We start from the raw sequence: 93,269 nt of genomic DNA, 5'->3' as shown, positions 1-93,269 counted from the left end.
TACCGGTAATCCGGTGCACACACACGCAGAGCGGGCCAGTCATGGTCGGAAGGAACCTCATCCACCGAAGTGGACGGGGTATCAACTTCTGGCGTTGATTTTTGGCACGCTGTTGAGTTCTCAAGGAACGGACGCTTCCTTTGTACTCGCTCTCTCGAGCTTTCCTCCGGGCTTCGTTCTTCGTTTCCAACTCTACCAGATCATTTCCGTCGCCGTTTCCGACTTGGATTTGAATTCCGGTGGCCGTTGGGGGCCTTTGCCTTTCGGCTTTCCACTACTTTAGCGCTTATCCCCTGCGACTCATAATCGAGCCAACGGATTCGAATTCGGGCATGCCGAAATCGACCCCGCCAGGGGTACGTCGTAGGTAGTGGGTTGGCCGCTCCGGGGTCTGCTGATGGCAGTGGTCCGTTCAAGCGGCTCGGGCTACGTTAGGCGTCCGCCAAGGGCGAGTCAAGTTGAGCGGCGGCGTGGCGCGTGGGCGCGATACGGGCTCACCGTCGGGTCGTGGGTGATCCAGTAGCGGTACGGGTGGCCCGCGCCGGCTCCGCCGACTCCCGTGCGCGGGCCGTTGCTCACCAGGTCGGGTGAGGTGGCGGTGCCCGTCAGGAGTGCCAGGGGGGATTCCGGGCCGGCGCAGAGGTCGGCGCCGTCCAGGGAGCGGTCCACGGCGAGGGCCGTGGCGAGGCGGGCCGGGCCTTTGGCCAGTTCCTTGTCGCTTCTGGCGGAAAGTCGACGTTTGCGGGCCAGATCGGCGCCCACGGTGATCTCACCCGCCCGCAGCAGTACCCCGCTCGCGTGGCCCGGCGGGCCGCACACCAGGTTGAGGCTGAACCACATGCCGTAGATGAAGTAGACGTACGCATGTCCGGGCGGACCGAACATCGACGCGTTGCGCAGGGTGCGCCCACGGTAGGCGTGGGAGCCCGGGTCGGCCTCGCCCTCGTACGCCTCCACCTCCGTGATGCGGAGTTCCATGGGGCCCTCGGGCGTACGGCGGACCAGGATCCGGCCGAGGAGATCCGGGGCCACCGTGAGGACCGGCCGGTCGAAGAAGGACCGGGCCAGGGGCGTACGGTCGGGGCGCGCGCTCATCCGGTCGAGCGTAGTGGAACGCGCGCACCTGCAACCGGGGCCTAAGGTTCCGCGTTTGTCAGTGTGTACTCGTAAGCGGTAGTCGCACGAGCCTTCAAGGGGAGTCAGAGCATGGGGTTCAAGAAGCTGTTCGCGGCGCTGGGTGCCGGCGGTGCTTCGGTGGACACGGTCATCACCGAGCCGAACGTGGTGCCGGGCGGGATCGTCCAGGGCGAGGTCCGCATCCAGGGCGGGTCCGTGGAGCAGCAGATCGAGGGCCTGTCCGTCGGCCTGCAGGCGCGGGTCGAGGTGGAGGGCGGCGACCAGGAGTACAAGCAGGACATCGTCTTCACCAAGCAGCGCCTCGGCGGTGCCTTCCAGGTCCAGGCGGGCGCCCTGCACGTGGTGCCGTTCGGGCTGGAGATCCCGTGGGAGACGCCGATCACCCACTTCGGGGGTCAGCACCTGCACGGGATGAACATCGGGGTCAGCACCGAGCTGGAGATCGCGCGTGCGGTGGACGCCGGCGACCTCGACCCGATCAACGTGCACCCGGTGCCGGCGCAGCAGGCGATCCTGGATGCCTTCCGTCAGCTCGGCTTCGGTTTCCGCAGTGCGGACATGGAGCGCGGGCACATCCGCGGGACGCGCCAGACGCTGCCGTTCTACCAGGAGATCGAGTTCCTGCCGCCGTCGCAGTACCGCGGCCTGAACCAGGTCGAGCTGACCTTCGTCTCGGACGGCCGTGAGATGGACGTCGTCCTGGAGATGGACAAGAAGTCCGGGCTGTTCTCCGAGGGCAGTGACACGTACCGCTGCTTCCAGGTGGGTCTGCAGTCGTACCAGGAGACCGACTGGGCGGCTTACCTCAACCAGTGGATCGCGTCCGTGGGTTCGCAGCGCAACTGGTTCTAGGCTCGGGCCCGGTACCGGTCCGGTACTGGTTCGCGATCAGGAGGTTCAGCAGTGGCCGAGCAGAACAGGGCACCTCTTCCGCACGACTTCCACCCTCAGGTGCACGCGTTCTCCGTGGAGAGTGCGGACCTCGAGCCCGGTGGGGAACTGGGTGACGCCCAGGTCCTGCGGGGCGGGAACATCTCGCCGCACCTGCGGTGGGAGGGGTTCCCGGAGGGGACGAAGAGTTTCGCGGTGACGTGCTTCGACCCGGACGCCCCGACGGGCAGCGGGTTCTGGCACTGGGTGCTCTTCGATCTGCCGGCCTCGGTCACCGAGCTGCCGGCCGGGGCGGGGAGCGGGAAGTTCGAGGGTCTGCCCGCCGGGGCCGTGCACGTACGGAACGACTACGGCACGAGCGACTTCGGCGGGGCTGCTCCGCCGGCCGGTGAGCGGCACCGGTACGTGTTCACCGTCTACGCGGTGGACCAGGAGAAGCTGGGCCCCGGTCCGGACGTCTCGCCGGCGGTGGTCGGATTCAACCTGCGCTTCCACTCGTTGGGTCGGGCGCAGCTGATCGGTGAGTACGAGGGTCCTGCGAGCTGATCGTTCGCCGTGCGTTTGCCCGGTCCTGGTCTAAAGGCGACCAGGACCGGGCATTTTTATTGCGTTGTCCCGCGTGGCGCGCGCGGCCAGAGTGGTTGCGGGCCCTGCTGCCGGTGTGGTTGCGGGCCTGCACACGGGAGGTGGGCGAGATGCGGGACACGCTGGTGCTGAATGCGAGCTTCGAGCCGCTGTCGACGGTGACGCTGAACCGGGCGGTGGTCCTGGTGCTCCAGGACAAGGCCGTCGTCGAGCAGTCGCATCCGGAACTCCGTGTGCGCGGTGCCTCCATGGATCTTCCGCTGCCCCGGGTGATCAGGCTGTGCCGGTACGTACGGGTGCCGTTCCGAAGACATGCCCCCTGGTCACGGAGGGGGGTGCTGGTCCGGGACCAGCACCGGTGCGCGTACTGCGGGAAGCGGGCGACGACCGTGGACCACGTGCTGCCCCGGGCCCAGGGCGGTGGGGACACGTGGTTGAACACGGTGGCCTCCTGTGCCGAGGACAATCACCGCAAGGCGGCCCGGACTCCGGAGGAGGCGGGGATGCCGCTCCTCCGGAAGCCGTTCGTGCCGTCTCCGGCGGACGCCATGCTGCTGGCCCTGGGGGTGGGGGGCCGTGATGCGCTGCCCGACTGGCTGGAGCGGACCGCCTAGTACGGCCGGTCCGGCTGGTTCCGCCGCATGATCGCCGGTGCGCCGGGCGACGTAGACGTGCTACGTCGCTCAGCGCAGCAGCAGCTGGACGATCGCGATGACGCCGACGGTCACGATGACCGCGCGGAGCACGGTCGGCGACAGCCGGCGGCCGACCTTGGCGCCGACCTGGCCGCCGAGGGTGGAACCGACGGCGATCAGGACCACGGCCGTCCAGTCGAAGTCGGCGACGAAGAGGAAGAAGGCGGCCGCGATGCCGTTCACCAGGGCGGCGATGACGTTCTTGACGGCGTTGATGCGTTGCAGGTCCTCGTGGAGCAGCAGGCCCATCAGGCCGATGTAGAGCACGCCTTGCGCGGCGCCGAAGTAGCCCCCGTACGCGCTGGAGAGCAGCATTCCGGAGAGCAGGGCGGGGCCGCCGTCGGGGTGGCCGGTGTCGCCTCCGGCGGCTTCCTGGCGCTTGCGCAGGGCCGCGGCGAGCCGGGGCTGGAGGATGACGAGCACGAGGGCGAGTCCGATGAGGACGGGCACGATCGTGTCGAACGAGTCCGACGGCAGGGTGAGGAGCAGGACGGCGCCCGCGAGTCCCCCGACGAGGGAGACGGCGCCGAGCCGGATGATGCGGCCGCGCTGGCCCTGGAGTTCCTTGCGGTAGCCGATGGCCCCGCTGATGGAACCGGGCACCAGGCCGAGGGTGTTGGACACGTTGGCGGTGACCGGCGGGAGTCCCGTGGCGAGCAGCACCGGGAAGGTGATGAGCGTGCCGGAGCCGACGATGGTGTTGATGGTGCCGGCGCCGATGCCGGCCGCGAACACCGCTGCCGATTCCCAGATGGACATGGACATGGACTGGGCCATCCCCTTTGCATGAGTGAGTCGCCTCCCCGCCATGAAGGTCGAGGGGCCTCACTGATCATGCAGGAGGGGATGCCGGTCCGCAGGGGGGCGGGGGGTCAGTCGATCGGCGGCTGCTCGCGCCGGTCCGTGCCGTTCGCGCCGCTGCCGGCGCCGGTCCCGTCGGCTCCGGCGGACTTGCCGGCGTTCTGCGGGTTGAAGCCGGAACCGCCGCCCATGGGGCCGAAATTGCCCATGGCTCCGGACAGGCCCTTGAGCGCGTCTCCGATCTCGCTGGGCACGATCCAGAGCTTGTTGGCGTCGCCTTCGGCGATCTTCGGGAGCATCTGGAGGTACTGGTAGGCGAGGAGCTTCTGGTCGGCGTCGCCGGCGTGGATGGACTCGAAGACCGTACGGATGGCCTGCGCCTCGCCCTCGGCACGCAGGGCCGCGGCCTTGGCCTCACCCTCGGCGCGCAGGATGGAGGACTGCTTCTCGCCCTCGGCGCGCAGGATCTCGGACTGGCGGACGCCTTCGGCCTGGAGGATCGCGGCGCGCTTGTCGCGGTCGGCGCGCATCTGCTTCTCCATCGAGTCCTGGATGGAGGTCGGCGGCTCGATCGCCTTGAGCTCGACGCGGTTGACGCGGATGCCCCACTTGCCGGTGGCCTCGTCGAGGACTCCGCGCAGGGCCGCGTTGATCTCCTCGCGGGAGGTCAGCGTCCGCTCGAGGTCCATGCCGCCGATGATGTTGCGCAGGGTGGTGACGGTGAGCTGCTCGATGGCCTGGATGTAGCTGGCGACCTCGTACGTCGCGGCGCGGGCATCGGTCACCTGGTAGTAGATGACCGTGTCGATGTTGACGACCAGGTTGTCCTGGGTGATGACCGGCTGCGGCGGGAACGGCACGACCTGCTCGCGCAGGTCGATGCGGTTGCGGATCGAGTCGATGAACGGGACGACGATGTTGAGGCCCGCGTTGAGGGTGCGCGTGTAGCGGCCGAAGCGTTCGACGATGGCGGCGCTGGCCTGCGGGATCACCTGGATCGTCTTGACCAGTGCGATGAAGACCAGAACCACCAGAATGATCAGGACGATGATGATCGGTTGCATGCGGTTCCCCGTGCCCTTCCGGCTGTCTGTGCTGCCCCGTTGGGCGAGTCTCGCAGACCTCGCCGCCGCGGGTCGGCTCCTTGGCTCACAAGCTCACATCACGACCGCGGTGGCTCCGTCGATCTCCACGACGTCCACCTGCTGGCCGGGTTCGAAGCTGCTGTCCGCGTCGAGGGTGCGGGCGGACCAGATCTCGCCGGCGAGTTTGATCCGGCCTCCGCTGCCGTCGACGCGTTCGAGGACGAGCGCGCTTCTGCCTTTCAATGCGTCGATTCCGGTGCGGTGTTGGGGCCGCTGCTCGCGGTGGTGGTTCGCGATCGAGCGGACGACGGCGATGAGCGCCACCGACACGATGACGAAGACCAGGACCTGGGCGACGACTCCCCCGCCGAACGCCGCCGTGACGGCGGCCGCGACCGCCCCGACGGCGAACATGCCGAACTCCGGCATCGCCGTCAGGACGAGCGGGATGCCCAGTCCGACCGCGCCGATGAGCCACCACAGCCACGCGTCGATGTCCACATGGTCATGGTAGGTCGGGCGGGCGCGGTCGGGACAGGGTGCGACCGTGCCCGTACCGGCGGTGCCTGCCCGGGGTTCGGCGGACGCCCCTAGCGCAGCGGGAGGCCCTGGGCGGTCCAGCGGTCGTGGTCGTTGCGCTCGACGACGAGCGGGAGGCCGAAGCAGAGGGACAGGTTGCGGGAGGTCAGCTCGAGTTCGATGGGGCCCGCGGTGACGACCTTGCCCTGGCGGATCATCAGGACGTGGGTGAAGCCGGGGGCGATCTCCTCGACGTGGTGCGTGACCATCGCCATGGACGGCGCGAGCGGGTCGCGGGCGAGGCGGCCGAGGCGGCGTACGAGGTCCTCGCGGCCGCCGAGGTCCAGACCCGCGGCGGGCTCGTCGAGGAGGAGCAGCTCGGGGTCGGTCATCAGGGCGCGGGCGATCAGGGTGCGCTTGCGCTCGCCCTCGGAGAGGGTGCCGAACTTCCGGTCGAGGTAGTCCGTCATGCCGAGGCGGTCGAGGAAGGCGCGGGCGCGCTGCTCGTCGATCTCCTCGTACTCCTCCTGCCAGGTCGCGGTCATGCCGTACGCGGCTGTGAGGACGGTCTGCAGGACGGTCTGTCGCTTGGGGAGCTTGTCGGCGAGCGCGATGCCTGCGACGCCGATGCGCGGGCGCAGCTCGAAGACGTCGCTGCCGGGCTTGCCGAGGGTGCTGCCGAGGATGGTGGCGGAGCCCTTGGTGGGGAAGAGGTAGCTGGAGGCGAGGTTCAGCAGCGTGGTCTTGCCGGCGCCGTTGGGGCCGAGGATCACCCAGCGCTCGCCCTCCTTCACCGACCAGGAGACCTGGTCCACCAGAGCCCGGCCCTCGCGGACCACGGATACGTCCACCAGCTCCAGAACATCGCTCATGAGCGTGTTGTCTCCCCTTGCAGTCTCGGTTCGTCTGTGCACCGGTAGGCGCAGCCCCAGGGGAAAACCTACGCCACTCGGCGAGGGGTCCGGGCGCCAGGTGGGCCGCGGGGCCGGATCGGGGGTGATCCGTAAAGTGGGGGAATGCTTTTCGAACCACGTTCAGGGCGGTTGGCCGCCTGGGGGAACGCACTGCTGGCCGGACTGGTCTCGCCCGACGAGGCCGTGTTGTCGATCGTGGGCGAGGACGCCGTGCATCGGGTGGAGGGGCTGCCGGGCGAGTCGGGTCCGGTGGGTCTCACGCTGGCGCTCGGGCGGATGCGGGCGCTGGGGGTGACGGGGCTGCGGGTGGCGCTGCCGGCGCCGGGGCATCCGCTGGGGCTGAGCGGGCCGGCGGAGTTCAATGCGCGGGCGCTGGACGCCGAGGAGGCGGTGGTCGCGGCGGGCGCGGCGCTGGGTCTGGTGCCGGAGGTGGCGGAGGCCGGACCGGAGGGGGACGTGCACGTCTCGGTGACCTGGCACTGCCTGCCGGTCCGGGAGGCCCCGCCCGCGGACGTGCCGTCGCTCGGTGAGGCGGAACGGGAGCTGGCGGAGGCGCTGCGCGAGGCGACGGTGGTGCTGACCCGGCTGGACGTGGCGGGGTCGGGGCCGGTGGCGGAGGCTGCGCTGTCGGCGTACCGGGCGCGGGCGGAGGCCGGGCGGGAGGTGCTGGCGCCGGGGTATCCGGCGCGGGCGGTGCGGGTGCTGTCGCTGGCGCAGCGGGTGGACCTGCTGGTGTCGCTGGCGTACGAGCACGGGCCGGGCGGTGCGGTGGCCGCCTCGGAGATGGCGGCGAGGGCGGAGGCGCTGCGTCCGGTGGAGCGGGTGGCCCGTCGGGCGCTGGTGGCGGCGTACAACTCGGCGGTGGAGGAGCGCGAGCGGGGCTGAACGCACCGCGGCCCCGCTTCCCGGGGAGAGTGGGGGGAAGCGGGGCCGGTGCCGGGGGGTCAGGCGTTGACGCCCGTGTTGCCCCAGGCGCCGTTCAGCAGGCCGATCACCGTGACGGTGTTGCCGACCGCGTTCACCGGGACGTGGACGGGGGCCTGGATCAGGTTTCCGGAGACGACGCCGGGCGAGCCCGCGGCCTGGCCCTCGGCCGACGCGCCGCCGTGCGCCGAGGAGACGCCGGCGCCCGCGGCAAGGAGGCCGCCCGCGATCATGGTGACGGCAGTGGCCTTCTTGATGTTCTTCACGTTCTTCGTCCTCCAGTACGTCTGCCGCGGCCAGCCGCCGCGGCACGTCATGAAGAACGGTCATCCGACGAACGGGATACGCCATGTGGGCGACATCCACCCGACCGTATGAATTTGGGATCGGAGCTGGACGGTCCGTTTCCGTCCCGGTCCGGCCTGGTTCAGTCCGTGATCCCGTGCCTGACCGCCCACAACGCCGCCTGGGTGCGGTCCGCGAGGTCCAGCTTCATCAGGATGTTCGAGACGTGCGTCTTGACCGTCTTCTCGGACAGCACCAGCGCACGGGCGATCTCCCGGTTGGAGCGGCCGTCCGCGATGAGTGAGAGGACCTCCCGCTCCCGCTCGGTCAGGGAGCCGCCGCGGCTCGACGAGGGCTGTCCGTCCTGGGAGAGCAGGGCTTCGGCCACCTCCGGCTGGAGCAGCACGTGCCCGGCGTGGACGGAGCGGATCGCCCCGGCCAGGGCGTCGGGGTCGATGTCCTTGTAGACGTATCCGCAGGCGCCGCCCCGCAGGGCGGGGACGACCGTCCGCTGCTCGGTGAAGCTGGTGACGATCAGCACCCTCGCCGGGTTCGCGAGCGCGCGCAGCCTGCGCAGGGCCTCGATGCCGTCGGTGCCCGGCATCTTGATGTCCATCAGGATCACGTCGGGCCGCAGCTCCTCCGCGCGGGCCACGCCCTCCTCTCCGTCGGCGGCCTCCCCGACCACCTCGATGTCGTCCTGGACCTCCAGGAACGTGCGCAGGCCGCGGCGGACCACCTGGTGGTCGTCCACGAGCAGGACGCGGATGGGCGTGTCAGCCACCGGGGACCTCCATCTCGATCGTGGTGCCCGTACCGGGCTCCGAGTGCACGGCGAGGCGGCCGCCGGCGCCGCTCGCCCGGTCCCGCATGGAGACGAGGCCGAGGTGGCGCCCGGCCGAGCGGATCGAGGAAGGGGAGAAGCCGCTTCCGTTGTCCGTGACGGTCAGGACGGCTCCCGCGGCCCGGCGGGCGAGGGTGACCTCGACGCGGTCGCCGCCCGAGTGCCGCAGGGCGTTGTGGAGGGCCTCCTGGGCGACCCGGAGCAGCGCCTCCTCCTGGGTCGCCGGGAGGGCCCGTACGCCGTCACAGGTGAAGGTGACGTGCGCGGTGTGGGCACGGTCGAGTACGTGGACCTGGTCGCGGAGGGTGGCGACGAGGCCGTCCTCGTCGAGGGCGGCCGGGCGCAGCTCGGTCACGGCGGCGCGCAGCTCGTCGGCGGCCTCCGCGGCGAGCGCGGCGACCTGCTGGAGCTCGCCCTTGGCACGGGCCGGGTCGCGGTCCACGAGGGCGGCGGCGGCCTGGGCGGTCAGGCGGAGCGAGAAGAGCTTCTGGGCCACGGCGTCGTGCAGCTCGTGGGCGAGGCGGGAGCGCTCCTCGGCGATGGTGAGCTCGCGGCTGCGCTCGTAGAGCCGTGCGTTGGTGAGGGCGATCGCCGCGTGCTGGGCCAGGAGGGCGAGGAGCTCCTCGTCCTCTTCGGTGAAGCCGCCTGGTCTGCGTTTGTTCGCGAGGAAGAGGGCGGCGAGGGTCTCCTCGCCGTCGCGGACGGGCTGTCCGAGGAAGTCGGACATCTCGGGGTGGGCGGTGGGCCAGCCCTCGAAGCGCGGGTCCTTGCGCACGTCGGCCAGCCGCTCGGGGCCGTCCTGGTGGAGCATCGCGGCCAGGATGCCGTGCTGGCGGGGCAGCGGGCCGATGCGGCGCCACTGGTCCTCGGTGATGCCGTCCACGACGAACTGGGCGAAGCCGCCGTGGTCGTCCGGGACGCCGAGGGCCGCGTACTCGGCGTCGAGCAGCTCGCGGGCCGAGACGACGATCGTGCGCAGGACGTCGCGGACCTCCAGGCGGCGGCTCATGGCGAGCAGCGCGGTGCTCACGGCGGCGAGGCCGCCGCAGGGTCCTCCGAACACGGGACTACCGGTCATGGGCTCACCGTACTAGCGGCTCTGACCTGCGGGATCGGGCTCGAGCCCTAGGGCTGGGGGCGGTGTGCCCCTCCTCCTTGGGGAGGGGCCGCCGGGGCCTTCTCTGCCCTGGGGATGAGGGTGGTGGGGGTTTGTGGTCCTCAGGGTGGAGAATTCCGTTACATAGCGCATTGCTTGAGCAACGCACGGTAAGACCGTTACGTGGCCGATGTGAGCCCGCGCATAGGACCCACGTCACTTACGAAGGCGCCTAGTGGACGTGTAAACACGTTGTGAGCACTGCTGCGCCTAGCGTGCGGCCCGGAATTCCGGGCCCGTCGGCGCCCCCTGATCCACTAAGCGGGATCGTACGTCACACCTTTGCCACAAGATTTTGCCGCCGCTAAGAATTGCTCTCGTCGCACAGCACCGCGGATCCCGGATCCGAACGGTGCTTTCCTGCGGCTCCCGCTATTCGAAGAGGTTGCTACGCATGTCCAAGACCAGCACCCCCGGCCAGATTCGTCGTCTGACGAAGGCGCACAAGATGTCCTTCGCCGCCGTTGCCACCATCGGCGCCGCCGCCCTGGCCGCCACCCTCGTCCCGGCCGGCACCGCCGACGCGGGTACGACCGTGGCCGCTGCCCCCGTGGCGTGGACCCAGGCCGTCGAGGGTGTCCAGGCCAAGACCGTGCAGCACCTCTCCGCGCAGTCCAAGCTGGCCACGGACGCCGCGAAGCTCGAGGCCGCGGTGAAGGCCAAGGCCGCCGCCGCCGCGAAGGCGAAGGCCGACGCCGAGGCCGCCGCCAAGGCGAAGAAGGACCGCGAGGCGAAGGCGGCCGCCAGCCGCTCCACCGTCCGCAAGCCGATCTACGCGAACAACCTTGACGGCTGGATCAAGGAGTCGCTGGCGATCATGAAGGCGCACAAGATTCCGGGCACGTACAACGGCCTGTACAAGAACATCATGCGCGAGTCGAGCGGCAACCCGCGGGCCATCAACAACTGGGACATCAACGCCAAGAACGGTGTGCCCTCGAAGGGTCTGCTCCAGGTCATCAAGCCGACCTTCCTCGCGTACCACGTCCCCGGCACCCCGCTGGACCAGTACCACCCGGTCGCCAACATCGTCGCCGCGGCCAACTACGCCGCCGACCGCTACGGCTCGATCGACAACGTCAACAGCGCCTACTGAGGGCCGCTGGCGTAGCAACCCCCAGCACCCCCATGCGCCTCAGGGCGGCACCCGGTATCCGGGTGCCGCCCTGAGGCGTTTCTCTTGGCGGGGAGGGTGCGCGCAGCGGTGCGGGCTAGTTGCGCATGACCTCGGGCTCGTGGCGGCGCAGCAGCTTCTGCACGGCGAAGCCGCAGGCGACGCCGATGAGCAGCAGGATCGTGATGTTCACGCCCCACTGTGCGATCGAGTGCTCCCACAGCGGGTCCGTGTTGGACGGGTTCTGCTGGTCCCACGGCGGCATGAGCTTGCCGAGGTCGAGCGTGGTGCCGGCGGCGGCGACCGCCCAGCGCGACGGCATCAGCCAGGCGAACTGCTCCAGGCCGGGCGAGTCGTACACCTGGAACAGGATGCCGGTGAAGACGACCTGGACGATCGCGAACATGACCAGCAGCGGCATGGTCTTCTCGGCGGTCTTCACCAGCGAGGAGATCACGAGGCCGAACATCATCGACGTGAAGCCGAGCGCGGTGACCGACAGGCACAGCTCGACGGCCGGCGGCATGAGCAGGCCCTCGGTGGGCAGGTCGCGCGGGGCGAAGCCGATGACGCAGATGACAGCGCCCTGGATGGCCGTGATGAAGCCGAGGACGATCACCTTCGACATGAGGTACGCCGACCGGGACAGACCGGTGGCGCGCTCGCGCTCGTAGATGACCCGTTCCTTGATCAGCTCACGGACCGAGTTCGCGGCGCCCGAGAAGCACATGCCGACGCAGAGGATCAGCATGATCGTGCCGGCGTCGCCGTTGAACCGGGACGGCGGCTTCGGCGGCGCGAGGCCGAACGTCGCGGGGATGACCGTGGAGACCACGCCCAGGACCGCGGGCAGGATCAGCATGAGGGCCATGAAGCCCTTGTCGGACGCGATCACCGAGACGTAGCGGCGGATCAGGGTCCACAGCTGGTCGCCCCAGCCCTGCGCCTTCGGCGGCATCATCTGCTGCATCGGCGGCATCGCGACCTGCTGCGGGGCGACCGAGTCGAGGTCGGCGGCGTACAGCTGGTAGTGCTGCGAGCCCTTCCAGCGGCCGGCCCAGTCGTAGTCGCGGTAGTTCTCGAAGGCCGAGAAGACGTCCGCCCACGTGGTGTAGCCGAAGAAGTTCAGCGCCTCGTCCGGCGGGCCGAAGTACGCGACCGAACCGCCCGGAGCCATGACCAGCAGCTTGTCGCACAGCGACAGCTCGGCCACCGAGTGGGTGACGACCAGGACCGTGCGGCCGTCGTCGGCGAGGCCGCGCAGCAGCTGCATGACGTCGCGGTCCATGCCCGGGTCGAGGCCGGAGGTGGGCTCGTCCAGGAAGATCAGAGACGGCTTGGTGAGCAGCTCCAGCGCCACGGACACGCGCTTGCGCTGACCGCCCGAGAGCGCGGTGATCTTCTTGTCCTTGTGAATGTCGAGCTTGAGCTCGCGCAGGACCTCGTCGATGCGGGCGGCGCGCTCGGACTCGGCGGTGTCGCCGGGGAAGCGGAGCTTGGCCGCGTACTTGAGGGCCGTGCTGACCTTCAGCTCCTTGTGCAGGATGTCGTCCTGCGGGACCAGGCCGATGCGCTGGCGGAGCTCCGCGAACTGCTTGTACAGGTTGCGGTTGTCGTAGAGGACGTCGCCCTCGTTGGCGGGCCGGTAGCCGGTCAGCGCCTTGAGCAGCGTGGACTTTCCGGAGCCGGAGGGGCCGATGACGCCGATGAGCGACTTCTCCGGGACGCCGAAGGTGACGTCCTTGAGGATCTGCTTGCCGCCGTCGACCGTCACCGTGAGGTGGCGGGCCGAGAAGGAGACGTCACCGGTGTCGACGAACTCCTCGAGCCGGTCGCCGACGATCCGGAACGTCGAGTGGCCGACGCCGACGATGTCGTTCGGACCGAGCTGCGCGGTGCCGGACTTGGGCAGCGGCTGACCGTTGACGTAGGTGCCGTTGTGGCTGCCGAGGTCGTGGATCTCGAAACGGCCGCCCGTGGAGCGGAACTCCGCGTGGAGGCGCGAGACCTGGAGGTCCGAGACGACGAGCTCGTTCTCCAGCGCACGGCCGATCCGCATGACGCGGCCGACGGCGATCTGGTGGAACGTCGTCGGGCTGCGGTCACCGCCGTACGCGGGAGCGGCGCCCTGCGCGGGCACCCCCGCGCCGCCGCCCTGCTGCTGCGGGAAGTGCGGCTGCTGCGGCTGCCGGTGGGCGGCGGCCTGCTGCGGCTGCTGCTGCCAGGCCTGCTGCTGCGGCTGCTGCGCCTGGGCAGGGGCCTGGTACGCCGGGGCGGCCTGCTGGGCCGGGGCCTGGTAGGCCGGAGCGGCCTGCTGGGCCGGGGCTGCCTGCTGCGGTACTGCCTGCTGCGGCGCCGCGGCGGCGCTCAGATTCAGCCGCGGGCCGTCGGTGGCGTTGCCCAGGTGGACCGGCGTGCCCGGCACGAGCTCGGTCTGCTGGACCCGCGCACCGTGCACGTAGGTGCCGTTGGTGCTGCCGTGGTCCTCGATGCCCCAACCCCGGCCGTTCCAGGCGATGGTGGCGTGCCGCCACGACACCCGGGCGTCATCGATCACCACGTCTCCCTGGGGGTCACGCCCCAGCGAGTACGACCTGGACGGATCGAGCGTCCAGGTCCTTCCATTCAATTCCAGTACGAGTTCCGGCACTCCAGCCCCACTTAGGTCCCCCGAGAATCCCCCTGGCGTCAGGGAGTCCGACGTCAGGGAGTCTAGGGATGGCGAACATCCGGGGGAACTATTTCAGGCCTGGGGCCACATGTGGAATCGGGGCCTTGCCGGGGCGTCTACGCCTGCCCGTTGACGGGGTCGAAAGTCACCCGGAGAGTGAGATACGGGACTTCTCGACCCACCGCACACGCTCGGCACGCATCGGGGGCACGCATGCGCCGCATTCGCTGGGGAGACGTGGTCCTGTCGGGCATCGCCGCCACCGGCTGGGCCCTCGTCGTGATGGCCGGGGTCGCCGCGCTGGGACTCCACCTGCTGGGTGCCGACACCGCGGGAGGCTCCCCCGGGGCGATGACGGCCGCCGTGGTGGTCCTCGCGATCGGCGGGACGGTGACCCCGTCGTGGGACGTGTCGGTCCTCGGGGTCACCGGCCCGGGTGCGCAGACCTCCCTGGACGTCATGCCGCTCGGGGTGGGGCTGGCCGGGGCGCTGGTCCTCGCCCGGATCTTCCTGCGCTCGGTGCGGACCGGGGCGGGGCCGGGTGAACTCGCCGCCCGGGCGGCCTCGGTGGCGGTGCTGTTCGTCGCCGAGGCCGCCGCACTGGGCCGGGCCGGGCACGACGTGGTCACCCTGGACGGGCCGCAGCTGCCGAGGACCCCGCCGGAGGTGGTGGTCCCCGGGATCGGGGACATCGGCGGGCTGCTCCCGGACCGCATCGGGGACCTGATCGGCACCGAGGCCCGGGTGGGGTTCTCGGTGGAGTTCGGGCCGACGCTGCTGGGCGCGGCAGTGTGGGTGCTGGCCGTACTGGCGGTGGCCCTGCTGGCTTCGCGGCGCGGCCCGGCGGCGTTCGCGCGGCTGCGGCCCGCGGTGTCGGCGCTCGTGGTGGCGTTGCTGGTGGCGGTGGCGGCCGGGCTCGCAGCGGCGGTGTGGGCGGCGCTGGGGGACGAGCATCCGCGCCGGGTGCTGGGCGCCGCACTGCTGGGGGCGCCCAACGGGGCCTGGACGGGGATGCTGCTGGGGCTGTTCGTGCCGGTTGACGTGCGGGCCACGGGCACGCCGGGCCGGCTGCTGCCGGATCCGCTGGACGATCTGCTGGGGGCGGCGCCGCCCGAGCCGGTGACGGTGGCCCGGCTCGCGGAGTACGACGGGCGTGCCTGGCTGCTGGTTGCGGGGGCGGGGCTGCTGCTGCTCGGCGCCGGAGTGCTGGCCGCCGCACGGACTCCGGGGCGCGGGGTCCTGGGGTGCGCGGTGCGGCTGTCGGCCGTGACCGGGGTGGTGCTGGCGGTGCTGGTGTGGCTGACGGGGGTGTCCGTCGGGGGTCCCCCCGGCGGAGCTGCGGGAGGCTCGCTGTCGGTGCTCGGCATGGACGCGGTGGACGCCGGGGTGGAGCTGCGGGGCAGGGCGCCGTACGCGCTGCTGCTCGGGGCGGCCTGGGGCGCGGCGGCGGGCGGGGCGGGGGCGCTGCTGGCGCGGCGCCGGCGCCCGCCGCGGCCGGTCCCGGTGCCGGCGCCGCCGGGGGCTGGGCCCGATGCGCCGACGGCCCCGTACCAGCCCCCGCCGGGGCGGCCGTACCCGTACGCGAACCCCGGGCAGAGCCCGTACCCCGACCCGTACGCCGAGCCCGACGGCTCCTGGGACGTCACGGTCACCCGGCTGCCCCGCAGGCCCTCCGGGCGCCCGGCTCCCTCCCACCGTCCGCCGTTCGCCCCGCCCCCACCGCCTCCTCCACCGCCACCGCTCGGGCCCCCGGGCTGAGGCGCCCGGGAAAGGGGACGGGCCGTACCAAATCGAACACGGGCGGCCGGCCGCCCGCCCCGAGGGCCCTGACACCTGCCCGTCGATCTCCGTTCACCCCGCCGCCGTCCCCCGGGCGCCCGTACCGGGCGGCGCCGGGGAGCACTCCGCCGGAGAATGGTTCCGGCAGGTGGGACGGGGGTCCAAGCACGGACGGCGGGAAGATACGGTGAGGGCACCATGAGCGCTTCGCAGACCTCCGACGTCCCCACCCTCCTCGTCAAGATCTTCGGCAAGGACCGTCCCGGGATCACCGCCGGGCTGTTCGACACCCTCGCCGCCTACTCCGTCGACGTCGTCGACATCGAGCAGGTCGTCACCCGTGGCCGCATCGTCCTGTGCGCCCTCGTCACCAAGCCCGCCGCCGGCACCGAGGGCGAGCTGCGGGCCACCGTCCACAGCTGGGCCGAGTCGCTCAAGATGCAGGCCGAGATCCTCTCCGGTACCGGTGACAACCGGCCGCGCGGCAGCGGCCGTTCGCACGTCACCGTGCTCGGGCACCCGCTGACCGCCGAGTCCACGGCCGTCATCGCCTCGCGGATAACCGCGACCGGCGGCAACATCGACCGCATCTTCCGGCTCGCCAAGTACCCCGTGACGGCCGTCGAGTTCGCCGTGTCCGGCTGCGAGACCGAGCCGCTGCGCACGGCCCTGGCCACCGCTGCCGCGCACATCGGCGTCGACGTGGCCGTGGTCTCGGCCGGCCTGCACCGCCGGGCGCAGCGCCTGGTCGTCATGGACGTGGACTCGACCCTGATCCAGGACGAGGTCATCGAACTGTTCGCCGCGCACGCCGGCTGCGAGGCCGAGGTCGCCGAGGTGACCGAGCGGGCCATGCGCGGCGAGCTGGACTTCGAGCAGTCGCTGCACGCCCGGGTGAAGCTGCTGGCCGGCCTGGACGCCTCCGTCGTGGACAAGGTCCGCTCCGAGGTGCGGCTCACGCCGGGCGCCCGGACCCTGATCCGCACCCTCAAGCAGCTCGGCTACCAGGTCGGCGTGGTCTCGGGCGGGTTCACCCAGGTCACGGACGATCTGCAGGAGCGGCTGGGGCTGGACTTCGCCTCGGCCAACACCCTCGAGATCGTCGACGGGAAGCTGACCGGCCGGGTCACCGGCGAGATTGTGGACCGGGCGGGCAAGGCCCGGCTGCTGCGCCGCTTCGCCGCGGAGGCCGGTGTACCGCTGGCCCAGACGGTGGCCATCGGCGACGGTGCCAACGACCTGGACATGCTGAACGCGGCCGGGCTGGGCGTGGCCTTCAACGCCAAGCCGGTGGTCCGCGAGGCCGCGCACACGGCGGTGAACGTGCCGTTCCTGGACGCGGTCCTGTACCTGCTCGGGGTCACCCGCGAAGAGGTCGAGGCCGCGGGTCTGACCTGAGCCGCCTCCGTACCACGAGGACGGGCCCCGGCGCGGATCGATCCGCGCCGGGGCCCGTTCACGTCGGCCGTACGTACGGGTGCTCAGTGGTCCTCGGGGGTCCAGAAGTCCAGCAGCGTACCCACCCCGTGCTCCACCGACTTCCAGGAGCCGGCGAAGGAGACGACGGCGAACGCGGCGGTCGGGAACCCGGTACGGGTCATCCGGGCCAGGGCGTCGCCCTCCGCCCGCCCGGCGAGGGCGTCGGCGAGGGCGTGCATGCCCGGGTTGTGGCCGATGACGAGGAGGTCCTTGACCTCGTCGGAGGTCTCGTTCAGCAGGGCGATGAGCTCGCCCGGCGAGGCGTCGTACAGCCGCTCCTCGTACGAGGTCCGCGGCCGGTGCGGCATCTCCTGGACGGCGAGCTTCCACGTCTCACGGGTGCGGGCGGCGGTGGAGCAGAGGGCCAGGTCGAAGGTGATGCCCGTCTCGGCCAGCTTCAGCCCGGCGGCCGGTGCGTCCTTGCGGCCTCGTTCCGCCAGCGGGCGCTCGTGGTCGGGAACCTCGGGCCAGTCGGCCTTGGCGTGCCGGAGGAGGACGATCCTGCGGGGTGTGTCGGCGCTCATGGCTCCCAGCTTCGCACGGATCGGGCCATGGGGCGCAGGGTGTTGAGGGGCTGCGCCCCGGGCGCGGGGCGGCTCCCGGCGCACGCCGGCGCGGGCGCGGGGCGGCCCCCTCGGGGCGCACCCCGGTCAGCCGACGGCGCGCAGGAGCTGTTCGGTGACGTGGAGGAGCGCGGAGGCCTCACCGGAGGCGGCGTGGGCCTCGGCGGAGCCGGCGAGGAGCAGCAGCAGGAGGCCGAAGGCGAGCGCGGGCAGGGCCAGCGCCCACCAGTGCAGCCGGGCGCTCGCGCCGTGGACTCGGGGTCCGGGGCCGGGGATGTGCGGGGAAGTCGTGGGGGCCGACATGGGCCGCCTCCGTGGGTGCGCGGGTGGGACTGGCTCGCTCTCCTCGAATCTATGGATCCGAAGGCGCGGGGCCCATCCGGGGCACACCCCACTCGACCCTGAACCTGTCCCCCTAAGGGTTGGTGGGGTTAACCCCACCACCGGTGCTGTCAGGGGGAGACGACGGTCGCGATGACGGAGATGATCACGGTCACGACGAGCATGGCGCCGAGCACCATGCCGAGCTTCTTGTGGCTGTTCTGCGGGTTCGGTTCGAGTACGGGCGACATGCCGCTCAGTCTCCCATGCCGCATTCGTCCTCGATCGTGCGGTCCCGGCCTGCCAGGACGCCCAGCGCGATCTGCGGGACCAGCAGGCCCGCCATGAGGATGAGGGGCAGGTCCCAGCCGCCGCTGTGCTGGTAGAGCGTGCCGATGAGGAGCGGTCCGGGGATGGAGATGAGGTAGCCGGTGCTCTGGGCGAAGGCGGACAGCTTGACGACGCCGGCCGGGGACTTGGCGCGCAGCCCGATCAGCGTGATGACGAGCGGGAAGGCGCAGTTGGAGACGCCGAGCAGGAGTGCCCACGCCCAGGCGCCGGCGGCGGGGGCGAAATGGAGCCCGCTGTATCCGACGAGGCCGAAGGCGCCGAGGGCGGCGGCGATGGCCCCCTGGTTCTTCATCCGGCCGGCCAGGTTGGGGATGACGAACGCGAGCGGGACGCCCATGACCATGGTGACCGCGAGCAGGACGCCGGCGGTGCCCGCGGAGACCCCGGCGTCGCGGAAGATCTGCGGGAGCCAGCCCATGGTGATGTACGCGCCGGTGGCCTGGAGGCCGAAGTAGCAGGCCAGGGCCCAGGCGGTACGGCTGCGGACGATCTTCGGGCCCGCGTCCGCCCGTACGTGCGCGGCCGGCTCGGAGGCGGCGGCCCGCTTCTCCCGCCGGGCGGCCGCCGCGACGGGCAGCCAGGGCACCACCGCGGCCACCGCGAGCACGGCCCACACGAGCAGGCCCGTGCGCCAGCTGCCGCCGAGGGCGGAGGTCATGGGGACGGTCGCGGCGGCGGCGAGCGAGGTGCCGACGGCCAGGGCCATGGAGTACAGGCCGGTCATGGTGCCGACGCGGTCCGGGAACCAGCGCTTGACGATGACGGGGAGCAGCACGTTGGTCAGGGCTATGCCGGCCAGGGACAGGGCGCTGGCGGCGAGGAAGCCGGCGGCGGCGTGGGTGAAGGGCCGGATCAGCAGGCCGGCCGCGACGGCGGCCATGCCGGCGCAGACGACGGCGGCCGGGCCGAAGCGGCGGGAGAGGCGGGGCGCCGTGACGCCGAAGACGGCGAAGCAGAGGGCGGGGACGGAGGTGATCAGTCCGGCGACGGTGCCGCTCATGCCGAGGCCGGCGCGGACCTCCTCGAAGAGGGCGCCGAGGCTGGTGATGGCGGGCCGCAGGTTGAGGGCGGCCAGCACGATGCCGACGATGAGGACCGGGCCCAGCCAGGCGGGTTCGGGGCGCGCGGGAGCGGCGGGACGGGCCTGTGCGGGTACCGTGCGCGTGCCGTGGGGCCGGTCGATGGTCTGGATTTCTTCGTCGGGCATTACACCATCATAGAATCATGGGATGATTGGTTGTCACCCCCCAGTCCGGACCTCCGAGAGGACCCCGCCCGTATGCCGCTGACCTCGCCCCGGCGATCCGCGCTGGTCGACCAGGTGATCGCCCAGCTCAGGAACCAGATCACGTCCGGCGAATGGCCCGTCGGCTCCCGCATCCCCACCGAGCCTGAGCTGGTGGAGCTGCTGGGCGTCGCCCGGAACACCGTCCGGGAGGCCGTCCGGGCCTTGGCGCACAACGGGCTGCTGGACATCCGGCAGGGCTCGGGTACGTACGTCATCGCCACCAGCGAGCTCGCCGGGGTGATGCACCGCCGCTTCGCGGGCGCCGACCCGCGGCACATCGCGGAGCTGCGCTCGACGCTGGAGTCCTCCGCGGCCCGGCTGGCGGCGGAGCGGCGGACCGAGCGGGACCTCGTACAGCTGGAGGCGCTGCTGGCGCGGCGCGAGGAGGCCTGGGCGAGCGGGGACGCGGAGCGGTTCGTCGCGGCGGACGTGGCGCTGCACATGGCGGTGGTGGCGGCCTCGCACAACGAGGTGCTCATCGAGCTGTACGCGGACCTCGGCGACCTGGTGGCGGACTGGCTGCGCACGGACGTCGGCACGGAGCTGGATCCGGCGTCGCACCTGGACCACGCGCGGCTGATCGAGGCGATCCGGCGCGGGGACGGGGACACGGCGGCGTCGGAGGCGGCGGGCTACCCGTTCGCGTGCCTCGGCCGGAAGTAGCACGGCCGGGGCGGCCGGGTTCGCGGGCGGGCCGATGGCTTCGCGAACCGGCCCGCAGGGTCACGGCCGCTGGTGCGTGACCCAGGCCGAGCGGACTTCCTTCCAGCAGCGGCTGGCGAGCTCGATGCGGCCGGCCGGCCCGACGGCCACGGCGGCGCTGTCCGAGTCCAGGTCCCACCACCGGTCGCATTCCACGTGCAGCCGGACCAGGTCGGTCTCCGGATAGCCGTTGTGGCAGGTCGCCGTCACCTGCGAGCCGTCGATCAGCGTGTCGCAGTCGGCGCCGTACAGCTCACGGGCGGCGGGGGGCTGAGGCCGTGCGGGCGGCTCTGCGGGAATCTCGTCGAGGTCCACGACGGCGGGGGCCGCCGCCTCGGGCCCGGGGGCCGGGTCTCCCCCCTCGGGCTGCGCGAAGGCTCCCGGGACCACGAGGCCCGTCAGGACCACCGAGGTGAACAGCAGCGATACCGCTCGGCTCCGCCTCCCACGCACGGCCGCACCTCCTCCCCGCCGGAGCCGGGAAGATCCCGGCCCGGTCAGTTTGCAGGCATCTGTCCCGGTTTTCGACTCGGGAAGATCCGGTCGGAGGGCGGAAATCTGATCGAACCCCGGCCGGAATCCAGCCCCCACCGGCACGTACGGCGGCGGCCGCGCCTCCCGGAAGGGAGACGCGGCCGCCGCCGTACGGACGTACGAGTGCCTCGCTCAGGCACCCATCGCGTGCAGGCCGCCGTCCACGTGGACGATCTCGCCGGTGGTCTTCGGGAACCAGTCCGACAGCAGGGCGACGATGGCCTTGCCGGTCGGCTCCGGGTCGCTCATGTCCCACTCCAGCATCGAGCGGGAGTTCCAGACGTCCGCCAGGTCCGAGAAGCCCGGGATGGACTTCGCGGCCATCGAGCCGAGCGGACCGGCCGAGACCAGGTTGCAGCGGATGTTCTCCTTGCCCAGGTCACGGGCGAGGTAGCGGCTGGTGGCCTCCAGCGCGGCCTTGGCCGGGCCCATCCAGTCGTACTGCGGCCAGGCGAACTGCGCGTCGAAGGTGAGGCCGACGACGGCCGCGCCCTCCGCCGGGAACAGCGGCTTGCAGGCCATCGTCAGCGACTTCAGCGAGAACGCCGAGACGTGCATGGCGGTCGCGACCGACTCGAACGGGGTGTTCAGGAAGTTGCCGCCGAGGGCGTCCTGCGGCGCGAAGCCGATGGAGTGCAGGACACCGTCGAGGCCGCCGAGCTCGTCGCGGACGAGGCCCTCCAGGCGGGCCAGGTGCTCGTCGTTGGTGACGTCGAGCTCGATCACCTTGACCGGCTTGGGCAGCTTCTTGGCGATGCGCTCGGTCAGCGTCGGGCGCGGCCACGCGGTGAGGATGACCTCGGCGCCCTGCTCCTGGGCCAGCCTGGCGGCGTGGAAGGCGATGGACGACTCCATCAGCACCCCGGTGATGAGGATGCGCTTGCCGTCGAGAATTCCGCTCATGGTGATCAGTGACCCATGCCCAATCCGCCGTCAACGGGAATGACGGCTCCTGTGATGTACGCGGCGTCGTCGGACGCCAGGAAGCTCACGGCTGCCGCGATCTCCTCGGGCTGCGCGTAGCGGCCCAGGGGCACCTGGCCCACGATGCCCGCACGCTGCTCGTCGGTGAGCACCTTCGTCATGTCGGTGTCCACGAAACCGGGGGCCACGACGTTGAAGGTGATGTTGCGGGAACCGAGCTCACGGGCGAGCGAGCGGGCGAAGCCGACCAGCGCGGCCTTGGAGGCTGCGTAGTTGGCCTGGCCCGCCGAGCCCAGCAGCCCGACGACCGAGGAGATCAGGACGACGCGGCCCTTCTTGGCACGGAGCATGCCACGGTTCGCGCGCTTGACCACACGGAAGGTGCCGGTGAGGTTGGTGTCGACGACGGAGGCGAAGTCCTCCTCGGACATGCGCATCAGCAGCGTGTCCTTGGTGATGCCGGCGTTGGCCACCAGCACCTCGACCGCGCCGTGCGCGTCCTCGATCTCCTTGTAGGCCTGCTCCACCTGCTCGGAGTCGGTGATGTCGCAGCGGACCGCCAGTACGCCGAGCGCGGTGAGCTCCTGTGGCGGCTCACCCGACCGGTACGTGATCGCGACCTTGTCGCCGGCCTGCGCGAAGGCTCGGGCGATGGCGAGGCCGATGCCCCGGTTTCCTCCGGTGACGAGAACCGAGCGGCTCAACGGATCACCCTTTCGACTAGCGGTCTGATTACCAAAAACCTATAGGCCCGGCCGCCCGTGCGCAGAATCGATCTCCCACAGGGCCTCGGTACGGGGTCTGTCGAGTCCCTACAGAAAGATGTAGGCACAAGCGCCCCGAGCGCGACATGATCGAGGCGACCGGCCCCGACTCCGGGAGGACTTCCGTGCCCCATTCCATCGACGCGGCCTTCACCGCGCTGCCCCTCCGGGCGCTCGCCGACGCGGCGCTCGCCCGGGCCCGCGCGCTGGGCTGCGACCATGCCGACTTCCGGCTCGAGCGGATCCGCAACGCCTCCTGGCGGCTGCGGGACGCCAAGCCCTCCGGCGGCTCCGACACCACCGACCTCGGGTACGCGGTCCGCGTGGTGCACGGCGGCAGCTGGGGGTTCGCCTCCGGTGTGGACCTGACCATGGACGGCGCCGCCAAGGTGGCCTCGCAGGCCGTGGCCATGGCGAAGCTGTCCGCCCAGGTCATCAAGGCCGCCGGTTCCGACGAGCGGGTCGAGCTCGCCGACGAGCCGGTGCACGCCGACAAGACGTGGATCTCCGCGTACGACGTGAACCCCTTCGAGGTGCCGGACGCCGAGAAGGCGGCCCTGCTCGCCGACTGGAGCTCCCGGCTGCTGGCCGCCGACGGCGTGGCGCACGTCGACGCCTCGCTGCTCGCCGTGCACGAGAACAAGTTCTACGCCGACACCGCCGGCACCATGACCACGCAGCAGCGCGTGCGGATCCACCCGCAGCTCACCGCCGTCGCCGTGGACGCCACCACCGGCGAGTTCGACTCGATGCGCACCATCGCCCCGCCGGCCGGGCGCGGCTGGGAGTACCTGACCGGCACCGGCTGGGACTGGGACGCCGAGCTGGAGCAGATCCCCGTACTGCTCGCCGAGAAGATGCGGGCGCCGAGCGTCGAGGCCGGGCGCTACGACCTGGTCGTGGACCCGTCGAACCTGTGGCTCACCATCCACGAGTCCATCGGCCACGCCACCGAGCTCGACCGGGCGCTGGGCTACGAGGCGGCGTACGCGGGGACCTCCTTCGCCACGTTCGACCAGCTCGGCACGCTCAAGTACGGCTCCTCGATCATGAACGTGACCGGTGACCGCACCGCCGAGCACGGGCTCGCCACCGTCGGCTTCGACGACGAGGGCGTCCAGGCCCAGAGCTGGGACCTGGTCAAGGACGGCACCCTGGTCGGCTACCAGCTGGACCGGCGGATCGCGAAGCTCACCGACCTGGGCCGCTCCAACGGCTGCGCCTTCGCCGACTCCCCCGGGCACGTGCCCGTCCAGCGGATGGCGAACGTCTCGCTCAAGCCGGATCCGGGCGGGCTGTCCACCGAGGACCTGATCGGCGGGGTGGAGCGCGGCATCTACGTCGTCGGCGACCGCTCCTGGTCGATCGACATGCAGCGCTACAACTTCCAGTTCACCGGGCAGCGGTTCTTCCGGATCGAGAACGGCAGGCTGGCCGGGCAGCTGCGCGACGTCGCCTACCAGGCCACGACCACCGATTTCTGGGGGTCGATGGAGAAGGTCGGCGGGCCGCAGACGTATGTGCTGGGCGGTGCCTTCAACTGCGGCAAGGCCCAGCCGGGCCAGGTCGCGGCGGTCTCGCACGGCTGCCCGTCCGCGCTGTTCCGCGACGTGAACATCCTGAACACCACGCAGGAGGCCGGCCGATGAGCCGTACGAGTCCCCACGAGATCGTCGAGCGCGCGCTGGAGCTGTCCACCGCCGACGGCTGCGTCGTCATCGCCGACGAGGAGTCGACGGCCAATCTGCGCTGGGCGGGCAACGCGCTCACCACCAACGGCGTCACCCGCGGCCGGACCCTGACGGTCATCGCGACGGTGGACGGCAAGGAGGGCACGGCCTCGGGGGTCGTGTCGCGCTCTGCCGTGACCACCGCGGACCTGGAGCCGCTGGTCCGGGCCGCCGAGGCCGCCGCACGGGGCGCAGGCCCGGCGGAGGACGCCCAGCCGCTGGTCACCGGCACCCCGTCCTCGCCGGACTTCACCGACGCCCCGGCCGAGACGAGCTCGGCGGTCTTCGCGGACTTCGCCCCGGCCCTCGGCGAGGCCTTCGCCCGGGCCCGCGCGGGGGGCCGGGAGCTGTACGGCTTCGCCAACCACGAGCTGGTCTCCACGTACGTCGGCACCTCGACCGGGCTGCGGCTGCGCCACGACCAGCCGAACGGGACCCTGGAGCTCAACGCGAAGTCCCCGGACCGGCAGCGCTCGGCCTGGGCCGGCCGCTCCACCCGGGACTTCAAGGACGTGGACCCGACCGTGCTCGACGCGGAGCTGGCCGTACGCCTGGGCTGGGCGGAGCGGCGCTTCGACCTGCCCGCCGGCCGGTACGAGACCCTGCTGCCGCCGACGGCCGTGGCCGACCTGCTGATCTACCAGATGTGGTCCGCGGCGGCCCGGGACGCGGTGGAGGGCCGGACGGTCTTCTCCAAGCCCGGCGGCGGCACCCGGCTCGGCGAAAAGCTGTCCGAGCTGCCGCTGACGCTGCGCAGCGACCCGAACGCGCCGGGCCTGGAGTCCGCGCCGTTCGTGATCGCGCACAGCTCGGGCGACGACGCCTCGGTCTTCGACAACGGCCTGCCGGTCCCGGCGACCGAGTGGATCCGGGACGGGCAGCTGGCCCGGCTGACCACGACCCGGCACAGCGCGGCCATGACCGGGATGCCGGTCTCGCCCGGCTTCGGGAACCTGATCCTCGACGGCGGCGGCGACAAGTCGCTGGAGGAGATGGTGGCGGCCACCGAGCGGGGCCTGCTGCTGACCTGCCTCTGGTACATCCGCGAGGTCGACCCGGCGACGCTGCTGCTGACGGGCCTGACCCGGGACGGCGTGTACCTGGTGGAGAACGGCCAGGTCGTCGGCGAGGTGAACAACTTCCGGTTCAACGAGTCGCCGGTGGACCTGCTGTCGCGGGCCTCGGAGGCGGGCCGGACCGAGAAGACCCTGCCGCGCGAGTGGAGCGACTGGTTCACCCGGGCCGCGATGCCCGCGCTGCGGATCCCGGACTTCAACATGAGCTCGGTCAGCAAGGGCGTCTGATCCACCTAGACTGAATCCTTGGCGCGACGCAAACCATTCGAAGGAGTCGAGAAACCGTGACGGACATCGTCGACGAGTTGAAGTGGCGCGGGCTGTTCGCCCTGTCCACCGACGAAGAAGCGCTGCGCAAGGCGTTCGCGGACGGTCCGGTCACCTTCTATTGCGGCTTCGACCCGACGGCTGCCTCGCTGCACGTGGGACACCTCGTACAGGTGCTGACCGTACGCCGGCTCCAGCAGGCCGGGCACCGGCCGCTGGCGCTGGTCGGCGGGGCCACCGGGCAGATCGGTGACCCCCGGCCGACCGCCGAGCGGACCCTGAACGACCCGGAGACCGTCGCCAACTGGGTGGGCCGGCTGCGCGCCCAGATCGAGCCGTACCTGTCCTTCGAGGGCGAGAACGCGGCGGTCATGGTGAACAACCTGGACTGGACGGCGGGCATGTCCGCCATCGAGTTCCTCAGGGACATCGGCAAGCACTTCCGCGTCAACAAGATGCTGACGAAGGACTCGGTCGCCAGGCGGCTGGAGTCCGACCAGGGCATCAGCTACACCGAGTTCAGCTACCAGCTGCTCCAGGGCATGGACTTCCTGGAGCTCTACCGGCGCTACGGCTGCACCCTGCAGCAGGGCGGGTCCGACCAGTGGGGCAACCTGACGGCCGGTCTCGACCTGATCCACCGCCTGGAGCCGCACGCGCAGGTGCACGCGCTGGCGACCCCGCTGATGGTCAAGGCGGACGGCACCAAGTTCGGCAAGACCGAGGGCGGGGCCGTCTGGCTGGACCCGGAGATGACCACTCCGTACGCGTTCTACCAGTTCTGGCTGAACGTGGACGACCGGGACATCTCCACCTACATGCGGATCCTCTCCTTCAAGTCCCGCGAGGAGCTGGAGGAGCTCGAGGCGCAGACCGCCGAGCGGCCGCAGGCGCGCGCCGCCCAGAAGGCACTGGCGGAGGAGCTGACCGCCCTGGTGCACGGCGCCGGCCAGTGCGCGGCCGTGATCGCCGCGTCGAAGGCGCTGTTCGGCCAGGGCGAGCTGGCGGACCTGGACGAGGCCACGCTGGCCGCGGCCCTGTCCGAGCTGCCGCACGCGAAGGTCGCCGAGCCCGGCCTGGTGGTCGACCTGTTCGCGGAGACCGGGCTGGTGGCGAGCAAGTCGGCCGGCCGCCGGACCGTGAAGGAGGGCGGTGCCTACGTGAACAACGCGAAGGTCACCGCCGAGGACGCGGTCCCCGCCAAGGAGGACCTGCTGCACGGGCGCTGGCTGGTGCTGCGCCGCGGCAAGAAGAACCTGGCGGCGGTCGAGGTCACGGGCTGACGCCCGGGGCCTGACACCTGAGCGCGGGCGGAGGGGCCGGTGCGGACACCACGCCCGGCCGGCCCCTCCGTCGTGCCGCCCTCAGGTCATCTGCTTGCTGCCGCCCTTGAGCGACTTGTAGACCATCTCGCCGAGCGCCACGATCAGCACCGCTCCGGCAAGTTGCAGCAGGTGCCGGGTCCAGTCGATCCCCCTGGTCTCCTCTACGCCGATCCACCCCGCGACGGCGTTGCCGAGGATGCCGCCGGCGATGCCGAACAGGGTGGTCAGCCAGAGGGGCTGATGCTGCTTGCCCGGCAGGACGGCCCGGGCGATGAGGCCCAGCACGAAACCGACGATGATCGCCCACAACCATGACATGTCGAGCCTCCTCGTGGCGCGTTGTGCGCATGTGGGCCCAGTTTCAACCCGTCCGGCGTACTGCGCATTTCGGACGGCCCCGTTCGGGGGACACCCCCTCTCCTCGCCACGGGACCGGCGGCGTACGGTGGGAGGATCCGGACCGGGAAGTGTCCGGCCGGCGGATCGGGCGGTGGAGCGTGGAGCGGAAGAAGCGGAACGGGGCCGAGGTCTTCCGGATCACCGGAGCCCGGATGGGCCTCGACGAGGACGTACGGGGACGGCAGCGCCGGTACGTCATCTCGATGTCGATCAGGACGCTGTCGGTCCTGGCGACGGTGATCCTGTGGAACGTGGAACGTCACGTGGCGATCGTGACGCTCATCGCGGGCGCGCTGCTGCCGTACGTGGCCGTGGTCATCGCCAACGCGGGGCGCGAATCGACCCCCTCGCTGCCCTCGCACTTCATCCCGTCACCTGTGCGTCCGGCACTGAACACGGGAAACCTCAATAAAAGCTCAGATCAATCATGAAGTTCCGGTGCACCGCACCGGGTCCTGCGTGACATACTGCCTACGCGCTCCGCATCCCCCGTCGGAGCGACGGACCGACGCCGGGCAGCTCCCCCCGTGGCTGCTCGGCGTCGCCCTTCCGTGACAGGGGTTTGTAGGGTTGAGGCGTGAACTCCCCTGACTCCCCCGAATCCGCCGGCTCCGCGCAATCCGTGGACGCGCCCACCTGTTCGGCCAAGGGCTGCCGCGACGCGGCCGTCTGGGTCCTGGCGTGGAACAACCCGAAGCTGCACACCCCGGAGCGCCGCAAGACCTGGCTGGCGTGCGGGGAACACCGCGAACACCTCTCCCAGTTCCTGGGGGTCCGCGGTTTCCTCAAGGACGTCGTGAAGCTCGACGAGTGGGTCCAGCCGGAGGGCTCCGAGCGACTCTGACCGCCCGGGCGCGCCTCGAGCCGCCCGGGCCGGGGCCCTCAGCCGCCGATCGCGGACATCGGGCGGTCGGGCTGCAGGAAGGACGGGTCGTCGAGACCGGACCCGGCCTTCTTGCCCCACATCGCCACCTTCCACAGGCGGGCGATCTCCTCGTCCGGGGCGCCGGAGCGCAGGGCTCCGCGCAGGTCCGACTCCTCGGTGGCGAACAGGCACGTACGGACCTGGCCGTCGGCGGTGAGCCGGGTGCGGTCGCAGGCGCTGCAGAAGGGCCTGGTCACCGAGGCGATCACGCCGACGGTGGCCGGGCCGCCGTCGACCAGCCAGCGCTCGGCCGGGGCGGAGCCACGCTCCTCGGCGCCTTCCTCGGTGAGCGCGAAGCGGGTGCGCAGCGACGCGAGGATGTCCCCGGCGGTGATCATGCCGTCGCGCTTCCAGCCGTGCTGGGCGTCGAGCGGCATCTGCTCGATGAAGCGGAGCTCGTACTCGTTCTCCACGGCCCAGGCGAGCAGGTCGGGGGCCTCGTCGTCGTTCAGGCCCGGCATCAGGACGGCGTTGACCTTGACGGGGGTCAGACCGGCCTCGCGGGCGGCGGCCATGCCGTCGATGACGTCGCGGTGCCGGTCACGCCGGGTGAGGGTCTTGAAGACCTCGGGCCGCAGGGTGTCCAGCGAAACGTTCACGCGGTCCAGGCCGGCGGCCTTGAGCGCCTGCGCGGTGCGCTTGAGTCCGATGCCGTTGGTGGTCAGGGACATCTTGGGGCGGGGCTCCAGGGCCGCGCACTGCTCGACGATCCCCACCAGTCCGGGGCGGAGCAGCGGCTCGCCGCCGGTGAAGCGGACCTCGGTGATCCCGAGCTGCGTGACGGCGATCCGGATCAGCCGGACGATCTCGTCGTCGCTCAGCAGGTCCGATTTCCCGAGCCACTGCAGACCCTCCTCGGGCATGCAGTACGTACAGCGCAGGTTGCACCGGTCGGTGAGTGAGACGCGCAGGTCAGTGGCCACGCGGCCAAAAGTGTCGAGAAGCATTTCAGGCCCCCTCCCCTGTCCGGTTCGTAGAGGTTCGCGCCACCTCGGAGAAACGCCTGGCGCCGTAATCGAGCCTACGCGACGCGCGTGAGGCGTAGGGATGCCCAAATGAACGAGACGCGACGTGGCCGCATCGTACGGAAGTACGACGCGGCCACGCTGTGTGTTCGGCCCATGTCACATGAGCACGGTCTCAGTGCGCGCCCGTTCCGGTAAGGGAGCGCACCTCGAGTTCCGCGAACTTCTGGGGGTCGGCCTTCTCCTTCGACAGGACGGTTCCCAGCCAGCCCAGCAGGAAGCCGAGCGGGATGGAGACGATGCCCGGGTTCTCCAGGGGGAACCAGTAGAAGTCGGCGTCCTTGAACATCGAGGTGGGCTTTCCGGAGACGACCGGCGAGAAGAGCACCAGGACGACCGCGGAGACGAGGCCGCCGTAGATCGACCAGAGCGCGCCCTGGGTGCTGAACCGCTTCCAGAAGAGGCTGTACAGGATGGTCGGCAGATTGGCGGAGGCGGCGACCGCGAAGGCCAGGGCGACGAGGCCGGCGACGTTGAGGTCGCGGGCCAGGGCCCCGAGGCCGATGGCGACGGCGCCGATCACGACCGTGGACCAGCGGGCCGCCCGGACCTCCTCCTGTTCGGTGGCCTTGCCCTTGCGGATGACGTTCACGTACAGGTCGTGGGCGAAGGACGAGGAGGAGGCGAGGGTGAGCCCGGCCACCACCGCGAGGATGGTGGCGAACGCGACCGCGGAGATCACGGCGAGCAGGACGGCGCCGCCGGTGGAGCCCGCGCCGCCGCCGAGTTCCTGGGCGACCAGTGGGGCCGCGGTGTTTCCGGCCTTGTTGGAGGCGATGATGTCGGTGCGCTTGAGCAGGGCCGCGGCGCCGAAGCCGAGGGCGATGGTCATCAGGTAGAAGGCGCCGATGATGCCGATGGCCCAGTTCACGGACTTGCGGGCGGCCTTGGCCGTGGGAACCGTGTAGAAGCGGATCAGGATGTGCGGCAGGCCGGCGGTGCCGAGGACCAGGGCGATGCCGAGCGAGATGAAGTCCAGCTTCGTCGTCGCGTCCTTGCCGTACTTGAGACCGGGCTCCAGGAACTTGGTGCCCTGGCCGCTGTTCTCGGCCGCCTTGCCCAGCAGGTCGGAGATGTTGAAGTTGAACTTCAGCAGGACCAGGAAGGTGATGAGAAGGGCGCCCGCGATGAGCAGCACGGCCTTGATCATCTGTACCCAGGTGGTGCCCTTCATGCCGCCGATGGTGACGTAGAGGATCATCAGCACGCCGACCAGCGCGACGACCGCGACCTTGCCTCCGTCGCTGGTGATGCCGAGGAGCAGCGAGACGAGCACGCCGGCGCCGGCCATCTGGGCGAGCAGGTAGAAGATCGAGACGACGATGGTCGAGGTGCCGGCGGCGGTGCGGACCGGCCGCTGGCGCATCCGGAACGCGAGGACGTCGCCCATCGTGTAGCGGCCGGAGTTGCGCAGCGGCTCGGCGACGAGCAGCAGGGCGACCAGCCAGGCCACGAGGAAGCCGATGGAGTAGAGGAAGCCGTCGTAGCCGAAGAGCGCGATGGCGCCGGCGATGCCGAGGAACGACGCGGCGGACATGTAGTCGCCGGAGATGGCGAGGCCGTTCTGGAAGCCGGTGAACTGGCGGCCGCCCGCGTAGAAGTCGGCGGCGCCCTTGGTCTGGCGGCCGGCCCAGATCGTGATGATGAGGGTGGCGACGACGAACAGCCCGAACAGGGTGATGATCAGCGGCCGGTGCTCGGTGGCCCCGGCGGCGGTGTTCGCCGCGAGCCGGAGGGGGAGGGTGTCGCTCATTCGCCGGCCTCCATCCGCGCTTTGATCGCCGCACCCTTGGGGTCGAGCTTCGAGGCGGCGTGCCGGGAGTACAGCCAGGCGATGAGGAAGGTCGTCGCGAACTGGGCGAGGCCGAGCACGAGGGCGACGTTGATGTTGCCGAAGAGCTTGGTCCCCATGAAGCCGCCGGCGTAGCTGGAAAGCAGGACGTAGAGCAGGTACCAGGCGATGAAGGCCACGGTGAGCGGGAAGGCGAAAGAGCGGTAGGAACCACGCAGTTCGGCGAATTCGGCGCTCTGCTGGACGGCTGTGAACTCTTCGGCCGTGGGGCTCGCCGTGGATGTTCCCGCGCTGCCGTGCGGCGGCGCTGCTTCGGTGGTCACGGGGGGTTCTCCTTGTGACGCGGGTGCGGTGGGGACGACGGACAAAACAACCTCCGTGTGGGGGACGGTGGCGCTGAGTCCCCCTGCCCAACGGCACGGCCGGCGCGGCGGGACGGTTCAACACCCGTCGATTCTTCCGAAACTGATTTCTCGAACTGATGGCGCAAAGGCGAACGGCGGCACTAGGTTCACCTGTCATGAACCCGTCGTCCTGCGCGACCACGCGCGGACGGCTCTTTCACGGATGATGTGGAGAACCCATGGCTCATCTGGGACCTGGCCGCCGGCGCATTGCCGTACCGGTCGGCCTGGCGCTCACCGCCTCGCTCGCCTTCCTGCCCTCGGTCGCGGCCTCCGCCGCCCCGCTGGGCAACACGGCGGGTACGGCGGCCGCGGCGAAGCCCGACACCACCGGCCCCAAACTGTCGTACGTCGCGAACCTGAGCACGTACACCACGGTGAAGGCCGCGCAGAAGGCCATCGAGCGGGCCGGCGGAACGGTGGTGACGTCCTATGAGCAGATCGGGGTCGTCGTCGCACACTCCCAGAACCCGGACTTCGCCAAGCAGCTGCGCGCGCAGCGCGGCCTGTTCGTGTCGGTCGGCGCCACCCGGACGGCCCCCCTCCAGCCGGTGCAGACCACCGAGGAGGGCACGACGCAGAAGCTGAGCACGGCGGACGCCGCCAAGGCGGCATCGGCCGCCACGGACGGTCAGGAGCCGCTGGAGCCCAACCAGTGGGACCTGCGGGCGATCAAGGCCGATCAGGCGCACAAGATCAACGATGGCAGCCGGGACGTCACGGTGGGCGTCATCGACACGGGTGTCGACGACACCCACCCGGATCTCGCGGCGAACTTCTCCAAGGGCCAGTCGGCCAACTGTGTGGGCGGCGTCGCGGACACCACCGAGGGAGCGTGGCGCCCGTACGCCGACGGCAGCGACCACGGCACGCACGTGGCCGGCACCATCGCGGCCGCGCGCAACGGCGTCGGCATCTCGGGCGTCGCGCCGGGCGTGCAGGTCGCCGCGATCAAGGTGAGCGAGCCGGGCACCAGCCTGTTCTTCACCGAGGCGGTCGTCTGCGGCTTCATGTTCGCCGCCGAGAAGGGGATCGAGGTGACCAACAACAGCTACTACGTCGACCCCTGGCTCTACAACTGCAAGGCGGACGACGACCAGAAGGCGCTGGTGGAGGCCCTCGGCCGGGCGACGAAGTACGCCGAGCGCAAGGGCGTCCTCAGCGTGGCCTCGGCCGGCAACTCGAACCACGACCTCGCGTCGAACGCGATCGTCGACGACACCAGCCCGGACGACGGCACCCCGGTGCCGCGCACGATCGACCCGCACGTCTGCCTGGACCTGCCCACCCAGCTCCCGGGTGTGGTCACGGTGAGCGCGACCGGCGACCAGGGCTTCAAGTCGTACTACTCCAGCTTCGGGCTGGGCGTGGTCGACGTCGCCGCCCCCGGCGGAGACAAGTGGCAGGTTCCGGCCACGCCGGACGCCAACGGCCGCGTGCTGTCCACCCTGCCGGGCGGCGGCTACGGCTACAAGCAGGGCACCTCGATGGCCGGACCGCACGTCGCGGGCGTGGCGGCGCTGCTCAAGAGCGCGCACCCGTCGGCCACGCCGTCGCAGCTCCAGGCCATGCTGAAGGCCCAGGCCACGAAGGCGGCCTGCCCGGAGAAGGTCTACGACGCGACGGGCGCGCTGGTCGACGCCGCCACCTGCCAGAGCAAGTGGGGCCAGACCGGCTACTACGGCTACGGCGTGGTGGACGCGCTGAAGGCCGTGAAGTAGCCGCTCAGAACGCCTGAACGATGGGGCGCTCGAGCGCTTGGACGGACGGAAGGGCCGGCCCGGGGGAATCCCCGGGCCGGCCCTTCCCGTCGTCACCGGGCCCGTCAGGGCTTGATGAGCACCTTCAGCGCGCTGCGGTCGTCCATCGCGCGGTAGCCGTCCGGGACCTCGTCCAGGGACACGGCCCGGTCGAAGACGGGCGCCGGGTCGATCGCGCCGCTCAGCACGTCCTCCAGCAGCTCCGGGATGTACGCGCGCACCGGCGCGACGCCGCCGCGCAGGCTGATGTTGCGGTCGAACATCACGCCGAGGTCGAGGCCGGTCCCGCTGCCGTGCGGGACGCCGACGTAGCCGATGGCCCCGCCGTCGCGGGTGATGTTCACGGCGGTGCGCATGGACTGCTCGGTGCCGACCGCCTCGATGACCGCGTGCGCACCCTGACCGCCGGTCAGCTCGCGCACGGCCGCCTCGGCGGCCTCGCCGCGCTCGGCGACGACGTCGGTGGCCCCGAACAGCTTGGCGATGTCCGTACGGACGGCGTGGCGGCCCAGCGCGATGATCCGGTCGGCGCCGAGGCGCTTCGCGGCGAGGACGCCGCACAGGCCGACCGCCCCGTCGCCGACGACGGCCACGGTGGAGCCCTTGCGGACGCCCGCACCCAGGGCGGCGTGGTGCCCGGTGCCCATGACGTCGGACAGCGCCAGCAGCCCGGTCAGCAGGTGGTCGTCGGAGAGGGCCGCGGCGGGCAGCTTCACGAGGGTGCCGTCGGCGTGCGGGACGCGGACGGCCTCGCCCTGGCCGCCGTCGAAGCCGACGGAGCCCCAGAAACCGCCGTGCACGCAGGAGGTGTACAGACCCTCGGAGCAGTAGTCGCAGGTGCCGTCGGACCACATGAAGGGGGCGACGACGAGGTCGCCGGACTTCAGGCCCGAGACGGCCGAGCCGGTCTCCTCGACGACGCCGAGGAACTCGTGGCCGATGCGCTGGCCGGGCTGGCGCGCGGCCTCGCCGCGGTAGGCCCACAGGTCGCTGCCGCAGATGCAGGCACGCAGGACGCGGACGACGGCGTCCTCGGGGCGCTGGATCGCAGCGTCGGGCACCTCCTCCACGCGGATGTCGTGCGGGGCGTGGATGACGGTGGCGCGCATGGTGGTGCAGTCCTCCGGCTCGGGGTTGTTCAGCGTTGTACGACTGATGACCGTCCTACGGTACGCCTGCTCCGCGGGTGGTCGCGCCGGTGGCCAGCAGGTACTGGGCGGCCAGGTAGGTGGCCATGATCCAGAAGTCGGGGCGGGGCAGCTGGGGCCATTCGGCGACGCCGGTGGCGATGAGGGTGTCCGACAGCAGGAACAGCGCACCGCCGACGCCGGCCCGCAGGCCGAGGGCGCCGGAGCGGAAGGCCATGGCGGTCAGCAGCAGGCTGTAGCCGGCCACGGGGATCCGCAGGTCCGCGGGCAGATCGGACCACAGCAGGGCGACGGTACCGAGGAGGGCCAGGGTGTAGGCGCCCCCGAGCAGCGGGTTCGCGGGCCGCTTGCCGAACAGGACGAGGTAGCAGACGTGCCCGACGGCGAAGGAGCCCATGCCGACGAGGAAGGCCGCCTCGGCGTCGAAGAGCAGGGCCAGGTCCCCGCCCCAGCCGAACAGCAGGGCGGCGACCAGCAGGCGGGGCGCGCCGCGCGTGATCACGTACACGACGAGCAGCGGCATCAGCAGCGGCTTGGCGATGACGTGTCCGAGGTGCCAGTCCGCCAGCAGGGACCCGAGGTCGGCGGCGGCGGCCACGGCGAAGGACGCGAGGGCGGTGCGGCCGAACCGGTCCCGGCCGGGCACCGCCCGGTCGGCGGCCCAGGACGGGCCGGGCCGGCCGGTGGACTCTGCGGTGCTCACGCGGTGGTCTCCTGTACGGCGGCCGGGTCGGCGGCGGGTGCCGCGGCCTCGGAGGCGGGCGCGGGAGCGGGCGCGGCGGTTGCGGTTGCGGCGGTTGCGGTTGTGGCGGTTGCGGTTGTGGCCGGGGCGGCCTCGGCGGCGGGCTGCCAGCCGGGGCCGCGGAAGACGCGTCCGGCGCGCTCGCGCCAGCCTGCGGCGGCTCGGACGTCGCGGGCGATGGCGGCGTACTCGTGGGTCGCGACCCGCAGCGGGTTGTAGGTGCTGATGTTCTTGGTGAGCCCGTAGACGGGCTTGTCGGTCTCGCCCACCCAGGAGCCGAACATCCGGTCCCAGATGATCAGGATCCCGCCGAAGTTGCGGTCCAGGTAGCCGCCCTGGGAGGCGTGGTGGACGCGGTGGTGGGAGGGGGTGTTGAAGACGTACTCGTAGGCCCGCGGCAGCTTGCCGATGCGCTCGGTGTGGACCCAGAACTGGTAGAGCAGGTTGATGCCGTAGCAGAACGGGATCGCGGCCGGGTGCACGCCGAGGGCGACCATCGGCAGGTAGAACCACCAGGTGGTGGCGCTGGTCCAGGGCTGGCGCAGGGCGGTGGTGAGGTTGAAGTTCCGGCTGCTGTGGTGGACCACGTGGCACGCCCACAGGATGCGGATGACGTGGTGGAGCCGGTGCTGCCAGTAGTAGAGGAAGTCCTGGACCAGCAGCATCAGCAGGACGGTCCACCACAGGAAGGGCACGCGCAGCGGCGTCAGTTCGTAGACCGCCGTGAAGACCGCGACGACCGGGAGCTTCCAGAGCAGGTCGAAGCCGATGCTGCCGAGGCCCATCGCGACGCTCGTCGCCGCGTCCTTGGCGTCGTAGCCGGCGGCGTCCTCGTCGGGATGGAGCCGGTAGCTCACCACCTCGATGACGGTGAGCAGCACAAAGGCGGGTATGGACCACAGCACGACATCGGGCAGGTTCGGCATGCCCGCACCATAGAGCGGCTTCGGGGGCGCCGCTAGGGGTTGTTACCGATCGGTATCCATCGGGGTTACCGGCGGTTCACGCGATGATGTCCGGGCCAAGGGGAGGGCAGGGGATGACGGGCTTCGAGACGGTTCTCTTACGGGTGGCGGGTACGGCGGCGGGGGCCTTGGTGAAGGCCCTGCTGAGCCGGTCCCCGGGGGCCGGGCTGGCGGTGGATCCGGCCGCCCCGGCCCCGCGCTGGCGCCGGCCGGCGGAGCTGGGGGCCGCGGAGGTGCGCCGCCTGGCCGAGACCCTGGCGAGCAGGCTGGGCGGGGCCACGCGCGGCCTCCCGGAACACGAGCGCCTGGCGGCGCTGGACGCGGTGGGCGACGCCTTCGCGGCGCTGGGCCCGCTGGACGCGCAGTCCCTCTTCGCGGCGGACCTGGACCCTGCGTTGCTGGCGGCGGCGGTTCCCCCGGCCTCGGGCCTGAGCGAACCGGCCGAGGCCGTCTACCGCGACCTGGTCCGACTGTGCTGCGTGCACGCGGTGGAGTACGTGACGACCCTGCCGGGCTTCGGTGCGCGCGCGGAGGTGGAACTGATCCGCCGCAGCGGCGAGCTGGCGCGTGCGGTGGAGCGGATGAAGGAACGCACGGACGGTGCGGCCTACGCCTTCGAGGAGCAGTACGCCCGCTACGTCGCCGAAACCCACAGCCGCCTCCAGCTGTTCGGCCTGACCCTCGGCCAGGCCCGCCAGGAGTGGCCGCTGGACCTGGCGTACATCAGCCTGGCGGTGACGGGCGAGCAGCTGCTGGAGGAGCCGGGCCGCCACTCTGCGATGAAGACCGAGTCGGCGCTGAGCGCTTCCGAGCGCGTACTGCTGTGCGGCCCCGCGGGTTCGGGCAAGAGCACCCTGGTGCAGTGGCTGGCCCTGAATGCGGCGAGACGGAGCTTCCAGCTCGGCCTGCGCCACTGGAACGCGCTCGTCCCCTTCGTCCTGCGGCTGCGCTCGTTCAACTCGCCCGAGGGCCTGCCCATGCCGGAGGACTGGCTGCGTGCCTCGGGCGTGCCGCTGCGGGCCCCGGACGGATGGGTCGAGAACCTGCTGTCCGAAGGACGGGCACTCGTCCTGGTCGACGGCGTCGACGAGGTGCCGTCCAAACTCCGCAACCGCACGGAGGAGTGGCTCAGATCCCTGCTCGCCGCCTATCCCCACGCCCGCTACGTGGTGACCACCCGTCCGTCGGCGGTCCCGGAGGACTGGCTGACCGGGCAGGCCTTCTCCCTCCTCTCCCTGCTGCCGATGGAGCGTGCCGACGTCAGCGCGTTCATCACGCACTGGCACGACTCCGCCCGCGCCGAGTGCGGCTCCGAGGAGGAGCGGGACAGCCTGGACCGGTACGAGAAATCGCTGATCCAGTCCGTCGGCTCCCGCCGGGACCTCGGATGGCTGGCCTCGAACCCGCTCATGTGCGCCTTGCTGTGCGCCCTGAACCGGGACCGGCACATGCACCTGCCGAGGGCGCGCAAGGAGCTGTACGACGCCGCCCTGGACATGCTCCTCGTGCGCCGGGACACCGAGCGCGACATCTCCGGTGTCGAGGGGGTGTACCTCAGCAGGGACGAGCAGACCCTGCTGCTCCAGCGGCTCGCGTACTGGCTCATCCGCAACGGCCAGGTGGAGGCGTCCTGCACGGAGGCCGAGGAGATGGTGGGCGAGTGGCTCGGCGCCATGCCCCAGGTACGAGCGGCCGGCGCCGAGCAGGTGTTCCGCCACCTGCTGATCCGCAGCGGGCTGCTCCGGGAGCCGGTGCCCGGCTCGGTCCACTTCGTGCACCGCACCTTCCAGGACTACCTGGGGGCCAAGGCGGCCGTGGAGGCGCGGGACTTCGGCGTGCTGGTGGGCAACGCCCACGAGGACGCGTGGGAGGACGTGGTCCGCATGGCGGTCGGGCACGCCCGCCCCGACGAGCGCGCACGCCTGCTCCGGCAGCTCCTGAGGCGGGCCGACAAGGTCAAGCGGGACAACAGCCGGCTGGTCCTGCTGGCCGCGGCCTGCCTGGAGCACGCACCGGAACTTGACCCCGCGGTCTGGCACGAGGTGGAGGCGCGTACGGCGCACCTGCTGCCGCCGCACTCCGTGGGGCAGGCCGAGGAGCTGGCCAAGGCGGGCGAGCTGGTCCTGGAACTGCTGCCCGGACCGACGGGCCTGGACGAGCAGCAGGCCGCCGCCGTCATCCGTACGGCCGCGCTGGTCGGCGGGGAGCGGGCGCTCCAGGTCATCGCCGGTTTCCGCAGGGACGACCGCTACGACGTGGTCCACGAGCTGTCCGACTCCTGGGGGCGGTTCCCCACCGACGCGTACGCGGACGCGGTCCTGGCCGACGCCCCCGTGCGCGTCGGGCACCTGCACGTGCGCACGCAGGAGCAGCTGGCCGTGCTCGGCCGGATGCCGCACATACGGCGGGTCCACCTCACGTGGAACGGCGCCGTCCCGGCGGAGATCTCCGGGCGGCAGGACCTGGAGTGGCTGGTCATCCACCGCAATCCGAGCCTGACCGATCTCGCACCACTGGCCGGCCATCCGACGCTGCGGCACCTCGGCGTGCTGGACTGCCCGGAGGTCACGGGCATCGAGGCGGTCGCCGAGCTGGCGGCGGACAGCCTCGCCTTCGGCTACCTGCGGGAAGGTCTCTCGCTGGCCCCGCTGGCGGCGGTCGACGGGCTCAAGTCCCTGGTCATCGGCTTCGAGCCGGCGCAGCGGTGGATCGGGGACGTCCCGGCGGCCGAGGGGCTGACGTCCCTGGCCCTGTGGCAGGGCGTCCGCAGGATGACCCTCGACGGGATCGAGCGGTGGCCGGGGGTGAGGGACCTGACGATCGCGGGCAGCCTGCAGTACCGGCAGCTGGTCCGCTCGCTCCCGCTGCCGGGGCTGGGCTCCCTGCAGATCCGGCACGCCGCGCCCGTGTCGGTCGCGGCTCTCGTGCCGTACCAGCACCTGACCGAACTCGTGCTGATCAGGTGCGTGTTCGAGGGGACGCTGGAACCGCTGACCGAGCTGCCCGGGCTGCGGCTGCTCGTCCTGCGCGAGTGCCTCGGCACGCTGGACCTCTCGCCGTTCGCGGACACGGACGAGCTGGTCATCGAGGTGGACCGGCGCACGAGCGTGGTCGGCACCGAGCGGATCCCGCCGGAGCGGCTCGTCTACAAGAGCTGAGCCGCCCCGGGCGGAACCGGGGGCTCACCAGACCCGGACCGAGCCCCCTCGGGCGAAGGCCGGGCTGGTGGCCTCGGGCGGGATCTCCGTCAACGGCTCGGCGATCTCCGAGACCAGCGGCCCGTGCTTCGCCGCCAGCGGGTCCAGCAACGCCAGGTCGAAGCCGTACACGCGGGCCGCGTTGCCGCCGGCCATCGCGGCGACCTCGTCCTGCGGGAGGCCCGCGTACGCGATGCGCAGGCCCTCGCGGGAGAACGGGGTGGTGCCCTCGTCGTGGGGGTAGTCGCTGCCCCACATGATCTTGTCGAGGCCGATCCGGTCCCGCAGCGGGACCTCGTGGGGGCGCATGAAGCTGGCCCCCACGAAGCAGTTGTCCCGCCAGACCTCGCTCGGGCCCTTGCCCATGGACTCCGCCAGGCCAGCGCCGAACTTGGACTCCGCCGTGGCCGCCTTGGCAGCCGCGTTCACCAGGCGGCCGTGGTAGTAGTCCAGCATCTCCATGACGGCGGGGATCCAGCCGGAGCCCTGCTCCGTCAGGACCAGCTTCAGGCCGGGGTGGCGGCGGAAGGCCCCGCCGAAGATGAGGTGCCACAGAGCGCGGTGCGAGAACCAGGTCGTCTCGACTATGAAGACGGCCCGGGCGGCCGGTTCGTCGCCGAGCGGCGGGGACGCCGAGCCGCCGTGGTGGTTGACCGGGACGTCCAGCTCGTCGCACACCGCCCAGATCGGGTCGTACGCGGCCGAGTACAGCTCGGGGACCGAGGAGCCGGGCGGGACGCCGGGCAGCAGGATGCCCCCCGTCAGGCCGGCCTCCCTCGTGCGGCGGATCTCCTTCACCGCCGCGTCCACGTCGTTCAGCAGGATCTGGACCACGCCCGCCCGCCGGCCCGGTGCGTCCGCACAGAAGTCCGCCAGCCAGCGGTTGTGGGCCTGCAGCCCCGCCCAGCGCATCGTGTACTCCGCGGCCGTCGGAGGCTGGGCCATCAGCGAGGCCTTGGGGAAGAACGGCGGGATCGTGTTCGGGAAGAGCACCTCGGCCACGATGCCGTCCGCCTCGAGCTCGGACAGCCGGCGCGCGGAGTTCCAGTTGCGGTCCGCGGTGTCCGCGAGGAGGTCCTCGTACGGGTTCACGTACGTGGCGGCCCAGGCGTCGAACTCCTCGTGGTACCGCTTCTCCAGGTACGGCTTGTAGTCCAGCAGGTCGGCGCCCGCGTGGCAGTCCGCCGAGATGACCGTGTAGCGGTCTGCCATCAGGACACCCCCAGGACGGGGAAGTCCTGGCCCGTCAGCCAGTGGCGGCCCGTCTCCCGCGAGCGGGACCAGGAGGCCTCCACGGAAGCCTGGTCGGCCGGCTGGCCCAGCTCCGCCGGGGTCGGGCCGATCCGGCGGGCGATCGGGGCCAGCCCGTCCGTGTCGAAGCCGAAGACGTCCGCCGCCGCCAGCCCCAGCATCCGGCGGGTCTCGCCTACCGGGATGTCGTGGAAGGTGTTCTTCAACCAGGTCCGGGTGCCCGGCCAGGTCCCCTCGGGGTGCGGGAAGTCCGAGCCCCACAGGATGTTGTCCACGCCGATCTCGTAGCGCTGCGCGAGCTCGCGCCGCTTGGTGTTCGTCGCGCAGACGAACACCTGGCGGTCCAGGTACTCGCTCGGCGGGCGCTTGAGCTCCTCGAACGGCGACAGCTTCTTGCCGCCGTGCGCGCCGAGGTAGAGCCGGTCCATGAACCACAGCTGGTTCGGCAGCCACCAGCAGCCCGATTCGGCGACGCCGAACTTCAGGCCCGGGTGCCGTTCGAAGACCCCGGACCAGAGCAGGAACCACAGCGGGCGGGCCGGCCACCAGGTGACCTCGGAGACGAAGATGCCCAGGTGGTCGCCGTACTCGTGGCGGGGCGAGGACCCCGAGTGGGTGACGATCGGCATCTGCGTCTCGGCCGCGGCCGCCCAGACGGGGTCGTAGCGGCGGTCGTGGTACGGCGCCTTGTCCACCCACATCGCGGGGATCATCAGCGCGCCGAGCCCGGACTCCTTGGCCCGGTGGATCTCGGCGACGACCTTCGACGGCTCGCCCGTGATGGGCAGCAGGGCGACCCCGCAGTGCCGCTCGGGGGTCTCGGAGACGAACTCCGCCAGCCAGCGGTTGTGCGCCTGCGCCCCCGCCATGCCGAGCTCGGGGTCCTGGTCGCCGGAGAGCCCGAGGCCCACCCCGAAGGGCGCGGCGGTCTGGCTGTCCACGGCGTCGGCGTCGGGGAAGACGACCTCGGCGGCCACCCCGTCGCCGTCGAGCTCCTTCAGGCGCTGCGCCGTTTCCCAGCCGCCCCTGAGGCCTTCCTCGTGGTCGTGGAACCACTTCTCGGCGAAGGCCTCGTTGCGGACCCCGAGCTTCGTGGCCTCGGCGCGGCGGGCGTCGCGCTGGCCGAGGAACTCGTCGAACTGGGGGTGGAAGCGGGAGTCGAGGTACGGGCGGTACCGCTCGGTCGGCAGCCCCGCGTGGCAGTCGGAGGAGATGATCAGGTACGGGTCTTCGTACGTACTGCTGTCGGTCAACGGTCTCTCCTCAGGCGAGTCAGTCGAGGATGAAGCTCTCCAGGTAGGCGGGGTTGGCGCGGTCGAGCATCGATTGCGACCGGGCACGGATCTGCCGGTCGCTGTGCTCGCTCGCCGGGAGCATCCAGAAGCGGTCGGCGCGGATGCCGTCGACGACGTGCTCGGCGACCTCCTCGACCGGGGTGAAGTTCACCTCGTGGCCGGCCTGCTTCATCGCGGCCTCGTACTGGTCGAGGCTGCGGTACGGGGTCTTGCGCGGCCGCTCCTTCGCGTACCGCCCGGGGCGGTTGCGGTGCGACTCCCACAGTCCGGTACGCAGCATGTGGGGGCCGGGGAAGAGGACGGAGGCGCCGACGGCCGCGCGTTCGGCCTTGAGGTGGGCGTACAGGGACTCCGTCATGGTGACCACGGCCGCCTTGGTGACGGCGTAGACGGAGGCGGTGGGCAGCGGGGCGATGCCGCCGTCGCCGGAGGAGGTGTTGACGACGTGGCCGGGGCCGCCTGCCGCGATCATGCGGGGGACGAAGGCCTGGATGCCGTGGAAAACGCCCCAGACGTTGACGGAGAAGGCCCATTTCCAGTCGTTGGGCTCGTGCTCCCACATCCGGCCCTCGGCGCCGGAGCCGACGCCCGCGTTGTTGCAGAGCACGTGCACGGCGCCGAACGCGTCGTACGCGGCGTCGGCCAGCGCGATCACGGAGTCGCGGTCGCTGACGTCGACGGGCCGGGCGAGCACCTGGGCGCCGTCGGCGGTCAGCCCGTCGGCGGCCTTGTGCAGGGCGCCCTCCTCCACGTCGGCGAGGACCACCTTCAGCCCCTCGGCGGCGAAGCGGCGGGCCATGGCGAGGCCGATGCCACTGGCGGCGCCGGTGACGACGGCCACCTGTCCCGGTTCGAGCCGCATCAGACGCTCCCCTCGGGCGGGCCGTCGAGGATCTGCATCGGGTCGTCGTAGCGCTGGTGGATGTAAGGGAGGAGGGCCTGGGCGCTGACCCGCTCGACGACGCGGCCCTTCTGGTCGGTGGTCTTCTCGCCGATGGTGATCTCCACGATCCGGCGTACGGGGAGGTCGGCGACGGGGTCGAACATCGACTCGCGCAGGACCACGTCACCGGTGATGTGTTCCAGCTTGCGGACCTTCTCGTTGCGGGTGACGTGGACGAGCACCGGCTCGGCGTCGAAGCCCGAACCGTCCACCGCCGGGAGGAACTTGAAGTAGAAGTCGGTCTTGGCGGCGGGCTCGGGCAGCGGCAGTTCGCGGTCCACCGCCCCGCGCACCTCCACGAAGGCGATCCCGTGCCGGGCCAGGGAGGCCCGTACGACGAGGCCCTCGCGCCCGACGTCGACCTCCCCCAGCTTCTTCGGCTCGCCGAAGACCTCGCGGCCGCCGGTCAGGGCCCGCTCGTGGGTCATCGGCATGACCAGCGGGTACCAGCCCTCGACCCCGCCGTGCTGCGCGGCGACGGCCACCGAGCCGGCGCCGAGGGGGTAGCCGGGCAGGTCGACCTTGCTGATGCTGGCCCGTACGAGGGGCCGCTCGGCGGGCTTGAGCGGCGGGGGCAGCACCGCCGCCACCACGTCCGGGTCGCTCTCCCAGACCGCCACCACGCCGGTGGACCAGATGTCGGGGAGCCGGGAACTCTTCTCGCGCGACGCCGTGATCTCGGCCTCGGTGCGCGCTCCGTACCGTACGCGTGCCATCTCGCACCATCCCTCGTCTTGAGCGGATCGGTTCTGTAACACAGTTACACCGCCGCCGATGAAGGGTAAAGACCCCTGCACGGACCAGAACTGACGATCCGACAGATTGGTGGGACGGCCATGGCCAGAACCACGCTCACCCGCGACGAGGTACTGGAGGCGGCCGCCAGCCTGGTCAAGCAGCACGGCCCGGGCGCCCTCACCATGCGCAAGCTCGCCGCCGAGCTGGGCACCGCGGTCACCTCCATCTACTGGCACGTCGGCAACCGCGAATCACTGCTCGACGCCCTCGTGGAGCGGACCGTCCAGGAGATGGGCGCGATCCGGCCGGCCGGCCGCACCCCCACCGAGCGGATCCTCTCCGTGGCCCGGACCCTGCGCCGCGAGCTGCGCGAGCGGCCGCACCTGATCGCGATGGTCCACGAACGCGGGCTCACCGAGCGGATGTTCCTGCCGGCCCAGCAGGCCCTGGTCCACGAGGTGCACGCGGCCGGACTGCGCGGCGCCCTGGCCGCCGACGCGGTGCGCGCGGTCCAGTTCCAGATCGTCGGCTACCTCCTCGTGGAGCGCAATCGCGAGCGCTCCCCCGCCCAGTCCCCCGCGGAGAGCGACCTCTGGGACCCTTCCGTGGCCCCCGACGACCCGGAGCTCGCCCGCGCCCTGGCCCGCCCGGCGGATCCGGAACGGCTGTTCCTGCTGTCCGTACGGGCCCTCGTCCGCTCCCTGCTGGCGCCCCCGAACCCGCCCCTGCGATAAAACGGTTTGCGGCCGCCCGGGCCCGACCACTCCGGGGACCTGAATTCCGCACCCGCGCCCGACGGGGCGAGCGCGGCGACCGCTGACAGGCCATCGGGCCCCGGGTGTCAGTCCGTGCCGATATCCTCTGTGACCATGCTCGACGACCGTACGACCGCAGAGACGACGTGGCCGACCGCGTACCCCGAGGGGTACGCGGTCGTCGACGTGGAGACGACCGGGCTCGCTCGCGACGACCGGATAATCTCCGCCGCCGTCTACCGGCTCGACGCGCAGGGCAATGTGGAGGACCACTGGTACACCCTGGTGAACCCCCTGCGGGATCCGGGGCCGGTCTGGATCCACGGGCTCACGAGCGACATGCTCCAGGACGCGCCGCTCTTCAAGGACATCGCCGAGGAGTTCGCGGGCCGGCTCGCGGACCGGGTGCTGGTCGCGCACAACGCCATCTTCGACTGGCAGATGATCGCCCGCGAGTACGCCCGGGCCGCCGAGACCGCGCCGGTCCGTCAGCGGCTGTGCACCATCGCCCTGTCGAAGGAACTGAACCTCCCGCTGCCCAACCACAAGCTGGAGTCGCTCGCCGCGCACTTCGGCGTGGTCCAGCAGCGCGCCCACCACGCGCTCGACGACGCCCGCGTGCTCGCGGAGGCGTTCCGTCCGTCGCTGCACGCCGCCGCGCGGGACGGTGTACGGCTGCCCCTGTTGGAATGCCGGCCGCTGACGGAGTGGTCGGACTCCCCCGTCACCCCGCGGATCGGGCAGCAGGCCTCGTACGGGAGCAGCAGCTGGCGGCCCTCGCGCAAGCGGCCGGCGTGCCCGCACCCGAACCCGGGGCGCTTCGAGGACGGCAAGCCGCTGAAGCAGGGCATGCGGGTCGCCTTCTCGGGTGACACCTCGGTGGACCGGGAGCTGCTGGAGGACCGGGCGATCGAGGCGGGCCTGCACGTCGCGACGAGTGTGTCGCGTCTCACGAGCCTGCTCGTGACGAACGACCCCGACTCGGCCACTTCCAAGACGGTCAAGGCGAAGTCCTTCGGTACGCCGGTGGTCGACGAGGCGGCCTTCACCCAACTGCTGCGGGACGTGGCTGCGGCAGACGGGTGAGCGTCGGGCGACTCGCCCGGCACCCGCTTCCGCGTTGCGCCCGTCGGGTCCCACCCTGTGGCCCATGGCACGTTGTGAGGTCTGCGGAAACGATTACGGCATGTCCTTCGAAGTGCACGCGCAGGGCAGCGTGCACGTCTTCGACTGCTTCTCCTGCGCCATCCACCGCATGGCGCCCATCTGCGAGCACTGCCGGGTGCAGATCATCGGGCAGGGCGTCGAGGTCGAGGGCCAGTGGTTCTGCGGGGCGCACTGCGCCCGCGCGGAAGGGAAGGTGGGCATCGTCGACCGCGTGTGACGCTCCTCCGGCTTCCCTGCCCGGTTCCCCTTCCCCCCCTTCCCCTTCCCGACCCCGGACGGCCACCCGGCCACCGGGGTCTTCCCGGCTGGGGGTACCGTCGTGGGCGTGTACCGCTTTGTGCTGACCCGGCAATGGGTGTGCCTCACCCTCGTCGCCCTCGCCCTCATCCCCGCGATGATCAAGCTGGGGTTCTGGCAGTACCACCGCCATGAGCACCGGGTCGCCCAGAACGAGCTGATCGCGTCGAACCTGTCCGCAAAGCCGGTGCCGATGACCGAGGTGACCTCCCCCGGGCACCGGGTCCCGCGGGCCGACTACTGGCGCGCCGTCACCGCCACCGGGACGTACGACACCGCGCACGAGGTCGTCGTACGGATGCGCACCGACAACGACGACAAGGTCGGCTTCCACGTCCTGACCCCCCTGGTGCTGGCCGACGGCCGGGTGGTACTGGTCAACCGCGGCTGGGTGGCGGGCGGCGACGACCCGCGTGCGTACCCGCCGGTGCCGGCAGCGCCCTCCGGCGAGGTGACGGTCACCGGGCGGCTGAAGGCCGACGAGACGAGCGGCGGCAGCGGCATCAAGGACCGCAAGGGCCTGCCGGACCGCCAGGTGATGCTGATCAACAGCGCGCAGCAGGCGGAGTACCTGGGCAAGCCCGTCCTCGGCGGCTACCTGGAGCTCACCGCTCCGGCCCCGGCGGGCGGCAGCCCGGAGACGGTCGCCGATCCCGACCACGACTCGATCGGCCCGCACATGGCGTACGCCGTGCAGTGGTGGCTGTTCGCCGCGGCGGTGCCGGTGGGCTGGCTGGTCCTCGTACGGCGCGAGAAGCGCGACCGGTCGGCGGCCGCCGCGGCCGGTGCCACCCCCGAGCGGGAGCCGGCGCCGACGGCGTAGCGTGTCGGGCATGGATCTTGGACTGAAGGACCGTGTCTACGTCGTCACCGGAGCCACCCGGGGCCTGGGCTTCGCCTCGGCCCGCGAACTGGCGGCGGACGGCGCGAAGGTGATCGTGACGGGCCGCGACGCTGCGCGCGCCGCCGAGGCGGCGGCCTCGCTGGGTCCGAACGCGGTGGGGGTCGCCGCGGACAATGCGGACCCGCAGGCGGCGGCCGCGCTCGTGGCCACCGCGAAGGAACGCTTCGGCCGCTTGGACGGCATCCTCATCAGCGTCGGCGGCCCCGCCCCCGGTTCGGCGGCGAGCAACACCGACGAGCAGTGGGCCTCGGCGTTCGAAGCGGTCTTCCTGGGTGCCGTCCGCCTGGCCCGCGCGGCGGCGGCCGAGCTGGGCGAGGGCGGGGTCATCGGCTTCGTCCTGTCGGGCTCGGTCCACGAGCCGATCCCGGGCCTGACCATCTCCAACGGCCTGCGGCCGGGGCTGGCGGGCTTCGCCAAGTCCCTGTCGGTCGAGCTCGGACCGCGCGGCATCCGCGTGGTCGGGCTGTTGCCGGCCCGGATCGACACCGACCGCGTCCGCGAGCTCGACGCGCTGTCGGGCGACGCCGAGGCGGCCCGTGCGGCCAACGAATCCGGCATTCCGCTGCGGCGCTACGGCACCCCGGAGGAGTTCGGCCGTTCGGCGGCGTTCCTGCTGTCGCCCGCGGCCTCGTACCTGACGGGCATCATGCTGCCGGTCGACGGCGGCTCCCGCCACGGCTTCTGACGTCCCTGCCCCGCACTAGGCAACGCGGCGGGCCCGGTGCGAGGTGATCCGGAAGCGGGCTTCCGCGGGGAGTTCCGGGAAGCCAGCCGACCGGCGGGCGTGGTTCAGCACCGGCCCGGCCAGCTCGGCCAGCGCATCGGCCGGGACGGCATGCGGCTCCAGCTCCAGCTCCACCTGGAGCACGGGCGCGCCGCGCCGGCCGCGTCTGCCCTGCCGCCCGCGCAGTGCGACGCTGCACCGGGCGACCCCGTCCAGCGCCCCCGCCTCGGCGGCCACCGCCTCCTCCAGCGCCCGCCCCCGCAGCACGGCGAACGCCCCGTCCCCCGTGTCCACCATCAGCGCGGGCAGCCGCGAGCGCCGCAGCTGGGCCAGCAGCCACCACAGCGCGAGCACCACGCACACCCCGAGCCCGGCGAGCACCGCCCACCACCACCAGCCCTCGGCATGCCAGTACCGCAGCCGGGTCGCCTCCGTGAGCAGCGGCTCGTGGCGGCCTCCGAGCGGCCGGAAAGCCGTCAGCAGCGCCACCCCGGCCGCCAGCAGCACGAGGCCGATGATCCCGAGCAGGATCCGGTTCACCCTCCCGAGCACCCGCTCACCTCTTCCCGACGGGGGCCCGGGTGACCCGTACCCGCGGCTGCGGCGGATGTGCGAGGCCCAGTTCCTCGATGCCGACCGCGAGCACCGCCTCCAGGTCGGCCCGTACGTCGTCCAGCTCGCGGAAGTGCGACGCGGCCCGGACCGTGACGTGGGACCGGCCCACCGCGACCCGCGCCGACTGCACCCCCGACACCTCCATGGCCCGGTCCCGCAGCACCAGCGCGGCCGCCTTCCGCGCGAGCCCGGCCCGTACCCCGGCGTCCGGGTCCGCCGTCCGCATCTGCAGGATCCCGCGGAGCCCGGGGGTCAGCGCGAGGAACAGGAGCACCGCCCCGGCCACGGCGAGGGCCCCGGCGCACACGAGCACCCACGGGTCCGCTGGGGTCTGCCGCTCCAGCTGGTGGGCGAGTTCGCGGCGCCACTCCATACCGGGACGGCCGGCCCGTACCGCGGCGAGGTCGTAGAGGAACAGGCCCGCCACCCCGAGCACGGCGAGTGCGGTCAGCGCGGCCGGGACCCGCCGGGCCGACCGGAACCGGCGGGCGCGGACCGGGGCACGGCCGGGGGCGGGGGCCGGGTCGGGCTCCGGGGCCGGGGCACGGCCGGGGGCGGGCGCCGTCACCGCAGCTTCCGGTCCCGTGCGGCGGAGCCGGGGGCGTGCGCGGGGTGCAGGTGCTCGATGTCGATGTCCACCTCGGGTACGGACATGCCGGCGCACTCCTCGATGCGGGAGACGACCCGGCGGCGTACGGCCGCGCACCGGTCGGCCAGGTCGCAGGGGTAGTCGAGTTCGAGGCTCACCCGTACGCGGGCGATGTCGTGGTGCACGGTGACGGTGGCGTGCGGAGCGGCCGGGCCGGCGCCGGCAGGGCCCGCGGACCCGAGGAGTCCGACGGCGCGCGCGCCACCCGAAGCCGCAGGCAGCCCGGCCGGCTGGGCGGCGAGCGCCTCCCGGGCGGCTTGGGCCGCGATCTTGGCGACGACCCGGTCGGCGATCCGGGTGGCCCCCCGGTCGGCCGTCGGCACCCGCTGCGGGGTCGTCCGTGGCGTGCTCATAGGGGCCTCACCTGTCGCGGTCGCGGGGGCGGAAGAAGTCGCCGGGTTCCAGGTCCCCTTCCAGGAACCGGCCCACGACGAAGCCGATGGCACCGAGCGCCGCCACCAGCAGGAAGGCCCCGAAACCGCCGAAGTATCCGGCGAAGGCCAGCGCAATGCCGGCGAAGAGGCCGACGACCGCCATCCTCATGCGGGCTCCCTCACTGGAGTCGGGACTCCGGCTCTTCGTCGGGCTCGTCGGGGAGCTTGACGTCGCTGACCGCGATGTTGACCTCGACGACTTCCAGGCTCGTCATCCGCTCGACCGCCGAGATGACGTTCTCCCGGACGGCCCGTGCCACGTCGCGGATCGACACGCCGTAGTCGACGACGATCTCCAGGTCGAGGGCCGTCTGCACCTCGCCGACCTCGGCCTTGACCCCGCGGGTGACGGACGACTTCGCGCCGCCGGGGACGCGGTCGCGGACGGCGCCGAAGGTACGGGAGAGGCCGCTGCCGCTGCCCATGGCATGGACTCCGACCACCTCGCGGGCGGCGAGTCCGGCGATCTTCTCGACCACCCCGTCGGAGATGGTGGTGCGGCCGCGGTCGGCCGGGTTGCGGGAGGCGCCCCCGGATGTGGATTCGGTCATCGCGTGTCCCTTCGCGCGGATGGACTCACTCCTCACCACGGTAAGCGGGCGGCCGCGCCGGCGCGCCGGGACTACGCCGGTCGGCCGGGACCGATTCCTGCCGCCGCTTGACCTCAACCGCGGTCGAGGTCCGAGAGTGGGGCGAGTGGTCAAGGCCGAAAGGCCGTGACGCGTTCCGAATGCCGAATGTCGAATGTGAAACGTCGAACGAGGGGGATGTCATGCGGGCGATACGGGTGGACGGGTACGGCGGTCCCGAGGTCCTGGTACCGGTCGAGCTGGCGGACCCGGTCCCGGGGGCGGGCGAGGTGGTGGTCCGGGCAGAGGCCGTGGACACGATCTACGTGGAGACCCAGATCCGCGGGGGCTGGGGCGCGTCCTTCGGCATCCACCCGCCGTACGTGCCGGGCGGCGCGGCCGCGGGGACGGTCGCCGCGGTGGGCGAGGGGGTGGACCCGGCCTGGCGGGGCCGCCGGGTGGTGGCCGCACCGGGTACGAAGGGCACGTACGCGGAACTGGTCCGGGTTCCGGTGGAACTGCTGGTCCCGGTCCCGGACGGGCTGGAATCGGCGGAGGCGGCGGCGCTGGCGCACGACGGGGTGACCGGTTCGGGCATCGTCGACGGCGTCGGGATCGAGCCGGGCGACCGGGTGCTGATCCTGGGCGCGGCCGGCGGGATGGGGACGCTGCTGGTGCAGATGGCGGTGGCGGCGGGGGCGTACGTCGTGGGGGCGGCGCGTGGTGAGCAGAAGCTGGCGCTGGTCCGGGAGCTGGGCGCGGACCGGGCGGTGGACTACACGGAACCGGGCTGGACCGAGGCGGTCGGCGGTCCGGTGGACGTCCTCCTCGACGGGGTCGGCGGTGAGCTGGGCCTGGCGGGCTTCGGGCTGGTCCGGGACGGCGGACGGGTCTCGGCGCACGGCGCCCCCGGCGGCGGATTCACGGAGCTGGACCCGGCCGAGGTGGAGCGGCGCGGGATCGCTCTGCGGGGGATCGCGGAGGTCCAGTTCCCGCCGGAGGTGATCACCCGCCTGGCGGGCCGTGCGCTGGCCGAGGCGGCGGCGGGGCGGCTCCGCCCGGTGATCGCGCGCAGGTTCCCCCTGGCGGAGGCTGCGGACGCGCACCGCGCGATCGAAGCCCGCACCGTTCCGGGCAAGGCCCTTCTGATCCCCTGACGCATCAGTCCCGCCGGCGTCCGAGGCGCGCGGGTCCGGGGGCAGGTCCCCCGGCCACCGCGCTGCACCCGTAGGTCAGTCCGAGAGGCCGGCCAGGTCGCGGAGGCGGCGGGCCTGGGCGGCGCGTTCCGCCGAGCGCTGGTCGTCGTACGGGCGGGACACCGCCTCGCGGAGCAGCGCCTTCGTCTCGATCACGGCATCCCGCGGCGGAGCCAGCAGCGCCGTCGTGAGGTCCTGCACCGCCGCGTCGAGCTCGTCGGCCGGGACGACCAGGTTGGCCAGCCCGACCCGCTCCGCCTCCTCGGCGTGCACGAAGCGGCCCGTCGCGCAGATCTCGAGCGCGCGGGCGTAGCCCACCAGGGAGGTCAGAGGCTGCGTGCCCGCCAGGTCCGGCACGAGACCCAGGCTGGTCTCGCGCATGGCGAACTGCACGTCGTCCGCGACCACCCGCAGGTCACACGCCAGCGCGAGCTGGAAGCCGGCGCCGATCGCATGCCCCTGTACGGCGGCGATGGAGACGATGTCATTGCGCCGCCACCAGGTGAAAGCCTCCTGGTACTCGGCAATGGTCGAGTCGAGCAGTTCGTCCGAACCGCGCGCCAGATCGAGGAAGGACGGCTCACCCTGGAAACCCTCGGGAGTGAACGCCTGCCGGTCGAGTCCGGCGGAGAAGGACTGGCCCTCACCGCGCAGCACCACGACCCGGACGGTGCCCGGCAACGACCTTCCGGCCTCCGTCAACGCCCGCCAGAGCGCGGGGGACTGAGCGTTTCGCTTGGCCGGATTGGTCAGTGTCACCGTGGCGACCGAGTCGTCCACGGTGAGCCGTACGCCGTCCTTGTCGAGCAGAGCCATCTGGTGCCTCCGGTGTGCAGTCGGCCGCAATCCCGGCCTAAGTGACTGCACAGTAACCACCCGGTCGGCCACACGGCCGACCGGGGGTCACCGAAGGAACCGCGGTGTGGGCAGGCAAGCGTCTTCCACCCCGGCCCCGGGCCTGACGGCCAGGTTCCGGGTCAGGCCGAAGCCGCCTTCTTGCCACGCGTCGCGCCACCGCGACCACGCAGCACGACTCCGGACTCGCTGAGCATCCGGTGGACGAATCCGTAGGACCGGCCGGTTTCCTCGGCCAGCGCCCGGATACTCGCACCGGAGTCGTACTTCTTCTTCAGGTCTGCCGCGAGCTTGTCGCGCGCGGCGCCGGTTACCCGGCTGCCCTTCTTCAGAGTCTCGGCCACCCGTGCCTCCTCATGGGAAGTGCGCTCTGGACTTCTCATGATCACCCCTCCCCGGCTTCCTGGCCACCCATTCAGCAAGGTCGGTACGACGGCATTTCTCGACCAGTGGACACATCAGCAGAACGGAATCTTCTCTTCCGCTGCATGACGTCCGTCACACTTCTCCGCCCTCCCCGGGAATCGCCAGGTCAGGGGCCGGACGGCGAAAAACGACGGCCCCGGCCGCATGCCCGTGCGGGCACGGCCGGGGCCGTCGTACAGAGCGCAGAGGTACGAGACCGTCTCACTCAGATGATGGATCACACCTGAGCCGAATGATCCATAAGGAACTGGATCACGGCTCCGGGAGGGATCAGGCGAGGGCGACGAGGTCCCGGTAGTCCGGGCCCCACAGGTCCTCGACGCCGTCCGGGAGCAGGATGATCCGCTCCGGCTCCAGCGCCTCGACCGCGCCCTCGTCGTGCGTGACGAGGATGACCGCGCCCTTGTACGTGCGCAGCGCGCCCAGGATCTCCTCACGGCTGGCCGGGTCGAGGTTGTTGGTGGGCTCGTCGAGCAGCAGCACGTTCGCCGAGGAGACGACCAGCGTGGCCAGGGCCAGTCGGGTCTTCTCGCCGCCGGAGAGGACACCGGCCGGCTTGTCCACGTCGTCGCCGGAGAAGAGGAACGAGCCGAGGGTCTTGCGTACGGCGACCAGGTCCAGGTCGGGCGCGGCGGAGCGCATGTTCTCCAGGACCGTGCGGTCGGGGTCGAGCGTCTCGTGCTCCTGGGCGTAGTAGCCGAGCTTGAGGCCGTGGCCCGGGGTGACCTCGCCGGTGTCCGGCTTCTCGGTGCCCGCGAGCAGCCGCAGCAGGGTGGTCTTGCCGGCGCCGTTGAGGCCGAGGATGACGACGCGGGAGCCCTTGTCGATGGCCAGGTCGACGTCGGTGAAGATCTCCAGGGAGCCGTACGACTTCGACAGGCCCTCGGCGGTCAGCGGGGTCTTACCGCAGGGCGCCGGGTCCGGGAAGCGCAGCTTGGCGACCTTGTCGGAGACGCGGACGGCCTCCAGGCCCGCGAGCAGCCGGTCGGCGCGCTTGGCCATGTTCTGCGCGGCGACGGTCTTGGTCGCCTTGGCGCGCATCTTGTCGGCCTGCGAGTTCAGGGCCGCGGCCTTCTTCTCGGCGTTCTGGCGCTCGCGCTTGCGGCGCTTCTCGTCGGCCTCGCGCTGCTGCTGGTAGAGCTTCCAGCCCATGTTGTAGACGTCGATCTGGGAGCGGTTGGCATCCAGGTAGAAGACCTTGTTGACGACGGTCTCGACCAGGTCGACGTCGTGGGAGATCACGACGAAGCCGCCGCGGTAGTTCTTCAGGTAGTCGCGCAGCCAGACGATGGAGTCGGCGTCGAGGTGGTTCGTCGGCTCGTCGAGGAGCAGGGTGTCGGCGTCCGAGAAGAGGATCCGGGCGAGCTCGACGCGGCGGCGCTGGCCACCGGAGAGGGTGTGCAGCGGCTGGCCGAGGACCCGGTCGGGGAGGCTGAGGGCGGCCGAGATGGTCGCGGCCTCGGACTCGGCGGCGTACCCGCCCTTGGTGAGGAACTCGGTCTCCTGGCGCTCGTACTGCCTGAGCGCCTTCTCGCGGGTGGCGCCGGCACCGGTGGCGATGCGCTCCTCGTTCATCCGCATCTTCTTGATCAGGACGTCGAGGCCGCGGGCGGACAGGATCCGGTCGCGGGCCAGGACGTCCAGGTCGCCGGTGCGCGGGTCCTGCGGGAGGTAGCCGACCTCACCCGAGCGGGTGATGGAGCCGGCGGCGGGCTGGCCCTCGCCGGCGAGGCACTTGGTGAGGGTGGTCTTGCCCGCTCCGTTGCGGCCGACCAGGCCGATGCGGTCGCCCTTGGCGATGCGGAACGAGGCGGACTCGATGAGGACGCGGGCGCCGGCGCGCAGCTCGACGCCGGTGGCGGTGATCACGGAAATACTCCAGGGCGGGTGGACGGCGGAAGGGGGGCAGGACGCGATGCTTCGACGCCGCTAATCCGCGAGGAGATTTGCCATGGGATGCATTCTACCGGGGGCGTGCAACTGGTTGTGGGGGCGTCCGGCCCTTGACGCACGCCCCGTCCGCCCCCTCGCCGGTCCCCCGTTCGGCCCCAGGATCGTCTGGGCGGGCCGGGGCACGTATCAGGATGGACCGGGTGATACGCGCCACTGGGCGGCCACGTGGAATCGAGGGCGGTGCGGGATGCAGTTCGACGACGACGCCGATCTGGACACTTCCGAGGTCGAGGACGAACGCGGCAGCCGCATCCCGGGCGGGCGGGCGACGATCGGCGGCGGTATCGCGGGTCTCATTGCACTGGTCCTCGGGCTGCTCTTCGGCGTGGGCCCGGACGAGCTGGGGCTCTCCTCGGGCAACCCGGAGCCGGCGGCGACCTCGTCGTCCGTCAGCCAGGTGGAGCAGTCGTGCAAGAAGGGGCGGGACGCGAACGCGCGGGAGGACTGCCGGCTGGTCGCGGTCGTCAACAGCACCCAGGACTTCTGGAGGGAGGAGTTCACCCGCCGCGGCGGCCGGTACACCCCGGCGTCGACGCGCTTCTTCACCGGCCGCGTGAACACCGCCTGCGGGGCCGCCACCTCGGCGGTCGGCCCCTTCTACTGCCCCGCCGACCGGCGGGTCTACCTGGACCTCGGCTTCTTCGACGACCTGAGGACGAAGTTCGGCGCGAGCGGCGGCCCGTTCGGCCAGGCCTATGTCGTCGCCCACGAGTACGGGCACCACATCCAGAACCTGACCGGCACCCTGCAGAAGGCCCGGGGCGGACAGCCGGGCGCGAACAGCGACGCGGTCAAGGTCGAGCTGCAGGCCGACTGCTACGCGGGGGTGTGGGCACACAACGCGACCAGGACGCCGGACGAGTCCACGGGCCGGCCGCTGATCACGACCCTCACCGACCAGGACATCAGGGACGGCCTGGACGCGGCGGCCGCGGTCGGCGACGACCGGATCCAGGAGAAGTTCCAGGGCCGGGTGACCCCGGAGTCCTGGACGCACGGTTCGGCCCGGCAGCGCCAGCAGTGGTTCTACCAGGGCTACCGCACGGGCGACATGGCCCGGTGCGACACCTTCCGCTGACTGTCGACGCCGCCTGCCATGCTGTGACGCAGGTCACCGTCACGAGAGGGAGTGGTCGTCATGGCAGGCGTTCCGTCCATCTGTCCCACGCTGCGTTATCGCGACGCGAAGGCGGCCATCAAGCTGCTGACCGGGGCCTTCGGCTTCAGCCAGGTCGCGGTGTACGAGGGCGAGGACGGATCCGTGATGCATGCGGAGCTGGCGTACGGCAACGGCCTGGTGATGCTGGGCAGCAAGGGCACCGGCAGCGTCTTCGACAAGGCCATGGAGGGCGGCGGGCCCGTGGGGGTCTACGTGGTGGTCGACGATGTGGACGCCCACCACCGGCGGGCCGCGGAGCACGGCGTGGAGGTCCTGATGGAGCCCACCGACCAGGACTACGGGTCCCGCGACTACATGGCCAGGGACGCCGAGGGCAACATCTGGAGCTTCGGGACGTACGCGCCGCAGGTCTGAGACCCGCGGCGCGTTCCTGCGCACGTACCCGTACGGGCGCTACGCGCCGCCGGTGTGGACCTGGAACGCGGCCCGGCGGACCGCCTTGGCCAGGGCCGGGTCCGGGTGGGCGGCGGCCAGCGCGACCAGGACCTGGACGGTGCGCGGATGGCCGACCGCTCGGACCTCGTCCAGCAGCCGCGGAACGGTGGTGCGGACGGCCGAGTCGAGGTGGCGGGCCAGCAGGTCGGCCTCGCCGTGGTCGGCGATGGCGGCCGCGGTGTCCACCCAGAGCCAGGTCGACTCCTCGGCGGTGAGCACGTCCTGGGCCTCGTCGGGATCCACCCCGTCGTGCTCCGCGAGCCAGAGCAGGGCGTACGGCCGCAGGGCGGCGTCGCGGACGGCGGCGCGCACCTCGGGTTCGGCCGGGGCGCCGACCACGCGCAGGGCCTCGAAGGCCAGGCCGCGCAGCAGGGCGTCCTCGCCGCGGGCGGCGTGCAGCAGCTCGCTGACGGCATGGCCGACGGGCCGGGCGGCGAGCCAGGCCTGGTACTCGGCGCGGGCCGGTCCCGGGGTGAGCCGGGCGCAGCCGTGCAGCATCGCGGCGGCGGACTGCTCGATGTTCCCGGCGGGGCTCTGCGCGGCGACGCAGATCTATTCGAGCTTGACCCAGACGGCCCAGCTGCCGAGCGGGGTGAGAGCGGCCTGGGCGGGACCGAGGGTGACGGCGTCGACGGCGGCGAGTCCGCCGAGCGCCCAGCGCAGCAGCCGGGCGAGCGGGACGGGCGCCGCATGGGCCGTGGCCTCCGCGACCGCGACGGGCGCGTCGGAGCCGGTCGCCCCGGGGCGGGTCGGGTCGGCGCCGGTCGGTTCGGCGTCGACTGCCGCGGCTCCGACGGTCGCTGCTGCCCCGTCAGAGGGCGAAGTCTCGCGCGCGGGGGCGTCGTAGGGGACCTCGCACCGCTCGTCGCGCAGTTCGGTGACGCGCTGGCCGAGCAGGTCCAGCAGATCCGGCACGGTCACGGGACCGGCGGACAGCTGGAGCAGGGACAGCAGTTGGGGCATCGCCTCGACCACCTCGGCGACGACCGCGGGCGCGATGTCGGCGGGGGCCGGGTGGACCAGTGACCAGGCGTCGAACAGCGCGACCCAGCCCCGCAGTACGGCGGTGTCGTCGCGGTCCCAGGCGCGCAGCCGCCAGCCGGGCCGGGCGTGGCCGCCGTGCACTTCCACGAGGCCGGCGAGCCGGGCGCGGTCCCAGCCGACCCGGATCTGCCCGTGCGTCAGGTTCAGTTCGGCGGCGGCCCGTTCCACGTCGGAGGCGGGCAGTGCTCCCGCCGGGGCGGGCCGGCCTCCGTCGCCGGCGCCGAGGTTGAGCTCGGCCCAGCGGGCGAGCCGCACGGCGTCGGCGAGCGAGGCCCGGGCCCGGTTCGCGAGTTCCGCCGTGGCCGGGGTGCCCGCCGGGGGCCGGGAGGCGGTACGGGCGCGTCGGTCGGTCACCGCCTTGCGGGCCGCGGCGACGGAACGCGGGGAGACGAGTCGGAGTCTGGAGTCGCGAGCCAACTGCTCATCAGGCTTTCGGGACGTCACGGAAGCAGTCTCGCCCGTCACCGGCCGAAAGCCCAAACGGAACCAGCCATTATCGCCGGTCGCCGCAGGGACATACGGGGAGAATGCACCCTCCCCGTCCCGTCCGGCACACGGCCTTCACATAAGAGGGGTGAGAAAGCGCCTCAGCGCCTCCTCGTATCCGGCCGGGTCCGCGTTCCACATCGCCCCGTGCGGGGCTTGGCGGACGGTCGTCAGGGTGACGAGGTCGGGGCGTGCGGCGGCAAGTCGGCGGGAGGGCTCCCAGGGGGCGAGCGTGTCGTCCGGGCCGTGGAAGACCAGGACGGGGATGCGCAGCGCCGCGGCGTCCGCCCCGGCTCCCCGGCGGTCGGCGCGCAGTCCGGCGCTCCCCTCGGCGGCCCGCACCGCGAGCGGCACCAGCGGGGCCGGGGTGCGGCGGGCGGCGACGAGCGCGCGCAGGGTGGTGTGCCAGTCGAGCACGGGCGAGTCCAGCACGAGGCCGGAGATCCGGTCGGCGAGGGCCGAGCGCTCCGCGGCGTACAGGGCCATGGCGGCGCCGGTGGACCAGCCGTGCAGGACGACCCGGCGGGCGCCGTAGCGCAGGGCGTAGCGGATGGCGGCGTCCACGTCGCGCCATTCCGACTCGCCGAGGTGGCCGAGACCGTCCGGTGAGGCGGGGGCGCCGAGGTCGCCGCGGTAGGCGAGGTCGAGGACGGGCAGCCGCTGGCGGTGCAGGAACGGCATGACCACCATCGGGTGCTCGCGGCCGGCGCCGAGCCCGTGCACGGTGATCACCCAGGTGTCGCGGGCGGCGGGCACGAACCAGGCGGGCAGTCCGCCGAGCTCGCCGGGGATGTCCACGTCGGCGTGCTCGAGCCCGAGGGCGGTACGGGGGTTGCCCGCGTGGACCTGGGGGGTGAGGGTGACCCGGGTCCCGGGCTCCAGGCTGCCGTGGGTGACGTCCAGGAGCCGGCGCACGACGGTGTCCGGGCCGGGCGCGGCACCTTCGAGGACGGGCCCGACCGCGGCGTGCACCCCGGGGGCCGTGAGCCCGTACGTACCGGGGCGCAGGGAGGCCAGCGAGCGGGTCAGCGTGATCCGCCCCGAGCCGGCGGAGTGGACGCTGAGCCGCGGCCCGCCGGGCAGGGGGCGGCCGGGCTCGTGCCGCAGGGCGGCGTCGGCGGCGTACCGGCCGGCCGCGACCGCGACGGCGCCGGCCCCGACGAGAGTGGTGGCGACGGCCGCGGCCGTCACTGTGGCGGAAGGCACGGCTCCAGTGTCGAGGCGGGAGGGCGAGCGGGCCACTGGAGCGGAATGCTCCGCTTGCGGCCGGGCGGGGGACGGGACGAGTGGCCCGGGCGGTCCGGCGGGCCTCCGGCGGGGAGTGATCTGCATCTCCCCCCGACCCCTCGCGGGGCGGACGGAAGAGGGTTCGGACACTTGTGAAACCGTCCGGTCACCCGGCGTTGACGTGCACGAATCGCCGTATCAGCGCCAAAATCGGGATGAAGGTGCCGATGGCACGACGGGCCGGTACACCGCTCCGCCGGACTCAGTTCACCTTCCGTTCATCCAGGTTGCCTACGGTCGCCGAGCCACTGACGTCAAACAGAAGCCTGGGTAAATGGAGCACATAACGCTTCTCCTCGGGATCGTGATCATCACCGCTCTCGTGTTCGACTTCACGAACGGTTTCCACGACACAGCCAACGCGATGGCGACCACCATCTCGACCGGCGCCCTCAAGCCCAAGACGGCGGTGGCCATGTCCGCCGTGCTCAACCTCGTCGGCGCGTTCATGTCCGTGGAGGTCGCCAAGACGATCTCCAAGGGCCTGGTCAACGAAGAGGGCATCCAGCCAGAAGTGATCTTCGCGGCCCTGGTCGGCGCGATCCTCTGGAACCTCGTCACCTGGCTGGTCGGACTGCCCTCCAGCTCCTCCCACGCCCTGATGGGCGGCCTGGTCGGCGCGGCCGTCGCCTCCGCCGGCCTCGGCGCCGTCAACGGCGGCACGCTCGTCACCAAGGTGCTGCTCCCCGCGGTCGCCGCGCCGATCGTGGCCGGTGCGGCCGCGATGCTGGCCGCCAAGGTCACGTACAAGCTGGGCGGGAACGTCGGCAAGAAGACCTCCGCCAAGGGCTACAAGGCCGGTCAGATCGCCTCGGCCGGACTCGTCTCCCTCGCGCACGGCACCAACGACGCGCAGAAGACGATGGGCATCATCACCCTGGCCCTGGTCGCCGGCGGCGCGCTCGCGCCCGGCTCCAACCCGCCGGTCTGGGTCATCGTCTCCGCCGGCATGGCGATCGCGATGGGCACCTACCTGGGCGGCTGGCGCATCATCCGCACCATGGGCAGCGGCCTGACCGACCTGCAGCCGCAGCAGGGCTTCGCCGCCCAGACATCGGCCGCCAGCGTCATCCTGGCCTCCTCCAGCCTCGGCTTCTCCCTCTCCACCACCCACGCGTGCTCCGGCGCCGTCATGGGTGCGGGTCTGGGCCGCAAGGGCGGTGTGGTCCGCTGGTCCACCGCCACCCGCATGTTCATCGCCTGGGGCCTGACCCTGCCGGCCGCGGCCGTCGTCGCCTCCGGCGCCGAGCTGGTCATGCGCACGGGTGACGTCGGCGTCGCCGCCGTCGCGCTCTTCCTGGTCGCCTCGTGCGTCGCCATCTGGCTCGTCTCCCGCCGCCAGGTCGTCGACCACAGCAACGTCAACGACGTGCAGCCGGCCACGGCCGAGGAGCCGGGTGTCGTCACCACGGCCATGGCCGCCGTCACGGTCCCGCCGACCATGGCCGCCGAGGCCGCCGCCGGTACGACCGCCGCGGTCACGGACGACGCCCTGAAGGCCACCATCCCGGCGGCCGCCCCGATCACGCCGGCGGCTCCCGCCGCCGCGGTCTGACCCCGAGAACGACAGAGGAATCCGCAGTATGAAGATCGACTGGGCAGCACTCGGCTCCGTCTTCGGGGTCAGCCTCTCCGCCACCGTCGCGCTCGTGGCCCTGTTCACCCTGGGCCTGGTGGGTCTCTCCAAGCACGAGACCGCCACCGAGCAGGGCGGCACCGCCACCCTGGCCCGCAGCGGCGCGTACGCCTGCTTCGCGCTCGTCGCGTCGGCTGTGGCGTACGGGATCTACCTGATCGTCAGCTGACCGATTCGGACACGGCGCACGAAAGCTCCCTCCGGGTTTCCCGGGGGGAGCTTTCCCGTACCTGCGGCCCGTGGTGGTGACCTGCCCCGCCGCAGGTCAACGGCGAGTTGACGGGCCTTCGCGGTGCGTGGTGGACTGCCCGAGCCAATACGGCGGCATGGAGAGGAAGTCCGGTGCGAATCCGGCGCGGTCCCGCCACTGTCACCGGGGAGCACGCGCACGTGCGTCCCGGGAGCCAGGAACTCCCACCGCCGGACACGTCGAACCAGGGCGCGGACCCTGAGTGAGGACATACCTGCCACCATGCGTGCCGATCGCGTCTTCGCGTACGGCGCCACGGCGGGCCTGATCGGCGACCGGATCCTCGGTGATCCGCGCCGAGGGCACCCCGTGGCCGCCTTCGGACGAGCAGCCGCCGCCGTCGAGGGCGCCCTGTGGCGCGACGACCGCGCCCGGGGCCTCCTCCACACCCTCCTGTGCGCCGGGGGCGCGGCCGCCGTCGGTGCGCTGGGCGCCCGCGCCGTGCGCTCCCGGCCCGCGGCCGCCCGTATCGCCCTGACCGCAGCGGCCACCTGGGCCGTCGTCGGCGGAACCTCGCTGGGCCGCGAGGCCCGCGCCATCGGCGGCGCGCTCGCCGCCGGGGACGCCGAGGTGGCCCGGGAGCGGCTGCCGCACCTGTGCGGGCGCGACCCGCAGGCCCTGGACGAGCAGCAGATGGCCCGCGCCGTCGTGGAGTCGGTCGCCGAGAACACCTCCGACGCGGTGGTCGGGGCCCTCGTGTGGGGCGCCGCCGCCGGTGTCCCCGGGCTGCTGGCCTTCCGCGCCGTGAACACCCTGGACGCGATGGTGGGCCACAAGTCCCCGCGCTACCTGCGCTACGGCTGGGCCTCGGCCCGGCTCGACGACCTCGCGGGCTGGCCCGGCGCCCGGCTGACCGCCCTGGCCGCCGTACTCGCCGGACCCGACCGGCGGGGAGCCGTACGGGCCTGGAGGGCGGACGCGGCCGAGCACCCGAGCCCGAACGCCGGGCCCGTGGAGGCCTCGTTCGCCGGGGCGCTCGGCGTACGTCTGGGGGGCACCCTGGCGTACGGGGGGCGGGTCGAGCACCGGGCCGTACTGAACGGCGAGGCGGGGCGGCCGGTGCAGGTCGCGGACATCGAACGGGCGGTGCGGCTGTCACGGCAGGTGACGTGGCTGGCGCTGGGGGCGTGTGTGGCACTGCGCTGTGCGGTGTCACGTGTGGCGGGGAGGGGACGCGCGTGAGTGGCGGCAAGCTGGGCGGGGGACTCCTCGTCGCCGGTACGACATCGGACGCGGGCAAGAGCGTGGTCACGGCGGGCATCTGCCGCTGGCTGGCCCGGCAGGGCGTGAAGGTGGCGCCGTTCAAGGCGCAGAACATGTCGCTGAACTCGTTCGTCACGCGCGAGGGCGCCGAGATCGGGCGGGCGCAGGCGATGCAGGCGCAGGCGGCGTGCGTGGAGCCGACGGCGCTGATGAACCCGGTGCTGCTCAAGCCCGGCAGCGACCGAAGCAGCCAGGTGGTGCTGCTGGGCAAGCCGGTGGGCGAGATGAGTGCGCGCGGCTACCACGGGGGGCGCCAGGAACAGCTTCTCGGTGTGGTCACGGACTGCCTGGAGCAGCTGCGGGGCACGTATGACGCCGTGATCTGCGAGGGGGCGGGCAGTCCGGCCGAGATCAACCTGCGCCGGACCGACATCGTGAACATGGGCATCGCGCGGGCCGCGCGGTTCCCGGTGGTCGTGGTCGGGGACATCGACCGGGGCGGGGTCTTCGCCTCGTTCTTCGGGACGACGGCGCTGCTGTCGCCGCAGGACCAGGAGCTGATCGCGGGCTACATGGTGAACAAGTTCCGCGGCGACGTGTCGCTGCTGGAGCCGGGCATGGAGATGCTGCGTTCCCTCACCGGCCGGGCGACGTACGGCGTGCTGCCGTTCCGGCACGGGCTGGGCATCGACGAGGAGGACGGGCTCCGGGTCTCGCTGCGGGGCGCCGTGCGCGAGTCGGTCGTGGCGCCGCCGGTCGGCGAGGACGTCCTGCGGGTCGCGGTGTGCGCGGTGCCGCTGATGTCGAACTTCACCGATGTCGACGCGCTCGCGGCGGAGCCGGGGGTCGTGGTGCGCTTCGTGGACCGGGCCGAGGAGCTGGTCGACGCGGACCTGGTGGTGGTCCCGGGCACCCGGGGCACGGTGAAGGCGCTGGAGTGGCTGCGCGGGCGCGGCCTCGCGGACGCGCTGGCGCGGCGGGCCGCGGAGGGCCGCCCGGTGCTGGGCATCTGCGGCGGCTTCCAGGTGCTGGGCGAGCACATCGAGGACGAGGTCGAGTCCAGGGCGGGCTCGGTGGACGGGCTCGGTCTGCTGCCGGTGCGGATCCGCTTCGAGCGGGAGAAGACCTTGGAGCGGCCTTCGGGGACCGCGCTCGGCGAGGAGGTCGCCGGGTACGAGATCCACCACGGGGTGGCCGAGGTCCTGGGCGGGGAGCCGTTCCTGGACGGCTGCCGGGTCGGGTCGGTGTGGGGCACCCACTGGCACGGCTCGCTGGAGTCGGACGGCTTCCGCCGGGCGTTCCTTCGCGAGGTGGCCGCGGCGTCGGGCCGCCGCTTCGTCCCGTCCCCGGACACGTCGTTCTCCTCCCTCCGGGAGGAACAACTGGACCTGCTGGGCGATCTGATTGCCGAGCACGCGGACACGGATGCCCTGCTCCGCCTGATCGAGACGGGTGCCCCGGCAGGCCTCCCGTTCCTCCCCCCGGGGGCCCCGTGAAGGCGCCGGTCCTGCGGGCGGCCTCCCCCTCCGGCGCGGGGCGGGGAGAGCTCCGCGCAGCGGCAGCCCCCGGCAGACCCGCACGCCGCCGCCCCCGCCCCGCGGCCACCGGCCCGCGCACGCGTACTCGTACCCGCACAAGGAGAGGCACCGCATGAGCACGCCCTACCCGTTCACCGCAGTCGTCGGCCAGACCGACCTGCGGCTGGCGCTCCTGCTCAACGCCGTGAGCCCAGCGGTCGGCGGCGTGCTGGTCCGCGGCGAGAAGGGGACCGCCAAGTCCACCGCCGTCCGCGCGCTGTCCGCGCTGCTGCCGCAGGTGGACGTCATTCCCGGCTGCCGGTTCTCCTGCGCTCCCGCCGCCCCCGACCCGGCCTGCCCGGACGGCCCGCACGAGCCCGGCCCGGGCCAGGCCCGGCCCGCTCGCATGGTGGAGCTGCCCGTCGGCGCCTCCGAGGACCGCCTCGTCGGTGCCCTCGACATCGAGCGCGCCCTCGCGGAGGGCGTGAAGGCCTTCGAGCCCGGCCTGCTGGCCGACGCGCACCGCGGGATCCTGTACGTCGACGAGGTCAACCTCCTCCACGACCACCTGATCGACCTGCTCCTCGACGCGGCCGCGATGGGCGCTTCCTACGTCGAGCGCGAGGGCGTTTCCGTACGCCACGCCGCCCGCTTCCTCCTCGTCGGCACGATGAACCCGGAGGAGGGCGAGCTCCGCCCGCAGCTCCTCGACCGGTTCGGGCTCACCGTCCAGGTGGCGGCCTCCCGCGAGCCCGCCCAGCGCGTCGAGGTGGTGCGCCGCCGGCTGGCGTACGAGGACGACCCCGCCGGGTTCGCGACCCGCTGGGCCGGGGACGAGCAGGACGTCCGCGCCCGCGTCGTGGCCGCCCGGGCCCTGCTCCCGGAGGTCCGCCTCGGCGATGCCTCGCTGCTGCAGATCGCGGCGACCTGCGCCGGCTTCGAGGTCGACGGCATGCGCGCCGACATCGTGATGGCCCGTACGGCGACCGCGCTGGCCGCCTGGGCCGGGCGGACCGACGTACGCAAGGAGGACGTACGCCAGGCCGCGCTGCTGGCGCTCCCCCACCGGCGGCGCCGCAACCCCTTCGACGCGCCCGGCCTCGACGAGGACAAGCTCGACGAGATCCTGGACCGCTTCCCCGACGAGGAGCCGGAGCCCGAGCCCGACCCGGCGCCCGAGGGTCCGGACGACGACGGTCCCGAGGACGGCGGCCCCGACGGCGGAGGCGGCGGGGTCCCCCCGCAGAGCGGCCCCGACGCGCCCGAACCCGAGGCCCCCCAGGCCTCCGAGGCGCAGGACGGCACGGCCCCCGCCGCCCCGGACGCCCCGGAGTCCCCCGAGCCCCAGCCCGCCTCCCAGGACGGCGCCGCGCCGGAGCAAGCCGCCGTACGGGCCGCCGAGCCGTTCCGGACCAAGATGCTGAGCGTGCCGGGCCTCGGCGAGGGCGCGTCCGGGCGGCGTTCCCGCGCCCGTACCGCGCACGGCCGGACCACCGGCGCCCAGCGCCCCCGCGGCCACCTGACGAAGCTGCACCTCGCGGCGACGGTCCAGGCCGCCGCCCCGCACCAGAAGGCGCGCGGGCGCAGCGGGCGCGGGCTGGTCGTGCGCAAGGACGATCTGCGCCAGGCCACCCGGGAGGGCCGCGAGGGCAACCTCGTCCTCTTCCTCGTCGACGCCTCCGGCTCGATGGCCGCCCGGCAGCGCATGAGCGCGGTCAAGGGCGCGGTGCTCTCGCTGCTGCTGGACGCCTACCAGCGGCGGGACAAGGTCGGTCTGATCACCTTCCGCGGCGCCGCCGCCGAGCTGGCGCTGCCGCCCACCTCCTCGGTGGACGCGGCCGCGGCCCGGCTCGAGCAGCTGCCGACGGGCGGGCGCACCCCGCTCGCCGCGGGCCTGCTCAAGGCCCACGAGGTGCTGCGCATCGAGCGGTTGCGGGACCCGAGCCGCCGTCCGCTGCTCGTGGTCGTCACCGACGGGCGGGCCACCTCGGCCGGTTCCGTCGGCGGTGACCCGCGCGAACTCTCGGGCCGCAGCGCCCGGCTGCTCCAGGCCGAGGGCGTCGCGTCGGTGGTCGTGGACTGCGAGTCGGGGCCGGTCCGGCTGGGGCTGGCCGGCGTACTGGCCGCCGACCTCGGCGGGCCCGCCGTCACGCTCGACGGGCTGCGGGCCGACTCGCTGGCCGGGCTCGTGAAGAACGTACGTACCGCAGTGACTTCCCCGTCTCACCACACCACCAGGAGGGCCGCGTAATGCCGCAGGGACAGCCGACCGTCGTTCCGGACGACGGACTCACGACGCGCCAGCGCCGCAACCGCCCGCTCGTCTTCGTCCACACCGGCCCGGGCAAGGGCAAGTCGACGGCGGCCTTCGGGCTGGCGCTGCGCGCGTGGAACCAGGGCTGGTCGATCGGGGTGTTCCAGTTCGTCAAGTCGGCGAAGTGGAAGGTCGGCGAGGAGAACGCGCTCAAGGTGCTCGGCGCCTCCGGCGAGGGCGGCCCGGTCGTCTGGCACAAGATGGGCGAGGGCTGGTCCTGGGTCCAGCGGGACGCGCAGCTCGACAACGAGCAGGCGGCCAAGGAGGGCTGGGAGCAGGTCAAGCGCGACCTGGCCGCCGAGACGCACAGGCTGTACGTGCTGGACGAGTTCGCGTACCCGATGCACTGGGGCTGGATCGACGTCGACGAGGTCATCGAGGTGCTGCGCAACCGGCCCGGTACCCAGCACGTGGTGATCACGGGGCGCAACGCACCGGAGAAGCTGCTGGAGTTCGCGGACCTGGTCACGGAGATGACCAAGGTCAAGCACCCGATGGACGCCGGCCAGAAGGGCCAGAAGGGCATCGAGTGGTGACAACTCTGCACGTTCCGCGCCTGGTCATCGCCGCGCCGTCGTCCGGCAGCGGCAAGACCACGGTCGCGACGGGTCTGATGGCGGCGTTCTCCGAGCGCGGCCTCGCCGTGTCCCCGCACAAGGCCGGGCCCGACTACATAGACCCCGGCTACCACGCGCTGGCCACGGGCCGGCCGGGGCGCAACCTGGACGCTTTCATGTGCGGGCCGGAGCTGGTCGCTCCGCTGTTCGCGCACGGGGCCGCAGGATGCGATCTCGCCCTCGTCGAGGGCGTGATGGGGCTGTACGACGGGGCCGCGGGGCGGGGTGAGCTGGCGTCGACGGCGCAGGTCGCGAAGCTGCTGCGGGCGCCGGTGGTGCTGGTGGTCGACGCGTCGTCGCAGTCGCGGTCGGTGGCGGCGCTGGTGCACGGCTTCGCGTCGTTCGACCCCCAGGTGCGCCTGGGCGGCGTGATCCTCAACAAGGTCGGGTCCGACCGGCACGAGGTGATGCTGCGGGAGGCGCTGGAGGAGGCCGGAATGCCGGTGCTCGGCGTGCTGCGGCGGGCGCCGCAGGTGGCTGCGCCCTCGCGGCACCTGGGCCTGGTCCCGGTCGCCGAGCGGCGGTCGGACGCGCTGTCCTCGGTGGCGGCGCTGGCCGACCAGGTCCGGGCCGGCTGCGACCTCGAGGCCCTGATGGCCCTGGCCCGCACGGCCCCGCCGCTGGCCTGCGAAGCCTGGTCGCCCGCCGCCGTGCTGGAGGGTGTCCGGGGCACTGCCCCGAGCCCCGCCGGGGACGAATCGGCCCCGCCGGCGTCTGGGGCACGGGGGTTCTGGGGCAGTGCCCCCGACGGCGGCGCCGCACCCGTCATCGCCGTTGCGGGCGGGCCGGCGTTCACGTTCTCCTACGCCGAGCACGCGGAACTGCTCACCGCCGCCGGGGCGGACGTCGCCACCTTCGACCCGCTCCGGGACGAGGCCCTGCCCGAGGGGACCACCGGCCTGGTGATCGGCGGCGGGTTCCCCGAGGTGTACGCACCCGAGCTCGCCGCCAACGAGCCGCTGCGCAAGGCCGTCGCGGCCTTCGCCGCGGACGGCGGGCCCGTGGCCGCCGAGTGCGCCGGGCTGCTGTACCTCGCCCGCTCCCTCGACGGCAGGCCCATGTGCGGGGTCCTGGACGCCGACGCGCGGATGTCGGAGCGGCTGACCCTCGGCTACCGCGAGGCCGTCGCGGTGTCGGACAGCGCGCTGGCCGCCGCCGGAACCCGGCTGCGCGGCCACGAGTTCCACCGCACGGTGATCGAACCCGGCGCCGGCGCCGCCCCCGCCTGGGGGTTCACGCACCCCGAACGCCGGGTCGAGGGCTTCGTACAGCAGGGCGTGCACGCCAGCTACCTGCACACGCACTGGGCCTCGGAGCCCTCCGTGGCCCTCCGGTTCACGGAAGCCGCGGCGCGGGCCAGGTGAGTTCAGTCCGCGAGGCCCACCACCAGCCAGATCCCGGCCACCCCGCCCACCGTGCACATCAGCGTGGACAGGGCGGGGTGCTTGTGGTGCGCCTCCGGCAGGATCTCGGCCGCCGCCAGGTACAGCAGGGCTCCGCCGAAGAAGCCGAGGTACGCCCCGAGCGGTTCCTCCGGAAGGGTGAACAGCAAAGTGGACGCCGCGCCCAGCACCGGGGCCACCGCGTCCGCGAACAGCATCATCACGGCCTTGCGGCGGGCGTTCCCGTACAGCCGGGTGAGCGTGTACGTGTTGAACCCGTCCGCGAAGTCGTGCGTGACGACGGCCAGCGACACGGCCACGCCCATCCCGCCGCCGACCTGGAAGGCCGCGCCCAGGGCCACCCCGTCGGCGAAGCTGTGGCCGACCATCGCCGCGGCCGCCGTCAGCCCGACCTCGGGGACCCGGCCCCCGTTCTCGGCTCCGTGCGCGGCCTGCCGTACCGCCAGCAGGCGTTCCACGACGTGGGCGGTCAGGAACCCCGTCACGAAGAGCAGCAGCGCGAGCGGGACGCCGAACACCTCGCGGCCCGCCGCGCGCAGCGACTCCGGCAGCAGGTCGAGGCCCACGACGCCGAGCATCAGCCCGCCGGCCAGGCCCAGCACGAGGTGGCGGCGGTCGGTGACGCGCTGCGCCGTCCATCCGCCCGCCAGGGTCATCAGGAACGCGCCCAACGCCACGATCACGGCCATGTGCCCCTGAATACCGACTCCTCGCCCCACGCGCACGTGTGCGCGCGGGCTGCGGGGCACGAACCATTGACGACTACGGAGGGGGCATGAGCCCGGTGGGCGAGTACGCGACGCAGCTGGTGGTCGGGATCGGCGGACGGGCGGGGGTGTCCGTGGCGGAGGTCTGCGCCCTGGTCGAGGAGACGCTGCGCGGTGCCGGGCTGGCCGCCGGTGCGGTGAAGGCGCTGGCCACGGTGGAGTCGAAGGCGGGCGAGGCGGGGATCACGGGCGCGGCGGAACGTTTCGGCGTACCGCTGCTCAGCTATCCCGCCGAGGAGCTGGCGGGCATCTGCGTACCGCACCCCTCCGACACGGTGCGCGACGCCGCGGGGACCTCCTCGGTGGCGGAGGCCGCGGCGCTCGCGGGCGGCGGGGAACTGCTCGTACCGAAGCGCCGCTCGGTCGCGGCGACCTGCGCCGTGGCCACCGCGCAGGCCCATGACCTGCGCCATCACGGGGACGCGGAGGTGCGAGGCGACGGCGGCGCACTCGTGGACCTCGCAGTGAACGTACGGGCGCACACCCCGCCGGAGTGGCTCAAGCAGCGCATCGCGGCTTCGCTCGACGCTCTCGCCGCATACCCCGACGGGCAGTCTGCCCGCGCGGCGGTGGCGGCTCGGCACGGGCTGCCGGCCGAGCGGGTGCTGTTGACGGCGGGGGCCGCAGAGGCGTTCGTGCTGATCGCGCGGGCCCTGGGCGCGCAGCGGCCGGTGGTCGTGCACCCGCAGTTCACGGAGCCGGAGGCGGCCCTGCGCGACGCGGGGCACACGGTGGAGCGGGTGGTGCTGCGGGCGGCGGACGGGTTCCGGCTGGACCCGGCGGCGGTGCCGGAGGACGCGGACCTGGTGGTGGTGGGCAACCCGACGAACCCGACGTCCGTACTGCACCCGGCGGCGGCGCTGGCCGCGCTGGCCCGGCCGGGCCGGATCCTGGTCGTGGACGAGGCGTTCATGGACGCGGTCCCGGGCGAGCGGGAGGCGCTGGCCGGGCGGACGGACGTGCCGGGTCTGGTGGTGCTGCGGAGCCTGACCAAGACGTGGGGGCTGGCGGGGCTGCGGATCGGCTACGTGCTGGCCGAGCCGGAGGTGATCGCGAAGCTGGCGGCGGCGCAGCCTCTGTGGCCCGTGTCGTCGCCGGCGCTGGTGGCGGCGGAGGCCTGTATGGCTCCGGCGGCGCTGGCCGAGGCGGAGGCCGCGGCCCGGCAGATCGCGGTGGACCGGGCCCATCTGCTGGCGGGGCTCGCGGAGTTCGAGGAGATAACGGTGTCGGGAGTGGCGGAGGGGCCGTTCGTCCTGATGCAGGTGGCGGGGGCCATGGAGATCCGCACCCGGCTGCGCGCCCTGGGCTTCGCGGTCCGCCGCGGGGACACCTTCCCGGGCCTGGACCACTCCTGGCTCCGGCTGGCGGTCAGGGACCGCGCCACGACGGGCCGCCTCCTCCAGGCCCTCGACCACGCCCTGGCGCTGACCGCCCGCTGACCTGCGCCTCCCGGCCACGGGGCCGGTCACCCGGGCGGCCTCCACGGCGCGGTCGGCGGCTCTGACCTGCGGCGCCGCGGTTATCCGGACGATCCGGCTCCGTTGGCGGGGCGGGCGGTGGTAGGCGATGATCTCGGCATCAGCAGGGAACCCCGGGGGGCCGGAATGAAGACGAAAGCAAAAACGGGCTTGGCGCTGACCGCGGTGGCGGCCGTGGCCGGCGGGATCCTCGCCCTGCCGAGCCTGCTCGACCACCTCGACGCCGAGGGGGGACGGGGCGGCGCCGGCGAGCAGCGGCTCGGGACCAAGCCCGGCCAGAGCAAGGCGAGCCCGGGCAAGGCGAGTCCGACGACGCCCGCCGGCGCCAAACCGTTCACGCTGGTCGCGACGGGCGACATCATCCCGTACCCGTCGATCGTCCAGCGGGCCGCGGACGATGCGCAGGGCAGCGGCCAGAGCCACGACTTCCGGAAGATACTCGCGGGGGTCAAGCCCCTGGTGGCCGCCGCTGACCTGGCGATATGCCACCACGAGATACCGTACGGCCGGCCCGGCGGCCCCTACACCGGATATCCCGCGTTCAAGGCCCCGCACCAGTTGGCCGACGCCCTGAAGGACGCCGGGTACGACAGCTGCTCGACCGGCTCGAACCACACCCTGGACGACGGCTACGACGGTCTCGTCCGCACCCTGGAGCACCTGGACCGGGTCGGCATCAAGCACGTCGGCTCGGCCCGCAGCGCCGACGAGGCCAAGGCCCCGGCGGTCCTCTCCGCCGGCGGCGCCAAGGTCGCCCAGCTGGACTACACGTACGGGACGAACGGCATTCCGGTCCCGGCCGGCAAGCCCTGGTCCGTCAACCTGCTCGACCAGAACCGGATCGTCGCCGACGCCCGCGCGGCCCGGGCGGCCGGCGCGAACGTCGTCGTCCTCAGCGTCCACTGGGGCACCGAGTGGCAGACGGCACCCGACCAGCAGCAGCGCGATCTGGCGCAGGCGCTGACCGCTTCGCGCGGCCCGGACGGACTCCCGGACATCGATCTGATCCTCGGCACGCACAACCACGTGCCACAGCCGTACGAGAAGATCAACGGCACCTGGGTCGTCTTCGGCATGGGCGACCAGATCGCCAGCTTCTACGAGGCCGACAAGGCGCGCGGCAACATGTCCTCGATACCGCGCTTCACCTTCGCCCCGGCGGCCGCCCACCCCGGCCGCTGGGAGGTGACCAAGGCCGAGTACCTGACGCAGTACTCGGACATGAACCCGCCGTTCCGCGTCGTCTGCGCCTCCTGCGCCCCCTCCGACTCCGGGATCGGAGCCGCCAGGCAGTCCGCGTACGCCGCCGTCGACAAGCAGGTCAGCGAGGCCGTGCTGTCGCGCGGAGCCGACAAGCAGGGGCTGGTGCACGCCACCCGCTGAGCCGGGACTCCGTCACGGGTCACGAGGCCACGGGGTCAAGCGGTGGGTCACGAGCTGCGGCCGCGCCGGGTCACGACCAGTGCGGTCGCGCCGAGGCCGAGCAGCGCCAGTGCGCCGCCCGCTACGTACGGGGTCGTCGAACCCCCGCCGGTCTCGGCCAGGTTCGCGTCGGTGGTGAGGGCGGCCCCGGTCCCGGAGGCAGCCGTCTGCGGTTTGACGTCGGGCTTCGCCGACGGCTCCGGGGCCGGACCGGCCGGGGCTTCGCAGTGCGCCTCGGCGAGCACGACCTCACCCTCGACCTGCGCCACGTTGAGGTCCAGCGGGTTCACGGACACCTTCAGCCGGAGCGCGGCCGCGGCGGCCGTGGTGGAGGTGGTCTCGGTGCCGGAGAGCTCCAGGCCGACCAGGCCCACCTTGGGGACCTCGATCTTGGTCGGTCCGCCCGCCGAGAGGGTGACCTTCTTGCCGAGCACGGTCACCGCGCCCAGCACGTTCGAGCCGGCCACGGGCTTCTTGCCGGCCTCGCACACGGCCTTGGAGGTGACCTTCTCCACCTGGATGAGGGAGAGCAGGGGCAGCCCCGGCACATGGACCTCGGCGTTGGCCAGGTTGGCCTCCGCCTCGGCGCGGGTCTTGTCCGCGGTGGCCTTGGAGGTGGCCACGTCGGCACGCAGCACGCTCACCGGCCGTCCTCCCTCGACCCCGTCCAGGGTCACGGAGAGGGCGGCCTTCTGGGCCGTCGCGGGGGCGCTGACCTCATTGAGGGTGGTCTTCAGCGGCACGTGGACGGTCTGGTTGAGCAGGCCCACGTCCAGTCCGGCACGCAGGACGACCGCGCCGGCCCTGCCCTCGCCGCCGCCCGTGGAGCCGCTGCCTCCGGTGGCGGAGGCGGGCGGGGCGGTGAGCAGGACGACCGCTCCCGTCGCGAGCAGGACGGCTGCGGGCATGCGGAAGGTGTTGCTGTTCAAGGTGGTGGAACCCCCGGGGAGATGGGAGCCGTCGCGCCGCCAATGGGGGACATCGCGCGCCGACGGCCTCTGACCCTCGGAATCTTTACGCACGGAGAGTGAACGAGCGGCGACCTTAGGTGAGTTCACCCCAAAGGGTGGTTTCCATGCATGTATTCGATTAACTGCGCATCACAAGGAACGGGAGTTCTTTTCCGCCACAGCACGGCGGGGAATGCGCCGACGCCGGCACCCCGGGCGGCCGTTCACAACGACCGCCGGGGCGCCGGCGTCACGCCCGCGTCAACTCTCCGCTCAGGCCCGGACCTTGCCGCCCACGACCACGCGCCGCGGCTGCGCCAGCGCCCGTACGTCGGCCCGCGGGTCGGCGTCGTAGACCACGAGGTCCGCCGGCGCCCCCTCGGTCAGGCCCGGCCTGCCGAGCCACTCGCGTGCCGCCCAGGTCGTCGCCGAGAGGGCCTCCAGGGCCGGGATCCCGGCCCGTACCAGCTCCGAGACCTCCGCCGCGACCAGGCCGTGCGGCAGGGAACCCCCCGCGTCGGTGCCGACGTACACGCCGATGCCCGCGTCGTACGCGGCCCGTACGGTGTCGTACCGCCGCTCGTGCAACCGCCTCATGTGCGCCGACCAGCGCGGGAACTTGGCCTCGCCGCCCGCCGCCATCTTCGGGAACGTCGCGATGTTCACGAGCGTCGGGACGATCGCCACCCCGCGCTCCGCGAACAGCGGAATGGTGTCCTCCGTGAGCCCGGTGGCGTGCTCGATGCAGTCGATGCCCGTCTCGACCAGGTCGCGCAGCGAGTCCTCCGCGAAGCAGTGCGCGGTGACCCGGGCGCCCAGCCGGTGCGCCTCGGCGATGGCCGCCTCGACCTCGGCGCGCGGCCAGCAGGGCGCCAGGTCCCCGACCTCGCGGTCGATCCAGTCCCCCACCAGCTTCACCCAGCCGTCACCGCGCTGCGCCTCGCGGCCCACGTAGGAGACGAGGTCGGCCGGCTCGATCTCGTGGGCGAAGTTGCGGATGTAGCGGCGCGGGCGGGCGATGTGCCGGCCGGCCCGGATGATCTTCGGCAGGTCCTCGCGGTCGTCGATCCAGCGGGTGTCGGAGGGCGACCCGGCGTCGCGGATGAGCAGCGTGCCGGCGTCGCGGTCGGTCAGGGCCTGCCGCTCGGCGGTCTCCGCGTCGACCGGACCGTGGGCGTCCAGCCCCACGTGGCAGTGCGCGTCGACCAGGCCGGGCAGGGCCCAGCCGGACACCGTGGTGATCTCGCGGGCCCCGTGAGGGCGTTCGTAGGAGATCCGGCCGCCGACCACCCAGAGCTCGTCGCGCGCGTCGTCGGGCCCGACGAGCACACGCCCCTTCACATGCAGCACGTCATCGGTCATGTCCCGCACTGTACGTGCGTGCTGGGTAGGCTCATGCGGTCACCCCGAACGCCCCGGACGAGACGCCCCGGACGAAGAGAGCACCACCGTGAACCACCCCCTCCTGGACCTTCCGCCGCTCACCGCGGAGCGCTTCGCGCGGATCGAGCAGGGGGTCGCGGACCTGCTCGGCACCCGCGCGGACGTGGTGATCACCCAGGGCGAGGCGCTGCTGCCGCTGGAGGGGTGCATCCGCTCGGGGGCACGGCCCGGTTCGACGGCGCTGAACGTCGTGACCGGCCCCTACGGCACCACCTTCGGCAACTGGCTGCGCGGCTGCGGGGCGAACGTGGTGGACCTGGCGGTCCCCTTCGACACGGCGGTGACGGCCGGCCAGGTGGCGCGCGCCCTGGCCGAGCACCCGGAGATCGACTTCGTGTCCCTGGTCCACGCGGAGGCGGCGACCGGCAACACCAACCCGGTCGCGGAGATCGGCGAGGCCGTACGGGCCCACGGAGCGCTGTTCATGCTGGACGCGGTGGCGTCGGTGGCCGCAGAGGCGCTGCTCCCGGACGCGTGGGGCGTGGACCTGTGCGTGATCGGCGCCCAGAAGGCGATGGGCGGCCCGGCGGGCGTCTCGGCGGTGTCGGTCTCGGAGCGGGCCTGGGCCCGTTTCGCGGAGAACCCGGCCGCTCCGAGGCGCTCGTACCTCTCCCTCCTGGACTGGAAGGAGCGCTGGATCGACGCGGACCGCAGGGCGCTCCCCCACGCCCCGGCGCAGCTGGAGATGCTGGGGCTGGAGGCCTGCCTGGACCGGATCGCGGCCGAGGGCCTGCCGGCCGTGACGGCCCGCCACGCCGCCGCCGCGGCGGCGACCCGGGCGGGCGCGGTGGCGGTGGGCCTCGCCCCGTACGTCGGCCGGGCCTCGCAGGCGGCCCCGGTGGCCACCACGCTGCGGGTGGCGGACGCCTCGCTGGTGGTGGCCAAGGCCCTCGCCGCCGGCCCGGCGGCTCCGCTCGCGGCGGGCGGCGGCGCGCTGGCCGGGGAGATGGTCCGGGTGAACCACTACGGCCTGGCCGCATCGCTGGAGACGGTCCTGGCCTCCCTGACGGCCCTGTCCACCGCCCTCTCGACGGACCCGTCCGAGGCGGTGGCGGCCGCCGAAGCAGCCTGGGCAGAAACCCTGCACTGACGACCCGTGCGGCCTTCCGGCGCCGGCCGGGGCTCGGGGGCGGAGCCCGTCAGCCGGGGGTCCGGGGGCGGAGCCCCGGGGAAACGGTGAAAGGGCGGGGCGGGGAGACGGTCCGCGCAGCGGCACGTGCTCGCCCGCGCCTCCCCGGCCGCCGACCGGGTCCGGCCCCGGCCACCTGGGCCGCCAGGCCGGCCGGCGGCCGGCAACCGGGCACGACCGCGTCAGGCCGGGGCCGGGCCGGCAGGGCCGGGGACCGGTCAGGCCTGGGGGGCGGCGCAGGTGCCTTCCGGGTCGCAGGCGTCGGGCGTGGCGGCGGGGGCGGTGAGCTCGCGGCCGGCCCAGGCCTGTTCCAGGGCCTGCGTGAAGACCTCCGCGGGCTGCCCGCCGGAGATCCCGTAGCGGCGGTCGAGGACGAAGAACGGCACGGCGTTGGCGCCGAGTTCCGCCGCCTCGCGCTCGTCCGCCCGCACCTCGGCCGCGTACGCGGTGTCGTCCGCGAGGACCGTACGGGCCTCCGCCTCGTCCAGGCCCGCCTCGACCGCGAGAGCGACCAGCACCTCGGGGTCGAAGACCGACCGCTCCTGCGCGAAGTTCGCCCGGTAGGAGAGGTCGAGCAGCTCCTCCTGGCGGCCGCGGGCGGCGGCCAGGTGCAGCAGGCGGTGGATGTCGAACGTGTTGCCGTGGTCGCGGCCCTCGGTGCGGTACGTCAGCCCCTCGGCGCGGGCGCTGGCCGCGACGTGCTCCTCCATGCCGCGCGCCTCGTCGAGGGTGCGGCCGTACTTCTTGGCGAGCATCTCCAGGACCGGCGCCGTGCTGCCCTTCGGGCTGTTCGGGTCGAGCTCGAAGGACCGGAAGACGACCTCCACCTCGTCGCGGTGCGCGAACTCGGCCAGCCCCTTGGTGAAACGGGCCTTGCCGATGTAGCACCAGGGGCAGGCGATGTCGCTCCAGATCTCGACGCGCATGATCCTTCTTCTCTCCGGGGTCGGTGGGACGCCGCGGCTGCGAGCCGCGGCGGTTTCCCGTTCAACCAACTGGCGGAGCGTCTCATTCCCCGGACGGGTCCTGCGGACCGACACCGAGCCAGAGCGTGAGGTGGGAGCCGGACCGCCCGGCCCCGGCCGGATCAGCGCGCCAGCCGTGGCGGGCGTAGAAGGCCTGGGCCCGGAGGTTGTGCTCGTAGACCTCCAGCCGGGCCCGCTCGACACCGGTCCGCCGCCAGGCGTCCAGGCAGGCGGCGTGCAGGGCGGCCCCGGTGCCCCGGCGCCAGTGGGCCGGGTCGACGTGAAGCTGGGTGAGGGTGGTCTCGCCGTCCGCGGTGCGGAAGGCGGCGACCCCGGTGAGCTCGCCGTCGAGCTCCGCGCAGAGCACCCCGCCGTCGGCGGCGGCCCGCGCGACGGCCCGGGACCAGCCCTCGCGGGTCCGCGCGAGTTCGGCTGCGCCCGCGTAGGCCTGCTCGGCGACGCGGCCGCGGTAGTAGGTGGCCCGGGCCCTGCTGTGGAGGGCGGCTATGGCGTCGAGGTCTGCGGGTTGCGCGGTCCTGATCATGGGAAAGGAAACGCGCCGGGAACCGTGTCGGTTCCCGGCGCGCCCTGCGGCGACCGGCGCGGCTACTTCTTCAGCCACGCCGCCATCATCTTCTGGGCGATGGGCGCGGCGAGCTTGCCGCCGCCGATCTCGGAGCGGTCGGTGTCCGAGTTCTCGATCACCACGGCAACCGCGATCTGCTTGCCGCCCTGCTTGCCGTACGAGGTGAACCAGGCCAGCGGCGGCAGGCTGTTGTTCACGCCGCGCTGCGCGGTGCCGGTCTTGCCGCCCACCTCGGCACCCGCCACCTGGGCGGGCTTGCCGCCGCCCTCGGTCGCGACCGTCCGCATGGCGTCCTGCAGCATCGACGCGGTCCTGGCGCTCATGACCTGCTCGGACTTCGGGTCCTTGAAGCTCTCCAGCACGTTGCCGTTCGCGTCGGTGACCTCGGAGACGGAGTGCGGGGCGACGAGCTTGCCGCCGTTCTCGATCGCGGCGGTCACCATCGCCATCTGGAGCGGGGTGGCCTGCACGTCGAACTGGCCGATACCCGTCTGCGCGACCTGGTCGACCGACATCTTCTTCGTCGGGTACTTGCTCCCCGGCCGGGCGGTGACGGGGGTCGCGATCTCCGTGTTGAAGCCGAACTTCTCGGCCGTCGCCCGCATCTTGTCCTGGCCGAGCTTGTGCGCCAGCTCGGCGAACACGTTGTTGCAGGACAGCCGCAGCGCGGTGCGCGCGGAGACGTTGTTGCAGGCCGCGGATCCCGCTTCGCTGGGCAGCAGGGTCCGGGTTCCGGGGATCGTGTACGGGTCCGGGGTGCCGGTCGGCGCGTCGAGGTCGGTGACCAGCCTGTTCTCGATGGCCGCCGCCAGGGTGACCAGCTTGAAGGTGGAGCCGGGCGCCTGCGGCTTGCGCAGGGCCACGTTCTCCATCGCCTTGCCCTTGTCCTCGATCAGCTTCTCCCAGGCCGCCGTGTCGTTGGCGCCCGCGATGCTGCCCGGATCGAAGGACGGGTTGTTCACGATGGCGAGGATCTCGCCGGTCGCCGGGTCGATGGCGACGGCGGCGCCCTGCTTGCCCTGGAGCGCGTCGTACGCGGCCTTCTGCACGTCCTTGTCGACCGTGGTCAGCACGTTGCCCGGCGCGGCCCGCTTGTTGGTGAGCATGTCCATCACGGTCTTGAGCCGGTCGTCGGAACCGTTCAGGACCTTCTTGTAGACGCCCTCCAGCATGCTCGTGCCGAAGGCCTGGGAGCTGTAGCCGGTGAGCGGCGCGTAGAGCGGACCGTCGACGTACGTCCGCTTGTACCCGAAGTCCTTTCCGTCCGTCTTCACCGAGCCGGTGATCGCCTCCCCGCCCACGATGATGTTGCCCAGCGGGTTCTCGTACTGCCCGATGAGGTTCCGCCGGTTGTTCTCGTTGTCTGCGAGGGCCTGGCCTTGGTAGGCCTGCACCCAGGTGACCCGCACCAAAAGGGCCAGCACCAGGAGCAGACAGAAGACCGACGCACGCCTGATCGTCTTGTTCATCCTCCAGAAGGACGTACCAAGGTCCCCGGTCGTTCCGCTCTGCCCCGATTGTGTCCGGGTTCTCAGCTTTTCTTCATGAAGCCGCCCTCGTAGGCAGCGATGACGGCCTGGGTGCGGTCGCGGGAGCCGGTCTTGGAGAGGACCGCGGCGACATGGGTCTTGACCGTCTGGGGGCCGACGCCCAGGCGTTCGCTCATCTCGTGGTTGGACAGTCCGCCGGCCAGCAGGCGCAGTACGTCGGCCTCCCGGCCGGTGAGCCGGGCCACCCAGGGGGCGGCGGGGCCCGGGACCCCGGGGGCGTACGACGCGGCGAGCGAGCGGACGGCCGCCGGGAAGAGCAGGCAGTCGCCGCGGGCGACGAGGCGGACCGCCCCGATCAGCTCGTCGGGGTCGGCCCGCTTGAGGAGGAACCCGGAGGCGCCCGCGCGCAGCGCGTCGTAGACGTACGCGTCGTTCTCGAAGGTGGTGACGACCACGATCCGGGGCGGCTCGGCCATGCCGGCGATGATCTGCTCGGTGGCCCGGATCCCGTCGATCTCGGGCATCCGGACGTCCATCAGCACCACATCGGGGGCCAGCGAGCGGACCAGCGGGACGGCTTCGGCGCCGGAGGCCGCCTCACCGACCACCTCCAGGTCGGGCTCGGCCTCGAGGATCACCCGCAGGGCGGTGCGGACCATGCGCTCGTCGTCGGCGAGCACGATGCGCAGCGGCGGCCGCCGCGCCGCGGTCACCGTGCGCCTCCGCCCAGCGGGAGGACCACCCGCAGCCGCCACAGCCCCTGGTACGGGCCTGCTTCGACCCGGCCGCCCAGCAAGGTGGCCCGCTCGGCGGCGCCGTGCAGCCCCCGGCCCCCGGTGGTGCGGGGCTGCGGCCCGGCGGCGGTGCCCGGCGGATTGGTCATGGTGATCTCCAGTTCACGGTTGCCGCTGCCGGTGCCGTCTTCCCTGCCCTGTACGACGATCCGCAGCTCGACGGGTCCCGCGCCGTGGCGCAGGGCGTTGCTCAGGCCCTCCTGGACGATCCGGTACGCCTCGCGGGAGGCGATCGCCGGAAGCTGCGCCCAGTCCCCGGCCGGTCCGGGGTCCTGGTGGGCGGTGACGGTGGTGCCGGCAGCCCGGGTGCGGGCCAGCAGCCCGTCGAGGTCGGCGCCGAGGGTCGGCGCGGGTGCGGCGCCGGGCCGGGCCGGGTCGCCGTCCCTCAGCAGGCCCAGCACTGCGTCCAGCTCGGCCACCGTCCGCCGGGTGGTCTCCTCGATCGCGGCCAGTGCCTCCCGTACGAACTGCGGGTCGCTGTCGAGCACCCGCCGGGCGGCGACCGCCTGGAGGGTGACGGCACTCAGGGCGTGCCCGACCGCGTCGTGCAGCTCCCGGGCCAGCCGGTTGCGCACGGCCAGGTCGGCGGCCCGCTCCTCGGCCGCGGCCAGCCGGTCCGCCCCCGTCGGCCCGAGCAGTACGGGTGCCAGCCGGGCCAGCAGCGCCCCGGCCCCGGCGGCGCACAGGACGAGCCCGGCCAGCAGACCGGCCCCGAGCAGGGGCGCGACGTACGGATCGGCCTGGGTGCTGAACCAGCCCAGTCCGAGCCGGGCCTTCCGCCACGCGCTCACGAACGGCAGTGTGATCAGTACCACCGCCATGGGCGGCACCGCGAGGGTGAGCCCGCTGACCACCGCCCCGACCCCCAGGTGCAGGGTCCACCAGGCGGAGGTCCGCCCCCGCGCGGCCCAGGACCGCGCCGGCCCCTCGGCGAGCCGGTCCCCGGGCACGCCGCACATGACCCGCACCGCTGTCACCGACAGCGGCCGGACCAGCCCGAAGACGGCCGTGGCCGCGACGAGCGGCAGGGCGGCCGCGTAGGCGGCGAGGGAGAGCGGGAAGGAGTTGAGGGCATTGACCCCGCCGGCCGCCATGCCGACCCCCACCTGGGCGAGGAGGAAGTACGGCATCAGCAGGGCCCCGCCCAGGATCAGGTGCACCCACCGCAGCCGGGCCCGGGCCCCCAGCAGCCGGGACGCCGCATTCCGCATCACCCCTCGCGGCGAGAGGTGAGGAACCGTATGAGCACGGTGGCGGCGGCGAGTCCGGTGATCATCTGACCAGCGTAGATCAACTGAACTGCCGCGGAGGCCGGTTCGCCGCCGTCGAGCTGCGGCCCCAGCGAGGCGACCAGGGGCCACAGCCCCCAGGTCAGGGCCGCGGCAGAGCCGACCCACGTGAGGGCCAGCGGCCACCACGCCCGCCGGCTCCCGCCCCGGACCAGCAGCAGCGCCCCCACGGCGGCGGCGAGCACGCATATCGCGTGCACTCCGGACACCACGCCTGCCGTCGCCGTGCGGGCGGCCGCCTGATCCGCGCTCAAACCCGCCGTTCCGCCGAAGGCCCAGTACGCGTGCACGGCTGCGACCAGCACGCCGCCCGCCGCCGCGGCTCCCGCCACCACCCCCGTGGATGGCGGGAGCCCGCGGCCCAGCACGCCCTGCCATCGCCGCCCCCAGCGCTCCCGCGCATAGGGCACGAACAGCCCGGCCAGGGCGAGCCCTTGGACGGTGAAACCGGTGTAGACGACGGTGAACACCCAGGAGTCGAGGAAGGGCCGCGCCGCCTCCCCGGCGGGCGCCGACACGCCCTGGCCCGCCGCCCGTATGAGCAGTTGGAGCGGGAACGCGGTGAGGATCGGCGTGAGCAGCCCGGTGGCGACGAACGCGGGGACCGTGAGCAGCCGGGGAGGCACCCGCATCCCCCAGGGTCTGGTGAGGACCAGGGCGAGCAGGATCACGCTCGCGTCCATGGCCAGCGTGACCGCATTGGCAGCGGTGAGGAACACCCCCGGCTCCAGCAGCGGGCTGCCGTCGGGGATTCCGGCCCGGCTCCCCGACAGCCAGGCGGCCTTGAGTACCAGATACGGCACGGTGGCGGCCAGGGCCACCACCTGCAGGGCCTTCCGCCCGCCCCCCGGGCCGGGGGCCGACGGCCGGGCTGCGTACGTCGTCTCGTCCGTGTTCACCGCTCGTGTGTTCATGACTCAACGGTCCCGTGCCCCCCGCCCCGCCACCTCCCCCGTGAAGGGGAACCGCCTCCCCCGCCCGGGGGAGGAACCTCCCCGTCCACCGCCTCACATGCGGCGGGTCGCCACCGACAGCCGGTCCCGCGCCTCGAACAGCGCCGCCTTGATCTTCTGCTCGTGGCCCGCCGTCAGCCGGGCCACCGGCACCGAGCAGCTCACCGCATCCCGCGCCGGCGTCCGGTACGGCACCGCCACCCCGAAACAGCGCAGCCCGAGCGTGTTCTCCTCGCGGTCCACCGCGTAGCCCTGCTCCCGAACCAGCCCCAACTCGTCGACGAGCCGCTCCCGGTCGGTGATCGTGTGCTCGGTGACCGCCTCGAGCCGCCGCGGCAGGAGCGCCCGTACCTCCTCGTCGGAGTGGGTCGCCAGCAGGGCCTTGCCCAGCGCCGTCGAGTGCACGGGCAGCCGCCGCCCGACGCGGGTGAACGGCCGCAGGTAGTGCTGGGACTGGCGGGTGGCCAGGTAGACGACGCTCGTGCCGTCCATCCGGGCCAGGTGGATGGTCTCGGTGGTGTCGTCGGAGAGCCGGTCCAGGGTCGGCCGGGCCGCGGCGACGACCTCGTCCCCGTCGATGTACGAGCTGCCGACGAGCAGGGCCCGCACGCCGATGCCGTACCGCGTGCCCGTCGCGTCCGTCTCCACCCACCCCAGGTTCACCAGCGTGCGCAGCAGCATGTAGAGGCTCGACTTGGGCAGCGAGAGGTCGTGCTGGATGTCGGCCAGGCTGTGCAGTCCGGGGCGCGCCGCGAAGTGCTCCAGCAACAGGACCGTGCGGACGGCCGATTTGACGGCCGCCGGTGCACCCGGGCCCCCCGGCCCCTCCGGTTCCGCGGCGGACCGGTCCGGCTCAGTCGTGGTCATTCGCCTTCTTGCCCCTCTTGTCTCTTGTCAACGCGGAAGACCCGGAAATAGAGTCCGGAGCGGATGTGATCATTCATCCATCGGAACGACGTTCAGAATACTGAACGCCACCGCGCGGGTCAGCGTAGATCCAGGAGGCAGTGCGCCATGGCAGCAACACCAGTCTGGAGTGTGGACCCCCGCACCGGGAAGCAGCGCGAGCAGGTTGCGGTGGAAGCCACATCCCATGAGGTGGACGAGGCCGTACGCGCCGCCCACGCGGCCCGCGGCCCGCTCGCCGACCGCACCGCCCGCGCGGCCTTCCTGCGCGCGGCCGCCGAGCTGCTCGACGAGGCCGCCGACCACGTGATCGAGGCCGCCGACGCCGAGACCGCCCTCGGGCCGGGCCGGCTCACCGGCGAGCTCGCCCGCACCACCGGCCAGCTGCGGGCCTTCGCCGACGCCGTGGACGAGGGCTCCTACCTCGACGTCCGCATCGACCGCGCCGACGCCGCCGCCGTCCCGCCGCGCCCCGAACTGCGCCGCTACAAGGTGCCGCTGGGCGTGGTCGCGGTCTACGCCGCCTCCAACTTCCCGCTCGCGTTCTCCGTCCCCGGCGGGGACACCGCGAGTGCGCTGGCCGCCGGCTGCCCGGTGGTCGTCAAGGCGCACCCCGACCACCCGGCCACCTCCGAGCTGTGCGCCTCGCTGCTGCGCCGGGCGGCGGTGGCGACGGGGCTGCCGGCCGACGTGGTCTCCGTCGTCCACGGGTTCGACGCGGGCCTGGAGCTGATCCGCCACCCCCACGTCTCCGCCGCCGGATTCACCGGTTCCATCCGGGGCGGGCGGGCGCTGTTCGACGCGGCCGCCGCCCGTCCCGTCCCCATCCCGTTCCACGGCGAACTCGGCTCCCTCAACCCCGTCGTGGTCACCCCGGCGGCCGCCGCCGAGCGCGCCGAGGAGATCGCCGCCGGGCTCGCGGGCTCGGTCACGCTCGGGGTCGGCCAGTTCTGCGTCAAGCCGGGCCTGGTCCTGGTCCCCGAGGGCGCGGACGGCGACCGGTTCGCCGGCGCGCTGACGAAGGCCCTCGGCGAGACCGAGCCGGGGGTCCTGCTCGACCACCGGATGCGGGAGAACTTCATCTCGGGCGTGCGCGAGCGGGCCGCACTGCCCGGCGTCGACGCGCCCGTCACCCCGGGTTCCGGCGGCGAGCACACCGTGGGCGCGGGCTTCCTCACCGTGCCGGCCGGGACCCTCCTCGCGGGCGGCGCCTACGAGGTGCTGCTCGAGGAGTGCTTCGGCCCGGTGACCGTGGTCGTCCGGTACGCCGACCAGGGCGAGGCGCGGTCGGTGCTCGGCCTGCTCCCCGGCAACCTGAGCGCCACGCTCCAGCTGTCCGCGGCCGAGGCCGACGGCGGTCCGGGCCCGGCGGCGGAGCTGATCGCGCAGGTCACGGCGCTGGCCGGGCGCATCGTGGTCAACGGCTGGCCGACCGGGGTCGCTGTGGCCCCGGCCCAGCACCACGGCGGCCCGTACCCGGCGGCGACCTCGCACTCCACCTCGGTCGGCGGGACCGCCATCGAGCGCTGGCTGCGGCCGGTGGCCTACCAGTCCGTGCCGGACCCGCTGCTGCCGGCGGAGCTGCGCGAGGCGAACCCGCTGGGGCTGCCGCGCCGCGTCACCGGCGCCTGAGGCGCGCCGCGGCGGGCCCGGCCCGCCCACGGCCCGGCCCGCCCGCCCCCCGCGCCGCAGACCCGTTAAACCCGTTGCCCGCCCGGCCCGCCGCGGGGCAGGCTGCCGGTCATGCCGAGACCGCACGGATTCACGTACGAACAGCGCAGCGCCAACAGCGTGGTCATCACGCACCAGGGGCGGGCCGCGAGCACCCTGCGGGGCGGGCGGGCCGAGAAGTTCCTCGCCGAGGTGGAATCGGGCGACGCGCAGCTCGTGATGGCCCGCTGGACGGGTGCCTACAAGTTCGTCAACGAGCGCACGGCCAGGAACCACCCCCGCAACCGTCGCTGAAATCCGCGGCGAGGGTAAGGGAACGGCAAAGGCCCTCCGGTCGTTCTCCCGGCATGACCGCTATGACCCCAGGTTCCAACCTGCCGCTCAACACCGTCCGTGTGACGGTGGACGTGGCTGCCCCGGTGCGGCTCGACGTGTCGGGACTCCTCCTCGCGGCGGACGGCAAGGTGCGTTCCGACGCCGACTTCATCTTCTACAACCAGCCGTCCGGGCCCGGCGTCAGCCACCGGTCCGGCGGTGGGGCGGCGCCGGACTCGATCACGGTGGACACGGGCGCGCTGCCGCCGGGCATCGAGCGGATCGTGGTCACGGCCAGTCCCGACGCCGCAGGTCAGACCTTCCAGGGCATCGAGCCCACTGCCACCGTGCGCCATGCGGACAGCGGCGCGGTGATCGCCACGTTCACCCCTCCGCAGCTGGGCACCGAGACCGCACTCGTGGTCGTCGAGGTCTACCAGCGCGGCGGCGTGTGGAAGGTGCGCGCGGTCGGCCAGGGGTACGCCAACGGCCTCGCCGGGATCGCGACCGACTTCGGGGTCTCCGTGGACGAGGAGCCCGCCCCGCCGTCCGCGGCCGCCCCGCAGGCCCCTGCCGCCCCGGTCACCCCTTCGACCCCGGTCTGGGGTCAGACCCCGCCGGCACCGTCCGCCCCGTCCGCCTCCTCCTGGCCGAGCGCTCCCACGACCCCCGCGGCCCCGCCCGCCCCGCCCGCGCCGCCGACCGCGGCTCCTGCCGCCGCCGGCACCGGGAAGATCAACCTCGACAAGGGCCGGGTCAGCCTCCAGAAGAACCAGACCGTCTCCCTGGTCAAGAACGGCCGCCCGCTGCTCTCCCAGGTGAAGATGGGCCTGGGCTGGGAGCCGGCGTTCCGCGGCCGGGACATCGACCTCGACGCCTCCGTCATCGCGTACGGCCCGCAGCGCAACCACATCGACAGCTGCTACTTCGGCAAGCTGTCCATCCTGGGCGGCGCCATCAAGCACTCGGGCGACAACCTCACCGGTGAGGGCGCCGGGGACGACGAGGTGATCGTCGTGGACCTGGGCCGGCTGCCCGCCGAGGCCACGGGCCTGGTCTTCACGGTCAACTCCTTCTCCGGCCAGAAGTTCACCGAGGTCGCCAAGCCAGTTCTCGGGCGAATGGGAGATGACGGCGATCGGAGACTTTGTGAAGTCGCGCACAGTACGCGGGATGGTCCAGCCCGGCTCGCAGGCACTCTGAGTTTCCGCAGGTCAGCACTCCTAGCTGGGAAGCGCTTGAAGTTGAGAGGGTGGATGAGGGTGACTCGCCGGGCCGCCAGGTCGCCCTTAGTTCTACTTGGCCACGAAACACGGCCTAGAGTTTTTTAGAGCTAATTGGAGCCGATTCGAGCCTGCTCCCTGGTTTTATTTCCCAGTCGTTTCCCACTGGGGACGGACAGACCGAAGCCGGGCGGCATACCTGGAGGGGTATGGAGCCGCCCGGCTTCGGCATCTAGGCCAACGAGTGCCTCGCACAACAGTGTCGTTGTGAGGTTCACTCGTCGGACCGGATGCCCGTATGTCGTCGACGGGCATCCGGCGGGGCCACTCGTGAGCCGGCGCATGGGGTGCTGCAGCTCTACGGGTGGCCCCTCGGCATCAGCCGGGGGTGGGACCCGACTGGCCGAGCTCTTGGGTATATCTGTCGGTCGACCGGCCATCAAGATCAGATATAGCCCCACCCCTGGGGCTGATTTATGATCTTGAAACCCGCAGCGTTTGTGGGTGCACGACCGGGATCCACAGCAGGCGCGAGAGGCGGCGAGACCGTCGCCCCTCACCCCTGCCGAACGCCTTGGCATGCGTATCGCCAACATGCGGATGGACGCCAACCTCACCCAGGAGAAGGTCTTCCTGGCGGCCGGTATCTCACGCAACACGTACCAGCGCATCGAAGGCGGCACGGGCGATGCTCGGTACAGTCACCTGCTCCGCATCGCCACCGTCCTTCACTGTCACGTCCGGGACCTGATTCCGTAGCCGTTCGTGTACCCACTTTCGGCCACGTACCGCGGTTGCCCCAGTGTGCCTGTCCTATGCATGTGGCGAAAGGGGTCCCATAGATTTATGCATCCCTTCCGAGCGCCTCACCTGCAGATATGTCACCTATGGTCATGTTCTACCCATCGGTTCGGGCCTGACGACTCGAACTGACGTGCGGATCGTTATCCGCCCGAATACATTCCCACTGGCCGGTTACCGCCCCTCCCGCTGCCGCCGCTGCGGGAGGGGCGGGTCTATGGGTTGCGCCCGTGCTGGCGGCAGGCCCGCGGGAACCAGCGGACCGCCAGGTCGGCCACCCGCGCGAGTTGCTCGCCGAGGTCGACGGCCGGGCCGGCGCCGAGGTGGATGCCGCAGTACACGCACGCCGTACCGCGGACCTGCTGTTCGGACAGGTCCCCGACTGGCGGGAGGGGAAGGGGCTTGCTCATGCCCGTACTCTGCCCGGCCATGGGGGACGCTTCTACCGTCCTTTGTGGGACACCTGGGACGCCTCGCCGGTAGCGTCGCTGTTACCGCCGCAGACAGCCAGAGGGGACCCGTGAACACAGCACTCAGAGACGCTCTGGTTGACGCCCGGATGACCCGCCACGAGCTGGCCCGTATCGTCGACGTGGTCCCGAAGACGGTGGACCGCTGGCTGGGGTCGGACAGTCGCGCCCCTCATAAGGGCACGCAGCTCCGGGTCGCGGAAGCGTTGAAGGTGAGTGCAGAGATGCTGTGGCCGAGGTCGGCTGGCGAGGTCTTCAAGACCGGTCCGGACCGGGAGATCGTGGCGAGCTACCCGTACCGGAACGCGTGCCCACCTACGGTCTGGTCATCGCTGATCGACGGGGCGCGGCGCCGGATCGTCATGGCCGGCTACACCAGCTACTTCCTGTGGCAGGAGCAGCCCAAGGCCGCGGAGCGACTGCGGGCCAAGGCTGAGGCCGGCTGCCAAGTGCGGTTCATCCTCGGTGACCCGGACTCGGAGATCACCCGGAAGCGCGAGCAGGTCGAGGACGATCCGCTGACAGTCAGCATCCGCATCCAGATGACGCTGGCCAAGCTGCGGAAGTTGGGCCCGCTACCGGGACTGGAGGCCCGCTTCTCGGACGACCACATCGCGCTGTCGGTCTTCCTCTTCGACGACGAGATGCTGGTGACGCCGCACATCGCGAACCTCCTCGGGCACGAGTCGCCGATGCTGCACCTGCGCCGGCTGCAGCCCGACGGGCTCTTCGATCGGTTCGCCCAGCACGTGGACGCCCTATGGGAGGGCGGCCGGCCAGTACCGGGGCTCGCCTCGTAGACCCGTCTGTGGGTGCTGCTCGCTATCCTGTGCGACATGATCCCGAACCCCGAGGCTGCCGAGCTGAACGAGCGGATCCGCGCCCTCGTCGCCCGCGGCGAGGCCGGCTCGGAGGAGTACCAGGAGCTGCTCGCCGAGTGGCTGCGGGCGACTGTCGTACCTGCCGCCTAGGATCCGGCCGTGGCAATCGAACTGAACGACGACCTTGTGGCCCTGCAGCAGGCGGCCGACGACGCACACGCCGAGGTAATCCGGCTGCAGGAGGAGTACGGGAGGCCGACCCAGGAGGGCGGCTGGACCGACGAGCAGCATGCCGCATGGAACGCGGCGGCGGCCGTGTGGCGGGAGCGGGCCGGCGAGGCCCAGCAGGCGGTGACCGAGCACGCGACGGCGACCGGGCAGGACCGGGGGAAGCTCGAGGCCGCGGTCAAGACGGCGGTTCGGCACCCGGCGCCTGGGGCCTGACGTGGGGGCGCCCGTCGGTCGCTGTCCCCGAAGGGCCGACGGGCGGTGGTGCACATCTGCCCAGCCGCATCCCCGCGTGCTAGAAGCTGATGTTGTGGTGTCCATGCTAGGCCCGGGCACTGACAACGGGCCGGTACGCTGACGTGCAGATGCCCCGCCCACTGATCCTGGGCGGGGCATCATCGCGTTAGAGGCCGCTAGTCGAGAGGCCCGTCGTACAGGCCGGTCGCCTCGTCGAGCAGGAATCCCTCGGCCTCCTCCGGGGTGGCGGGCCGCACCCGGTAGGCGATCTCCCAGGACGTCTCATCCCCGGTCCGCGGGTCCCAACTCATGTCGTCCTCGGCGCTGTCGTCCCGGTGCTGCGGGGTGACGTCGTCCACGATGTCTCCGCGGACGATGACGACGATTGCCTCCACGCAGTCGGAACTCAGCCGCTTATAGCCTGGCGCGTCCTTGGGGAAGGGCTGCCCGTCGGACTCGTGGACCGTGTCGCGCAGGGTGAGGCCGGCGAGCTGGTACGGATCGAAGTCCGTGTCTGGGTCGAAGTCCGCCGACTCCTCGCTCCAGTCGCGATTGATCCATGGGGTGTCGACTTCGCGGCACTGGCCCGTGTGGTGGTGGGTGCCGGCGCCTGCGTAGTCGTACTTGTATCCGCGGCCGGGCGGTAAGAGCGGCTTGCAGTAGGGGCACACCATGGCGGTCAGATCTCGATCTCGTCGGCGGTCTCCTGGAGGTCTCCGAGGATGCTGCGGATGTCGCTGTCGGAGGGGTCGTCGCCGATCATGTCGGTGATCTCGTCGCGGGTGGCGATGCGCCAGTGGCGTGCCACGTAGGCGCCGGCCCAGACGTCGATTTGCGCGGGGCCGTCCTCGATATTGACGTACAGGACGGGCTGCTCGCTGCCGGAGTCAAGTAGGCGGCGGACGTCAGAGACGTCGATCTTCAGCTGCATGGCGGCTTCCTCTCGCTGGATTGCGTCGGTGACGGCCTGACGGATCCAGGCGGCGCGGCTGATTCCGGCTTCTCGGGCCAGTTCGTCAACCTGCGCGAGTTGCTCGGTCGGGAAGTTGATCCCGACCTTGGGTCCGATGGCGGGTCGGCCGCCCTTGTCGATGTCGTCCACGGACACCCCTCCCTGGTTTTGGGTACCCACAACATAGCCCGCTCGGGAAGTTCTGGATACCCAAAACTGAGAGAATGTAGAATCGAACTTGTGTCCGATAGTCCCGCGTCCCGTCTCGAGCTGCTCCGCTTCCTGGAGCGGGTGCAGGTCGGCGACCTCGAGCGGACCCGCGGCTGGATCGCCGCCGAAGAGCAGCGCCTGGCCGCCGAAGCCGCCCGCCTGCCACCCGCCCCGCCGCCGGACTGGGAGCTCGAGCTCGACCTGAGCCGGCGCCCGTCCGTCGTCCACGTCGGCGGCTGCACCATGGGCGGCAAGGGCTTCCGGACTCGCTCCCTCACCCGGGACGCAGCCCTGCGCGCGCTCGGCGTCGACCGGATCCCGGCCTGCCCGTACTGCAGCCCCGACACGGCGCTCGGCGTGCTGGACTGACCGGCCGCCCGCAGGCTGGATGACATGGAGCATGCGCCGATCCTCGTGCACCGGATCTCCCCGTCGGGCGGCCGGCGGGTCGTAATCCGGATCCGCGGCGTGGACACCGTCCTCGGCGTGGCGTACAGCGACCGGGATCTGATCGAGTTTCTGCGGCGCCTCGACGTCCCCGACCCGGAAGACATGGTCCTCGGCGACTCCGAAGCCATCGCCTGGCAGGGCGGGAAGCCGCACGTGTACGAGGAGCCCGCGGAGTAGACGCGCGGCAGCCCTCCCGTGGGGAGGAGCGGGAGGGCTGCCGGCCCCAGGGGGATCGGGTGCGCACACCGTAAACCCGCAGGCCCGGGCGGTGGTAGGCATATGACAGAGCAAGATTCCGAATGAGTCTGGCTTCGAGGCCGCTACTGTCCCGCCATGACCATATGGACTCGCGACAACATCACTCTTGGGGTCGCCCTGGTGGCGGCTGCCACGAGCGCTCCTGCGCTATGGATCAGCCTGCGCTCCGCAAAGGCCGCGGAGGCCTCCGTCGTTGAGGCGCGCCGATCGGCTGACGCCGCCGAGCAGTCTGCTCAAGCCGGAGAGCGGCAAGCCTCCGCCGCAGCTGAATCGCTGGCGCTGCAGCAGGAGGCGGCTAGGCCGAAGGTGGTCCTACGTGTCCGCCGGATCGGCAAAGGCATGTTCCAGCTGCAGAACGAAGGAACAGCCACGGCCGTAGGGTTGCTGCTCCACCCTGACGACGAGGACATCGTGGAGAGGCACGAGGATTGGGGGCTGGCTCTGCCACCCAACGACACTCGGGAGGTGTGCTTCAGCGGTGCGGACGTTCCCTCGAAGCTGCGCTTCACGTGGGAAGGGCAGGACGTCCCCGAGTTCGTCCCCGTCATCTACTAACGCCGGCGCGCCTGACTCCCTGCGCCGCGTTGGGGCGCAGGGACGGCAGCGCATAACGTTCCCTTAAGCCCTGGTCACAGGCCGATACCCTCGGATGCGGCGTCGGCCCAGCGGTCGGCCTCCTGAATGTAGCCCCAGAACACCGGACTGTTGGGGGCGTGTCCGGACTGGGCTCGGATCTTCTCCTCGCGCTTTCCTGCCTTGCGGGAGGTGGTGATGAACCCGGCCCGCATGGAGTGGCCAGTAAGGCGGACGGCCACGCCGGCTCGCTCCGCGCTGCGGGCGATGATCTCGCGGCAGGCGGCGGCGGAGAGGGCGTCGGTGCCGATGGCGCCGTGGACGCTGATCGGAAGGAAGGCTGGTCCGCCGGTGAGTCCGGCGGCTGCTTTCCAGGTGAGCCATGCGCGGACGGGGCAGGTGTCAGGGCTCTGGCCATAGGCGACAACGACGTCCCGGGCGGGGCGGCCCTTGACTGAGGGGACGGTGACGTCGAGACCGTCGCTCACGAGCTTGATGCCGTCGGTTCGTAGGGCGGCGACTTCGGCGGAGCGTCCGGCGATGCCGAAGGCCATGAGCCAGAGGGCTCGGTCCCGGATGCCAGCGAGGCTGGCAGGCGCGGCGGCGTGCATGCGCTGGAGCTGTTCGGGAGTGGCTGCGGCGGCCTTGCCTCGACCACGGGCGCACCGGTCGGGGTCGGCCTTCAGCGGCTTGAGGGCCTCACGGGCGGCGAGGGTGGCGACTTTGGGTACCTCGACGTTGTAGGGCGCCCGGCGGGCGGTGACGGTTACGCCGGTGATCCGGCGGTCGATGCTGCTGGGTGTGGCGAGCTTGACGGTGTCGAGCCAGACGACGAAGCCGACCAAGGTGCCCTTGGTGACGGCGGTCAGCGGCAGCGTGTGGCCGGTGCGTTCGGCGAGCCAGCCATGGAACTCCTTCCAGAGGTTCCAGTCGTTCTTGTATCCGCGCGTCGTGTTGTGGGGGCGGATGGCGTCGAGGTGTTCCTCGGCGGCTTGTTCCATGGCGGCGAGGACGGCGAGAGTCGCCGGGTCGTAGGCGGCCGGAGCGTTCGGCTGGTACGGGACCAGAGGGGCGTCGGTCACGCGGCTGCCCTCTTGCCTGCTGGCCACGACCAGCCCATCCGCGCGCGGTGGTTCTTCCCCTCATGCCCGGCAGGCAGGTTGCAGGGACGGGGCTGGTACTGCGACGGCACGCAGTCGGACGGCCCGCCGACGCTGCCGCACTCCGACTCGCCAGGGGAGGCAAAGTCACGGAACCAGTCCATGTGGAGAACGGCCGTGGACTCCTTCTCGTAGCACTCATGCGTTGCGCAGCCACCGTCCAGCTCGCACTCCACGCACTCGTCGATGCGCCACGGGCCGAGCCGGAGCAGGCACGGGGAGTCGAACGCGGAGTCCCATGTCGTCTGGTCGTCGGTCATGAGGCGTCATCCAGGTCTGAGCGCAGGACTTCGAGGACCGTGGCTGTCCGCACGTTCTCCGGGAGGCGCTGCTCCCAGGCGTCGAGCCTGCGCTGCACCCGCTCGACGGCGCGGTGGTTGGCGGCAAGCAAGTCGGCTGCCCGCTCTGCCTTCCTCAGTCGTTCACGGAGGCGGTCGTTCTCCGCTTCCTGCACCTTCACCGCATCCGCGATCGAGTCCAGTTGCATTGCGACCCCGAGGAGCGTGCCCCGGTGGTCGCGGGTGGCTGTGTCGATGAGCTGGTCGTGGATCTCGACCAGCTTCCCCGACGCGTACCTGATCTTTCCCTCGGTGCTGCGCTCTCGGATGACGAGAGGCGCTCCGTCAGCAGGGTTCTGAGGCATGCTCAATTGTACCAATTCTGGGCGCTGATATGGCATCTTATCGCTGGCAACCCTCGCTGGAGCGGGGCCAGTTCGTGGTGGTTATCGCGAGTGCCGCCGCCCGGGCACAGCAAAGCGCCCCCTCCTCATGAGAGGAGGGGGCATGCTCACGCCTTGACTGGCGGGTCGTCCTTCTTCTTGTGCTTCACCCAGGAGGCGATGATCTCGACGGTCGCCGCGTCCAGCTTTGACAGGTCGGCGACGGCCTTGGTGTCAGCGGCGCCCTTGGTGACGCCGGCGTCGGCGAGGGCAGCGTTGAGGGCGAGTAGGTTCGCCTGTTCCTCGGGCGGCGGTCCGGGCGGCTCGTCCGGCGGTGGCTTCCGCTGCTCGGGCAGCAGCCCGAGAGCGACCAGGGTTTCAGCGTCGGCCAGTACTCGGTCCCTACGGGGGACGACTGCCCGCGGCTCAGGGTCAGGCTCGAGCATGTCGCACTCCAGTTCTCACACGTCGCTGCGCTCGAGGACGCGAGCCGCGCGGGCCGACATGGGCCTCGGGACCGGGGGCTCCCCGCCGGATTTGCGGATGTAGGCGACGAGGTCGCGGATGCGGACCAGCGCCCAGGCGATCGCCTCGTCGTTCTCGGCGAGCCGTTCCTGCTGGGCTTCGGCCTTCGTCTCGCCCTGCTGGACCCGCTTCTCCAGGCGTTCGATGGCTCGGCCCTGTTGCTCGCTGATCGCTACGAAGTCGTCGCGGTTTTCCTGCCGCTTCGATCTCCTGGCCGCTCGGCCGGCGAACGCGCTGGCTACGGCGGCGGCGCCCGTCAGGCCGACCTGGGCCCACATTTCAGCACTCATAGGGTGGCTCCGCTTTCTTGGCGCGGGGCGGCTCGGGCCACCCTGCTGCCACGAGGACCGGGACGGTAATCACCGCCCACACGGCTGCTGCCACCCAGCCGCGGGGGAAGTCCCCAAACGCCCAGGCGGCGAGGTACGACACCATCCACGGCACCACCACGAGTGGGAGCACGATGAAGGCGGCAGCGTCACGGCCCGGCGGAGCCCACGCACTTGCAATAGCCACGAGGCCCGCGGCGATCCAGCACCAGCCCCAGAACTGCAGGGACTGAATACTCAGCACGAGCTGTAGCCCGCGCTGGTCAGGTTGGGGAGTCGTCAGCTGCCCGTACCCGTACAGGAGCCAGACGAGTCCGTAGCTCGCGAGGATGGTGCCGCGGCGGCCCAGCCGTCGACTGAGCCGCCGGACCGCACGGCACCGCACCTATACGCCCGTGAGCGGGCGCTGTACCGCGGCGGCCGGGGCGGGCGCGGTGATCTGCGTCCGGTCCCACATGGCGACGACCGCGGAGGCGGCGGCGAGGACGACGGCCTGCTGCTCGGCAGACCAGTCCAGGCCGAAGCCGACGGCCAGTGCGAGGACAGCCTGGGCGAAGCCGAGGACGGCGGCGCCGATCGCGTCGTGCGCCATCACCGCGAGTGCCAGGCCGACGAGGGCCGCGGCGACAGCGTTGATGACGGCCTGCTGGTCGGCGCTCACGTCGAGGCCGAAGGCGGCGAGGAGCTTCACGCCGATGGCGACGAGGCCGAGCCAGAGCGCCGGCTCACGATTGAAGATCTTCATGGTCTCCCTCTCAGCCCCTCAGGGCGGCGTCGTAGGCGAAGAGCTGGTTGTACTGCGCGTCCCCGTCCTGGTCCCCGGGGATCCAGTAGTCGATCGCGGGGCTGCCCCAGAGGGTGTACTCGGCGGCGGTGATGCGCCGGGAGAAGCAACTTCCACGTGGAAGTCAACGGGGACTCGCACCGGAAACACGAAAAGGCCCCCACCCGAATGGGTGGGGGCCGCGCCATTGCAGGTCAGGCGGGGA

98 protein-coding genes, 2 pseudogenes and 1 riboswitch are annotated in these 93,269 nt (G+C 72.2%); of the genes and pseudogenes, 44 read left to right on the top strand and 56 right to left on the bottom strand.

Annotated features, from left to right (window positions below; translation table 11 throughout):
- A partial coding sequence (locus tag IF09_RS47390) for a hypothetical protein (RefSeq protein WP_234321186.1) occupies window positions 1-283 on the top strand: 283 nt, incomplete at its 5' end.
- A 170-nt stretch (window positions 284-453) separates the two neighbouring features.
- Here the strand turns inward: IF09_RS47390 and IF09_RS0129150 are convergent.
- A complete protein-coding gene (locus IF09_RS0129150) occupies window positions 454-1,095 on the bottom strand; it encodes a DNA-3-methyladenine glycosylase (RefSeq protein ID WP_030300619.1) in 642 nt (213 codons plus the stop codon).
- 111 nt (window positions 1,096-1,206) lie between these two features.
- Between IF09_RS0129150 and IF09_RS0129145 the strand changes: the two genes are divergently transcribed.
- The 3 genes from IF09_RS0129145 to IF09_RS0129135 all read left to right on the top strand — a co-directional run bounded on the left by IF09_RS0129145 (window position 1,207) and on the right by IF09_RS0129135 (window position 3,227).
- Window positions 1,207-1,989, top strand: a complete 783-nt coding sequence (locus tag IF09_RS0129145) for a sporulation protein (RefSeq protein ID WP_030300617.1) — start codon at window positions 1,207-1,209, stop codon at window positions 1,987-1,989.
- A gap of 51 nt (window positions 1,990-2,040) precedes the next feature.
- Window positions 2,041-2,574 (top strand): YbhB/YbcL family Raf kinase inhibitor-like protein, encoded by a 534-nt coding sequence (locus tag IF09_RS0129140; RefSeq protein WP_030300615.1) that lies wholly within the window; start codon window positions 2,041-2,043, stop codon window positions 2,572-2,574.
- A 149-nt stretch (window positions 2,575-2,723) separates the two neighbouring features.
- Window positions 2,724-3,227, top strand: a complete 504-nt coding sequence (locus tag IF09_RS0129135) for an HNH endonuclease (protein ID WP_030300613.1) — start codon at window positions 2,724-2,726, stop codon at window positions 3,225-3,227.
- 69 nt (window positions 3,228-3,296) lie between these two features.
- Here IF09_RS0129135 and IF09_RS0129130 read toward each other — a convergent pair whose 3' ends face one another.
- The 4 genes from IF09_RS0129130 to IF09_RS0129115 form a co-directional block, all read right to left on the bottom strand.
- Complete coding sequence (locus IF09_RS0129130; RefSeq protein WP_030300610.1) at window positions 3,297-4,073, bottom strand: sulfite exporter TauE/SafE family protein; 777 nt, start codon at window positions 4,071-4,073, stop codon at window positions 3,297-3,299.
- Window positions 4,074-4,180: 107 nt separating this feature from the next.
- Window positions 4,181-5,173 carry an SPFH domain-containing protein gene (locus IF09_RS0129125; protein ID WP_030300609.1) on the bottom strand — a complete coding sequence of 331 codons (993 nt, stop codon included), beginning with the start codon at window positions 5,171-5,173 and terminating at the stop codon, window positions 4,181-4,183.
- A gap of 93 nt (window positions 5,174-5,266) precedes the next feature.
- Window positions 5,267-5,695, bottom strand: coding sequence for an NfeD family protein (locus IF09_RS0129120; protein WP_030300604.1), 429 nt, complete (start codon window positions 5,693-5,695; stop codon window positions 5,267-5,269).
- An 89-nt stretch (window positions 5,696-5,784) separates the two neighbouring features.
- A complete protein-coding gene (locus tag IF09_RS0129115) occupies window positions 5,785-6,585 on the bottom strand; it encodes an ABC transporter ATP-binding protein (protein WP_030300602.1) in 801 nt (266 codons plus the stop codon).
- A 144-nt stretch (window positions 6,586-6,729) separates the two neighbouring features.
- On the opposite strand from IF09_RS0129115, the gene IF09_RS0129110 reads away from it, so the two are divergent.
- The gene (locus IF09_RS0129110) at window positions 6,730-7,512 is read left to right on the top strand and encodes a hypothetical protein (protein ID WP_030300599.1); all 783 of its coding nucleotides are present in this window, start codon (window positions 6,730-6,732) and stop codon (window positions 7,510-7,512) included.
- Between the two features lie 59 nt (window positions 7,513-7,571).
- Here IF09_RS0129110 and IF09_RS0129105 read toward each other — a convergent pair whose 3' ends face one another.
- The 3 genes from IF09_RS0129105 to IF09_RS0129095 all read right to left on the bottom strand — a co-directional run bounded on the left by IF09_RS0129105 (window position 7,572) and on the right by IF09_RS0129095 (window position 9,758).
- Entirely contained in the window at window positions 7,572-7,817 is a 246-nt protein-coding gene (locus IF09_RS0129105; protein ID WP_030300597.1) for a chaplin, read from the bottom strand.
- Between the two features lie 161 nt (window positions 7,818-7,978).
- Window positions 7,979-8,620 (bottom strand): response regulator, encoded by a 642-nt coding sequence (locus IF09_RS0129100; RefSeq protein ID WP_030300596.1) that lies wholly within the window; start codon window positions 8,618-8,620, stop codon window positions 7,979-7,981.
- Window positions 8,613-9,758, bottom strand: coding sequence for a GAF domain-containing sensor histidine kinase (locus IF09_RS0129095; RefSeq protein ID WP_030300593.1), 1,146 nt, complete (start codon window positions 9,756-9,758; stop codon window positions 8,613-8,615). Before IF09_RS0129095 ends, IF09_RS0129100 begins: the two co-directional genes overlap by 8 nt.
- 472 nt (window positions 9,759-10,230) lie before the next feature.
- Here IF09_RS0129095 and IF09_RS0129090 point away from each other — a divergent pair, with 472 nt between their 5' ends.
- Window positions 10,231-10,932, top strand: coding sequence for a transglycosylase SLT domain-containing protein (locus tag IF09_RS0129090; protein WP_030300591.1), 702 nt, complete (start codon window positions 10,231-10,233; stop codon window positions 10,930-10,932).
- Between the two features lie 115 nt (window positions 10,933-11,047).
- Here IF09_RS0129090 and IF09_RS0129085 read toward each other — a convergent pair whose 3' ends face one another.
- On the bottom strand, window positions 11,048-13,600 hold the full coding sequence (locus IF09_RS0129085; RefSeq protein ID WP_078613518.1) for an FHA domain-containing protein: 2,553 nt from the start codon (window positions 13,598-13,600) through the stop codon (window positions 11,048-11,050).
- A 234-nt stretch (window positions 13,601-13,834) separates the two neighbouring features.
- Between IF09_RS0129085 and IF09_RS0129080 the strand changes: the two genes are divergently transcribed.
- Window positions 13,835-15,379 (top strand): streptophobe family protein, encoded by a 1,545-nt coding sequence (locus tag IF09_RS0129080; protein ID WP_030300584.1) that lies wholly within the window; start codon window positions 13,835-13,837, stop codon window positions 15,377-15,379.
- A gap of 219 nt (window positions 15,380-15,598) precedes the next feature.
- On the top strand, window positions 15,599-16,798 hold the full coding sequence (gene serB, locus IF09_RS0129075; protein ID WP_030300583.1) for a phosphoserine phosphatase SerB: 1,200 nt from the start codon (window positions 15,599-15,601) through the stop codon (window positions 16,796-16,798).
- 83 nt (window positions 16,799-16,881) lie between these two features.
- On the opposite strand, the gene IF09_RS0129070 is transcribed toward serB, so the two are convergent.
- From IF09_RS0129070 to IF09_RS0129055, 4 genes are all read right to left on the bottom strand, one after another.
- On the bottom strand, window positions 16,882-17,403 hold the full coding sequence (locus IF09_RS0129070) for a SixA phosphatase family protein (protein WP_030300582.1): 522 nt from the start codon (window positions 17,401-17,403) through the stop codon (window positions 16,882-16,884).
- A gap of 126 nt (window positions 17,404-17,529) precedes the next feature.
- Window positions 17,530-17,745 carry a hypothetical protein gene (locus IF09_RS0129065; protein WP_030300581.1) on the bottom strand — a complete coding sequence of 72 codons (216 nt, stop codon included), beginning with the start codon at window positions 17,743-17,745 and terminating at the stop codon, window positions 17,530-17,532.
- 149 nt (window positions 17,746-17,894) lie between these two features.
- Window positions 17,895-18,014, bottom strand: a complete 120-nt coding sequence (locus tag IF09_RS48075) for an SGM_5486 family transporter-associated protein (RefSeq protein ID WP_267882186.1) — start codon at window positions 18,012-18,014, stop codon at window positions 17,895-17,897.
- Window positions 18,015-18,019: 5 nt separating this feature from the next.
- On the bottom strand, window positions 18,020-19,321 hold the full coding sequence (locus IF09_RS0129055) for a CynX/NimT family MFS transporter (protein ID WP_030300580.1): 1,302 nt from the start codon (window positions 19,319-19,321) through the stop codon (window positions 18,020-18,022).
- 72 nt (window positions 19,322-19,393) lie between these two features.
- On the opposite strand from IF09_RS0129055, the gene IF09_RS0129050 reads away from it, so the two are divergent.
- Window positions 19,394-20,065 carry a FadR/GntR family transcriptional regulator gene (locus IF09_RS0129050; RefSeq protein WP_030300579.1) on the top strand — a complete coding sequence of 224 codons (672 nt, stop codon included), beginning with the start codon at window positions 19,394-19,396 and terminating at the stop codon, window positions 20,063-20,065.
- 60 nt (window positions 20,066-20,125) lie between these two features.
- Here the strand turns inward: IF09_RS0129050 and IF09_RS40770 are convergent, their stop codons facing one another.
- The 3 genes from IF09_RS40770 to fabG all read right to left on the bottom strand — a co-directional run bounded on the left by IF09_RS40770 (window position 20,126) and on the right by fabG (window position 22,266).
- Window positions 20,126-20,557 carry a hypothetical protein gene (locus IF09_RS40770; RefSeq protein WP_078613517.1) on the bottom strand — a complete coding sequence of 144 codons (432 nt, stop codon included), beginning with the start codon at window positions 20,555-20,557 and terminating at the stop codon, window positions 20,126-20,128.
- Between the two features lie 213 nt (window positions 20,558-20,770).
- Window positions 20,771-21,541, bottom strand: coding sequence for an enoyl-ACP reductase FabI (fabI, locus tag IF09_RS0129040; protein WP_030300577.1), 771 nt, complete (start codon window positions 21,539-21,541; stop codon window positions 20,771-20,773).
- Between the two features lie 5 nt (window positions 21,542-21,546).
- A complete protein-coding gene (gene fabG / locus IF09_RS0129035) occupies window positions 21,547-22,266 on the bottom strand; it encodes a 3-oxoacyl-[acyl-carrier-protein] reductase (protein WP_030300576.1) in 720 nt (239 codons plus the stop codon).
- Window positions 22,267-22,451: 185 nt separating this feature from the next.
- Here fabG and IF09_RS0129030 point away from each other — a divergent pair, with 185 nt between their 5' ends.
- Genes IF09_RS0129030 through tyrS form a run of 3 tightly spaced genes read left to right on the top strand, consistent with a single transcriptional unit; the run spans window position 22,452 to window position 26,682 of the window.
- Window positions 22,452-23,975: a TldD/PmbA family protein gene (locus tag IF09_RS0129030; protein WP_030300574.1), complete on the top strand. Its 1,524-nt coding sequence runs from the start codon at window positions 22,452-22,454 to the stop codon at window positions 23,973-23,975.
- Window positions 23,972-25,360 carry a metallopeptidase TldD-related protein gene (locus IF09_RS0129025; protein ID WP_030300573.1) on the top strand — a complete coding sequence of 463 codons (1,389 nt, stop codon included), beginning with the start codon at window positions 23,972-23,974 and terminating at the stop codon, window positions 25,358-25,360. Before IF09_RS0129030 ends, IF09_RS0129025 begins: the two co-directional genes overlap by 4 nt.
- Before the next feature lie 56 nt (window positions 25,361-25,416).
- Complete coding sequence (gene tyrS, locus IF09_RS0129020) at window positions 25,417-26,682, top strand: tyrosine--tRNA ligase (protein ID WP_030300571.1); 1,266 nt, start codon at window positions 25,417-25,419, stop codon at window positions 26,680-26,682.
- Window positions 26,683-26,763: 81 nt separating this feature from the next.
- Here the strand turns inward: tyrS and IF09_RS0129015 are convergent, their stop codons facing one another.
- Window positions 26,764-27,042 carry a GlsB/YeaQ/YmgE family stress response membrane protein gene (locus IF09_RS0129015; protein WP_030300569.1) on the bottom strand — a complete coding sequence of 93 codons (279 nt, stop codon included), beginning with the start codon at window positions 27,040-27,042 and terminating at the stop codon, window positions 26,764-26,766.
- A gap of 179 nt (window positions 27,043-27,221) precedes the next feature.
- Here IF09_RS0129015 and IF09_RS43580 point away from each other — a divergent pair, with 179 nt between their 5' ends.
- Window positions 27,222-27,554, top strand: a complete 333-nt coding sequence (locus IF09_RS43580; RefSeq protein ID WP_037636280.1) for a DUF3099 domain-containing protein — start codon at window positions 27,222-27,224, stop codon at window positions 27,552-27,554.
- Window positions 27,555-27,700: 146 nt separating this feature from the next.
- Window positions 27,701-27,967, top strand: coding sequence for a hypothetical protein (locus IF09_RS0129005; RefSeq protein WP_030300565.1), 267 nt, complete (start codon window positions 27,701-27,703; stop codon window positions 27,965-27,967).
- 38 nt (window positions 27,968-28,005) lie between these two features.
- Here the strand turns inward: IF09_RS0129005 and moaA are convergent, their stop codons facing one another.
- From moaA to IF09_RS0128990, 3 genes are all read right to left on the bottom strand, one after another.
- On the bottom strand, window positions 28,006-28,995 hold the full coding sequence (gene moaA / locus IF09_RS0129000; RefSeq protein WP_030300563.1) for a GTP 3',8-cyclase MoaA: 990 nt from the start codon (window positions 28,993-28,995) through the stop codon (window positions 28,006-28,008).
- Between the two features lie 193 nt (window positions 28,996-29,188).
- Complete coding sequence (locus IF09_RS0128995; RefSeq protein WP_030300561.1) at window positions 29,189-30,826, bottom strand: cation acetate symporter; 1,638 nt, start codon at window positions 30,824-30,826, stop codon at window positions 29,189-29,191.
- Complete coding sequence (locus IF09_RS0128990) at window positions 30,823-31,188, bottom strand: DUF485 domain-containing protein (protein WP_030300559.1); 366 nt, start codon at window positions 31,186-31,188, stop codon at window positions 30,823-30,825. The genes IF09_RS0128995 and IF09_RS0128990 overlap by 4 nt, the downstream gene beginning before the upstream one ends.
- Window positions 31,189-31,448: 260 nt before the next feature.
- Between IF09_RS0128990 and IF09_RS0128985 the strand changes: the two genes are divergently transcribed.
- A complete protein-coding gene (locus IF09_RS0128985; RefSeq protein WP_030300557.1) occupies window positions 31,449-32,990 on the top strand; it encodes a S8 family peptidase in 1,542 nt (513 codons plus the stop codon).
- 104 nt (window positions 32,991-33,094) lie between these two features.
- Here the strand turns inward: IF09_RS0128985 and IF09_RS0128980 are convergent, their stop codons facing one another.
- The 3 genes from IF09_RS0128980 to IF09_RS0128970 are packed head-to-tail and all read right to left on the bottom strand — an operon-like array spanning window position 33,095 to window position 35,845.
- Window positions 33,095-34,138, bottom strand: a complete 1,044-nt coding sequence (locus IF09_RS0128980) for a zinc-dependent alcohol dehydrogenase family protein (protein WP_030300555.1) — start codon at window positions 34,136-34,138, stop codon at window positions 33,095-33,097.
- 55 nt (window positions 34,139-34,193) lie between these two features.
- Window positions 34,194-34,880 (bottom strand): lysoplasmalogenase, encoded by a 687-nt coding sequence (locus IF09_RS0128975; RefSeq protein WP_030300552.1) that lies wholly within the window; start codon window positions 34,878-34,880, stop codon window positions 34,194-34,196.
- The gene (locus IF09_RS0128970; protein ID WP_030300551.1) at window positions 34,877-35,845 is read right to left on the bottom strand and encodes a sterol desaturase family protein; all 969 of its coding nucleotides are present in this window, start codon (window positions 35,843-35,845) and stop codon (window positions 34,877-34,879) included. Before IF09_RS0128970 ends, IF09_RS0128975 begins: the two co-directional genes overlap by 4 nt.
- 113 nt (window positions 35,846-35,958) lie before the next feature.
- Between IF09_RS0128970 and IF09_RS0128965 the strand changes: the two genes are divergently transcribed.
- Window positions 35,959-39,042, top strand: a complete 3,084-nt coding sequence (locus IF09_RS0128965) for an NACHT domain-containing protein (protein WP_030300548.1) — start codon at window positions 35,959-35,961, stop codon at window positions 39,040-39,042.
- A gap of 24 nt (window positions 39,043-39,066) precedes the next feature.
- On the opposite strand, the gene IF09_RS0128960 is transcribed toward IF09_RS0128965, so the two are convergent.
- The 4 genes from IF09_RS0128960 to IF09_RS0128945 are packed head-to-tail and all read right to left on the bottom strand — an operon-like array spanning window position 39,067 to window position 43,286.
- Window positions 39,067-40,293: an amidohydrolase family protein gene (locus IF09_RS0128960; protein ID WP_030300546.1), complete on the bottom strand. Its 1,227-nt coding sequence runs from the start codon at window positions 40,291-40,293 to the stop codon at window positions 39,067-39,069.
- On the bottom strand, window positions 40,293-41,585 hold the full coding sequence (locus IF09_RS0128955) for an amidohydrolase family protein (protein WP_030300544.1): 1,293 nt from the start codon (window positions 41,583-41,585) through the stop codon (window positions 40,293-40,295). Before IF09_RS0128955 ends, IF09_RS0128960 begins: the two co-directional genes overlap by 1 nt.
- 19 nt (window positions 41,586-41,604) lie before the next feature.
- Complete coding sequence (locus IF09_RS0128950; RefSeq protein ID WP_030300542.1) at window positions 41,605-42,489, bottom strand: SDR family NAD(P)-dependent oxidoreductase; 885 nt, start codon at window positions 42,487-42,489, stop codon at window positions 41,605-41,607.
- Window positions 42,489-43,286: an acetoacetate decarboxylase family protein gene (locus IF09_RS0128945; RefSeq protein ID WP_030300537.1), complete on the bottom strand. Its 798-nt coding sequence runs from the start codon at window positions 43,284-43,286 to the stop codon at window positions 42,489-42,491. The genes IF09_RS0128950 and IF09_RS0128945 overlap by 1 nt, the downstream gene beginning before the upstream one ends.
- A 120-nt stretch (window positions 43,287-43,406) precedes the next feature.
- Between IF09_RS0128945 and IF09_RS0128940 the strand changes: the two genes are divergently transcribed.
- The 5 genes from IF09_RS0128940 (at window position 43,407) to IF09_RS0128920 (ending at window position 47,116) form a co-directional block, all read left to right on the top strand.
- Window positions 43,407-44,042, top strand: a complete 636-nt coding sequence (locus IF09_RS0128940; protein ID WP_030300536.1) for a TetR/AcrR family transcriptional regulator — start codon at window positions 43,407-43,409, stop codon at window positions 44,040-44,042.
- A gap of 129 nt (window positions 44,043-44,171) precedes the next feature.
- The gene (locus IF09_RS0128935; protein ID WP_037636269.1) at window positions 44,172-45,149 is read left to right on the top strand and encodes a DEDDh family exonuclease; all 978 of its coding nucleotides are present in this window, start codon (window positions 44,172-44,174) and stop codon (window positions 45,147-45,149) included.
- Between the two features lie 64 nt (window positions 45,150-45,213).
- On the top strand, window positions 45,214-45,447 hold the full coding sequence (locus IF09_RS0128930; protein WP_078613516.1) for a hypothetical protein: 234 nt from the start codon (window positions 45,214-45,216) through the stop codon (window positions 45,445-45,447).
- Window positions 45,448-45,555: 108 nt separating this feature from the next.
- The gene (locus IF09_RS0128925) at window positions 45,556-46,350 is read left to right on the top strand and encodes an SURF1 family protein (protein WP_037636277.1); all 795 of its coding nucleotides are present in this window, start codon (window positions 45,556-45,558) and stop codon (window positions 46,348-46,350) included.
- Between the two features lie 10 nt (window positions 46,351-46,360).
- Window positions 46,361-47,116 carry an SDR family oxidoreductase gene (locus tag IF09_RS0128920; protein ID WP_030300530.1) on the top strand — a complete coding sequence of 252 codons (756 nt, stop codon included), beginning with the start codon at window positions 46,361-46,363 and terminating at the stop codon, window positions 47,114-47,116.
- A gap of 15 nt (window positions 47,117-47,131) precedes the next feature.
- Here the strand turns inward: IF09_RS0128920 and amaP are convergent, their stop codons facing one another.
- Genes amaP through IF09_RS0128895 form a run of 5 tightly spaced genes read right to left on the bottom strand, consistent with a single transcriptional unit; the run spans window position 47,132 to window position 49,404 of the window.
- A complete protein-coding gene (amaP, locus tag IF09_RS0128915; protein ID WP_030300528.1) occupies window positions 47,132-47,707 on the bottom strand; it encodes an alkaline shock response membrane anchor protein AmaP in 576 nt (191 codons plus the stop codon).
- A gap of 4 nt (window positions 47,708-47,711) precedes the next feature.
- Window positions 47,712-48,338 (bottom strand): DUF6286 domain-containing protein, encoded by a 627-nt coding sequence (locus IF09_RS0128910; protein ID WP_030300526.1) that lies wholly within the window; start codon window positions 48,336-48,338, stop codon window positions 47,712-47,714.
- Complete coding sequence (locus IF09_RS0128905) at window positions 48,335-48,772, bottom strand: Asp23/Gls24 family envelope stress response protein (RefSeq protein ID WP_037636267.1); 438 nt, start codon at window positions 48,770-48,772, stop codon at window positions 48,335-48,337. The genes IF09_RS0128910 and IF09_RS0128905 overlap by 4 nt, the downstream gene beginning before the upstream one ends.
- A 7-nt stretch (window positions 48,773-48,779) precedes the next feature.
- Window positions 48,780-48,962 (bottom strand): hypothetical protein, encoded by a 183-nt coding sequence (locus tag IF09_RS0128900; RefSeq protein ID WP_030300522.1) that lies wholly within the window; start codon window positions 48,960-48,962, stop codon window positions 48,780-48,782.
- A gap of 10 nt (window positions 48,963-48,972) precedes the next feature.
- Window positions 48,973-49,404 carry an Asp23/Gls24 family envelope stress response protein gene (locus tag IF09_RS0128895; RefSeq protein WP_030300520.1) on the bottom strand — a complete coding sequence of 144 codons (432 nt, stop codon included), beginning with the start codon at window positions 49,402-49,404 and terminating at the stop codon, window positions 48,973-48,975.
- A 221-nt stretch (window positions 49,405-49,625) separates the two neighbouring features.
- Between IF09_RS0128895 and IF09_RS0128890 the strand changes: the two genes are divergently transcribed.
- Entirely contained in the window at window positions 49,626-50,579 is a 954-nt protein-coding gene (locus tag IF09_RS0128890; protein ID WP_030300518.1) for a zinc-binding dehydrogenase, read from the top strand.
- 75 nt (window positions 50,580-50,654) lie between these two features.
- Here IF09_RS0128890 and IF09_RS0128885 read toward each other — a convergent pair whose 3' ends face one another.
- The 3 genes from IF09_RS0128885 to IF09_RS0128875 all read right to left on the bottom strand — a co-directional run bounded on the left by IF09_RS0128885 (window position 50,655) and on the right by IF09_RS0128875 (window position 53,768).
- A complete protein-coding gene (locus tag IF09_RS0128885; RefSeq protein ID WP_030300516.1) occupies window positions 50,655-51,434 on the bottom strand; it encodes an enoyl-CoA hydratase/isomerase family protein in 780 nt (259 codons plus the stop codon).
- A 161-nt stretch (window positions 51,435-51,595) separates the two neighbouring features.
- A complete protein-coding gene (locus IF09_RS0128880; RefSeq protein WP_005319113.1) occupies window positions 51,596-51,817 on the bottom strand; it encodes a helix-turn-helix domain-containing protein in 222 nt (73 codons plus the stop codon).
- Between the two features lie 352 nt (window positions 51,818-52,169).
- On the bottom strand, window positions 52,170-53,768 hold the full coding sequence (locus IF09_RS0128875; protein WP_030300513.1) for an ABC-F family ATP-binding cassette domain-containing protein: 1,599 nt from the start codon (window positions 53,766-53,768) through the stop codon (window positions 52,170-52,172).
- 271 nt (window positions 53,769-54,039) lie between these two features.
- Between IF09_RS0128875 and IF09_RS0128870 the strand changes: the two genes are divergently transcribed.
- On the top strand, window positions 54,040-54,930 hold the full coding sequence (locus IF09_RS0128870; RefSeq protein WP_030300511.1) for a neutral zinc metallopeptidase: 891 nt from the start codon (window positions 54,040-54,042) through the stop codon (window positions 54,928-54,930).
- Window positions 54,931-54,990: 60 nt separating this feature from the next.
- Window positions 54,991-55,386: a VOC family protein gene (locus tag IF09_RS0128865; protein WP_030300509.1), complete on the top strand. Its 396-nt coding sequence runs from the start codon at window positions 54,991-54,993 to the stop codon at window positions 55,384-55,386.
- A 39-nt stretch (window positions 55,387-55,425) separates the two neighbouring features.
- On the opposite strand, the pseudogene IF09_RS40760 reads toward IF09_RS0128865, so the two are convergent.
- Both IF09_RS40760 and IF09_RS0128855 read right to left on the bottom strand, forming a co-directional pair.
- Window positions 55,426-56,865, bottom strand: a pseudogene (locus IF09_RS40760) (hypothetical protein).
- A gap of 207 nt (window positions 56,866-57,072) precedes the next feature.
- Complete coding sequence (locus tag IF09_RS0128855; RefSeq protein ID WP_030300507.1) at window positions 57,073-58,203, bottom strand: alpha/beta hydrolase family protein; 1,131 nt, start codon at window positions 58,201-58,203, stop codon at window positions 57,073-57,075.
- A 355-nt stretch (window positions 58,204-58,558) separates the two neighbouring features.
- Between IF09_RS0128855 and IF09_RS0128850 the strand changes: the two genes are divergently transcribed.
- From IF09_RS0128850 to IF09_RS0128820, 7 genes are all read left to right on the top strand, one after another.
- Window positions 58,559-59,839, top strand: a complete 1,281-nt coding sequence (locus tag IF09_RS0128850) for an inorganic phosphate transporter (protein WP_030300505.1) — start codon at window positions 58,559-58,561, stop codon at window positions 59,837-59,839.
- A gap of 28 nt (window positions 59,840-59,867) precedes the next feature.
- The gene (locus IF09_RS0128845; RefSeq protein WP_030300504.1) at window positions 59,868-60,089 is read left to right on the top strand and encodes a hypothetical protein; all 222 of its coding nucleotides are present in this window, start codon (window positions 59,868-59,870) and stop codon (window positions 60,087-60,089) included.
- Window positions 60,090-60,203: 114 nt separating this feature from the next.
- Window positions 60,204-60,354: riboswitch (cobalamin riboswitch) on the top strand.
- 38 nt (window positions 60,355-60,392) lie between these two features.
- Window positions 60,393-61,352, top strand: coding sequence for a cobalamin biosynthesis protein (locus IF09_RS0128840; protein ID WP_030300502.1), 960 nt, complete (start codon window positions 60,393-60,395; stop codon window positions 61,350-61,352).
- Window positions 61,349-62,869, top strand: coding sequence for a cobyric acid synthase (locus IF09_RS0128835; protein WP_418953081.1), 1,521 nt, complete (start codon window positions 61,349-61,351; stop codon window positions 62,867-62,869). Before IF09_RS0128840 ends, IF09_RS0128835 begins: the two co-directional genes overlap by 4 nt.
- A gap of 154 nt (window positions 62,870-63,023) precedes the next feature.
- Window positions 63,024-65,141, top strand: a complete 2,118-nt coding sequence (locus IF09_RS0128830; RefSeq protein WP_030300496.1) for a putative cobaltochelatase — start codon at window positions 63,024-63,026, stop codon at window positions 65,139-65,141.
- On the top strand, window positions 65,141-65,740 hold the full coding sequence (gene cobO / locus IF09_RS0128825; protein ID WP_030300494.1) for a cob(I)yrinic acid a,c-diamide adenosyltransferase: 600 nt from the start codon (window positions 65,141-65,143) through the stop codon (window positions 65,738-65,740). Before IF09_RS0128830 ends, cobO begins: the two co-directional genes overlap by 1 nt.
- Window positions 65,734-67,185, top strand: a complete 1,452-nt coding sequence (locus IF09_RS0128820; RefSeq protein ID WP_078613515.1) for a cobyrinate a,c-diamide synthase — start codon at window positions 65,734-65,736, stop codon at window positions 67,183-67,185. The genes cobO and IF09_RS0128820 overlap by 7 nt, the downstream gene beginning before the upstream one ends.
- 2 nt (window positions 67,186-67,187) lie before the next feature.
- Here the strand turns inward: IF09_RS0128820 and IF09_RS0128815 are convergent, their stop codons facing one another.
- Window positions 67,188-67,913 carry a ZIP family metal transporter gene (locus IF09_RS0128815; protein ID WP_030300490.1) on the bottom strand — a complete coding sequence of 242 codons (726 nt, stop codon included), beginning with the start codon at window positions 67,911-67,913 and terminating at the stop codon, window positions 67,188-67,190.
- An 86-nt stretch (window positions 67,914-67,999) separates the two neighbouring features.
- Between IF09_RS0128815 and cobC the strand changes: the two genes are divergently transcribed.
- Both cobC and IF09_RS0128805 read left to right on the top strand, forming a co-directional pair.
- Window positions 68,000-69,430 carry an Rv2231c family pyridoxal phosphate-dependent protein CobC gene (cobC, locus tag IF09_RS0128810; protein WP_078613514.1) on the top strand — a complete coding sequence of 477 codons (1,431 nt, stop codon included), beginning with the start codon at window positions 68,000-68,002 and terminating at the stop codon, window positions 69,428-69,430.
- Between the two features lie 165 nt (window positions 69,431-69,595).
- A complete protein-coding gene (locus IF09_RS0128805) occupies window positions 69,596-70,852 on the top strand; it encodes a CapA family protein (protein WP_037636262.1) in 1,257 nt (418 codons plus the stop codon).
- Window positions 70,853-70,899: 47 nt separating this feature from the next.
- On the opposite strand, the gene IF09_RS0128800 is transcribed toward IF09_RS0128805, so the two are convergent.
- Together IF09_RS0128800 and IF09_RS0128795 are read right to left on the bottom strand one after the other, a co-directional pair.
- The gene (locus tag IF09_RS0128800) at window positions 70,900-71,820 is read right to left on the bottom strand and encodes an SCO1860 family LAETG-anchored protein (protein ID WP_030300484.1); all 921 of its coding nucleotides are present in this window, start codon (window positions 71,818-71,820) and stop codon (window positions 70,900-70,902) included.
- Window positions 71,821-72,114: 294 nt separating this feature from the next.
- Window positions 72,115-73,203, bottom strand: coding sequence for an amidohydrolase family protein (locus IF09_RS0128795; RefSeq protein WP_030300482.1), 1,089 nt, complete (start codon window positions 73,201-73,203; stop codon window positions 72,115-72,117).
- Between the two features lie 88 nt (window positions 73,204-73,291).
- Between IF09_RS0128795 and IF09_RS0128790 the strand changes: the two genes are divergently transcribed.
- Window positions 73,292-74,374 carry a pyridoxal-phosphate-dependent aminotransferase family protein gene (locus IF09_RS0128790; protein WP_030300480.1) on the top strand — a complete coding sequence of 361 codons (1,083 nt, stop codon included), beginning with the start codon at window positions 73,292-73,294 and terminating at the stop codon, window positions 74,372-74,374.
- Window positions 74,375-74,631: 257 nt separating this feature from the next.
- On the opposite strand, the gene IF09_RS0128785 is transcribed toward IF09_RS0128790, so the two are convergent.
- From IF09_RS0128785 to IF09_RS0128755, 7 genes are all read right to left on the bottom strand, one after another.
- Complete coding sequence (locus tag IF09_RS0128785) at window positions 74,632-75,339, bottom strand: DsbA family oxidoreductase (protein WP_030300478.1); 708 nt, start codon at window positions 75,337-75,339, stop codon at window positions 74,632-74,634.
- A gap of 82 nt (window positions 75,340-75,421) precedes the next feature.
- Entirely contained in the window at window positions 75,422-75,922 is a 501-nt protein-coding gene (locus IF09_RS0128780) for a GNAT family N-acetyltransferase (RefSeq protein ID WP_030300476.1), read from the bottom strand.
- Between the two features lie 62 nt (window positions 75,923-75,984).
- Complete coding sequence (locus IF09_RS0128775; RefSeq protein ID WP_030300474.1) at window positions 75,985-77,433, bottom strand: peptidoglycan D,D-transpeptidase FtsI family protein; 1,449 nt, start codon at window positions 77,431-77,433, stop codon at window positions 75,985-75,987.
- Between the two features lie 62 nt (window positions 77,434-77,495).
- Window positions 77,496-78,113, bottom strand: coding sequence for a response regulator transcription factor (locus IF09_RS0128770; RefSeq protein ID WP_051833061.1), 618 nt, complete (start codon window positions 78,111-78,113; stop codon window positions 77,496-77,498).
- 50 nt (window positions 78,114-78,163) lie between these two features.
- Window positions 78,164-79,459 carry a sensor histidine kinase gene (locus IF09_RS0128765; protein ID WP_030300468.1) on the bottom strand — a complete coding sequence of 432 codons (1,296 nt, stop codon included), beginning with the start codon at window positions 79,457-79,459 and terminating at the stop codon, window positions 78,164-78,166.
- A complete protein-coding gene (locus tag IF09_RS0128760; RefSeq protein WP_078613513.1) occupies window positions 79,459-80,451 on the bottom strand; it encodes a hypothetical protein in 993 nt (330 codons plus the stop codon). The genes IF09_RS0128765 and IF09_RS0128760 overlap by 1 nt, the downstream gene beginning before the upstream one ends.
- Before the next feature lie 93 nt (window positions 80,452-80,544).
- Complete coding sequence (locus IF09_RS0128755) at window positions 80,545-81,357, bottom strand: IclR family transcriptional regulator (protein WP_030300465.1); 813 nt, start codon at window positions 81,355-81,357, stop codon at window positions 80,545-80,547.
- Between the two features lie 147 nt (window positions 81,358-81,504).
- On the opposite strand from IF09_RS0128755, the gene IF09_RS0128750 reads away from it, so the two are divergent.
- From IF09_RS0128750 to IF09_RS0128735, 4 genes and pseudogenes are all read left to right on the top strand, one after another.
- Window positions 81,505-83,028 carry an aldehyde dehydrogenase (NADP(+)) gene (locus tag IF09_RS0128750; protein WP_030300464.1) on the top strand — a complete coding sequence of 508 codons (1,524 nt, stop codon included), beginning with the start codon at window positions 81,505-81,507 and terminating at the stop codon, window positions 83,026-83,028.
- Between the two features lie 111 nt (window positions 83,029-83,139).
- Complete coding sequence (locus IF09_RS0128745) at window positions 83,140-83,361, top strand: hypothetical protein (protein ID WP_030300463.1); 222 nt, start codon at window positions 83,140-83,142, stop codon at window positions 83,359-83,361.
- 62 nt (window positions 83,362-83,423) lie between these two features.
- Window positions 83,424-84,585, top strand: a pseudogene (locus IF09_RS40755) (TerD family protein).
- Between the two features lie 599 nt (window positions 84,586-85,184).
- Window positions 85,185-85,364, top strand: a complete 180-nt coding sequence (locus IF09_RS0128735; protein WP_051833055.1) for a helix-turn-helix domain-containing protein — start codon at window positions 85,185-85,187, stop codon at window positions 85,362-85,364.
- 257 nt (window positions 85,365-85,621) lie between these two features.
- Here the strand turns inward: IF09_RS0128735 and IF09_RS0128730 are convergent, their stop codons facing one another.
- Complete coding sequence (locus IF09_RS0128730) at window positions 85,622-85,816, bottom strand: hypothetical protein (protein WP_030300460.1); 195 nt, start codon at window positions 85,814-85,816, stop codon at window positions 85,622-85,624.
- Between the two features lie 149 nt (window positions 85,817-85,965).
- Here IF09_RS0128730 and IF09_RS0128725 point away from each other — a divergent pair, with 149 nt between their 5' ends.
- Genes IF09_RS0128725 through IF09_RS0128715 form a run of 3 tightly spaced genes read left to right on the top strand, consistent with a single transcriptional unit; the run spans window position 85,966 to window position 87,141 of the window.
- Complete coding sequence (locus IF09_RS0128725; RefSeq protein WP_051833031.1) at window positions 85,966-86,676, top strand: hypothetical protein; 711 nt, start codon at window positions 85,966-85,968, stop codon at window positions 86,674-86,676.
- Window positions 86,677-86,712: 36 nt separating this feature from the next.
- A complete protein-coding gene (locus IF09_RS48070) occupies window positions 86,713-86,847 on the top strand; it encodes a hypothetical protein (RefSeq protein WP_267882184.1) in 135 nt (44 codons plus the stop codon).
- Window positions 86,848-86,856: 9 nt separating this feature from the next.
- Window positions 86,857-87,141, top strand: coding sequence for a hypothetical protein (locus IF09_RS0128715; protein WP_051833028.1), 285 nt, complete (start codon window positions 86,857-86,859; stop codon window positions 87,139-87,141).
- A 197-nt stretch (window positions 87,142-87,338) separates the two neighbouring features.
- Here the strand turns inward: IF09_RS0128715 and IF09_RS0128710 are convergent, their stop codons facing one another.
- Window positions 87,339-87,836: a hypothetical protein gene (locus tag IF09_RS0128710; protein ID WP_030300454.1), complete on the bottom strand. Its 498-nt coding sequence runs from the start codon at window positions 87,834-87,836 to the stop codon at window positions 87,339-87,341.
- A gap of 5 nt (window positions 87,837-87,841) precedes the next feature.
- Entirely contained in the window at window positions 87,842-88,264 is a 423-nt protein-coding gene (locus tag IF09_RS45885) for a CopG family transcriptional regulator (protein WP_158710077.1), read from the bottom strand.
- A 90-nt stretch (window positions 88,265-88,354) separates the two neighbouring features.
- On the opposite strand from IF09_RS45885, the gene IF09_RS0128700 reads away from it, so the two are divergent.
- From IF09_RS0128700 to IF09_RS0128690, 3 genes are all read left to right on the top strand, one after another.
- On the top strand, window positions 88,355-88,693 hold the full coding sequence (locus IF09_RS0128700; protein ID WP_030300450.1) for a DUF6233 domain-containing protein: 339 nt from the start codon (window positions 88,355-88,357) through the stop codon (window positions 88,691-88,693).
- A 24-nt stretch (window positions 88,694-88,717) separates the two neighbouring features.
- Window positions 88,718-88,951 carry a hypothetical protein gene (locus tag IF09_RS0128695; RefSeq protein ID WP_030300448.1) on the top strand — a complete coding sequence of 78 codons (234 nt, stop codon included), beginning with the start codon at window positions 88,718-88,720 and terminating at the stop codon, window positions 88,949-88,951.
- Window positions 88,952-89,107: 156 nt separating this feature from the next.
- On the top strand, window positions 89,108-89,587 hold the full coding sequence (locus IF09_RS0128690) for a hypothetical protein (RefSeq protein WP_030300446.1): 480 nt from the start codon (window positions 89,108-89,110) through the stop codon (window positions 89,585-89,587).
- 74 nt (window positions 89,588-89,661) lie between these two features.
- Here the strand turns inward: IF09_RS0128690 and IF09_RS0128685 are convergent, their stop codons facing one another.
- From IF09_RS0128685 to IF09_RS0128655, 6 genes are all read right to left on the bottom strand, one after another.
- On the bottom strand, window positions 89,662-90,687 hold the full coding sequence (locus tag IF09_RS0128685) for a tyrosine-type recombinase/integrase (RefSeq protein WP_051833025.1): 1,026 nt from the start codon (window positions 90,685-90,687) through the stop codon (window positions 89,662-89,664).
- Entirely contained in the window at window positions 90,684-91,025 is a 342-nt protein-coding gene (locus IF09_RS0128680; RefSeq protein WP_030300443.1) for a hypothetical protein, read from the bottom strand. The genes IF09_RS0128685 and IF09_RS0128680 overlap by 4 nt, the downstream gene beginning before the upstream one ends.
- Window positions 91,022-91,408: a hypothetical protein gene (locus tag IF09_RS0128675; protein ID WP_030300441.1), complete on the bottom strand. Its 387-nt coding sequence runs from the start codon at window positions 91,406-91,408 to the stop codon at window positions 91,022-91,024. The genes IF09_RS0128680 and IF09_RS0128675 overlap by 4 nt, the downstream gene beginning before the upstream one ends.
- Before the next feature lie 146 nt (window positions 91,409-91,554).
- On the bottom strand, window positions 91,555-91,872 hold the full coding sequence (locus IF09_RS0128670; RefSeq protein WP_030300438.1) for a hypothetical protein: 318 nt from the start codon (window positions 91,870-91,872) through the stop codon (window positions 91,555-91,557).
- A gap of 15 nt (window positions 91,873-91,887) precedes the next feature.
- Window positions 91,888-92,241: a hypothetical protein gene (locus tag IF09_RS0128665; protein WP_158710076.1), complete on the bottom strand. Its 354-nt coding sequence runs from the start codon at window positions 92,239-92,241 to the stop codon at window positions 91,888-91,890.
- Between the two features lie 424 nt (window positions 92,242-92,665).
- The gene (locus tag IF09_RS0128655; protein ID WP_030300432.1) at window positions 92,666-93,025 is read right to left on the bottom strand and encodes a hypothetical protein; all 360 of its coding nucleotides are present in this window, start codon (window positions 93,023-93,025) and stop codon (window positions 92,666-92,668) included.
- Window positions 93,026-93,269 lie beyond the last annotated feature (244 nt).

The organism is Streptomyces katrae, from assembly GCF_000717655.1.
In the GTDB taxonomy this organism is placed as follows: domain Bacteria; phylum Actinomycetota; class Actinomycetes; order Streptomycetales; family Streptomycetaceae; genus Streptomyces; species Streptomyces katrae_B.
The sequence above is the reverse complement of the archived record's forward strand: the minus strand, read 5'-3'. Positions and strand labels throughout refer to the sequence as shown.

What these genes read in the sequence shown, in the direction of transcription:
- IF09_RS0128815 (WP_030300490.1), bottom strand. Translation starts at nt 67,913, where the DNA reads ATGGCCGTGATCGTGGCGTTGGGCGCGTTCCTGATGACCCTGGCGGGC.
- IF09_RS0129145 (WP_030300617.1), top strand. Translation starts at nt 1,207, where the DNA reads ATGGGGTTCAAGAAGCTGTTCGCGGCGCTGGGTGCCGGCGGTGCTTCG.
- IF09_RS0128840 (WP_030300502.1), top strand. Translation starts at nt 60,393, where the DNA reads ATGCGTGCCGATCGCGTCTTCGCGTACGGCGCCACGGCGGGCCTGATC.
- IF09_RS0128805 (WP_037636262.1), top strand. Translation starts at nt 69,596, where the DNA reads ATGAAGACGAAAGCAAAAACGGGCTTGGCGCTGACCGCGGTGGCGGCC.
- IF09_RS0128680 (WP_030300443.1), bottom strand. Translation starts at nt 91,025, where the DNA reads ATGACCGACGACCAGACGACATGGGACTCCGCGTTCGACTCCCCGTGC.
- IF09_RS0128665 (WP_158710076.1), bottom strand. Translation starts at nt 92,241, where the DNA reads ATGAGTGCTGAAATGTGGGCCCAGGTCGGCCTGACGGGCGCCGCCGCC.
- IF09_RS0128845 (WP_030300504.1), top strand. Translation starts at nt 59,868, where the DNA reads ATGAAGATCGACTGGGCAGCACTCGGCTCCGTCTTCGGGGTCAGCCTC.
- IF09_RS0128945 (WP_030300537.1), bottom strand. Translation starts at nt 43,286, where the DNA reads ATGGCACGCGTACGGTACGGAGCGCGCACCGAGGCCGAGATCACGGCG.
- IF09_RS0128775 (WP_030300474.1), bottom strand. Translation starts at nt 77,433, where the DNA reads ATGAACAAGACGATCAGGCGTGCGTCGGTCTTCTGTCTGCTCCTGGTG.
- IF09_RS0129025 (WP_030300573.1), top strand. Translation starts at nt 23,972, where the DNA reads ATGAGCCGTACGAGTCCCCACGAGATCGTCGAGCGCGCGCTGGAGCTG.
- IF09_RS0129090 (WP_030300591.1), top strand. Translation starts at nt 10,231, where the DNA reads ATGTCCAAGACCAGCACCCCCGGCCAGATTCGTCGTCTGACGAAGGCG.
- IF09_RS0129150 (WP_030300619.1), bottom strand. Translation starts at nt 1,095, where the DNA reads ATGAGCGCGCGCCCCGACCGTACGCCCCTGGCCCGGTCCTTCTTCGAC.
- IF09_RS0128890 (WP_030300518.1), top strand. Translation starts at nt 49,626, where the DNA reads ATGCGGGCGATACGGGTGGACGGGTACGGCGGTCCCGAGGTCCTGGTA.
- IF09_RS0128675 (WP_030300441.1), bottom strand. Translation starts at nt 91,408, where the DNA reads ATGCCTCAGAACCCTGCTGACGGAGCGCCTCTCGTCATCCGAGAGCGC.
- IF09_RS0128760 (WP_078613513.1), bottom strand. Translation starts at nt 80,451, where the DNA reads ATGAACACACGAGCGGTGAACACGGACGAGACGACGTACGCAGCCCGG.
- IF09_RS0128965 (WP_030300548.1), top strand. Translation starts at nt 35,959, where the DNA reads ATGACGGGCTTCGAGACGGTTCTCTTACGGGTGGCGGGTACGGCGGCG.
- IF09_RS0129050 (WP_030300579.1), top strand. Translation starts at nt 19,394, where the DNA reads ATGCCGCTGACCTCGCCCCGGCGATCCGCGCTGGTCGACCAGGTGATC.
- IF09_RS0128960 (WP_030300546.1), bottom strand. Translation starts at nt 40,293, where the DNA reads ATGGCAGACCGCTACACGGTCATCTCGGCGGACTGCCACGCGGGCGCC.
- IF09_RS0128765 (WP_030300468.1), bottom strand. Translation starts at nt 79,459, where the DNA reads ATGCGGAATGCGGCGTCCCGGCTGCTGGGGGCCCGGGCCCGGCTGCGG.
- IF09_RS0128970 (WP_030300551.1), bottom strand. Translation starts at nt 35,845, where the DNA reads ATGCCGAACCTGCCCGATGTCGTGCTGTGGTCCATACCCGCCTTTGTG.
- IF09_RS0128670 (WP_030300438.1), bottom strand. Translation starts at nt 91,872, where the DNA reads ATGCTCGAGCCTGACCCTGAGCCGCGGGCAGTCGTCCCCCGTAGGGAC.
- IF09_RS48070 (WP_267882184.1), top strand. Translation starts at nt 86,713, where the DNA reads ATGATCCCGAACCCCGAGGCTGCCGAGCTGAACGAGCGGATCCGCGCC.
- IF09_RS0128770 (WP_051833061.1), bottom strand. Translation starts at nt 78,113, where the DNA reads ATGGTCCGCACCGCCCTGCGGGTGATCCTCGAGGCCGAGCCCGACCTG.
- IF09_RS0128985 (WP_030300557.1), top strand. Translation starts at nt 31,449, where the DNA reads ATGGCTCATCTGGGACCTGGCCGCCGGCGCATTGCCGTACCGGTCGGC.
- cobC (WP_078613514.1), top strand. Translation starts at nt 68,000, where the DNA reads ATGAGCCCGGTGGGCGAGTACGCGACGCAGCTGGTGGTCGGGATCGGC.
- IF09_RS0129070 (WP_030300582.1), bottom strand. Translation starts at nt 17,403, where the DNA reads ATGAGCGCCGACACACCCCGCAGGATCGTCCTCCTCCGGCACGCCAAG.
- IF09_RS0128930 (WP_078613516.1), top strand. Translation starts at nt 45,214, where the DNA reads ATGGCACGTTGTGAGGTCTGCGGAAACGATTACGGCATGTCCTTCGAA.
- IF09_RS0128920 (WP_030300530.1), top strand. Translation starts at nt 46,361, where the DNA reads ATGGATCTTGGACTGAAGGACCGTGTCTACGTCGTCACCGGAGCCACC.
- IF09_RS0128830 (WP_030300496.1), top strand. Translation starts at nt 63,024, where the DNA reads ATGAGCACGCCCTACCCGTTCACCGCAGTCGTCGGCCAGACCGACCTG.
- IF09_RS0128950 (WP_030300542.1), bottom strand. Translation starts at nt 42,489, where the DNA reads ATGCGGCTCGAACCGGGACAGGTGGCCGTCGTCACCGGCGCCGCCAGT.
- IF09_RS0128755 (WP_030300465.1), bottom strand. Translation starts at nt 81,357, where the DNA reads ATGACCACGACTGAGCCGGACCGGTCCGCCGCGGAACCGGAGGGGCCG.
- IF09_RS0129125 (WP_030300609.1), bottom strand. Translation starts at nt 5,173, where the DNA reads ATGCAACCGATCATCATCGTCCTGATCATTCTGGTGGTTCTGGTCTTC.
- IF09_RS0128940 (WP_030300536.1), top strand. Translation starts at nt 43,407, where the DNA reads ATGGCCAGAACCACGCTCACCCGCGACGAGGTACTGGAGGCGGCCGCC.
- IF09_RS0129115 (WP_030300602.1), bottom strand. Translation starts at nt 6,585, where the DNA reads ATGAGCGATGTTCTGGAGCTGGTGGACGTATCCGTGGTCCGCGAGGGC.
- IF09_RS0128745 (WP_030300463.1), top strand. Translation starts at nt 83,140, where the DNA reads ATGCCGAGACCGCACGGATTCACGTACGAACAGCGCAGCGCCAACAGC.
- IF09_RS0128895 (WP_030300520.1), bottom strand. Translation starts at nt 49,404, where the DNA reads ATGACCGAATCCACATCCGGGGGCGCCTCCCGCAACCCGGCCGACCGC.
- IF09_RS0129055 (WP_030300580.1), bottom strand. Translation starts at nt 19,321, where the DNA reads ATGCCCGACGAAGAAATCCAGACCATCGACCGGCCCCACGGCACGCGC.
- IF09_RS0129095 (WP_030300593.1), bottom strand. Translation starts at nt 9,758, where the DNA reads ATGACCGGTAGTCCCGTGTTCGGAGGACCCTGCGGCGGCCTCGCCGCC.
- IF09_RS0128785 (WP_030300478.1), bottom strand. Translation starts at nt 75,339, where the DNA reads ATGCGCGTCGAGATCTGGAGCGACATCGCCTGCCCCTGGTGCTACATC.
- IF09_RS0128995 (WP_030300561.1), bottom strand. Translation starts at nt 30,826, where the DNA reads ATGAGCGACACCCTCCCCCTCCGGCTCGCGGCGAACACCGCCGCCGGG.
- IF09_RS0128780 (WP_030300476.1), bottom strand. Translation starts at nt 75,922, where the DNA reads ATGATCAGGACCGCGCAACCCGCAGACCTCGACGCCATAGCCGCCCTC.
- IF09_RS0129065 (WP_030300581.1), bottom strand. Translation starts at nt 17,745, where the DNA reads ATGTCGGCCCCCACGACTTCCCCGCACATCCCCGGCCCCGGACCCCGA.
- moaA (WP_030300563.1), bottom strand. Translation starts at nt 28,995, where the DNA reads ATGCTTCTCGACACTTTTGGCCGCGTGGCCACTGACCTGCGCGTCTCA.
- IF09_RS0128905 (WP_037636267.1), bottom strand. Translation starts at nt 48,772, where the DNA reads ATGAGCACGCCACGGACGACCCCGCAGCGGGTGCCGACGGCCGACCGG.
- IF09_RS0128750 (WP_030300464.1), top strand. Translation starts at nt 81,505, where the DNA reads ATGGCAGCAACACCAGTCTGGAGTGTGGACCCCCGCACCGGGAAGCAG.
- IF09_RS0128735 (WP_051833055.1), top strand. Translation starts at nt 85,185, where the DNA reads ATGCGTATCGCCAACATGCGGATGGACGCCAACCTCACCCAGGAGAAG.
- cobO (WP_030300494.1), top strand. Translation starts at nt 65,141, where the DNA reads ATGCCGCAGGGACAGCCGACCGTCGTTCCGGACGACGGACTCACGACG.
- IF09_RS0128695 (WP_030300448.1), top strand. Translation starts at nt 88,718, where the DNA reads ATGGAGCATGCGCCGATCCTCGTGCACCGGATCTCCCCGTCGGGCGGC.
- IF09_RS0128710 (WP_030300454.1), bottom strand. Translation starts at nt 87,836, where the DNA reads ATGGTGTGCCCCTACTGCAAGCCGCTCTTACCGCCCGGCCGCGGATAC.
- IF09_RS48075 (WP_267882186.1), bottom strand. Translation starts at nt 18,014, where the DNA reads ATGTCGCCCGTACTCGAACCGAACCCGCAGAACAGCCACAAGAAGCTC.
- IF09_RS0129135 (WP_030300613.1), top strand. Translation starts at nt 2,724, where the DNA reads ATGCGGGACACGCTGGTGCTGAATGCGAGCTTCGAGCCGCTGTCGACG.
- IF09_RS0128850 (WP_030300505.1), top strand. Translation starts at nt 58,559, where the DNA reads ATGGAGCACATAACGCTTCTCCTCGGGATCGTGATCATCACCGCTCTC.
- fabI (WP_030300577.1), bottom strand. Translation starts at nt 21,541, where the DNA reads ATGAGCGGAATTCTCGACGGCAAGCGCATCCTCATCACCGGGGTGCTG.
- IF09_RS0128900 (WP_030300522.1), bottom strand. Translation starts at nt 48,962, where the DNA reads ATGAGGATGGCGGTCGTCGGCCTCTTCGCCGGCATTGCGCTGGCCTTC.
- IF09_RS0129110 (WP_030300599.1), top strand. Translation starts at nt 6,730, where the DNA reads ATGCTTTTCGAACCACGTTCAGGGCGGTTGGCCGCCTGGGGGAACGCA.
- IF09_RS0128795 (WP_030300482.1), bottom strand. Translation starts at nt 73,203, where the DNA reads ATGACCGATGACGTGCTGCATGTGAAGGGGCGTGTGCTCGTCGGGCCC.
- IF09_RS0128870 (WP_030300511.1), top strand. Translation starts at nt 54,040, where the DNA reads ATGCAGTTCGACGACGACGCCGATCTGGACACTTCCGAGGTCGAGGAC.
- IF09_RS0128655 (WP_030300432.1), bottom strand. Translation starts at nt 93,025, where the DNA reads ATGAAGATCTTCAATCGTGAGCCGGCGCTCTGGCTCGGCCTCGTCGCC.
- IF09_RS0128730 (WP_030300460.1), bottom strand. Translation starts at nt 85,816, where the DNA reads ATGAGCAAGCCCCTTCCCCTCCCGCCAGTCGGGGACCTGTCCGAACAG.
- IF09_RS0129080 (WP_030300584.1), top strand. Translation starts at nt 13,835, where the DNA reads ATGCGCCGCATTCGCTGGGGAGACGTGGTCCTGTCGGGCATCGCCGCC.
- IF09_RS0128885 (WP_030300516.1), bottom strand. Translation starts at nt 51,434, where the DNA reads ATGGCTCTGCTCGACAAGGACGGCGTACGGCTCACCGTGGACGACTCG.
- serB (WP_030300583.1), top strand. Translation starts at nt 15,599, where the DNA reads ATGAGCGCTTCGCAGACCTCCGACGTCCCCACCCTCCTCGTCAAGATC.
- IF09_RS0129130 (WP_030300610.1), bottom strand. Translation starts at nt 4,073, where the DNA reads ATGTCCATGTCCATCTGGGAATCGGCAGCGGTGTTCGCGGCCGGCATC.
- IF09_RS0128725 (WP_051833031.1), top strand. Translation starts at nt 85,966, where the DNA reads ATGACCCGCCACGAGCTGGCCCGTATCGTCGACGTGGTCCCGAAGACG.
- IF09_RS0128690 (WP_030300446.1), top strand. Translation starts at nt 89,108, where the DNA reads ATGACCATATGGACTCGCGACAACATCACTCTTGGGGTCGCCCTGGTG.
- IF09_RS0128865 (WP_030300509.1), top strand. Translation starts at nt 54,991, where the DNA reads ATGGCAGGCGTTCCGTCCATCTGTCCCACGCTGCGTTATCGCGACGCG.
- IF09_RS0128980 (WP_030300555.1), bottom strand. Translation starts at nt 34,138, where the DNA reads ATGCGCGCCACCGTCATCCACGCCCCGCACGACATCCGCGTGGAGGAG.
- IF09_RS0129015 (WP_030300569.1), bottom strand. Translation starts at nt 27,042, where the DNA reads ATGTCATGGTTGTGGGCGATCATCGTCGGTTTCGTGCTGGGCCTCATC.